This is a genomic window from Flavobacterium sp. (assembly GCF_044349645.1).
Lineage (GTDB): Bacteria > Bacteroidota > Bacteroidia > Flavobacteriales > Flavobacteriaceae > Flavobacterium.
The window spans coordinates 1-115343 of sequence record NZ_JBIKQP010000001.1; the positions used below are offsets into that span (position 1 = coordinate 1).

98 protein-coding genes and 2 tRNA genes (1 of these 100 running past the window's edge) are annotated in these 115343 nt (G+C 33.6%); 50 read left to right on the plus strand and 50 right to left on the minus strand.

Translation table 11 applies throughout. The features are described from left to right. Positions 1 to 44 precede the first annotated feature (44 nt). The 6 genes from pdxA to accC all read left to right on the plus strand — a co-directional run bounded on the left by pdxA (position 45) and on the right by accC (position 5003). Positions 45 to 1094: a 4-hydroxythreonine-4-phosphate dehydrogenase PdxA gene (gene pdxA, locus AC9UFV_RS00005; protein WP_509571412.1), complete on the plus strand. Its 1050-nt coding sequence runs from the start codon at positions 45 to 47 to the stop codon at positions 1092 to 1094. A gap of 84 nt (positions 1095 to 1178) precedes the next feature. Then, positions 1179 to 1709 (plus strand): YceD family protein, encoded by a 531-nt coding sequence (locus tag AC9UFV_RS00010; protein WP_509571415.1) that lies wholly within the window; start codon positions 1179 to 1181, stop codon positions 1707 to 1709. A gap of 9 nt (positions 1710 to 1718) precedes the next feature. Next, complete coding sequence (gene rpmF / locus AC9UFV_RS00015; RefSeq protein WP_509564873.1) at positions 1719 to 1913, plus strand: 50S ribosomal protein L32; 195 nt, start codon at positions 1719 to 1721, stop codon at positions 1911 to 1913. A 163-nt stretch (positions 1914 to 2076) separates the two neighbouring features. Next, positions 2077 to 3075: a beta-ketoacyl-ACP synthase III gene (locus AC9UFV_RS00020; RefSeq protein WP_509571418.1), complete on the plus strand. Its 999-nt coding sequence runs from the start codon at positions 2077 to 2079 to the stop codon at positions 3073 to 3075. Positions 3076 to 3095: 20 nt separating this feature from the next. Further along, entirely contained in the window at positions 3096 to 3566 is a 471-nt protein-coding gene (gene accB, locus AC9UFV_RS00025) for an acetyl-CoA carboxylase biotin carboxyl carrier protein (protein ID WP_509571420.1), read from the plus strand. A 90-nt stretch (positions 3567 to 3656) separates the two neighbouring features. Further along, on the plus strand, positions 3657 to 5003 hold the full coding sequence (accC, locus tag AC9UFV_RS00030) for an acetyl-CoA carboxylase biotin carboxylase subunit (protein ID WP_509571423.1): 1347 nt from the start codon (positions 3657 to 3659) through the stop codon (positions 5001 to 5003). Positions 5004 to 5106: 103 nt separating this feature from the next. Here accC and AC9UFV_RS00035 read toward each other — a convergent pair whose 3' ends face one another. Both AC9UFV_RS00035 and AC9UFV_RS00040 read right to left on the minus strand, forming a co-directional pair. Further along, positions 5107 to 6459, minus strand: coding sequence for a DUF5689 domain-containing protein (locus AC9UFV_RS00035; protein WP_509571426.1), 1353 nt, complete (start codon positions 6457 to 6459; stop codon positions 5107 to 5109). Between the two features lie 21 nt (positions 6460 to 6480). Then, positions 6481 to 9348, minus strand: a complete 2868-nt coding sequence (locus AC9UFV_RS00040) for a carboxypeptidase-like regulatory domain-containing protein (protein ID WP_509571429.1) — start codon at positions 9346 to 9348, stop codon at positions 6481 to 6483. 324 nt (positions 9349 to 9672) lie between these two features. On the opposite strand from AC9UFV_RS00040, the gene AC9UFV_RS00045 reads away from it, so the two are divergent. Further along, a complete protein-coding gene (locus tag AC9UFV_RS00045; RefSeq protein ID WP_509571432.1) occupies positions 9673 to 10782 on the plus strand; it encodes an endonuclease/exonuclease/phosphatase family protein in 1110 nt (369 codons plus the stop codon). A gap of 162 nt (positions 10783 to 10944) precedes the next feature. Here the strand turns inward: AC9UFV_RS00045 and AC9UFV_RS00050 are convergent, their stop codons facing one another. Then, entirely contained in the window at positions 10945 to 11388 is a 444-nt protein-coding gene (locus tag AC9UFV_RS00050; protein WP_509571435.1) for a nucleoside deaminase, read from the minus strand. 122 nt (positions 11389 to 11510) lie between these two features. Between AC9UFV_RS00050 and AC9UFV_RS00055 the strand changes: the two genes are divergently transcribed. Further along, on the plus strand, positions 11511 to 13274 hold the full coding sequence (locus AC9UFV_RS00055; RefSeq protein WP_509571437.1) for a 1-deoxy-D-xylulose-5-phosphate synthase: 1764 nt from the start codon (positions 11511 to 11513) through the stop codon (positions 13272 to 13274). Between the two features lie 51 nt (positions 13275 to 13325). Here AC9UFV_RS00055 and AC9UFV_RS00060 read toward each other — a convergent pair whose 3' ends face one another. Beyond that, positions 13326 to 16577 (minus strand): PA domain-containing protein, encoded by a 3252-nt coding sequence (locus AC9UFV_RS00060; RefSeq protein ID WP_509571439.1) that lies wholly within the window; start codon positions 16575 to 16577, stop codon positions 13326 to 13328. 82 nt (positions 16578 to 16659) lie between these two features. Beyond that, positions 16660 to 18003: a deoxyguanosinetriphosphate triphosphohydrolase gene (locus AC9UFV_RS00065; RefSeq protein WP_509571442.1), complete on the minus strand. Its 1344-nt coding sequence runs from the start codon at positions 18001 to 18003 to the stop codon at positions 16660 to 16662. Between the two features lie 179 nt (positions 18004 to 18182). Between AC9UFV_RS00065 and metG the strand changes: the two genes are divergently transcribed. Both metG and AC9UFV_RS00075 read left to right on the plus strand, forming a co-directional pair. After that, entirely contained in the window at positions 18183 to 20243 is a 2061-nt protein-coding gene (gene metG, locus AC9UFV_RS00070) for a methionine--tRNA ligase (protein WP_509571445.1), read from the plus strand. 11 nt (positions 20244 to 20254) lie between these two features. Further along, positions 20255 to 20941: an HAD family hydrolase gene (locus AC9UFV_RS00075; RefSeq protein ID WP_509571448.1), complete on the plus strand. Its 687-nt coding sequence runs from the start codon at positions 20255 to 20257 to the stop codon at positions 20939 to 20941. Between the two features lie 258 nt (positions 20942 to 21199). Here AC9UFV_RS00075 and AC9UFV_RS00080 read toward each other — a convergent pair whose 3' ends face one another. After that, positions 21200 to 21535 carry a single-stranded DNA-binding protein gene (locus AC9UFV_RS00080; protein ID WP_509571451.1) on the minus strand — a complete coding sequence of 112 codons (336 nt, stop codon included), beginning with the start codon at positions 21533 to 21535 and terminating at the stop codon, positions 21200 to 21202. A 367-nt stretch (positions 21536 to 21902) separates the two neighbouring features. Between AC9UFV_RS00080 and AC9UFV_RS00085 the strand changes: the two genes are divergently transcribed. The 4 genes from AC9UFV_RS00085 (at position 21903) to AC9UFV_RS00100 (ending at position 26597) form a co-directional block, all read left to right on the plus strand. Further along, complete coding sequence (locus AC9UFV_RS00085; protein ID WP_509571454.1) at positions 21903 to 22253, plus strand: hypothetical protein; 351 nt, start codon at positions 21903 to 21905, stop codon at positions 22251 to 22253. A gap of 17 nt (positions 22254 to 22270) precedes the next feature. Further along, positions 22271 to 24661, plus strand: coding sequence for a M20/M25/M40 family metallo-hydrolase (locus AC9UFV_RS00090; protein WP_509571456.1), 2391 nt, complete (start codon positions 22271 to 22273; stop codon positions 24659 to 24661). A 205-nt stretch (positions 24662 to 24866) separates the two neighbouring features. After that, complete coding sequence (locus tag AC9UFV_RS00095; RefSeq protein ID WP_509571459.1) at positions 24867 to 25670, plus strand: SDR family oxidoreductase; 804 nt, start codon at positions 24867 to 24869, stop codon at positions 25668 to 25670. After that, on the plus strand, positions 25671 to 26597 hold the full coding sequence (locus AC9UFV_RS00100) for a DMT family transporter (protein WP_509571462.1): 927 nt from the start codon (positions 25671 to 25673) through the stop codon (positions 26595 to 26597). A gap of 55 nt (positions 26598 to 26652) precedes the next feature. Here the strand turns inward: AC9UFV_RS00100 and AC9UFV_RS00105 are convergent, their stop codons facing one another. After that, positions 26653 to 28716, minus strand: a complete 2064-nt coding sequence (locus AC9UFV_RS00105; protein WP_509571464.1) for a M13 family metallopeptidase — start codon at positions 28714 to 28716, stop codon at positions 26653 to 26655. Between the two features lie 126 nt (positions 28717 to 28842). Then, entirely contained in the window at positions 28843 to 31380 is a 2538-nt protein-coding gene (locus AC9UFV_RS00110) for a T9SS type A sorting domain-containing protein (RefSeq protein WP_509571467.1), read from the minus strand. 151 nt (positions 31381 to 31531) lie between these two features. Here AC9UFV_RS00110 and AC9UFV_RS00115 point away from each other — a divergent pair, with 151 nt between their 5' ends. The 6 genes from AC9UFV_RS00115 to AC9UFV_RS00140 all read left to right on the plus strand — a co-directional run bounded on the left by AC9UFV_RS00115 (position 31532) and on the right by AC9UFV_RS00140 (position 36550). Beyond that, positions 31532 to 32197, plus strand: a complete 666-nt coding sequence (locus tag AC9UFV_RS00115; protein WP_509571470.1) for an SCO family protein — start codon at positions 31532 to 31534, stop codon at positions 32195 to 32197. Positions 32198 to 32301: 104 nt separating this feature from the next. After that, positions 32302 to 32544, plus strand: coding sequence for a FeoA family protein (locus AC9UFV_RS00120; RefSeq protein WP_509564813.1), 243 nt, complete (start codon positions 32302 to 32304; stop codon positions 32542 to 32544). Continuing rightward, positions 32541 to 34640 carry a ferrous iron transport protein B gene (feoB, locus tag AC9UFV_RS00125; protein ID WP_509571473.1) on the plus strand — a complete coding sequence of 700 codons (2100 nt, stop codon included), beginning with the start codon at positions 32541 to 32543 and terminating at the stop codon, positions 34638 to 34640. The genes AC9UFV_RS00120 and feoB overlap by 4 nt, the downstream gene beginning before the upstream one ends. 7 nt (positions 34641 to 34647) lie before the next feature. Further along, entirely contained in the window at positions 34648 to 34767 is a 120-nt protein-coding gene (locus AC9UFV_RS00130) for a FeoB-associated Cys-rich membrane protein (protein ID WP_509571476.1), read from the plus strand. 77 nt (positions 34768 to 34844) lie between these two features. Further along, on the plus strand, positions 34845 to 36119 hold the full coding sequence (locus tag AC9UFV_RS00135) for a Y-family DNA polymerase (protein WP_509571479.1): 1275 nt from the start codon (positions 34845 to 34847) through the stop codon (positions 36117 to 36119). Further along, a complete protein-coding gene (locus tag AC9UFV_RS00140; RefSeq protein ID WP_509571482.1) occupies positions 36110 to 36550 on the plus strand; it encodes a LexA family protein in 441 nt (146 codons plus the stop codon). Before AC9UFV_RS00135 ends, AC9UFV_RS00140 begins: the two co-directional genes overlap by 10 nt. Before the next feature lie 19 nt (positions 36551 to 36569). Here AC9UFV_RS00140 and lepA read toward each other — a convergent pair whose 3' ends face one another. Further along, the gene (gene lepA / locus AC9UFV_RS00145; protein ID WP_509520229.1) at positions 36570 to 38366 is read right to left on the minus strand and encodes a translation elongation factor 4; all 1797 of its coding nucleotides are present in this window, start codon (positions 38364 to 38366) and stop codon (positions 36570 to 36572) included. A 226-nt stretch (positions 38367 to 38592) separates the two neighbouring features. Between lepA and dusB the strand changes: the two genes are divergently transcribed. Continuing rightward, on the plus strand, positions 38593 to 39585 hold the full coding sequence (gene dusB / locus AC9UFV_RS00150; RefSeq protein ID WP_509571485.1) for a tRNA dihydrouridine synthase DusB: 993 nt from the start codon (positions 38593 to 38595) through the stop codon (positions 39583 to 39585). A 1-nt stretch (position 39586) separates the two neighbouring features. Here dusB and AC9UFV_RS00155 read toward each other — a convergent pair whose 3' ends face one another. Together AC9UFV_RS00155 and rbfA are read right to left on the minus strand one after the other, a co-directional pair. Further along, entirely contained in the window at positions 39587 to 40786 is a 1200-nt protein-coding gene (locus AC9UFV_RS00155; RefSeq protein WP_509571488.1) for an ABC transporter permease, read from the minus strand. Position 40787: 1 nt separating this feature from the next. Beyond that, positions 40788 to 41180, minus strand: a complete 393-nt coding sequence (gene rbfA / locus AC9UFV_RS00160) for a 30S ribosome-binding factor RbfA (protein ID WP_509520225.1) — start codon at positions 41178 to 41180, stop codon at positions 40788 to 40790. A 91-nt stretch (positions 41181 to 41271) separates the two neighbouring features. On the opposite strand from rbfA, the gene mce reads away from it, so the two are divergent. From mce to AC9UFV_RS00175, 3 genes are all read left to right on the plus strand, one after another. Next, on the plus strand, positions 41272 to 41673 hold the full coding sequence (gene mce, locus AC9UFV_RS00165) for a methylmalonyl-CoA epimerase (RefSeq protein WP_509571491.1): 402 nt from the start codon (positions 41272 to 41274) through the stop codon (positions 41671 to 41673). A gap of 100 nt (positions 41674 to 41773) precedes the next feature. Further along, a tRNA-Ile gene (locus tag AC9UFV_RS00170) sits at positions 41774 to 41847 on the plus strand. 203 nt (positions 41848 to 42050) lie between these two features. Then, on the plus strand, positions 42051 to 42599 hold the full coding sequence (locus AC9UFV_RS00175) for a hypothetical protein (RefSeq protein WP_509571493.1): 549 nt from the start codon (positions 42051 to 42053) through the stop codon (positions 42597 to 42599). Between the two features lie 524 nt (positions 42600 to 43123). Here AC9UFV_RS00175 and AC9UFV_RS00180 read toward each other — a convergent pair. Continuing rightward, a complete protein-coding gene (locus AC9UFV_RS00180; RefSeq protein WP_509571494.1) occupies positions 43124 to 43753 on the minus strand; it encodes a fibrobacter succinogenes major paralogous domain-containing protein in 630 nt (209 codons plus the stop codon). A gap of 201 nt (positions 43754 to 43954) precedes the next feature. Here AC9UFV_RS00180 and AC9UFV_RS00185 point away from each other — a divergent pair, with 201 nt between their 5' ends. The 5 genes from AC9UFV_RS00185 (at position 43955) to AC9UFV_RS00205 (ending at position 49037) form a co-directional block, all read left to right on the plus strand. Further along, positions 43955 to 44161 carry a hypothetical protein gene (locus AC9UFV_RS00185; RefSeq protein WP_509571496.1) on the plus strand — a complete coding sequence of 69 codons (207 nt, stop codon included), beginning with the start codon at positions 43955 to 43957 and terminating at the stop codon, positions 44159 to 44161. A 181-nt stretch (positions 44162 to 44342) separates the two neighbouring features. Next, positions 44343 to 44621, plus strand: a complete 279-nt coding sequence (locus AC9UFV_RS00190; protein WP_509571499.1) for a hypothetical protein — start codon at positions 44343 to 44345, stop codon at positions 44619 to 44621. After that, positions 44611 to 44925: a hypothetical protein gene (locus AC9UFV_RS00195; protein ID WP_509571502.1), complete on the plus strand. Its 315-nt coding sequence runs from the start codon at positions 44611 to 44613 to the stop codon at positions 44923 to 44925. The genes AC9UFV_RS00190 and AC9UFV_RS00195 overlap by 11 nt, the downstream gene beginning before the upstream one ends. A gap of 426 nt (positions 44926 to 45351) precedes the next feature. Further along, positions 45352 to 48225: a GH92 family glycosyl hydrolase gene (locus AC9UFV_RS00200; protein ID WP_509571505.1), complete on the plus strand. Its 2874-nt coding sequence runs from the start codon at positions 45352 to 45354 to the stop codon at positions 48223 to 48225. Positions 48226 to 48275: 50 nt separating this feature from the next. Beyond that, on the plus strand, positions 48276 to 49037 hold the full coding sequence (locus AC9UFV_RS00205) for an amidohydrolase (RefSeq protein ID WP_509571508.1): 762 nt from the start codon (positions 48276 to 48278) through the stop codon (positions 49035 to 49037). Between the two features lies 1 nt (position 49038). On the opposite strand, the gene AC9UFV_RS00210 is transcribed toward AC9UFV_RS00205, so the two are convergent. The 5 genes from AC9UFV_RS00210 to AC9UFV_RS00230 form a co-directional block, all read right to left on the minus strand. Beyond that, complete coding sequence (locus AC9UFV_RS00210; protein ID WP_509571510.1) at positions 49039 to 50637, minus strand: Ig-like domain-containing domain; 1599 nt, start codon at positions 50635 to 50637, stop codon at positions 49039 to 49041. A gap of 187 nt (positions 50638 to 50824) precedes the next feature. Beyond that, positions 50825 to 54283 carry an efflux RND transporter permease subunit gene (locus AC9UFV_RS00215; protein ID WP_509571513.1) on the minus strand — a complete coding sequence of 1153 codons (3459 nt, stop codon included), beginning with the start codon at positions 54281 to 54283 and terminating at the stop codon, positions 50825 to 50827. A 4-nt stretch (positions 54284 to 54287) separates the two neighbouring features. Continuing rightward, the gene (locus AC9UFV_RS00220; RefSeq protein ID WP_509571516.1) at positions 54288 to 55427 is read right to left on the minus strand and encodes an efflux RND transporter periplasmic adaptor subunit; all 1140 of its coding nucleotides are present in this window, start codon (positions 55425 to 55427) and stop codon (positions 54288 to 54290) included. 20 nt (positions 55428 to 55447) lie between these two features. Next, positions 55448 to 56788, minus strand: a complete 1341-nt coding sequence (locus tag AC9UFV_RS00225) for a TolC family protein (protein ID WP_509571518.1) — start codon at positions 56786 to 56788, stop codon at positions 55448 to 55450. Continuing rightward, positions 56785 to 57384 (minus strand): TetR/AcrR family transcriptional regulator, encoded by a 600-nt coding sequence (locus AC9UFV_RS00230; RefSeq protein WP_509571521.1) that lies wholly within the window; start codon positions 57382 to 57384, stop codon positions 56785 to 56787. The genes AC9UFV_RS00225 and AC9UFV_RS00230 overlap by 4 nt, the downstream gene beginning before the upstream one ends. Before the next feature lie 193 nt (positions 57385 to 57577). Here AC9UFV_RS00230 and AC9UFV_RS00235 point away from each other — a divergent pair, with 193 nt between their 5' ends. Next, positions 57578 to 58552 carry a polyprenyl synthetase family protein gene (locus tag AC9UFV_RS00235; protein WP_509571524.1) on the plus strand — a complete coding sequence of 325 codons (975 nt, stop codon included), beginning with the start codon at positions 57578 to 57580 and terminating at the stop codon, positions 58550 to 58552. 5 nt (positions 58553 to 58557) lie between these two features. Continuing rightward, a complete protein-coding gene (locus tag AC9UFV_RS00240; protein WP_509571527.1) occupies positions 58558 to 58920 on the plus strand; it encodes a hypothetical protein in 363 nt (120 codons plus the stop codon). A gap of 45 nt (positions 58921 to 58965) precedes the next feature. Here the strand turns inward: AC9UFV_RS00240 and AC9UFV_RS00245 are convergent, their stop codons facing one another. From AC9UFV_RS00245 to AC9UFV_RS00255, 3 genes are all read right to left on the minus strand, one after another. Beyond that, positions 58966 to 59733, minus strand: coding sequence for a prohibitin family protein (locus tag AC9UFV_RS00245; RefSeq protein ID WP_509571530.1), 768 nt, complete (start codon positions 59731 to 59733; stop codon positions 58966 to 58968). A gap of 360 nt (positions 59734 to 60093) precedes the next feature. Next, the gene (locus AC9UFV_RS00250; protein WP_509571533.1) at positions 60094 to 60708 is read right to left on the minus strand and encodes a deoxynucleoside kinase; all 615 of its coding nucleotides are present in this window, start codon (positions 60706 to 60708) and stop codon (positions 60094 to 60096) included. Then, positions 60708 to 61502 carry a hypothetical protein gene (locus tag AC9UFV_RS00255; protein WP_509571536.1) on the minus strand — a complete coding sequence of 265 codons (795 nt, stop codon included), beginning with the start codon at positions 61500 to 61502 and terminating at the stop codon, positions 60708 to 60710. Before AC9UFV_RS00255 ends, AC9UFV_RS00250 begins: the two co-directional genes overlap by 1 nt. A gap of 171 nt (positions 61503 to 61673) precedes the next feature. Here AC9UFV_RS00255 and AC9UFV_RS00260 point away from each other — a divergent pair, with 171 nt between their 5' ends. The 4 genes from AC9UFV_RS00260 (at position 61674) to AC9UFV_RS00275 (ending at position 67045) form a co-directional block, all read left to right on the plus strand. Beyond that, a complete protein-coding gene (locus tag AC9UFV_RS00260; RefSeq protein ID WP_509571539.1) occupies positions 61674 to 62594 on the plus strand; it encodes a GLPGLI family protein in 921 nt (306 codons plus the stop codon). A 29-nt stretch (positions 62595 to 62623) separates the two neighbouring features. After that, on the plus strand, positions 62624 to 65347 hold the full coding sequence (locus tag AC9UFV_RS00265) for a carboxypeptidase-like regulatory domain-containing protein (protein WP_509571542.1): 2724 nt from the start codon (positions 62624 to 62626) through the stop codon (positions 65345 to 65347). A gap of 83 nt (positions 65348 to 65430) precedes the next feature. Continuing rightward, positions 65431 to 66519, plus strand: a complete 1089-nt coding sequence (gene bioB, locus AC9UFV_RS00270) for a biotin synthase BioB (protein WP_509571544.1) — start codon at positions 65431 to 65433, stop codon at positions 66517 to 66519. Positions 66520 to 66556: 37 nt separating this feature from the next. Further along, entirely contained in the window at positions 66557 to 67045 is a 489-nt protein-coding gene (locus AC9UFV_RS00275; protein ID WP_509571547.1) for a regulatory protein RecX, read from the plus strand. 31 nt (positions 67046 to 67076) lie between these two features. Here the strand turns inward: AC9UFV_RS00275 and AC9UFV_RS00280 are convergent, their stop codons facing one another. From AC9UFV_RS00280 to AC9UFV_RS00295, 4 genes are all read right to left on the minus strand, one after another. Further along, the gene (locus AC9UFV_RS00280; protein ID WP_509571549.1) at positions 67077 to 68249 is read right to left on the minus strand and encodes a beta-ketoacyl synthase N-terminal-like domain-containing protein; all 1173 of its coding nucleotides are present in this window, start codon (positions 68247 to 68249) and stop codon (positions 67077 to 67079) included. A gap of 64 nt (positions 68250 to 68313) precedes the next feature. Further along, on the minus strand, positions 68314 to 69585 hold the full coding sequence (gene bioA / locus AC9UFV_RS00285; protein WP_509571552.1) for an adenosylmethionine--8-amino-7-oxononanoate transaminase: 1272 nt from the start codon (positions 69583 to 69585) through the stop codon (positions 68314 to 68316). A 29-nt stretch (positions 69586 to 69614) separates the two neighbouring features. Then, positions 69615 to 70235: a dethiobiotin synthase gene (bioD, locus tag AC9UFV_RS00290; protein ID WP_509571554.1), complete on the minus strand. Its 621-nt coding sequence runs from the start codon at positions 70233 to 70235 to the stop codon at positions 69615 to 69617. A gap of 69 nt (positions 70236 to 70304) precedes the next feature. Then, entirely contained in the window at positions 70305 to 71459 is a 1155-nt protein-coding gene (locus AC9UFV_RS00295) for an aminotransferase class I/II-fold pyridoxal phosphate-dependent enzyme (RefSeq protein ID WP_509571557.1), read from the minus strand. A 122-nt stretch (positions 71460 to 71581) separates the two neighbouring features. Here AC9UFV_RS00295 and AC9UFV_RS00300 point away from each other — a divergent pair, with 122 nt between their 5' ends. Then, positions 71582 to 72085, plus strand: coding sequence for a DUF2975 domain-containing protein (locus AC9UFV_RS00300; protein WP_509571560.1), 504 nt, complete (start codon positions 71582 to 71584; stop codon positions 72083 to 72085). Positions 72086 to 72087: 2 nt separating this feature from the next. Then, positions 72088 to 72297: a helix-turn-helix domain-containing protein gene (locus AC9UFV_RS00305; protein ID WP_509571563.1), complete on the plus strand. Its 210-nt coding sequence runs from the start codon at positions 72088 to 72090 to the stop codon at positions 72295 to 72297. A gap of 6 nt (positions 72298 to 72303) precedes the next feature. On the opposite strand, the gene AC9UFV_RS00310 is transcribed toward AC9UFV_RS00305, so the two are convergent. Further along, a complete protein-coding gene (locus tag AC9UFV_RS00310) occupies positions 72304 to 73245 on the minus strand; it encodes an L-threonine 3-dehydrogenase (RefSeq protein ID WP_509571566.1) in 942 nt (313 codons plus the stop codon). A gap of 119 nt (positions 73246 to 73364) precedes the next feature. Between AC9UFV_RS00310 and AC9UFV_RS00315 the strand changes: the two genes are divergently transcribed. Continuing rightward, positions 73365 to 73937, plus strand: a complete 573-nt coding sequence (locus AC9UFV_RS00315; RefSeq protein ID WP_509571569.1) for a hypothetical protein — start codon at positions 73365 to 73367, stop codon at positions 73935 to 73937. A 67-nt stretch (positions 73938 to 74004) separates the two neighbouring features. After that, positions 74005 to 77307 (plus strand): transcription-repair coupling factor, encoded by a 3303-nt coding sequence (gene mfd, locus AC9UFV_RS00320; protein ID WP_509571679.1) that lies wholly within the window; start codon positions 74005 to 74007, stop codon positions 77305 to 77307. Between the two features lie 2 nt (positions 77308 to 77309). Here the strand turns inward: mfd and AC9UFV_RS00325 are convergent, their stop codons facing one another. The 4 genes from AC9UFV_RS00325 to AC9UFV_RS00340 form a co-directional block, all read right to left on the minus strand. Next, positions 77310 to 77969 carry an aspartate kinase gene (locus tag AC9UFV_RS00325; protein ID WP_509571572.1) on the minus strand — a complete coding sequence of 220 codons (660 nt, stop codon included), beginning with the start codon at positions 77967 to 77969 and terminating at the stop codon, positions 77310 to 77312. Between the two features lie 65 nt (positions 77970 to 78034). After that, positions 78035 to 78394, minus strand: a complete 360-nt coding sequence (locus AC9UFV_RS00330) for a YraN family protein (protein WP_509571575.1) — start codon at positions 78392 to 78394, stop codon at positions 78035 to 78037. A 17-nt stretch (positions 78395 to 78411) separates the two neighbouring features. Then, entirely contained in the window at positions 78412 to 79365 is a 954-nt protein-coding gene (locus AC9UFV_RS00335; protein ID WP_509571578.1) for a S66 peptidase family protein, read from the minus strand. Between the two features lie 94 nt (positions 79366 to 79459). After that, positions 79460 to 80143 carry a ComF family protein gene (locus AC9UFV_RS00340; protein ID WP_509571581.1) on the minus strand — a complete coding sequence of 228 codons (684 nt, stop codon included), beginning with the start codon at positions 80141 to 80143 and terminating at the stop codon, positions 79460 to 79462. 97 nt (positions 80144 to 80240) lie between these two features. Between AC9UFV_RS00340 and AC9UFV_RS00345 the strand changes: the two genes are divergently transcribed. After that, positions 80241 to 81782, plus strand: coding sequence for a glycine--tRNA ligase (locus AC9UFV_RS00345; protein ID WP_509571584.1), 1542 nt, complete (start codon positions 80241 to 80243; stop codon positions 81780 to 81782). Between the two features lie 58 nt (positions 81783 to 81840). Here AC9UFV_RS00345 and AC9UFV_RS00350 read toward each other — a convergent pair whose 3' ends face one another. The 7 genes from AC9UFV_RS00350 to AC9UFV_RS00380 form a co-directional block, all read right to left on the minus strand. Beyond that, positions 81841 to 82377, minus strand: a complete 537-nt coding sequence (locus tag AC9UFV_RS00350; RefSeq protein ID WP_509571586.1) for a hypothetical protein — start codon at positions 82375 to 82377, stop codon at positions 81841 to 81843. A 52-nt stretch (positions 82378 to 82429) separates the two neighbouring features. Further along, entirely contained in the window at positions 82430 to 82849 is a 420-nt protein-coding gene (locus AC9UFV_RS00355) for an arsenate reductase ArsC (protein WP_509571588.1), read from the minus strand. Positions 82850 to 82984: 135 nt separating this feature from the next. Next, positions 82985 to 83488: a DUF6428 family protein gene (locus tag AC9UFV_RS00360; RefSeq protein ID WP_509571591.1), complete on the minus strand. Its 504-nt coding sequence runs from the start codon at positions 83486 to 83488 to the stop codon at positions 82985 to 82987. Between the two features lie 11 nt (positions 83489 to 83499). Beyond that, on the minus strand, positions 83500 to 83826 hold the full coding sequence (locus tag AC9UFV_RS00365) for an ArsR/SmtB family transcription factor (protein ID WP_509571593.1): 327 nt from the start codon (positions 83824 to 83826) through the stop codon (positions 83500 to 83502). 110 nt (positions 83827 to 83936) lie between these two features. After that, complete coding sequence (thiL, locus tag AC9UFV_RS00370; RefSeq protein ID WP_509571596.1) at positions 83937 to 84986, minus strand: thiamine-phosphate kinase; 1050 nt, start codon at positions 84984 to 84986, stop codon at positions 83937 to 83939. Further along, positions 84987 to 86315 (minus strand): alkaline phosphatase D family protein, encoded by a 1329-nt coding sequence (locus AC9UFV_RS00375; RefSeq protein WP_509571599.1) that lies wholly within the window; start codon positions 86313 to 86315, stop codon positions 84987 to 84989. Positions 86316 to 86395: 80 nt separating this feature from the next. Continuing rightward, on the minus strand, positions 86396 to 86914 hold the full coding sequence (locus AC9UFV_RS00380; protein ID WP_509571602.1) for a hypothetical protein: 519 nt from the start codon (positions 86912 to 86914) through the stop codon (positions 86396 to 86398). Positions 86915 to 87059: 145 nt separating this feature from the next. Here AC9UFV_RS00380 and AC9UFV_RS00385 point away from each other — a divergent pair, with 145 nt between their 5' ends. The 7 genes from AC9UFV_RS00385 to AC9UFV_RS00415 all read left to right on the plus strand — a co-directional run bounded on the left by AC9UFV_RS00385 (position 87060) and on the right by AC9UFV_RS00415 (position 95221). After that, positions 87060 to 89837 carry a 2-oxoglutarate dehydrogenase E1 component gene (locus tag AC9UFV_RS00385; protein ID WP_509571605.1) on the plus strand — a complete coding sequence of 926 codons (2778 nt, stop codon included), beginning with the start codon at positions 87060 to 87062 and terminating at the stop codon, positions 89835 to 89837. A gap of 127 nt (positions 89838 to 89964) precedes the next feature. After that, positions 89965 to 91179, plus strand: coding sequence for a 2-oxoglutarate dehydrogenase complex dihydrolipoyllysine-residue succinyltransferase (gene odhB, locus AC9UFV_RS00390; RefSeq protein ID WP_509571607.1), 1215 nt, complete (start codon positions 89965 to 89967; stop codon positions 91177 to 91179). 113 nt (positions 91180 to 91292) lie between these two features. After that, the gene (locus AC9UFV_RS00395) at positions 91293 to 92060 is read left to right on the plus strand and encodes a TatD family hydrolase (protein ID WP_509571610.1); all 768 of its coding nucleotides are present in this window, start codon (positions 91293 to 91295) and stop codon (positions 92058 to 92060) included. Between the two features lie 62 nt (positions 92061 to 92122). Beyond that, positions 92123 to 93259, plus strand: coding sequence for a 1-acyl-sn-glycerol-3-phosphate acyltransferase (locus AC9UFV_RS00400; RefSeq protein ID WP_509571612.1), 1137 nt, complete (start codon positions 92123 to 92125; stop codon positions 93257 to 93259). Next, the gene (locus AC9UFV_RS00405) at positions 93249 to 94274 is read left to right on the plus strand and encodes an asparaginase (RefSeq protein ID WP_509571614.1); all 1026 of its coding nucleotides are present in this window, start codon (positions 93249 to 93251) and stop codon (positions 94272 to 94274) included. Before AC9UFV_RS00400 ends, AC9UFV_RS00405 begins: the two co-directional genes overlap by 11 nt. Positions 94275 to 94331: 57 nt before the next feature. Then, a tRNA-Ser gene (locus AC9UFV_RS00410) sits at positions 94332 to 94416 on the plus strand. Positions 94417 to 94534: 118 nt separating this feature from the next. After that, positions 94535 to 95221: a porin family protein gene (locus AC9UFV_RS00415; protein ID WP_509571617.1), complete on the plus strand. Its 687-nt coding sequence runs from the start codon at positions 94535 to 94537 to the stop codon at positions 95219 to 95221. On the opposite strand, the gene AC9UFV_RS00420 is transcribed toward AC9UFV_RS00415, so the two are convergent. From AC9UFV_RS00420 to AC9UFV_RS00435, 4 genes are all read right to left on the minus strand, one after another. Next, positions 95216 to 95821, minus strand: a complete 606-nt coding sequence (locus tag AC9UFV_RS00420) for a hypothetical protein (protein WP_509571620.1) — start codon at positions 95819 to 95821, stop codon at positions 95216 to 95218. The genes AC9UFV_RS00415 and AC9UFV_RS00420 overlap by 6 nt on opposite strands. A gap of 13 nt (positions 95822 to 95834) precedes the next feature. Next, positions 95835 to 97298 (minus strand): RNA polymerase factor sigma-54, encoded by a 1464-nt coding sequence (gene rpoN / locus AC9UFV_RS00425; RefSeq protein WP_509571623.1) that lies wholly within the window; start codon positions 97296 to 97298, stop codon positions 95835 to 95837. Between the two features lie 78 nt (positions 97299 to 97376). After that, positions 97377 to 98810 carry an asparagine--tRNA ligase gene (asnS, locus tag AC9UFV_RS00430; RefSeq protein WP_509571625.1) on the minus strand — a complete coding sequence of 478 codons (1434 nt, stop codon included), beginning with the start codon at positions 98808 to 98810 and terminating at the stop codon, positions 97377 to 97379. Beyond that, positions 98791 to 99033 (minus strand): hypothetical protein, encoded by a 243-nt coding sequence (locus AC9UFV_RS00435; RefSeq protein WP_509571627.1) that lies wholly within the window; start codon positions 99031 to 99033, stop codon positions 98791 to 98793. The genes asnS and AC9UFV_RS00435 overlap by 20 nt, the downstream gene beginning before the upstream one ends. Positions 99034 to 99254: 221 nt before the next feature. Here AC9UFV_RS00435 and AC9UFV_RS00440 point away from each other — a divergent pair, with 221 nt between their 5' ends. Next, a complete protein-coding gene (locus AC9UFV_RS00440; RefSeq protein WP_509571630.1) occupies positions 99255 to 101696 on the plus strand; it encodes a hypothetical protein in 2442 nt (813 codons plus the stop codon). 328 nt (positions 101697 to 102024) lie between these two features. Here the strand turns inward: AC9UFV_RS00440 and AC9UFV_RS00445 are convergent, their stop codons facing one another. The 10 genes from AC9UFV_RS00445 to AC9UFV_RS00490 all read right to left on the minus strand — a co-directional run bounded on the left by AC9UFV_RS00445 (position 102025) and on the right by AC9UFV_RS00490 (position 114356). After that, a complete protein-coding gene (locus tag AC9UFV_RS00445; RefSeq protein ID WP_509571632.1) occupies positions 102025 to 102681 on the minus strand; it encodes a 3-oxoacid CoA-transferase subunit B in 657 nt (218 codons plus the stop codon). Positions 102682 to 102730: 49 nt separating this feature from the next. After that, the gene (locus AC9UFV_RS00450; RefSeq protein ID WP_509571635.1) at positions 102731 to 103429 is read right to left on the minus strand and encodes a CoA transferase subunit A; all 699 of its coding nucleotides are present in this window, start codon (positions 103427 to 103429) and stop codon (positions 102731 to 102733) included. 230 nt (positions 103430 to 103659) lie between these two features. After that, positions 103660 to 105957, minus strand: coding sequence for a penicillin-binding protein 1A (locus AC9UFV_RS00455; protein ID WP_509571637.1), 2298 nt, complete (start codon positions 105955 to 105957; stop codon positions 103660 to 103662). 4 nt (positions 105958 to 105961) lie between these two features. Continuing rightward, positions 105962 to 106447, minus strand: a complete 486-nt coding sequence (locus tag AC9UFV_RS00460; RefSeq protein ID WP_509571640.1) for a gliding motility lipoprotein GldH — start codon at positions 106445 to 106447, stop codon at positions 105962 to 105964. Continuing rightward, positions 106431 to 107699, minus strand: coding sequence for a PSP1 domain-containing protein (locus AC9UFV_RS00465; protein WP_509571642.1), 1269 nt, complete (start codon positions 107697 to 107699; stop codon positions 106431 to 106433). The genes AC9UFV_RS00460 and AC9UFV_RS00465 overlap by 17 nt, the downstream gene beginning before the upstream one ends. Positions 107700 to 107868: 169 nt before the next feature. After that, positions 107869 to 109224 (minus strand): oxygen-dependent tRNA uridine(34) hydroxylase TrhO, encoded by a 1356-nt coding sequence (trhO, locus tag AC9UFV_RS00470; RefSeq protein WP_509571645.1) that lies wholly within the window; start codon positions 109222 to 109224, stop codon positions 107869 to 107871. A 152-nt stretch (positions 109225 to 109376) separates the two neighbouring features. Then, entirely contained in the window at positions 109377 to 109787 is a 411-nt protein-coding gene (locus AC9UFV_RS00475; protein WP_509571648.1) for a BrxA/BrxB family bacilliredoxin, read from the minus strand. Positions 109788 to 109900: 113 nt separating this feature from the next. Beyond that, positions 109901 to 111046: a lycopene cyclase family protein gene (locus AC9UFV_RS00480; RefSeq protein ID WP_509571651.1), complete on the minus strand. Its 1146-nt coding sequence runs from the start codon at positions 111044 to 111046 to the stop codon at positions 109901 to 109903. A gap of 118 nt (positions 111047 to 111164) precedes the next feature. Continuing rightward, positions 111165 to 113396 (minus strand): TonB-dependent receptor family protein, encoded by a 2232-nt coding sequence (locus AC9UFV_RS00485; RefSeq protein WP_509571654.1) that lies wholly within the window; start codon positions 113394 to 113396, stop codon positions 111165 to 111167. 216 nt (positions 113397 to 113612) lie between these two features. Further along, positions 113613 to 114356, minus strand: coding sequence for a transporter (locus AC9UFV_RS00490; protein WP_509571657.1), 744 nt, complete (start codon positions 114354 to 114356; stop codon positions 113613 to 113615). Between the two features lie 83 nt (positions 114357 to 114439). Here AC9UFV_RS00490 and AC9UFV_RS00495 point away from each other — a divergent pair, with 83 nt between their 5' ends. Both AC9UFV_RS00495 and AC9UFV_RS00500 read left to right on the plus strand, forming a co-directional pair. Beyond that, positions 114440 to 115093 carry a metal-dependent transcriptional regulator gene (locus AC9UFV_RS00495; RefSeq protein WP_509571659.1) on the plus strand — a complete coding sequence of 218 codons (654 nt, stop codon included), beginning with the start codon at positions 114440 to 114442 and terminating at the stop codon, positions 115091 to 115093. Positions 115094 to 115095: 2 nt separating this feature from the next. After that, positions 115096 to 115343, plus strand: the beginning of a protein-coding gene (locus AC9UFV_RS00500) for an Nramp family divalent metal transporter (protein WP_509571662.1). It continues 1624 nt past the right edge of the window; the window shows 248 of its 1872 coding nt (coding positions 1–248); its start codon is at positions 115096 to 115098; the stop codon falls past the right edge of the window.

Genomic DNA, 115343 nt, shown 5'->3' on the forward strand with positions numbered 1-115343 from the left:
TACTAAATTTGCGTTTCAAAATTAGCAATAAATAACGTGTAGTCATGATAAAAAAAGCAGAAAATATAATCGTTGGAATTTCAATAGGAGATTTAAACGGTATTGGAAGCGAAGTGGTGCTAAAAACCTTTGAAGATTCTAGAATGTTAGAATTTTGTACGCCTGTTATTTTTGCAAATGTAAAAATCATATCTGCAATAAAGAAAACCTTCGAATCTACTGCCGCAATTCACGGAATAGATACTTTGGAGCAAATAGTTATTGGTAAAATAAATGTTTTTAATGTTTGGAGAGAGCATTTAGAATTAAATTATGGAACCAATGACGATGCATTAGGGAAATATGCAATTAAATCATTTGTATCTGCTACAAAAGCTTTAAAAGAAGGAAAAGTAGACGTTTTGGTAACTGCGCCAATAAATAAATACAATATCCAGTCGGAAGATTTTAAATTCCCAGGCCACACTGATTATTTGAACCAAGAATTAACTGGCGATGCATTGATGTTTATGGTTCAAGACAACCTTAGGGTAGGACTTTTAACCGATCATATTCCTGTGAATGAGGTTGCTTCTCATCTTACAGAACAGTTAATTACTCAAAAAATTGAAACGATTAATAAGTCGCTAATTCAAGATTTCAGTATCAACAAACCAAAAATTGCCGTTTTAGGATTGAATCCACATGCGGGTGACGGCGGAGTTATCGGAAAAGAAGACGATACTTTATTGAAACCAGTAATTAAAAAATTATTTGAAAAAGGGACTTTGGTTTTTGGACCTTATCCTGCCGATGGCTTTTTTGGCAATAGCCAATATGAGAAATTCGATGCCGTAATTGCGGCCTATCACGACCAAGGTTTAATACCATTTAAAACATTATCGTTTGGGAATGGCGTAAATTACACTGCAGGGTTAGATAAAATTCGAACGTCCCCAGATCACGGAACTGCTTTTGATATTGCTGGAAAAGGAATTGCCAATCACAATTCATTTAAAGAGGCTGTTTTTTTAGCAATTGACATCTATAACTCAAGAAATGAGTATATAGAAATCAGCAATAATCCACTAAAAACCAAAGAAAAGCAGTTGTAAACAAAAAAATGTTGATAACGCTTTTGATATTAGTATTATTTTATATCTTTGCACCCCGAAGTTTTGGGAAAAATTGTTGTTAGGATGAAAAAGTTAAATGAATTTTTAATTCCATTTATAGGATTAAAGTTAGGAAAACATCAATTTGAATATCAAATAAGTAAGGAGTTCTTTGATAACTTTGATTATGATGAGTTTGAAAGCGCAAACATTAAAGTAAATGTTGCTTTTGAAAAGAAAAGCACCCTTATGGAATTGAATTTTAAACACAAGGGAACCATTCATGTTCCTTGTGATTTAACAAACGAAATGTTTGATTTTCCAATAAAAGGAAAACTAAAAGTAATCGTAAAGTTTGGAGAAGAATACAATGATGATAATGACGAGTTATTGATTTTGCCTCACGGGGAACATGAAATTAATATTTCTCAAATTATATACGAAATGATTGTTTTGTCTATACCTTTCAGAAGGGTTCACCCAGGAATAAAAGACGGAACATTAAATTCAGAAGCATTAAAAAAGCTTAATGAATTAAGAGTTGAAGAAATAAAAAAAGAAGAAGAAATTGACCCGCGTTGGGAAAAATTAAAACAACTATTAACGGATAAATAATATAGTAAAATGGCACATCCTAAGAGAAAAACCTCGAAGACTAGAAGAGACAAGAGAAGAACACATTATAAAGCTACAGTTGCTCAAATTGCAACTTGTCCTATCACAGGAGAAGCACATTTATACCACAGAGCTTACTGGCATGAAGGTAAAATGTACTACAGAGGTCAGGTTGTTATTGACAAGCAAGTTGCTGTTGCTTAATACATTTTAAAAATAAAAGATAAACTCTCACCTGTTGGGAGTTTTTTTTGTTGGAATAAACTTTAACAGCTTATATTCAACACTAAATGAAATAATTTAGAAAATAATTTGTAATTTCAACCCGTTTTCGGAATTCAATTACAAGTCGAAAATTAAAAATCCTATGAGTAAAATTACAGCCGCAATTACTGCTGTCGGTGGATATGTTCCAGATTTTGTACTTTCTAATCAAGTATTAGAAACTATGGTTGATACCAATGATGAATGGATTACAACAAGAACTGGAATTAAAGAAAGAAGGATTTTAAAAGGAGAAGGATTAGGAACATCCTATTTAGCAATTCAAGCCGCAAAAGACCTATTAAAAAAAGGAAATATTGACCCTTTAGAAATTGATTTGGTTTTATTGGCAACTGCAACACCTGACATGCTTGTAGCATCAACAGGAGTTTATGTAGCTTCCCAAATAGGCGCTACCAATGCATTTGCATACGATTTACAAGCAGCATGTTCAAGTTTCTTATATGGAATGTCAACAGCATCTTCTTATATTGAATCTGGAAGGTATAAAAAAGTACTTTTAATAGGTGCCGATAAAATGTCGTCAATAATTGATTATACTGATAGAGCTACTTGTATTATTTTTGGCGATGGCGCAGGAGCGGTTTTATTTGAACCAAATCATGAAGGCCTAGGCTTTCAAGATGAGATTTTGAGATCAGACGGAATAGGAAGAGAATTTCTTAAAATGGATGCCGGCGGTTCTATCCTCCCTCCATCTCATGAAACTGTAGATGCAAAACAACATTTCGTTTTTCAAGATGGAAAACAAGTTTATAAATACGCTGTTACCGGAATGGCTGATGTCAGTGAGAAAATAATGCAAAGAAATAATCTTTCACATGCAGATGTAAATTGGCTTGTTGCTCATCAAGCTAATAAAAGAATAATAGATGCTACATCAAGTAGAATGGGTATTGACGACAGTAAAGTATTAATAAATATTGAAAAATATGGAAATACTACATCTGCGACACTGCCTTTATTATTATTTGATTTTGAGAAAAAATTAAAAAAAGGAGATAATATAATATTCGCCGCTTTTGGAGGTGGATTCACATGGGGATCTATCTATTTAAAGTGGGCATACAACAGAGAGTAAACTAACCTAAAATTAATATTATGGATTTAAAAGAAATTCAAAACCTGATCAAGTTTGTTTCTAATTCGGGAGTTGCAGAAGTAAAGCTAGAAATGGATGATGTAAAAATCACCATTAAAACTACAGTAGAAGGAACTTCTCCAGAAATTACATATTTACAAGCGCCTGTAGCTCAAGCTGCTCCTCAAGCTGCTCCAGCACCAGTTGCTGCCACTCCAGTTGCTGCTGCACCTGCTGCAGAAAACTCAAATTACATCACTGTAAAATCTCCAATGATTGGTACTTTCTACAGAAAACCATCACCAGACAAACCAATGTTTGTAGAAGTTGGAAGCACAATTTCAAAAGGAGATACCTTATGTGTAATTGAAGCGATGAAATTGTTTAACGAAATTGAATCTGAAGTATCAGGTAAAATCGTTAAAATATTAGTTGATGATATGTCACCAGTAGAATTTGACCAACCGTTATTCATAGTTGATCCTTCTTAAGAAATTATAAATTATGAATTTTAAATTATGAATTGGCATACACTTTCATAATTTATAACTTATAACTCATAACTCATAATTCAAAAAAAAATGTTTAAAAAAATATTAATTGCAAATAGAGGTGAAATCGCTCTTCGAGTTATTAGAACCTGCAGAGAAATGGGAATTAAAACGGTTGCCGTTTATTCTACTGCTGATGCTGAAAGTCTTCACGTAAAATTTGCTGACGAAGCAGTTTGTATTGGACCTCCGCCAAGTAATCTTTCCTATTTAAAGATGTCAAATATTATTGCTGCAGCAGAAATTACTAATGCTGATGCAATACATCCGGGATACGGATTTCTTTCTGAAAATGCAAAATTTTCAAAAATCTGTCAAGAACACGGAATAAAATTTATTGGTGCTTCTCCAGAAATGATTGATAGAATGGGGGACAAAGCTTCTGCAAAAGCAACTATGATTGAAGCTGGAGTTCCATGTGTGCCAGGTTCTGCAGGAATATTGGAATCATACGAACAAGCTCAAAAATTATCTTTAGAAATGGGTTATCCTGTAATGCTAAAAGCTACCGCTGGTGGTGGAGGTAAAGGGATGCGTGCTGTTTGGAAAGAAGAAGATTTATTAAAAGCTTGGGAAGGTGCTCGGCAAGAGTCTGCTGCTGCATTCGGTAATGACGGAATGTATCTTGAAAAATTAATCGAAGAACCACGTCATATTGAAATTCAAGTAGTTGGTGATTCTTACGGAAAAGCGTGTCATTTATCGGAAAGAGATTGTTCTGTTCAACGCCGTCATCAAAAATTAACTGAGGAAACTCCGTCACCATTTATGACCGATGAATTAAGAACTAGAATGGGAGAAGCTGCTGTTAAAGCTGCCGAATATATAAAATATGAAGGTGCAGGAACGGTAGAATTTCTAGTGGACAAACATAGAAATTTCTATTTCATGGAAATGAACACTAGAATTCAAGTAGAGCACCCGATTACAGAGCAAGTAGTAGATTACGACTTGATTCGTGAGCAAATAATGGTGGCTGCAGGGATTCCAATTTCTGGGAAAAACTATTTACCACAACTACACGCAATTGAATGTAGAATAAACGCTGAAGATCCTTACAATGATTTCCGCCCTTCACCAGGAAAAATTACTACACTTCATGCACCAGGAGGACACGGTGTTCGACTAGATACTCACGTTTACGCAGGTTACACGATTCCGCCAAATTACGATTCAATGATTGCTAAATTAATTACAACGGCTCAAACGCGTCAAGAAGCGATTAATAAGATGAAACGCGCCTTGGATGAATTTGTAATAGAAGGAATAAAGACTACCATTCCTTTTCACCGTCAATTAATGGATGATGAGCAATATGTAGCTGGAAATTATACTACCGCTTTCATGGATACTTTTAAAATGAATGATCCTGAATAAAGCGAAATCTAAAAATTAAAAAATCCCAATCGAAAGATTGGGATTTTTTATTTTAAAAAGAGCTTTATTATTGCAGCTCTTATTTATATTTAAATTGAAACTACTAGTTTCCTGTAACTTTAACATTATCAACTTCCCAAGTAGAAGATGCTGTATTTGATGAGGTATATTTAAATGCCACATAAACAGTGCTATTTCCAGCTCCCGCGAAAGCGTTTAAAGATAAATTTCCTGAATTAGCCCAAACATAATTACCAGTTGATAGCGTTGCTCCAGTAATTGTTGTCCAAGTTACACCTGCTGCGTAAGGACTTCCCGAACCAGAATAGTTTCTAGAAACTAAAACTACAATAGGATCTCCTGTAAATTTGTAAGCATTATCAAAATTCAAAGTAGCTGTTGTTAAAGTAGATAAATTTTGAACAGGAGAAATCAACCAATCTTCATTAGCTCTACTGGTAGTTGCAAACCCTGACATTTTAGCCATAGAGCCTGGATTTCCAAAAGTAGTACTGTGTGTCCATACTTCAGCTCCAGTAACACTAAAAGCAGTCCAAGCAGCGATACCACCATCAAAAGTTTCATTTAATAAAGGAGAAAATCTTGGAGATGTTAATTTGATATCAGCTTCAGTTCTTACCATAAACTGGTAATCGTTGTTGTATTTTGTCATGATTCCTCTAATTTTTCCACTTCCAGTAGCAACTCTTTTTGCAGCAAAATTAGAATACCCACTTGTTCTAAAAATCACAGAACTTCCGTTAAAATCTTGAATTCTACGATTGGTTGCTCCACCGATAGTATTTGGATTTGATGGACTTGCATCATAATAAGTGCTATTATTTAAAATATCATTGTCAATAAATTGAACTCTATCCAATTCAATTAATTTATTTAAATAAGTACCACCACTAACAGCTTGTTCAATAGTTACTCGTTGAACTAATTGATCTTCATTTACAGCAGTACATGTTCTATTTACAGCAGCTTTGAAATCTGTTTCTGACATTCTTCCTACTTCAGCACCTCCTGAAGAGTTGGCATAAAGACCACCAATTCTCATTCCATCAAATTTTACATCTTTATACAAACCATCCATTTTAATTAGGACTTTTCTTCCTGGCTCATAATTAATAAAGGTAGAAGAGGCATCAACAGGAATACTGAATGCTCTTGATCCATCTAAAGTTTGGAAAGAAATTGATTTAAAGAAATTTCCCCCTATATCGCTAGAAGTTACATAAGCTTCAATTACGTCAGACACACCAGGAACAATATTGGTGTGAACTGCTACAACAGTACCAGCGATGATTTGAGAAACTTCTCTGTTTTTTACCAATGATGTTTCTGAACAATCTCCTAGGGTAGGTGCTCCAAACTCATCGTTTACACAACTAGTAAACAATCCCGCAGACAGAATACTAAAAAATACTGATTTTAAAATTATTGATTTCATATTATTGTTGTTTTATTTTTATTAGAAATTGATATATAAATTTAAGAAATAGGTTCTTCCGAAACCGTAAAAATATCTAGGGGCAAATGCCGGAGTTCCACTTGAAACGTCTTGGTTTAATTGTCTGTAGTTGGAGTTTCTTGCTTGTTCAAATCCACCTGTTTTGTATACAATATCCATAACGTTATTTATACTTGCAAAGAATCCAAAGGTGTTATCTCCTACTTTCCAAGATTTTCCACCAACTAAGTTTAATAAAGCAAAATTATCAAATTTTTCTTGCTTTAACAATTCGTTTGCTCTAGCTTGAGTTGCCTCAGGGAATGGATTGTTATTTACGCCTAGAGGGTCAGTAAAAAAGCGATCTGTTCTTGTAATCGGAGCAACATCAATATAATTATTAGCAAGGTAATTAATATTAGCACCTACCCACCAAAATTTAGGATCTCTATATTCAATTCCAAAAGCGGCAGCAGCTTGAGGCATACCTGACTGTTTGTAATTTTTTAATTTTGCTTGACCATAATCATTTAATGGCATCGGATTATCTATAGTTGCTGCAGCATCGGAACTTACTTTTACATTTGGATTACTGTCAAAAATATAGTCTCCATAAGCAATACTTGTTGTCACTTTTAGGGTAGAAGTAATTGGATATTCAGCACCAAATTCAATTCCTACATTTCTCTTATCTAAATTTGTAATCGTTTCAGCTACGAAAACATTGCTTTCATTTGCATCAGTTGCTGGGTCATCAATTCCTGCACCGTCTCCAAAAAAGAACGAAGTTTCAGTTTGATTTTGAATTTTAGAATAAAAAGCGGTAAGTCTAAGTTTTAATTTAGGAGTAGAAATTATATAACTCGCATCCGCACTTGAAACAGTTTCATTTGAAACACCATCAGTTATATTATTAGTAACTCTGGCATTATTGAATACATTTCTTAAACTCGGTGCTTTAGTCATATAAAGACCATTAAAAGTTAAGTATTGACGTCCCGAAATTTTGTAAGTTAAACCTCCTTTAAATCCAAAATTATCAAAAACTTTTTTAGGGCTAAACCCATAAGAATTGTTTGCGTAGAAACCATTTCTAAACAATCCTTCTCTTTCATATTCTGAACGAGAGAATGATTGTGCTAAGTAGAAATCAACTTTCTTGTAAACAAATTTAAATTGGGTAAAGGCATCAATTTTTGTGGTAAACAAATTATAATTGTACCCATAAGCATCTCCTTTTCCAACCATTCTATTTGGATTATTTAAATCAGATTGCTGTTGATCGCCAACGCCAAATAAATTTAAGTCATAAAAAGCGGAACCTCCTAATAAATCAAGCATGTTTTTAAAATTGTGAGATTTCAACCTAGTGAAACTTCCACCCGCATTTAAAATTATATTATCTGAAAGTTGAGAACTTAATATTGAATTAGCCACCGCTTGAGTGTCATCGGTACGGTCTTCGAATAGCACGTATTTACTTGTTCCGCTAATTGAATTGGCACGATACATTGATGTCCAATCTATTTGTTTATTAGTAAAAAAGTTTGCGTTTTGAGAGCCTATTAAGGCAGGGTTTGTTGGATCATTAGGGTTGTATAAACTGATACCTCCTAAACCACCAGGAAGATAAGCCGCAGGATTTTGAAGTGTAACAGCCGCAGGGTCATTTTCAAATAATGATGTGTAGTAACTAGGCAAGTTTCTATAATAAGTAGGGTCAGGATTATTGGCTCCTTGAAAATCTATTCTACTATTTCCAATTTTACCTGTTTGAAAAGAAACATTAATATTCAAATTGGTTTTTGAAGATAGTTTCCAATAATTACTTAAAATAAATATTGGCTCTTCAACAGTTTTTACTCTAGAATTTCTTTTTTCCCCATTTTGCCAACCCCAGTAAGAATTGTATGTTTCACCTCCAAGGCGAGTTACCTCTTGAGTATTTGGAGAATTTTTTCCTCTACTGTTTTGTCCGAAAATAGCAGTAAAATTTAAGCTATTATTTTTAGATATTTTTCTTTCTACGGATGCAAAAAAGGAATTAGCACTATAATTTGTGCCTTGGAAATATCCTTCTTGAGCCCAACGTCTAGAAGCAGAAATGGTGTAAGCCCATCCGTCACTTCGCATACCAGAAGCTACAGTTCCCATAATTCTACCAGTATAATTGGTATTGGTTCCACCAAATGAAACTCTATTCCCCGGGCGATATAAAGAAGCTCTTGTATTAATTTCATTGGTACCTAGAATACCACCAAAAGTATAATCAGAAGGTGCAGATCCATTAGTAAATTCTTGATTACGAGTAGCGTCATTCAAGCCACCCCAATTACTATATTGTGGTCTTCCATCATAGATTTTATTCATGGAAATTCCATTGATCATGGTAACACCATATTCATTATCCAATCCTCTCATCTTGAAACGAGCCTGACCCCAGTTAAAAGCTGCTGCTTGTTGGAACACGTCTCTAGATGCCTGAAGCAAACTAGAAGTGCTTTCTGAACCACTGTTGTCGTCTCCTAAGTCGGAATCAGTAATCGTAATTAAACTTAATTGTCTTTCTTCTGTAATATCAGATTCCAAATTAATTGTTCCTAAATCTAATATTTTGCCAGCTACAATTTCAACTGAAAGTAACTGATCTTTATACCCAGTACTTTTAATTTGAACCAATTTTATTCCAGCAGCTACAGTTTCAAATGTAAATTTTCCTTCGGCATTTGTGAGCTGAGTTAAATTTGAATTTTGAATCGTGGCAATTGCATTTTGTAATGGCTTTTTTGTTTTAGCATCAATTACCTTCCCAGAAACTCCAGAAATATCCTGAGCAAAAACAAAAAATACTTGCATTACAAATAAGAAACTAATAACAAGTTTTTTCATAAAGTATTTTTAAATTAACCCTTATTTTTTATTTATTTAAAAAACGGGCTTACAAATTTACACGATTTTAATTTACTAAAATTAAAATCCCTTAACTAATTGTTAAAATTGTTGTTTTATTTACATTAATAATATTAGAACAATTAAAAAAAGTCAAATAAACAACAGAATTTATTTCGGAATAATGCCATTTGTATTTTTTAATTTTCTTTAAAATAATCACTTATTAATTTCTTAATATCCTAATGTAATTAATCTCCAATAATATTTTACATTTGTAGCCCTACTATGTTAAAGGCGAGGATAATTAAACACCTAAATTCTATGAACTTAAGAAATAAAATCACACTTCTTTTTATATTTTTCACAATTATTTGTATCAATGCGCAGCAAAAGAAATTTTCCGTTCATACGGTGGCTTTCTATAATTTAGAAAATTTATTTGATACCATTAACAATCCTAATTTTGATGAAGAATGGTTGCCAAATGGCGCTCAAAACTGGACCTCTGAAAAATACAGTAAAAAATTAGAGAATCTAGCGAGAGTACTTTCTGAAATTGGAACTGGTGAAAACCCAAATTCACCAACTTTAATTGGTGGTTCAGAAATTGAAAACAGAGGTGTTTTGGAAGACCTAGTAAAACAACCTAAACTTGCCGTAAACAATTACGGAATTGTGCACTATGACTCTCCCGATAAACGAGGAATTGACGTGGCACTTTTATATCAAAAAAAACATTTTAAACCTACAAGCTCCATCAATATCCCTTTGCTAATTTATAGAAACGATTCTAAAATTGTAGAAAAAAATTCCGGAGAAACCGCTGAAGATAAAGCCGATAGCGATAAAAATGAGGTTTCAATTGACAACCGAGTTTATACCAGAGACGTATTATTAGTAACAGGAATGTTAGACGGCGATGAGGTAAATGTCATTGTAAATCACTGGCCATCAAGATCAGGTGGTGAAAAAAAGAGCAGCCCATTTAGAGAAGCAGCCGGAAGATTGAATAAAAAAATCATGGATTCAATTTATAAAATAAATCCAAATGCCAAAATAATCATCATGGGAGATTTGAATGATGGCACCTACAATAAAAGTGTAAAAGAAGGAATTGGTGCAAAATTAAAAAAGGAACAAGTGAAACAATTCGGAGTTTATAATCCTTTCGAGCAAATGGCAATTGACGGCAATTCTTCTCTTTTTTATAGAGATGCCGGAGATATTTTCGACCAAATAATGGTGTCCGAAACATTAATAAAAAAAGACTATTCATCCTACAGATATTGGAAATCAGGAATTTACAACAAACCGTTTATGATTCAAACCACCGGCCAATACAAGGGATATCCACTAAGGCACACTATAAACGAGGTAGGTTTTAGCGACCACTTCCCAGTTTATATTTATCTTATTAAAGAAGAAAAATAAATAAAAACCGCTATTCATTGAGTAGCGGTTTTTTTCTATTCTTTGGTTTTTTCGAGTAACGAAGCTTTATTTTTTGGAGCTATTCCGGCTATCATTCCAAATCCTCGCTAAAAAGCTCGGGATTTTCCCTTCTATCCGGGCTAGGCGATTGGATTTATAAAATTATTTTCTTTTCCCAGCGAAAAACGACTTCATTAAGTAGGCCGCTTCCTCCGCCAATACTCCTCGCACCACAGTTGTTTTCGGATGTAATTGAGTTCCCATATTATCAAAACCTCTATTTTCATCGCTTGCACCAAATACAATTTTGGAAATCTGACTCCAATACAAAGCACCAGCACACATTTGACAAGGTTCTAAAGTAACATACAAAGTGCAACCCGTTAAGAATTTTCCGCCAAGGAAATTTGCCGCCGAAGTAATGGCTTGCATTTCTGCATGCGCGGTAACATCATTCAAAAGTTCAGTGAGATTGTGAGTTCTCGCAATGATTTTATTATCAACCACAATCAAAGCGCCCACAGGGACTTCGCCTTTTTCAAAAGCCAATTCCGCTTCCTGCAAAGCTTTTTTCATGAAATATTCGTCACTGAAAGGGTTTTCCATAATAGTATTTACTAATCACAAATTACTAACTATTTGTGAATCTTAGTTTTATTTTTGTGAATCTTTGAGAAACAACTTTTTATCGATTGTAAAAATACAATTTCAAATCGTACATTTGCATTATGTCAAGCAATTTACTTTCAAATATCAATTCTCCATCCGATTTAAGGCTTCTTGACGAAGTGCAACTTCCTCAATTGGCTCAAGAGTTGCGTGATTTTATAATTGATATTGTTGCCGTAAAAGAAGGGCATTTGGGAGCAAGTTTGGGTGTAATAGAATTAACCATCGCACTCCATTATATTTTTGATACCCCTAATGATTTATTAGTTTGGGACGTTGGTCACCAGGCCTACGGTCACAAAATCCTTACCGGTAGAAGAGATAATTTTCATACTAACAGACAGCTGAACGGGATTTCAGGTTTCCCAAAACGAAGTGAAAGCAATTTTGATACCTTCGGTGTTGGACATTCGTCCACTTCAATATCAGCTGCTTTAGGAATGGCAATTGCTTCCAATTTAAAAGGCGATTTGAACAAGCAACATATTGCGGTTATTGGTGACGCTTCAATAGCTTCCGGAATGGCGTTTGAAGGACTGAATCACGCCGGAGTTACCGATGCCAATTTATTAGTGATTCTGAACGATAACGCCATTGGAATTGATCCAAGTGTAGGCGCCTTGAAAAATTATTTGACTGCAGTCAAAGAAGGAAAAAATCCGAAGGAGAACAACATGATCAAATCCCTTAATTTTGATTATTCTGGCCCAATTGATGGAAACGATATTTATGCAGTTCTGAGAGAATTAAAACGATTACAAAAAATAAAAGGCCCTAAATTCCTTCACATTATTACTACTAAAGGGAAAGGACTTCAACAAGCAGAAGACAACCAAGTGCAATACCATGCACCAGGGAAATTTGATAAAATTACGGGGGAAATTATTCCAAAATCGGAGCAGCATTTACCTCCAAAATACCAAGATGTTTTTGGATTAACGCTTCTAGAATTGGCTAAAGCCAATGAAAAAATAATTGGAATTACCCCTGCAATGCCTTCAGGAAGTTCGCTTAAATTTATGATGGACGAGTTTCCAAAACGTGCATTCGATGTTGGAATCGCCGAACAGCACGCGGTAACTTTATCAGCTGGAATGACAACCCAAGGAATGATTGTTTTCTGTAATATTTATTCTACTTTTTTACAGCGCGCCTACGACCAAGTTATTCACGATGTTGCTTTACAAAATTTGCCTGTAATTTTCTGTTTGGACAGAGCAGGGTTAGTTGGCGAAGATGGAGCAACACACCATGGCGTTTTTGATTTGGCTTATTTGCGATGTATTCCCAATCTGATTGTGTATTCGCCAATAAACGAAATTGCCCTTCGGAATATTTTATTTACCGCTCAACTGGGCTTGAATAACCCAATTGCAATCCGTTATCCAAGAGGTCGAGGACAAATTGTAGATTGGCAAAAGCCTTACAAAAAATTGGAAATAGGCAAAGCCAATTGTATTAAAGAAGGAACAATCACAGCCGTTTTATCTAATGGACCAATAGGAAACACAGTTACATTGGCTATAGCCAAACTGAACAATCCAGAAGCCATAGCACATTTCGATTTTGCATTTGTAAAACCTTTAGACGAAAATGCTTTGCATGCAATTTTCAATGAATTTGAAAAAATAATCACTATTGAAGATGGAGTAATAAATGGTGGTTTTGGAAGTGCTATATTAGAATTTGCTTCTCAAAATAATTATTCAACCCCAATTCTAAATTTGGGAATCCCAGACGAATTTATTGAACAAGGAACTGTTGAAGAATTGCATCAATATTGTAAAATAGATGTGGACAGTTTAGTTTCTATTTTATCATAAAAAAAATCCAACCATTTTCATGATTGGATTTTTTAATTCAACTATTTTAAACTAGTTTTTAATAATTTTTTGAGAATAATTTAAGTCATCTCCAGAAATTCTTAGAACATAAATTCCAGATTCAACCGATTTTAAATCAATTGCTTTTTCTGAATTAAAGAATTCATTTTTAGCAGTATAAACTTCTCTTCCGTTTAAATCAACTACTTGAATAGTTACTTTTCCTGAGTATTGATTGATGTTGATATTATAAATACCATTAGATGGATTTGGAGAAATTACAACTCCTTTTTTATTTGAGAAATCTTCATTTGCTAATGTTCCAGAGGTAAACAATCCAGAGAAAACCCCTCTTCCGTAGGTAGAAGCATATACGGCATTGTCATTTCTTAAATCCAAATCAGTGACTTTAACGTTGCTCATGCCGTTGAATGATTGAAACCAAACAGGAGATGCAGTGTTGAAGGTAGTGGTATACCAAACCCCAAGATCAGTACCTACAATTACCTCATTAAGTTTTAATGGGTTTTGTAAAATACATTTTACAGGTAAATCAGGCAAGTTTCCTTCTTTGTTTTGCCAAGTTAATCCACGATCGGCACTGTACCAAATACTTGCTACATTATAATTATGGAAAGTTACAAAAATATCATTTTCTGATTGACCAAATTCTACATCTGAAACACTTCCTACAAAATTTGGTCCCGTAATATCGGTCCATGTTACTGTAGAGGCATTTGCATTTGCTGAAATCAAGACTTTTCCATTTCTAAAACCAACCAATAAAGTTGTTGCTGCAGTTGAGTATTTTGAGACATTTAATGCTGTAGGTGAACTTGTAATTAAAGTGGTATTGGTTAAAGTAGTTTTTGTAACCGTACCTGATTTTAAATTGGTATATCTTCTAATTCCATAAACAGGAGTTGTACCTGGAACGGTGTAATCGGCAAATAATATATCTCTACTAGAGTCCAATGCCATCGGACAAATAAATGCACCGTTAGAGGTAGTTTCGTTATTTATTGTTCTAGTTGACCCTGAGGTTGTTCTGTAAACAATCCTTTGGTTATAAACATAGTTAGTAATAAAATAATTATCAGTACCTTGATCAAACATAGAAGCAGCACCATCGCCTCCTTGAGCTTCAACACTTGCATTCTCTCCAGCTGAAACGCCACCAAAATATTGAGAACCATTATCCTGAGCTCCTGCAACAAAATAATCTCCTGAACCGATACTAGTTGGACCTACTCCAACGGTATAAAACTGAGTAACATTAAATCCATTATTTCTAGAATCAATACCAGAGTTACTAGTTGCTGAAGATAAATTTCCACCATAATAAACCCCACCATCATTCCCAAAAACAGCTACATTCGAATTTCCGGGTTTGAATGTTATTGCATGTTGATCTGAGTGAACATTTGTTGTCCAATTTGAAATTGAAACCCATGAATTTCCTCCGTCTGATGATCGATATAAATCAATTCCACCTACGTAAACAATTTGGTCATTACTTGGATCTGCTTCAATTGTTAAGTTATACCAACCCTGACCTCCAGTAAATCCGTAGGTAGTTTCTCTTGTTTCATTTCCAACAGGCAACGGCATAATGCTTGATGTTGCAAAACCATCGGTTGTTTTAATAATTTGTACTTCAACTCCGTCAGTTGCAGTTGCTTGATTTAATTGCGATAAAACATAAATTAGGTTTGGGTTTGTCGCTGAGGTTTCAATTTCAACTCGTTCGCCACCACCATTTCCAGTTACTGTGTACTTCTCAACAAAAGTTGCGCCTCCATCTGAGGAACAAAAAACTTTTCCACCACCTTCAGAAAAGGCAAAACTGTTTTTAGTAGAAATCCATAATTTATTGTCGGCACCAATTTCTATATCATTAGGACAATATTTATTTTGACTTGAAGAAAGCGGCATATTTAATTGTGCCCAAGTTGAGCCACCGTTGACAGATTTATAAACTCCAAAGGTATCAGAACCCATATAAGTGGTTGAGTTTGCAGAACCATAATAAGAATCTGCTGCAGCAACATAAACCTCAGAAACTCCTGCATTATTTCGTATAGCAATTTTATTTATATGCTGAATACCAGGAACTAAACTTCCGGTAATAACTCCGGCATTACTTGGGTTTAAAGTTACATTGACATCACCCGAAGCTAATGCTGCTTCTAAACGATCACCATCAGCTTGAGATATCATAACTGAAGGGATAGTAATATTTGTATCTGTTCCTCCAATTGCCGCTGGCGGACCAGGAACGTTATTCATAATAATTACAGCAATGGCTCCTGCAGTTTGGGCATTCATTACTTTTACAGCAAATGTACAAGAACCTCTTCTTATTAAAGCAATTTTTCCATTAACAGCTGCAGAATTTGTGAATCCCACGCACCCAATAGTTGGGGTCGCAGAGCCATCTGAAACTAAAACGATATTTGATGTCATTGGCGCAGTGATAGTTGGACCAAATGATAAATTTGGAAAGCATGGGTAATTTCCAGCAGCACCAGAAGGGCTGTTAACTGTAACATTACTAGCAGATTGAAAAGTAGTAGCTCCGGTAACTCCACCAAGAACTCTGGTCCATGTTGCTCCTCCATTTATTGATTTCCAAACGCCATTTCCGCCTACATCTCCTGCAGTATAGGATTCCCCAGTTCCAAGATAAAATACATTGGTATTATTTGGGTCAAAAGCGAGGCAAGATACATTTAGATTGTCTGTAATATTTACTCTAGTCCATACTGATCCTGCATTTGAAATCGCTGTATTTTTCCAAAGACCACCACTAACACCACCTGCAAAAACAGTCTCACGAGTAGGATCGTTAGGGTCAAACATTATTGCTCTTGTTCTACCTCCAACATTTGTTGGGCCTCTTTCAACCCAGCTGTTATCAACCGCATCCCCTGGAACTCTTCCTGAAGCAAGTATTCGTTGTCTTTCTTCTACTATTTCTCTTCGAATTACCTCCAAATTCTCAGGAGTTGGTCTACCTAAAACAGGATTCATAGTTAATTCCCACTCATTTTCATAGTATTTATTGGGAGGAACTCCATTTGGTCTATCGTTTCCTAATTGTTTTGATTTTAAAAATGGGCTGTGACTTTGGTAATACGCCAATTTTTTTCTTAACTCAAGTGTTTTTTTACTTGGTTTTGCTTTTTTGTTTTTTTTAATTGTGGCTGACAATGTTTTTGATTCTTTTTCTGTTTTTGCCTGAGAAAACCCCGACACAATAAACAAAATAGTGAAAATCAAAAAAAGTAGTTTGTTTTTCATAATATTAGTTTAAAATTTATAAGATTGTAAAGATAGGGATTCAATTGGTCTTAAAAATAATAAAAACACAATCATCAAATATTTAACTTTTCGAAGCATTTATTGTATTAAATAATATGTAGGCATTTCCATCTGTAAGAAGCGAAATAAAATGACAAATGTGAAGTAATCTGTCGTATAAATTGTCTTTTTCAACTCTGAATTTTTCTGGAAGTAACTGCATAACTAAACTATCAAAATTGGACGCTTTGCCTTCATAATTATTATTATAGGCAGTAATAAATTTGTCTAAAAGGGTATTTATTATCTGATAACCCGTCAATTCTTTTTCAATCACTTCTCGGCTTTTATAAATATTTTTCACGCTCAATTTGATAATGTCGTCCATTTGTGCTTTGTATTTACTTTTATCGGTAAGCGCATAAGTGAATTTACCGTTTAAAATTGCTTCTTCATTTTCAATAAATACATTTACTGCATCATTAATTAAACTACCAATAGCAATGGCGCGCAAATAACTAATTCGATCTTCTTTTGAAGTTAAAGTGTTGTATTTATTAGTATCAATACTGTCTTTTACCAAATTAATAAGGTATTCCAAAGCATAATCTTCGGAGACTAAACCTAGATTGATTCCGTCTTCAAAATCAATAATGGTGTAGCAAATATCATCTGCAGCCTCAACCAAATAAGCTAAAGGATGTCTTTCATAACCAATATCTTTTCCGGATTTATTTGGAATCATCCCTAATTCTGAAGCAACTTCTTTGAAAAAAGCGACATCCGATTGGAAAAATCCATATTTTTTATCTGCAATTGCTGAGGTTGGTTTTTTTGGCAAACTCTCTTTAGGATATTTCATAAACGCCCCCAAAGTTGCATAAGATATTCTCAAACCTCCATCATTTCCGGGTCTGGAGCTTGTTAAAACTGAAAATCCATTGGCATTTCCTTCAAAATCTATTAAGTCTTGCCATTCTTTATCAGATAATTTGGCTTTGTATTTTTGTCCGTTTCCAATTGAAAAATATTCTCCTATAGCTTTTTCTCCTGAATGACCAAAAGGAGGATTTCCAATGTCATGAGCCAATGAAGCTGCTGCTACAATTGCCCCAAAATCGTTCATTTCATAACCATGAATCTCATTTAAATAAGGATATTTTTCAATTATTTTCTTTCCAACCAATCGCCCAATGGAACGACCTACAACCGAAACTTCCAAGCTATGGGTTAATCTTGTATGAACAAAATCTGTTTTAGACATTGGAATAACTTGCGTTTTATCTTGCAAACTTCGAAATGCCGATGAAAATATTATTCGATCATAATCGACTTCAAAACCCAATCGGGTGTCGTCTTGTTCTTTGCGCAAGCGCTTAAAAGTGTCACCTTGTCTTTTTAGTGATAATAATTCTTCCCACTTCATTTGTTTGATAGCTTTGGTTTAATTCACGAATATACAAAATAGGATTGAAGTTCCTTAAATTGCAATTAATAAAAAAATAAAAAAGCAATTCCGTATTAACCAGCTACTTGTCCCTAAGATAAAATATCTTATTTTTGCAACTATTCTTGACTAGTTTCAAGGATTTCAAAAATACAATTATGATACAAAATCCTAAAAGATATACTATAACAGCTGCATTGCCTTACACAAATGGACCAATCCATATTGGTCATTTGGCGGGTGTTTACGTGCCTTCTGATATATATTCCCGATATTTAAGATTACAAAACAAAGATGTGTTGTTTGTTTGCGGAAGCGACGAACACGGCGTTGCCATTTCGATGAAAGCTAAAAAAGAAGGAGTTACGCCTCAGGAAATCATTGATAAATACGACGAAATAATTCGTCAATCGTTTATAGATTTTGGAATTTCTTTTGATAATTATTCAAGAACTTCAGCTAAAATTCATCACGATACGGCTTCTGAATTTTTCAAGAAATTATATGACAATGGTGATTTTATTGAGCAAGTAACGAAACAATTGTATGACGCTAAAGCAAATCAATTTTTAGCAGATCGATTTGTAACTGGAACTTGCCCAAAATGTGGTCATGAAGAAGCTTATGGCGATCAATGTGAAAAATGCGGTTCTACATTAAATGCAACCGATTTAATTAATCCAAAATCTACAATTACAGGCGAAATTCCAGTTTTGAAATCGACAAAACATTGGTTTTTACCTTTGGATCGTTATGATTCTTTTTTAAGAGAATGGATTTTGGTGGGTCATAAAAACGACTGGAAGCCCAATGTTTACGGACAAGTAAAATCTTGGATTGATAGTGGTTTAGAGCCCCGAGCAGTTACTAGAGATTTAGATTGGGGAATTGACGTTCCTGTTGAAGGTGCCGAAGGAAAAAAACTATACGTGTGGTTTGATGCCCCAATTGGATATATTTCAGCTTCCAAAGAATGGGCAGCGAGAGAAGGAAAAGACTGGGAACCGTATTGGAAAAATGAAGACACGAAACTGGTACACTTTATTGGGAAAGACAATATTGTTTTTCACTGTATCATTTTCCCAGCGATGTTAAAAGCTGAAGGAAGTTATATTTTACCTGATAATGTTCCAGCAAATGAATTCTTGAATTTGGAAGGAGATAAATTATCGACATCAAAAAATTGGGCGGTTTGGTTACACGAATATTTACTCGATTTTCCAAATCAGCAAGATGTTTTAAGATATGCTTTGACTTCTAATGCCCCAGAAACCAAGGATAACGATTTTACTTGGAAAGATTTTCAGGCTAGAAATAACAATGAATTGGTTGCTATTTTTGGAAATTTTATTAATCGTGTTGTGGTTTTATCCAATAAATATTATAATGGAATTGTTCCAAATCCGAGTGAATTTTTAGATGTTGACAACGCCGTTTTAACAGAATTAAAAGCTTATCCTGCGGTAATTTCAAGTTCTGTGGAGCGCTACCGTTTTAGAGAGGCTTTGGGAGAATTGATGAATGTTGCCCGTTTGGGAAATAAATATTTAGCTGATGAAGAACCTTGGAAAGTAATTAAAGACAATCCTGAGCGCGTGCAAACGCAAATGTATGTTGCCTTGCAAATTGCAGCCGCTTTGAGTTCACTTTGCGAACCATTTTTACCATTTACCGCTACTAAACTTTCAAGAATTCTAAAAATAGAAACCAAAATAGATTGGAAAACAGTTTCCGAAACTTCAGAATTAATTCCTTCATGTCACCAGATTGGCGAAGCAGAATTGCTTTTTGCAAAAATTGAAGACGAAGAAATTCAAAAACAAATTGACAAATTAGAAGCTACAAAAGTGGCAAATAAAGCGGATAACAAAATGGCGGAACCTCAAAAAGAAACAATTCAATACGATGATTTTGCTAAAATAGATTTGCGTGTTGGAACTATTTTAGAAGCAGAAAAAATGCCTAAAGCAAATAAATTATTGATTATAAAAATCGATACTGGAATTGATATTCGCACCATTGTTTCGGGAATCGCTGAGAGTTTTTCACCAGAAGAAATTATTGGGAAACGCGTTACGGTTTTAGTGAATTTAGCTCCTAGAAACCTTCGCGGAGTAGATAGTGAAGGAATGATTTTAATGACTACCAATGCTGAAGGAAAATTGGTTTTTGTAAATCCTGATACCGATGGAGTTGCCAATGGCGAAACCATAAATTAAAAAACATTAAAATGAACCCAAAAATAATTGCTTTTGATGCCGATGATACATTGTGGCACAACGAACCTTATTTCGATGAAGCTCAAGAGCGTTTTTGTGTTTTGTTTCAAGATTATGCCTCTAAGCAAGAAATATTAGGGTTGATTTTAAATCACCAAATTGCAAATTTATCTTTGTATGGATTTGGAATTAAAGCATTTACACTTTCAATGATTGAAACCGCTTTGGAATTAACCAACCATACAATTTCAGGAAAAGGAATTGAAAAAATAATTACAATTGGAAAGGATTTATTGCAAAAACCAGTTGAATTAATGCCCAACGTGGAAAAGGTTTTAGAGGAATTGCAAGGAAAATACAAATTGGTTGTTGCCACAAAAGGCGATTTAAAAGACCAACATCGCAAACTTCACGATTCAGGAATTGGTGCTTATTTTCATCATATTGAAGTGATGAGTGACAAAACCGAATTGGATTATCAAAAAATGTTAGGGCGATTGGATTGTAATCCTAAAGATTTTCTAATGATTGGGAATTCTCTAAAATCGGATGTTTTACCTATTTTAAACATTGGCGGTTATGGAGTTCATATTCCTTATCACACCACTTGGGAATACGAAAAAATTGATTTTGAGATTGAGCACGAGAATTTTTACTCCTTTGAAAATATTACAGAAGTCTTGTCGCTTTTAAAATAATTTTTGTGATTCATGGCGGAGAATATCTTTAATTTTTTGCCACAGATTTAACGGATTAAACTGATTGCCGCTGATTTTTTAAAATAAATTTGGTGAAATATGTGTTTAAGAAATAACTCTAATTTTTTTTGCCACAGATTTAACGGATTTCCACAGATTTTTAAAGTAAATCGTGGCTTAGAAATAGATGAATTCATTCTGAATAACAACAAAAAAAAGCCGCAGTTGACCAGAAATAGGCAAACTGCGACTACTAAATTACTTGCTTCCCAATAGCATTAATTCATCAATTACGACTTCGGTGATGTAGCGTTTTTCTCCGTTTTTATCTTCGTAACTTCTGTGGGTTAGTTTTCCTTCGATGGCAATTTCTTTACCTTTTACGACATATTTTTCAATGATATCGGCGGTTTTTCCCCAAGCAATAAGACTGTGCCATTGGGTTTCTTCTACTTTTTCCCCTTTTTCGTTTTTGTAACTTTCGTTGGTGGCAACGTTTAATTTGGCTAATTTTTTTCCTCCATCGAATGTTTTGATTTCTGGATCATTACCAACATGTCCGATTAACTGTACTTTGTTTCTTAATGTGCTCATAGCGTTTTAATTTAAATGGTTTATAAAAATGATTTTTCTTTTGCCGATACTTGTTTGATTTCGACAATGCAAAGATGGGACGACTTCCAAAATTTATTCGGTTGTTAACTGTTTACTTTCGGTTGTAGTTGTTTGTAAGCGTTTGTAATTGGAAAATTATAAGTATATTTGGTTGATTGTAAAAGTTTTAAGCAAAAATTAAAAACACAAAAGACAATTTCCAATTAGCCCCGATGGCAGAGAAAATCCCTTGTTTTTTCATGGATTGAAACGAACAGCGGGAATAGGATTGGTAAAAATAGACTGGCAATTCGCTTCAAAAAGAAATTAATAAAAGAAGTTTTTATAAACCCACAATAACAAAAAAATGAATAAAACTTGTTTGGAATGCAACGATAAAATTGTGGGGCGCGAGGACAAAAAGTTTTGCAGCGACGGTTGTAGGAACACCTACAACAATAAAATCAATAAGGATAGTACGAATTTTATGCGCAATGTGAACAACAAATTGCGGAAAAATTATCGAATTTTGGGCGCTTTGAATGTAGAAGGGAAGTCGAAAACAACGCGTGCAAAATTGTTAAGTAAGGGATTTGATTTTGAGTTTTTTACGAATATTTTAAATACAAAAACGGGGAATACCTATTATTTTATATACGACCAAGGCTATATGGCATTGGAAAACGATTATTTTATGTTAGTCAAAAAAGATATTTAACTTCAAATTTATTACAAATGAAAAACAGATTCACCGCCATTTTATCGTTACTATTTATTGCTGGAACCATAGGATTGATTTACTTGTTAATGATGCCGCAATGGGTTTCAACGGACGATGCATTGCTTTCGGAATATTCTACAAAACGGGCACTTGAAAAAGTGAAAGTTATTTCGGGAAATCCCCATTTTGTAGGTTCGGAGAATCATAAAATTGTGGGGGAATATTTGGCAAATGAATTACAAAAATTGGGATTGGAAACCCAAATTCAGGAAGGAACTACTTTTTCTGATTGGGGAAACTTGACGAAATCTAAAAATATATTAGCAAGAATTAAAGGATCTGATAGTTCGAAAGCATTGTTATTATTGTCTCATTATGACAGCGCGCCGCATTCGTATTCCCATGGCGCAAGCGATGATGCTTCTGGAATTGCAACTATTTTAGAGGGCGTTCGTGCTTTTTTGGACAATAAAACACCGCATAAAAATGATATTATCATTTTGTTTTCTGATGCGGAAGAACTGGGGTTGAACGGAGCGGCACTATTTGTAACCCAAAGTAATTGGGCGAAAGAAGTGGGCTTGGTTTTGAATTTTGAAGCTCGAGGAAGCGCTGGGCCAAGCTATATGTTGATGGAAGTGAACAAGGGTAATGCCAATATGGTGAAGGAATTTACAGCTGCCAACCCAAGTTATCCGGTTTCAAATTCCTTGATGTACAGCATTTATAAAATGTTGCCTAACGATACTGATTTGACCGTTTTTAGAGAGCAAGGGAAAATACAAGGATTCAATTTTGCGTTTATAGACAACCATTTTAATTACCACACAGCGCAAGATGATTTTAATCATTTGAGTCCGAAAACAATGGAGCACCAAGGGACTTATTTGGTTCCGTTGTTGAATTATTTCTCCAATTCCGACTTGTCTTCACTTCAGTCGGGGGACGATTATGTTTATTTTAATACGCCATTTAAATTTGTGAGTTATCCTTTTTCTTGGGTTTTACCAATGGTTTTGATTGCTGTTTTTCTATTTTTATTTTTAGTATTCATAGGACTTGGCAAACGAGTTTTGGCATTTTCAGAAATTGGAAAAGGATTTTTAATTTTCCTTGGGGCATTACTAGTTTCAGGGGTTACTACTTATTTTGGTTGGAAATTGTTGTTAAAGATTTACCCACAATACAATGATATTCTTCATGGTTTTACCTATAACGGTCACGATTATATAGGTGCGTTTGTGTTTTTGAGTTTGGCGATTTCGTTATTGTTTTATTCCAATTCCAATTCGGAAAATAAAACAGAGAATTATTCTGTTGCACCATTATTTATTTGGATTTTAATCAATTCTGCAATTGCCTTTTATTTGCCTGGAGCTGGATTTTTAATTATTCCATTATTTTTCAGTTTGTTTATGTTGGCTTATTTTGTCACTACCCAAAAAACAAATCCGATACTGAATTTAATTTTGAGTATTCCATCTTTAATAATTATTGTTCCTTTTATTTTAATGTTTCCAATAGGATTAGGGTTAAAAATATTGGCTGGAAGTGCAATGTTAACTGTTTTGGTTTTTGGTTTGTTGTTACCAATATTTGGATCGTTTCCTAGAAAAGGTTTTTGGGCATTGGTATTATTTTTAATATCAATTGGGTTTTTCATAAAGGCTAGTTTCAATTCTGGTTATGATGAAGGAACTGCAAAACCAAACAGCTTGCTTTATGTTTATAATGCCGATACTAAAAAAGCGGTTTGGACTACCTATGATTTAAATTTAGACTCTTGGACGAAAATGTACTTGGGCGAAAATCCAAAAGAGGCAACCGAATTAAACAAGAATCCCTTGTTTAGCAAATATAATTCGGGATTTACTTATTTAGCTGAAGCTGATGTAAAAGAGATAAGCGAGCCTTCAATTATGTTTTTACGGGATAGTATTGCGGGCTCTCAACATTATTATAAGATAAGAATTACTCCAAATCGACCAGTAAATCGATACGATGTTTTTGCCAATGAAAAATTGACTTTTTATAATTTAAAGGCAAATGGGGCTTCGGCTTTAGACCAAAAAGGGAGCATTTATAAACGAAGAGGGAAGAAATTAGTTAGCTATTATGTTGTGGATAATGAGCCTTTGGAATTACAATTTTCTATTCCTGTTAATTCGGTTATTGAAATGGATTTAATGGAAAGTTCCTTTGATTTAATTAGCAATCCAAAATTCAAAATTGCAAAAAGATTGCCTTGGATGATGCCAAAGCCATTTGTATTGAATGATGCTGTTGTGATTCAAAAGAAGATTGTTCCATCCAATGCGGTTCGAAAATCAGATTATTTCAAATCTAGGAATTTGACTTCAAAAGATAGTTTGACAGTTAGTATTGATACTTTAAAAACCAGATAAATTTAAGACAAGAATAAAAAAGGAACCGAACACAATTTGTGATGAAATAATTGGGATGTTTTTTCTGCCACAGATTTATAGGATTAAATTGATTTTATATATCATACGAAAAATAATCTGTGCTTATCTGTGAAATCTGTGGCAAAAATATATTTATTCTGACGTTTCAAAAATATAGAAATCAAATAGGTTACAAATAATAATAATGACAAAAATTAGTATTCTTGGTTGCGGTTGGTTGGGATTGCCTTTGGCGAAAGCCTTAATAGGAAATGGGTTTTCGGTAAAGGGGTCGACGACTTCTTCTGAAAAAATAGTGAGAATTGAACAGGCAGGAATAACTCCTTTTTTAATCGAAATAGAGGAAAGCGGTATTAATGGTGATGTAGATCAATTCTTGTCTGAGAGCCAGTTTTTAATAATTAATATTCCACCTAAATTAAGAGGAAATTCCACTGAAAATTTTGTTTCTAAAATAGAATACATACTTCCATTTATTGAAAAAGCGGGAATAAAAAAAGTAATTTTCGTGAGTTCTACTTCTGTTTATTCTGATGAAGAAAAAGTTGTAACTGAAGAAACCATTCCAAATCCAGATACCGAAAGTGGCAAACAATTGCTAGAATGCGAGAAACTTTTTCAAGAAAATTCTCATTTTGAAACTACCATTTTACGTTTTGGAGGGCTCATTGGCGAAGACCGTCATCCGGTTTATTTTTTAGCCGGGAGAAGTGATATTGAAAACCCTGATGCACCAATAAATTTGATTCATCAAGAGGATTGCATTGGAATTATTTTAAAAATTATTGATAGTAATTGTTGGGCAGAAACGTTCAATGCTGTTGCCCCTTTTCATCCAAGTCGTGAAGAGTATTATTCAAAAAAAGCAAAAGATTATAATTTGGAACCTCCTATCTTTACGCATTCAAAACCATCAATTGGTAAAACCATTTTATCTGATAAATTGGAGAATGCTTTGAAATACCAATTTAAAAAAGGAAGTTTATAATTGATACAAAAATTAAAATCGAAATTTCATTCGAAAATCACTTCAATAGGGTTGCCAATTTTGGCACTTTGTTGGGTTAGTTTTTTTTGGGGAACTACTTGGATTGCATCAAAAGAAGGTGTGAAGTACATGCCAGCGTTACAGCTTGCAGCTATTCGTCAATTTTTAGGTGCCACCTTATACTTGTCTTATTTTTTATTTAAGAAAACTCCTTGGCCGAAAGGCAAACAATGGAAAACCATTATCATTTTGAGTATTTTAAATTTTGTTTTAAGCAATGGTTTAAGCACTTGGGGAGTGAAATATATCAGCAGTGGTTTGGGAGCAATTATTGGCGCTTTGGTTCCGCTTTGGGTAGTAATTATTAGTTTGTTTAGAGGAGAAAAATTAGTAAAATTGGCTATTGTGGGATTGGTTGTAGGGTTTGCTGGAGTATGTGTAATTTTCTCTGAACATCTAAGTGATTTCTTGATTTTTGATTTCCGATTTGGCATAATAATATCGGTAATATCCACTTTAACTTGGGCTTTTGCCACATTATATACAAAGAAAAAAGCGGCAAGTTTTAACCCTTATTTTAGTTTGGGAATCCAAATGTTTATTTCAAGTATTTTCCTTTTTGCGTATTTGGGTGCTACGGGATCGGCAGTAAGTTTATCAACTATACCAGTTATTTCGTGGGTTTCAATTGGTTATTTGGTGATTTTTGGATCGGTGCTCACCTTCATAGCTTATATTTATGCGTTACAACATTTGCCTGCAGAAATTAATAGTATTTACGCTTATATCAATCCAATAATTGCGGTTCTTTTAGGGGCTTATATTTTTGGCGAACCATTATCGTTAGCAATTGCAATTGGTGGAACAGTCACTTTATTCGGACTTTATTTAGTTAATAGATCCTTTCAAAATTCTAAAAAAGCATAAAAAAATCCCATTTTGAAATACAAAATGGGATTTTTAAATTTATATAAATTGGTTATTACCAAATTTTTACTCTTTTTTCAGGAGCAACATACATTGAGTCACCTTCTTTAATGTTAAATGCAGAATAGAAAGCATCAACGTTTTGAATTGGCACATAAGCGCGGTACATTCCTGGAGAATGCGGATCTGTTTTTACTTGATTTTTCAACGCTTCGTCTCTCATTTTAGATCTCCAAATTGTAGACCAAGAGATAAAAAATCGCTGTTCAGGAGTATAACCATCAATTAAACCTGGATTTCCATTTTCTTTCAAATACAATTGTAATCCGTCGTAAGCAGCATTCACCCCACCTAAATCACCAATGTTTTCTCCTAATGTAAATTTACCATCTACGTGAGTTCCTGGCAATGGTTCTAATGCAGAATATTGATCAGCAAGTGCGTTACCTAAATTGGTAAACTTTGATAAATCTTCAGCTGTCCACCAGTCAATTAAATTTCCATCTGCATTATAAGTTGCTCCTTGATCGTCAAAACCATGAGAAATTTCATGCCCGATTACTCCACCAATTCCACCGTAATTTACAGCTTCGTCTGCTTGGTAATTGTAAAATGGCGGTTGTAATATTGCCGCTGGGAATACAATTTCGTTGTAAGAAGGATTGTAGTAAGCGTTTACCGTTTGAGGAGACATTCCCCATTCTGATTTATCAACAGGCTTACCTAATTTATCTAATTCTTTCGCCCAACGCCAGTTAGAAATATTTCTTATGTTTTGAAAATAGCTTCCACCATCTTCAGGACTTTTAACAACTAAAGCAGAGTAATCTTCCCATTTATCAGGGTAACCTATTTTTATTGTTAATTTATTCAACTTTTCAACCGCTTTTGCTTTAGTTTCAGCCGACATCCAAGTCAAATTATTGATTCTAATTTCATAGGCTCTCATTACGTTTTTAATCATCTTCATCGCTTTTTCTTTAGCTTCAGCGGGGAACATTTTTTCAACGTATAATTTTCCTAAAGCTTCTCCAACCGTTCCATTAACAACTTGTAAAGCTTTTTCCTGACGTGGTCTTTGTTTTAAAGCTCCCGTTAAAGTTTTTCCGTAAAACTCCCAGTTTGCAGTTTCAATAGTTGTAGATAATTGACTTGAAGCTCCTCTTAACAACATCCAACGCATGTACGCTTTCCAATCGTCAACTTTATTCTCAGTGAATAAAGTTTGTAATGAACTCATGTATCTTGGTTGAGAAACGATAATAGTATCAATTTTAGCAATTCCGATTCCTTCGATATAAGTGTTCCAATCAATTGAAGGAAGCATTTTTTGCAAATCGGCAATTGCAGTTGGATTGTATTGTTTTTTACTATCTCTACGCTCCACACGGTCCAATCTTGGTTTAGACATTTGGATTTCTAAAGCAAGAATTTTCTCAGCATTTGCTTTAGCTTGTTCTGGAGATTCATTTAAGAATTGTAACATTTTTGCAACGTGAAGAACATATTTCTCGCGTTTTTCTTTAGAATCTTTATCTTCAGATACGTAGTAATCACGGTCTGGCAATCCTAAACTACCTGGACCAACACTTACTACATTTCGATTACTATTTTTTTCATCGGCTCCAATTCCGATTCCAAAAAACCCAACACCTCCGCCTTGAGCTTCTGTTTCCATCATCAATTTTTCTAAATCTTTGATGTTTTTCACCGCATTAATTTTCGCTAAATAAGGTGCTAGTGGAGTAATTCCTTGTTTGTTTCTTGCCACTGTATCCATGGCGGCTTTGTACATAATAATCGCTTTACCTTGATCGGTATTTGATTTATATTTTGGATTTTTTGATGCCTCTTTCAAAATAGCTAAGGCATCTTTATCAGTGTTTTGACGTAATTCATCAAAACTTCCCCAACGCGTTTTGTCAGCAGGAATTTCCGTGTTTTTTAACCAAGTTCCATTCACAAATTTGAAAAAATCTTCACTTGGCTTTACCGATTTATCCATAAAAGGAACGTTTATTCCAGGCGTTTTTTGCGGGGCTTCTTTTTGTGCATTTGCCGATAATCCAATTAGGGCTGGAATAACGTACAACAATGTCTTATTAAAATTAAGTTTCATAATTAGTTACTATTTAGTTAGACTTCAAAAATATTGATTATTTTTTAAATAATTATTAAAAGAGTATAAATAAAAAAACCCAACTTCATTTATCAGATTGGGATTTTTATTTTGGAATAGTAATAGTTAGTTTTTTATAATCCTTTTCGTTATGCTTTTATTCTCTGAAATAATTTTCGCAAAATAAACACCAGCGGAAACATCAGAAATATCAAATAAAAAGCTGCTTTGATTATTTTCAAATTCGGATTTAGAATAGATTATTTTACCAATTAAATCATATACTATAATTGTTTTTGGGGTAATTGTTCCCATTGAAATATTAAAAATTCCTTTATTTGGGTTTGGATAAATAGCAATATTTTCCATTTCAAAAGTCTCGTTTGCAAGACTACTTTGAGTAGGAATATTACATTGCCATGCGCCTCTTCCATAGGTACCAGCAATTATTTTATTATCTACTAAATTAATTTCTAAATCGGTTACTGAAACATTTGGTAAATTATCATCAAAATTTGCCCATGTTGCCATAGAATCATCTTTGTAAAATACTCCAAGTGTAGTACCCACATATAGTGGATTTAAAGAATTTTGTCCTTGATGAACAATTATGTTTTTCCCAATTGCAGGTAATCCAGGCGCAATTGCTGAAAATGAATTTCCTCCATCAGTAGATACAAATGCATCCCCCGATGTTCCTGAAGTGGTGATATAAATAATTTCACCATTTGATGAATGTACAGTTATTGAGGTGATTCTAGATAATGCAGTGTATAAAAGTGAAAAAGAAATTCCTCTGTCGGTACTTTTGTATATTTGATTTGATTTTGAAATATACATAATGTCATTGTTACTAGGATCAACTGAAATTAGATTTATATTAACGGTTGAATCACCTATAGTTGATGGATTTCTTAATATCCAAACATTATTTGTTAATCTATATAAATCATTATAACCTGCAAAAACTTCACCAACACTATTCACTCTCAACGGAGTTACCCATTCCCCTTGTATAGAGGTTCCATTAACTGTTGGTGCAGGAGTATACCTACGAACAGGGTTGGTTAAGGAAGTAATTCCATAAAAAGAGATTCCATTTTGAACAAAACCATAGGCTTTATTATTATTTGAAGGGTCGATAGCATTGTCCATACCGTCACCACCATGATAACTTTGCCAAAGATTATTATTTAGGAAAAATCCACCATTGTCTTGAAGACCTCCAGTAATTTTTGAAGAAGTTTGTTTTGAAACAGATATTTTATAAAATTGACCAATTTGTGCTTGTCCTGTAATATCATTAAATACTAATCCGCCATCTTCCGAAACATATATCCCACCATCACTTCCGCAATACAATTTATTATTTATGAATTTTAGAAAATGAATATCAGCATGAGTAAAACTTGATGAGTAAGTACTCCAGCTATTTAATTTAGTAGCCGTTGCTCCTCCGTCAGTAGAACCCCAAACATTAAGACATCCCGAGTAAAGTTCATTTGCATTTGTTTGAGACACACAAAAAGCTAAATCATACCAGGCTTGCGTGCTTTCAAAAATATCTGCTGTTAATCCAGCATTGACAAAGGTTATACCCGCATCTGTTGACTTATAAATTCCTTGAAAAGCATAATTTGGACTTGTTCCAGCAGAAAGGCAATAAACAATATTTGGATCTGCTGCAGTAACATCAAATATCAATCTGCCCGAATTTGCTGGCAATCCTGCGACTCCAGTATTTAAAAAAGTAGCTCCTGAATCAATAGATTTATAAAATTTATTACGAGAACTAACATAAACTACTGTTGGGTCATTTGGTTTTATTCTTAAAGTCCCTTGAGTAAAGTTTCCTGACAATTGGTTTGTCCAACTTGTACCGCCATTAAGTGTTCTATATAATCCTGTGCTGGTTGCACACCATAACATTTGACTGTTTGTTGGGTTTATTAATATATCGCCAGCGCCTTTAAACGAATTATTAAATGTTAATCCAGTAGTTGACCAAGTTATACCCCCATTAACAGACTTTAATACTCCAACAGAGTAAGAATCGGAAGCGTCTTTATCTCCAGTTGATATATAAATTATATTTGAATTATTAGGATCAATGGCGATTCCTGAAACACCAATTTGTGGTAAATAATCAGATAAGGGTGTCCAGGATTCTCCGGCATTGGTTGACTTCCAAATTCCTCCGGATGGAGCTCCAAAGTAGATTGTATTTGGGTTTAATGGGTCTACGCATACCACATTTATTCTTCCTCTTGCTTGAGTAGATTGTGGAGATGCATTTTGTATTGGCCCGATAGGCGTCCAATTACAAGGAGGAAGCGATCTGAGTAAGCTGTTATTATTTAATTTTGCTTGGTTTTTTTGCTCCCATGCTGTCCAAAGTTCTTGCGCCGAAATTACATACCCTTGGTCATTGGTTGCATTTTTCCAATGTTCTACCCAGCGCATAAAAGGTTTGTACCCACTTCCTTTTCGGTTTTTATCATGAAAAGACCAATAAGTGTTAAATGAATTTACTAATTCTGCCAGCGTTTTTTCGTTATTATTACGATTTTCAGTTAATTCATCCATCCAAGGAGCGGAAGGATTAAATTGTGAAAATCCTAAAAAAGTGCATAAAATGGCTGATATAAGTAGTATTTTTTTCATATTGCTTTTATTTTACTCAAAATTAGTCAATTTTTTTCAAATAAATAATTAAACAAAGCAATTACCTATTAATATTGTTAAATTATAGTAAATGGATCTTAAAAATAAATTCTAGTGTGTTTAACTTTTGTAAATTTGTAAAAAAATTTCAATGCTATCTTTTTTCAAAAAATACAAGTGGTTTTTGGTTATTGTAATCGTGCTTTCTGCAATCATTTTAACCTTATTTTATTTGGCTTTAAAGCCAAAGAAAATGCTACCAATTTATAATCCTTCGATGGTAAATCCGGAATTGGTAGATTCTACAGTACAATATATTAGTAAATACCATTCTATTGCAAATTTTTCATTTACCAATCAAAACGGGAAAATAATTACTCAAAAAGACTATGAGGGAAAAATTTATGTAGCCGATTTTTTCTTCACTACTTGCGGTTCTATTTGTCCAAAAATGACAACTAATTTAGTTGAAGTTCAAAAAGCATTTATTAATAATCCTAAAGTGATGTTACTATCGCACACTGTTTTTCCTGAAACAGATAGCGTTGCAGTTTTAAAAGAATATGCTAAAAAAAATGGAGTGATTGACAACAAATGGAATTTAGTTACTGGCGATAAAAAGCAAATTTATGCTATGGCGAGAAAGTCCTATTTGGCAGTAAAACTGGGCAAACCCGAAGAATTATACGATATGGTTCACACCGAAAACTTTGTATTGGTCGATTCAAAAAGAAGGGTAAGAGGTTTTTATGACGGAACGAAAAAAGAAGATATCGAAAGATTGATCGAAGACATCAATTTTTTATGTACTCAATAACAAGGGAATTTCTAAACCCTAAAAATGTCATAAAACTGATAATTATCATTTGATTGAATAATTTTATATTTACTTTTGTAATCTAAATTCAATCTAAATAAGGTTTGCGAACTACAATAAATTCTCTCAAAAAAGGCGAAACGGCAATTATCAAGGATTTTGATATTGACTCTATTCCATTGAAGCTACTGGAAATGGGGTGTTTGCCGGGAAATACGGTCCAGTTACTTCAGATTGCTCCTTTTGGAGATCCACTTTATTTAAATATTAATGGCTCACATCTTGCAATTCGAATAGAAACTGCAAATGAAATTGAGGTTGAAATTCTAAACGCCAACTCAAAATGAGCAGTAACAATATAAATGTCGCTTTAATAGGAAATCCAAATACGGGTAAAACCTCTGTTTTTAATGAATTGACAGGTTTGAACCAGCAAGTTGGTAATTACCCCGGAATTACTGTTGAAAAAAAGATTGGTTTTTGTAAATTAACCTCCAAAATAAAAGCTAATATCCTCGATTTACCCGGGACTTACAGTTTGAATGCCAGTTCAATCGATGAAAATGTGGTGATTGAATTGCTATTAAATAAAAACGATAAATTATTTCCCGATGTTGCTCTTGTTGTTACAGATGTTGAAAATTTGAAACGTAATTTACTGCTTTTCACCCAAATTAAAGACCTTGAAATACCTACGATATTAGTCATAAATATGGCGGATAGAATGAAATTCAAAGGCATTTCACTCGATATTCCATATTTAGAAGAGCAATTTAAAACAAAAATTGCCTTGATAAGTACAAGAAATGGAAACGGAATTGAAGAATTGAAAGAGTTAATAATCAATTACAAGTCCCTTTCTACAGAGCCTTGTTTGAATGCATCATCCATAGATCCCGACTATTTTGAAACGTTACAAAAAACATTTCCAACGCAATTGCTTTATAAATTGTGGCTTGTAATCACTCAGGATGTGAACTTTTTAAATTTGGATAGAAATGAAATTCAAAATTCCTATACCAAATCACATTCCGATTTGAAGCGATTGCAACAAAAGGAAACTATAAAAAGATACCAATTTATAAATGACATTTTAAAAGTTGGACTTACTATCGATTCTTCGATTGCAAAAGATTTTCGAAGCAAATTAGATCGAGTTTTAACACATAAATTTTGGGGTTATTGCATCTTTTTAGGGATTTTATTTTTCATTTTTCAATCTATTTTCGAATGGTCGAAAGTCCCAATGGAATTTATAGACACCACTTTTGCAGATCTTAGTTTGTATGCAAGTGAATCTCTACCGGCCGGGGTTTTAACCAATTTAATTTCACAAGGAATAATTCCAGGAATTGGGGGAATTTTAATTTTTATACCACAAATAGCTTTCTTATTTATGTTTATTTCTATTTTAGAAGAAAGTGGTTACATGAGCCGAGTGGTATTTTTAATGGATAAATTAATGAGAAGGTTTGGCCTTTCGGGGAAAAGCGTTATTCCATTAATTTCTGGAACTGCTTGTGCTATTCCTGCAATTATGGCTACAAGAAACATTGAAAATTGGAAGGAAAGATTAATTACCATTCTCGTTACGCCATTCACCACATGTTCTGCAAGATTACCAGTTTATGCTATTATTATTGCCTTAGTTATTCCTGATACACGAGTTTTTGGAGTTTTCAATTTGCAAGGATTAACTTTAATGTTGCTTTATCTTTTGGGATTTGGAATGGCGATTTTCTCAGCTTATATTTTAAATAAAATTCTAAAAATTAAAGGCAAAACATTTTTTGTAGTTGAAATGCCAAACTATAAATTGCCAATGTTCAAGAATGTCGCTATCAATGTGATTGAAAAAACGCGTTCGTTTATTTTTGGAGCTGGCAAAATAATTCTTGCCATTTCAATTGTATTATGGTTTTTGGCATCTTATGGTCCAGGAAAGAAATTCAATGATGCCGAGACGATTATTACGGCTGAAAATACAAATAGCACGTTATCAAAATTAGAATTGAAGGATAAAGTAGCCGCATATAAATTAGAAAATTCTTACATTGGAATAATGGGAAAAGCGATAGAACCTGCTATTTCACCTTTGGGTTACGATTGGAAAATTGGGATTGCCATTATCAGTTCATTTGCCGCAAGGGAAGTTTTTGTGGGTACTTTAGCTACTATTTATAGCGTTGGAGATAACGGAAATGACACTACTATAAAAAACAAAATGGGTGCCGAAATTAACCCTGAAACTGGAGCTAAAATATTCAATTTTGCAACCGGAATTTCATTATTACTTTTTTATGCTTTTGCCATGCAATGTGCTAGTACCTTGGCGATTACTAAAAAAGAAACTAACACTTGGAAATGGCCTTTGGCACAACTTGTTTTCATGAGTGGACTGGCTTATATTGTAGCTTTCCTAGCATTTCAAATTTTAAAATAACTACCAAATGGCACAAGAAATAATTGCTTTTATCGCTTTAGGATTGGCGCTGGGTTATTTAACAAAGAAATTCTTTTTTAAGAAAAGCACCTCTAAAAAGTGCGGTCCAAACGATTGTGGCTGCTAGTAATTTTTTTATTAACAATCCGTAAAATTCTCTTTTTTGAAGTTATACAAAACCAACTTATTCTGTAAGTTTGTAGTATGTATGCTTTAGTCGATTGTAACAATTTTTATGCTTCCTGCGAACGTGTTTTTCAACCGAAACTCAACGGAAAACCAGTTGTGATATTATCCAATAACGATGGATGTGTGATTTCCAGAAGCAACGAAGCTAAGGCGGCTGGCGTTCCAATGGGCGTTCCATTATTTCAAATTAAAGACTTAGTAAAAGAAAAAAACATTGCTGTTTTTTCTTCAAATTATGTGCTATATGGGGATTTAAGTAATCGTGTAATGAAAATATTAGCACAGTTTACACCCAATTTAGAAATTTATAGCATTGACGAAGCGTTTCTCAATTTTGATGGAATGGCAATTCCAAATTACGATTCGTATGGAATTGAAATGAAAAGCAGAATTCAAAAATGGGTTGGAATTCCTGTTTGCGTTGGTTTTGCACCTACCAAAGCATTGGCAAAAGTAGCCAACAAAATTGCCAAAAAATTTCAAGATCGCACTTCTGGAGTGTACACCATCGATACCGACGAAAAAAGAATTAAAGCCCTGAAATGGACTAAAATTGAAGACGTTTGGGGCATTGGAAATAGAACAACTAAGAAAGCGAAACTTCGAAATATCAATACCGCTTTCGATTTTATTCAGCCCCATCAAGAGCCTTGGATTCGAAAAGAGCTTGGCGTGGTAGGGCTTCGTTTAAAATACGAATTGGAAGGAAAATCGGTATTGGAGTTAGAGCCTATTCCAAACGCAAAAAAAAGCATTGCCACAACAAGAAGTTTTCCAAAACAAATTGCCGATTTCGATTTACTGCGAGAGCGAGTGGCTACTTTTGCTGCTATTTGTGCTGAGAAATTGAGGAACCAAAATTCGTGTTGTCACACTATTATTGTGATGTTGGTTATCGATAGACATACCGTTAAAACGTCAAAATACTATTTCAACATGGCGGTTACTTTGCCATTTGCAACCAATTCTACCTTAACTATTTCCAATATTGCAATAGATATATTAAAAAAATTGCTTCACGGAAATGAAAATGTAAAGTTTAAAAAAGCAGGTGTAATAGTAACCGAATTCATTCCTGAAGATCAAAAGCAATTCCAATTATTTGAAGAAGAAAACCCGAAACACTTGGCTTTAATGCGATCGATGGATTTTCTGAATAAAAAAATGGGCGATAAAAAAGTTAAACTGGCATCACAAAATTTAAATCTTACTTGGAACATGCGACAAAATCATTTGTCTCCAAAATACACTACTAATTTCAACGATATTCTTGAGGTAAAATGTCAATAAAGAAAAACAACAAACTCACTTTTTTTCTTCCTGATTTTGAAAGTGATTTAAGAATTCCTTTCGTAAAAGAAGGCGTTTCGGCAGGATTTCCATCTCCAGCTGCCGATTTTATGGAAACAAGTATCGACTTAAATAAAGAGTTAAGCGAAAATCCATTGGCTACTTTTTACATAAAAGTGAAAGGGAATTCTATGATTGATGCCGGTATAAACGACAAAGATGTGTTAGTTGTTGACCGAAGTTTAGAACCTCAAAACAACAAAATCGCTATTTGTTTTATAGACGGAGAATTCACCGTAAAGCGAATACTTGTAGAGCAAGATTGCCTTTATTTAATGCCGGAAAATCCTAATTATTCTCCAATAAAAGTGACCGAAGAAAACCAATTGATTATTTGGGGAATGGTTACCTATGTGATCAAGAAACTGTAGTTACTGAAAAGGTGAAATACTAGTCATTCAACTTCAAAACCGCCATAAATGCTTCTTGAGGGATCTCAACGTTTCCAACTAATCGCATTCGTTTTTTACCTTTTTTCTGTTTTTCCAATAATTTGCGTTTACGGGAAATATCACCACCGTAACACTTGGCAGTAACGTCTTTACGCAAGGCTTTTATAGTTTCACGAGCAATAATTTTTGCGCCAATTGCTGCTTGAATAGGAATATCAAATTGCTGTCTTGGGATCAATTCACGAAGTTTTTCACACATTTTTTTACCAATGTTGTACGCATTACTTTCATGAATTAACGCCGAAAGTGCATCTACAGATTGTGCGTTTAACAACACATCTAGCTTAACTAATTTCGAAGTTCGCATACCAATTGGCGAGTAATCAAAAGAAGCATAACCTTTAGAAACAGTTTTCAATCGATCGTAAAAATCAAATACTATTTCTGCCAATGGCATATCAAAATTCAATTCTACACGTTCCGTGGTTAAGTACGTTTGATTGGTAATTACCCCTCTTTTTTCAATACACAAACTCATTACATTACCCACAAAATCAGCTTTGGTAATTATGGTTGCCTTGATATATGGCTCTTCTACGCGTTCCAATTTCGATGGTTCTGGTAGATCCGACGGATTATTAACTACAATTGGTGTTTCGGGTTCTTTTTTGGTGTAAGCCAAGTAAGAAACGTTAGGAACCGTCGTAATCACAGTCATATCAAACTCACGTTCCAAGCGTTCTTGAATAATTTCCATGTGCAACATTCCTAAGAATCCACAACGGAAACCAAAACCTAAAGCGGCAGAACTTTCAGCAGCAAAAACCAATGAAGCATCGTTCAATTGTAATTTTTCCATGGAATTTCGCAATTCCTCAAAATCTTCCGTATCTACAGGATAAATTCCAGCAAAAACCATCGGTTTCACGTCTTCAAATCCGGTAATCATATTGGTAGTTGGCGTTTTTGCATCAGTTAAAGTATCTCCTACTTTTACTTCTTTTGCTTCTTTTATACCAGAAATTAAATAGCCCACATCACCAGCAGAAATAACCTGTTTTGGGACTTGATTTAATTTCAAAGTACCAATTTCATCCGCAAAATACTCGTTTCCGGTAGCCATGAATTTTATTTTCTGCCCTTTTTTAATTTGTCCGTTTTTCACTCGAAAAATAACTTCAATTCCACGAAAAGGATTGTAGTGTGAGTCAAAAATTAAGGCTTGTAATGGTTCGTCAACGTTTCCTTTTGGAGGAGGAATTCTTTCAATAATGGCTGCCAAAATATTCTCTACACCCAAACCAGTTTTACCCGAAGCGTGAATAATTTCGTCTATTTTACAGCCCAATAAATCCACAATATCATCGCTAACCTCTTCAGGATTAGCACTTGGTAAATCTACTTTATTTAAAACAGGAATAATCTCTAAGTCGTTTTCAAGCGCTAAATACAAATTAGATATCGTTTGTGCTTGAATACTTTGTGCAGCATCAACAATCAAAAGCGCGCCTTCACAAGCGGCAATAGATCGAGAAACTTCATAGGAAAAATCAACGTGGCCGGGAGTATCAATCAAATTCAAAATATAATCTTCGCCTTTGTATTTGTACTCCATTTGAATCGCGTGACTTTTTATGGTAATCCCACGCTCGCGCTCCAAGTCCATATTATCCAGCAATTGCGCCTTCTCCTCACGAGCCGTAACCGTTTGGGTAGCCCCCAATAATCGGTCAGCAAGCGTACTTTTTCCGTGGTCAATGTGTGCAATAATGCAAAAATTCCTTATGTGTTTCATGCTTTGTTAGTGTCAATTTTATTTGGCGTGACCACAAGGGTCGGGCTATTCGCTCTATCTTTTGTTCCGCTTTCGCTACACAAAAGGATGCCGCTTCTATCCCTCACGCAATTAATTTGCAAATATAGTTTAAATTCAGCACTTTCAAATAGTTGAAATTGGTCTTTATGATATATTCTATTTTCTATTCTCTTAAAACCGCTATCTTTGCAAAAATATTTCAATTATGCCGAAAATAGGCAACATAATATTACCCGATTTCCCTTTGCTTCTCGCTCCTATGGAAGATGTAAGCGATCCGCCATTTCGTAGATTGTGCAAGCAACACGGAGCCGATTTAATGTATTCTGAATTTATTTCTTCCGAAGGGTTAATTCGTGATGCTATTAAAAGTCGGATGAAATTGGATATTTTCGATTATGAACGCCCTGTTGGAATTCAAATTTTTGGCGGTGACGAAGAAGCCATGGCGCTTTCCTCAAAAATTGTTAGCACTGTAAACCCCGATATTATTGATATTAATTTTGGTTGTCCCGTAAAAAAAGTCGTTTGCAAAGGTGCCGGAGCTGGGGTTCTAAAAGATGTTGATTTGATGATTCGATTAACGCAAGCCGTTATTGATAGTACCGATTTACCAGTAACCGTAAAAACGCGTTTGGGCTGGGACGATTCTTCTATAAACATTGATGAGGTTGCGGAACGCTTGCAGGACATTGGCGTGGCAGCCTTAAGCATTCATGCTAGAACTCGCGCCCAAATGTACAAAGGCCATTCGGACTGGTCGCACATTGCCAGAGTGAAAAATAACCCTAGAATTACCATGCCGATATTCGGAAACGGCGACATCGATTCTCCTGAAAAAGCTCTAAAATTTAAAAATGAATATGGTGTTGACGGAATTATGATTGGTCGCGCTGCCATTGGTTACCCATGGATTTTTAACGAAATAAAACACTATTTAGAAACCGGAGAACATTTAGAAAAACCCACTGTTGTTAACCGCGTGGAAGCAGTTAGAAATCACCTAACTTGGGCAATGGATTGGAAAGGCGAAAGACTTGGAATTGTAGAAACCAGACCGCATTATGCCAATTATTTTAAAGGAATTCAATCGTTTAAAGAACACCGTCAGAAATTAGTAACGCTAAGCACTCCTGAGGAATTATTTGCTGCCTTAAATGAAATTGAAGACGTTTATGCAAATTATCAGTTTGTATAAATTATTCCAATAACTTTTTACTCACTCGGCTACTCGCAATCAACGAGGCAATAAAGCCCAAAGAGATGATAGTTCCTAAAACAATTACCACATTTTTATACAAGAAATCCACAGGATAGGCTAGTGAAGGCGTAATCATAATTACTTCAAATTGCTGTTGGATTAACACCAAAATAACCCCAATTGAAAGTCCAAAAAGTCCACCCAAAACACTTAATAATGTTCCTTGAAGTAAGAAAATTTTTCTTAAATCTTTTACTTCTGTACCTAAGTTATAAAGCGTTTTTAAATTACCGCGTTTGTCTAAAATCATCATGATAATGGCGCCAGCAAGTGTAAATAACGTTAGAATAATTACAAGGGTAAACAACAAATAAATCGCAGTATTTTCAGTATTGAGCATTTTATACAAAGCATCATTGAGTTGCGCTCTGTTTTTAATGGTAATTTTATTGTTGAAGATGCTTTGTAGCTGCTCTTTTACTTTATTTTCATCGGCATTGGGTTTTAATTTTAATTCCAATGTCGTGATTTGGTTGGGTTGAAATCCAAGTAATTCTCGAGCCACATCAATATCTGCAAAGACATATTTAGAATCTAAATCTTCACTTACGGCATAAATTCCCACGGGGTTTAAACCGATTTTTACAAACGCATCGTCAGGATTTTCAATAGTGCCTTTTCCTGGTTTTGGGGCAAATACCTCAAATGGATTATTGAAGTCGAAAATTCCAAGCGATAACTTTTGGGAAATTCCAAATCCCACTACTACTTGCGAAGTGTTTGGACTTAGCCATTGTCCGTTGAACAAGCTTTTTTGAACGTTGCTCACTTTGGTAAAGTCAGCATCTACGCCTTTCAAATAAGAAAATTGTTCTTTGCCATCAAACATAAATAGCGCTCGTTCCTCCACTATTTTACTGAAAGATGCTATGCCATCAATTGCATTAATTTTTTGCTCTTGTATTGGTGAAATGGTATAGGATTTTCCTAAAGTGCTATTGATTTTTAAATCGGGATCGAAGTCATTACTGAACGACAAACTGAAATTTACCAACCCGCTAAAAATCGATAATACTACAAATAAAACCATCGAGCTTACAATAATTCCAAGCGAAGCAATACCATTAATAATGTTGATTGCATTATTTTTATTGGCACTTTTCAGGTAGCGCTTGGCTATGTAATAAGGGAAGTTCAATTTAGGTTGCTCTTCGTTTTTCTAAAAGATCGCGGTTTTCGATCGGATTTTCTTTTGCCGCCAAGGCGTTATCAATCTTTTCGATATAGTCTAGGGAATCGTCAATGAAGAAAGTTAGGTTAGGCACTTTTCTCAATTGCAGTCGAACGCGTTGAGACAAATCGTGTTTTATTAATTTGGTATTGGATTTTATAGCGGCCAATGTTTCTGCAGCTTTTTCTTGTGGAAAAATACTTAAATGCACGGTTGCAACCGATAAATCAGAAGTCACAACCACTTTTGATACGGAAATAATCAAGTTGGAAATTCCATTTTTACGAATTTCACCTTGCAAAATATCCACCAAATCGTTTTGGATTACGCCACCTATTTTTTTCTGTCTATTTGTTTCCATAGTGCAAAAATACAATTTTTTTGAGTTCTAGCGTTTCAAAGGTGCAAAGCGATAAAGTTTTTTATCTTTGTTGGATCAAATTGCATTTAAAATGAGAAAAATTGAACACATTGGAATTGCGGTAAACAGCCTTGAAGATTCGAATTTGGTATTCGAAAAACTCTTTGGTGCCCCAGCTTATAAATCGGAAATAGTAGAAAGTGAAGGCGTGAAAACTTCCTTTTTTATGAATGGTCCTAACAAAATTGAATTGTTGGAAGCTACGAATCCGGAGAGTCCAATTGCTAAATTCCTAGAAAAAAAGGGTGAAGGCATTCATCACATCGCCTTTGATGTGGAAGACATTGTTTCAGAAATAGCGCGATTAAAAGCGGAAGGGTTTGTGGTTTTAAACGAAGTTCCCAAGAAAGGCGCCGACAACAAACTGGTTGCTTTTCTTCATCCAAAAACCACCAATGGCGTTTTGATTGAGCTTTGTCAAGAAATGAAGTAATTGGATTGAAGGTTTGTATTTATTCGGAAAGTAATCCTTAATCCCTTTCAAAAAGATTTGCAGAGAATCAAAAATAGTAGTAATATTGCACCTCGTTAAAGGTCCTATAGCTCATTCGGTTAGAGCAACTGACTCATAATCAGTAGGTGCTTGGTTCGATTCCAAGTGGGACCACAAGAATTGAAAGACTTCACAGCAATGTGAGGTCTTTTTTGTTTAAATAGTTTGCACAAATTGAAAAAATTAGATTTATGTATTTTAAATATTGTTTTGTAAACGTTTAATAGATAAATTCATACGTTAACTAAGTTTATTGTTTTTATTACCTTAATGTAAAAATAGATTATTAGCTTTGAGTTAAATTAATAATAAAAAAAATGAAAATAAAACTTTTAACATTAGCTGCTTTTTTTATTTGTGCCTTTTATTTGATTCCTCAAAATAGTTATTCTCAAGAGAATGACGCCTTGAATTCGAATAAAATTATCGATTCTCTTTATAAAATTAATCAAAGAAATATTATTTTGATTAATCAGATTTCATTTCGTAATAAAGAAAATTTTGAAGGAAATAATTTGGATGTTCTTAACATTGACACAAAGGAGATATATGGATATAATTCCATGTCTGAAAACACTTTTCTATTCATATCATTTGGTTCTAAAACATTGCCTCTAAAATACAAGTCAGGAGATAAAAAAATCAAAATAAGTGTATTGAGTCAAAATAAAATAATTGTTAGTAAAAGTTATTTTTGGATGCCAGAATATGATGGAAATTATTACATCTACTTTCCTTTAGAAAGTAAATATTTTAGTTGCACTGCTCCAAAAACTACTGTTAAGATAGAATTAATCGAAGATAAAACTAAAGCAATAGTTTCTACTGAAGTTGTCAAATACGACACCTATTGTGAAACAGATTAATTGCAAAGCCAAAATGGGAATAGCTGTTCTATTAAAACAAAGTTGAGCAAAATCGAATGCTCAACTTTTTTTATTTAATTATTGAATTTTTTGAAAAAGGAAATTGAGTTTCAATTCTATTAAAATACCTTAATATTAATAATTTTTCTTTCCGTATTTTCATCCATACAAATGATCATTACATATTTATTTAATGCCGGTTTAGCTCGTTGGTCGTAAATTGATTCCATTATTACTTTATCACTTTTTTTGTATAATGTATATATATGATGTGTGCGAGTATTCATCATGTAATTGTTTATTGAACTTAAATTGTTTGAAAAATTGAACTGTATCTAATTTTGTAATATTTAAGTCAAACTTATTAATTAACTGTTTAACTGATGCCGAGTCGCGTTTCCATAAATCGTTTAATTCATAGAAGTTTCCGGCTTTTCTAATTGGAATTTGACCTAATGATAAATTAGAAAATAAAATAAAACAGAGAATTGAGATAAACTTTTTCATAAAATAAAAATTAAAAATCACTCCTTTACACACCTAACAAAGTAACCCATTATCCAACTGGTGGAATAGTTCATTAAATTGTCTATTCCTTTAGATAGATTATAATAACGAGTGTCATCTTCTAGGGTTTCGGAATTTTTTGACCACCAAGTACAAGAATCTTCTAATCCGCCAAATCCTACATCACGCAATCCACCGGGTAAGGCATTAAATCCATAGGCATCGTCTAGTTTTTTTTCTTCACCCCAAGCGGTAGCCGATTTTAATTTGGCACCAGCCACTTCAGCTCCCCCCAATTCGGCAGTTAGAATTTCCCAATCTTTATCACTTGGCAATCGCCAGCCTTTTGGTGCTAAGCCTCTAGGGTCATACAAAGCAAAGCGGTTGTAAAGCTTTCCGTAAATTTTTCCGTTTTTAGTGTCCATTTCATAGTAACACCAAGCGGGTTGTTTTGTAAAGCCAGCTTTTTGCCATTGATCTGCAGTTTGCGCTTGCTGAATTACATTCCCGTTTCGAAATTTACTAACATTTAAATTCTCACTCATCCAGGTTTGATTTCCTATTTTCACTTCTTTTTGTGCCGAAATACTATTGCTTAATAAAAGTACCACTCCAACAACCAATGTATAAATTTTAATTCTTTTCATAATTAACCAATTTAAATTATTTCTATTTTCAATTAACGAAAAAAGAGTTGGTTTTATTATTTATAAAGTAGCGAAATAGGAGGGAGAATAAGAATTTAAACGTTTAATAACGAAATACATACGTTAACTAAATAAATAATATATTCGTATTTATTATAAATAAATATGTTAAATTTGACAAACAATCAAAAAGCAAAAATTATGAAAAAAATCTTAATCATGTCATTATTGACTATTGCATTACTAAACGTTGGATGCAACAAAAAAACTTCTTCTTCTTCTGAAACTTCAGCTAGTTCTTCTGAAAAAAAATGTCCAAACGGATGTGATGGAGGAACACACCCTAATGAAAATTTTCCAGACGAAATGGTTACATGCAATACATGTGATTTGTCGTTTAATAAATAAAAAAGACAATATCTGATTAAGTATTAATTTTAATTAAGAGCTTAACTTTTGTAACTCTTTTTAATTAATTAGTTGTTTATTTTTATAAACAACTAATTAATACATAAGTAAACTAAATTATAAGTTTTTTCTTAATTATATAATATATAATTATTAATTTTTTAAAAATTAAATTAAAATTATGAAGAAAATTTCAATATTAAGTTTAGCATTATTTACTTTTTATAGTTGTGGCCCAAGCGCTTGCGATTGTCTGGATATAGTAGATAATAAAGTCCCTTATTTTGGAAATAACGGAACAAGTCATGCAAAGAAAACGGCTGATTGTTATGAAAAATTTTCTGATGAAGAGTATAGAAAATATACAGGAGCAGATGAATGGGAAAAGCAGGCAAAACATGCAGAAAGACTTCAGCCAATCGCTAGATCAAAAATGATAAAAGAGTGTAATGAAAATTAATAAAATTAGTTTACTTTCTTTAGGTTTCTTAATTATAGCAAGTTGTTCAAAACCAACTTATTGTGAATGTGAGACTATTTCAAGAGATGCAATTGTTGCTTCAGTTGGATTGCCAAGAGATGTTAATATTGACAAATTAGAAGATTGTGCTGAAAAGGTAAAAGAAGATATTAATCTTAATTTACCCGCAAGTCAAATTTCAATTGATTATATTCAACAGGTTTCGTATGAAATGTGCAAACAAGGATATTATGAAGGGAAAGGAAGAGATTACAAAAAATATTACAATACAGATAAACAGTAATCCATATGAAAAATTTTTCGGCTTTTTTGGCATTCATATTAATAATAGGAACATGGAATTATTTTCCATATTCTTATTTTTGTTTAGATTATCCTTTAACAGGGTGTGATGCATCATCCTTCTGGTGGAACTTACCGAAAGAAGCATATCAATACAAAGGGATTAGATGGGGATCTTATTTTATTACTAATTTTATAGTTACTTTGATCATACTTTTTGTTTTTAATGGTTTAAATAGCAAGAAGGAGCAGTAATAAAAATTGATTATTTTAACTTTATATGAATCAAACTTTTAAATTCAGATTAATTCAAAAAAATGTCTTGATTAAATAATCTGATTTTAACATAAAAGTTGTTAATCAATATCTCTACAATCTCAAAAATTCTTAACTTTATTTTTCTATATTTGATGTAAAATCATTTTAAATGAAAGCATCATTTTCTTTTGTATTTGTTCTAATCACTTCGTTTGTTTTAGGACAAAATCTCAATCAATATGTAAACCCTTTTATAGGAACTGGCGGTCACGGCCACACGTTTCCGGGCGCAACGCTTCCTTTTGGAATGGTGCAATTGTCACCCGATACCCGAATTGATGGTAGTTGGGACGGTTGTTCAGGCTACCACTATTCTGACGCGATCATTTATGGCTTTTCACACACCCATTTAAACGGAACGGGTTGTTCTGATTTTGGCGATATCATGATCACGCCATTCATGGGAAAAGCATCACTGGATAATAAAGTCTATTCTTCGAAATTTTCTCATCAAAATGAAAAAGCAAGCGCCGGATTTTATGCGGTGAAATTAGACAAGCACAATATCGATGTTCGTTTAACGGCTTCAACTCGCATTGGTTTTCATGAATATACTTTTAATACTGCCGGTCAAGCCAATGTGGTACTTGACTTAAATCACCGCGATTTATTGTTGGGTGGCGAAGTTCATATAATCAATAGCACCACAATCGAAGTGAGAAGAGAAAGCGAAGCTTGGGCAAAAAACCAAATTGTATTTGCTCGAATAGAGTTTAGCGCACCTATGAAAGTTACTGATATTCGTAGTAACGGCGATTACATGCATTCCCCAGAAAACGAATATATCAGGGGAACGCAAACGGCAATTTGCTTTTCCAAACAAGTAAAAAAAGGAGAAAAAATCCTCGTGAAAGTATCGCTATCGCCAACGGGATATGAAGGTGCAAAACTAAATAGTTCTGAAATTAAAGGCTGGGATTTTGAAAAAGTAAAAAAAGAAGCCGAACAAAAATGGGATTCAGAATTGTCGAAAATCCAAATTACATCTGACAATAAAGACAAAAAAACGATTTTCTATACTGCCTTGTACCACACGATGATGCAGCCCAATATTGCCCAAGATTTAGATAGGAAATACCGAGGAAGAGATAACAAAATTCATGTTGCCGAAGGATTTGATTACTATTCTGTATTCTCCCTTTGGGATACCTTTCGCGCTGCTCACCCGCTTTACACGTTAATTGACAAAAAACGAACTGCCGATTTTATCAATACATTTTTAAAACAATACGAACAGGGTGGAAGATTGCCCGTTTGGGAATTGGCTTCCAATGAAACCGATTGTATGATTGGCTACCACTCCGTTTCGGTTATGGCCGATGCGATGGCAAAAGGCATCAAAGGGTTCGATTACGAAAAGTGTTTTGAAGCAGCCAAACATTCAGCAATGCTAGATCATTTAGGATTGGACGCTTATAAACGACAAGGCTTTATTTCGATGGACGACGAACACGAAAGCGTTTCCAAAACGTTGGAATATGCTTACGACGATTGGTGTATTGCACAAATGGCCGAAATTTTGAACAAAAAAGAAGACTACAATTATTTCATGAAACGTTCTCAAAGTTGGAAAAATGTCTTCGATTGGAATGCTGGTTTCATGCGACCAAAGAAAAATGGTGGTTGGAACAAGCCATTCGATCCTAGGGAAATCAATAATAATTTTACCGAAGGGAACTCGTGGCAATATTCGTTTTTCGTACCTCAAGACATTCCTGGGATGATTGAAGCCTACGGCGGTGCTGCAAAATTTGAGGCCAAGCTCGACGAAATGTTCAATAGCGAAAGTAAAACTACCGGTCGTGAGCAAGCCGATGTTACGGGATTAATAGGCCAATACGCCCATGGAAACGAGCCGAGTCATCACATGGCGTATTTGTACAATTATGTTGGTAAACCTGAAAAAACGACCGAAAAAGTGCATTTCATTTTAGATAATTTCTATAAAAATACCCCTGATGGATTAATAGGAAATGAAGACTGTGGCCAAATGAGTGCATGGTATGTGTTGAGTTCAATGGGGATTTATGCCGTTACACCGGGTGAAGAAAAATGGGAAAGCAATGAGCCTATATTTGATACAATAAAAATTAAAGACGAAAGTGAGATTGATTTAGTTGACTACAAAAGAGAATATGTAAATGGAATTTCCAATAAAATTTTCATTCTTGGAAAAAAATTAAAAGAAGAAATGATACAAAGTAGAAGTGCGATGGGTTATCAATTTACAAAATCGATTCAAAATAGTAAATTTAAACCAATTGTTCCGGCTCCACTAATTCAAGCGGAAGGCAAGTCGTTTAAAGATAAAATGGCGATTGAAATTGTGTCACAAAATCCAACAGATAAAATATACTATTATATTGAAAGAAAAAATGAAGACAAATCTGCTAAAATTTGGGAGATCTACCATGGACAAATAATTATCGAATCCAATACGGAGATTATTGCTAAATCTCAAAATGAGAATGGCAATAGCGCGACAGTTTCAGCAAGATTCTATAAAAAACCATCCAATTATACCATCGAGATAAAATCTAAATTCAATCCGCAATATACTGCTGGTGGCGATGAAGGAATTATAGACGGAATTAACGGAACTGAAAACTGGAGAAAAGGCGAGTGGCAAGGGTATCAAAGTCAGGATTTTGAAGCGATAATCAATTTGCAAACCGAGAAAAACGTTTCGAATTTCAGTGCGACTTTTCTACAAGATTCGGGTTCGTGGATTTTAATGCCAACAAAAGTGGATTATTTTGTTTCGAATGACAACGTGAATTTTACTTTGGTGGGAACTGTCACCAATAGTATTAGTCCAAAATACTCGGTAAACAAAATCCAAAATTTCGAATTTAAAGCTGCTCAAGAGCTAAAAGCAAAATACGTTAAAGTGAAAGCCTACAATTTTGGCAAACTTCCCGATTGGCATCTAGGCGCTGGTGGTGACGCTTTTATTTTTATTGATGAAATAACCATTAAGTAATTTTTTTGTGAAACGCTGTATTTGCTTTGTGTAACTTTGTAAAACAAATTATGAAAATCGCCTTAATCCAAGCGCCATTACTTTGGGAAAATCCAAAACAAAATCGGAGTTATTTCGAAGACAAAATCAATTCCATTACTGAAAATGTAGATTTGATTGTCCTTCCAGAAATGTTCACCACCGGGTTTACCATGAATCCAAAATCCGTTGCCGAAACGATGCAAGGGGAAACTGTTTTGTGGATACAAGCATTGGCGAAAGCCAAAAATTCGGCAATAACAGGAAGCTTGGTAATTGAAGAAAATGGGAATTTCTATAATCGGTTGGTGTTTGTTTTTCCATCAGGCGAAATGAATACCTATGATAAAAAACACTTGTTTTCTCTTGCTGGAGAGGATAAAACGTATACTTCTGGAGTTGAAAAACTATTAATTGATTACAAAGGATTTAAGATTTGTACGCTCATTTGCTACGATTTGCGATTTCCGGTTTTTGCAAGAAATACCGAAGATTACGATCTATTAATTTATGTTGCCAATTGGCCCAAACCAAGAATTAACGCTTGGGATGCCTTAATAAAAGCGCGCGCTATTGAAAACATGTGTTATACCATTGGGGTAAATAGAATTGGCGAAGATCCCAATAAACATAATTATCCAGGGCACTCTCAAGTGATTGACGAATTAGGAAATTACCTGATTGAACCTCAAGAAAACGAAGGCGTTTTTATTACTACTTTAAATAAAAACTCATTGGTTGCAACCCGAAAAAAGTTTGGCTTTTTGAACGATCGTGATGCTTTTTCAATCTAGTTTATCTGAATAAATCAAAAGTTTGATCTACATCCCAATTGGCACGAACATCAATTTCTTTTGGAAAATAAATCACTTCTTCGGGCTGTCGTCTTTCTAAGAAATTCCCAGAATCCCATTCTTTATTTCCATTGGCATCATAAATTACCCGGAGGGTATATTTCGCAGGTTCTAAAAACATAAAATCTGCAAAATTGACTTTGTCTAAAAATTCAGAAGCAACCACATCGCCTCTATCGTTGGTTAATTGAACAATAACCGGAAATTGTTTTACATTGGATAAATTAACCCTTAAATTCCCATAATCAGTGGTGTTTCTTGTATTTACCTTGTAGGATAAGGTATCGTTTTTTTGACCTATATAATCGGTTAATGCGCCCGGAAGCAACTGAAATTTATAACTTTGTAAAGGCTCTTTTGGAAAATCAAATTTTAATTCCTGATTATAAACATCGTAACTTGTGGTAAACTTCACATTCACAGAATCTTTATCGGTAATCTTAATTTTAGATTCGTCAAATTTCACTAACGGGCGAGTGGAAAAAATTGCAAACAAATCTATTTTCGATAACCCCAAGCTCGTTTTTGCAGAAAAACTTAAAGAGTCTTTCTTCTGTTCTGTTTTCTTAAATGTATACGATTTATTGTAATTTTCATTGGCAATAGCCAAATTTAAAGAATCTGCTTTTATCGGTTTATACCAAACTTGAACCGAATCTTTAGAAGGAAATTTGGTTACAATAGTTGGTATAATTTCCTTCCCTTTTTTAAGAACTACTTTCATGTTTTTCGGATTTCCTTCATAACCCAAAATCAATTTATTTCCAGTCGTTTGAAAAGGTTTTACAGTTTTAAAAGGCAAAACTTCTTTGAATAATTTCAATTCAAATAGGCTGTCATTTGGAATAGTAACCAACTGTTTTCTGAATCCAATTTTATCGTCTTTCGGATTGAATTTGTTATTGCTATTAGCATCCTTCATTGCCACCAAAAGGTATTTTCCTGCTTTTACATTCTCAATCTCAAAGGTTTTCAAACTGTCCAAAGTATTGGTAATATATCTCGGCACCGATTTATAAACTACCGAATCAGTAAATTTTTCATTCACCTCATACAACATCACCGATACAAAAGAATCCTCTTTTTTATTCAACGCATCTTTAATCGTTCCACCCACTTTTAACGAATCGATATAGCTACCCGTAGAAAAAATATACTTGAACTGGTTGTAAGGATTCCCCTCATTATTGTCCTCGATACTTTGCCCGAAATTGAAACTGTAAGTTGTATTTTCTTGTAAAGTATCTTTAATTTTAATGTTAATTATTTTGGTCGCATTAAGCGGTGAAACCTCAGGATTGTATTTCAATGGTGGCGAAACAATCAGCTGTTTGTTTAGGTTTTTTAATTTTACGTATTCGTTAAATGTCAAATTTATTTCCTTTGCCTTAAAATTCACGCTTAAATTTTTTGGAAAACTCGCTTTCAAAACGGGTGCAATAGTATCTTTTAACCCGCCAGTAATATAGCCGCGTTTAGCGCAACCAATTACAGTCAGCGCCAATAAAATAAAAATATACCTGATTTTGTTTTTCAACATGCGTTTCTAAATTTGATTACACAAATTAACAATTATATTTTCTGTATTCGAAATCTTTTGACTTTTTATTAGGAGCTAATCCGGCTATCATTCCAAATCCTCGCTAAAAAGCTCGGGATTTTCCCTTCTATCCGGGCTAAAAAACAAAAAAAATCCCCGTTTCTCAACAGGGATTTAATTTATATATTTAGTTTCCGTTTGCTAATCTTCTGTCTCGCAACCAATACTTAGTTCGTTTAACCAAGTAGAACATCACCGGAACCATTACTAAAGTTAATACCGTAGCATAAGTCAATCCGAAGATAATCGTCCAGGCCAATGGCCCCCAGAAAACTACGTTGTCACCTCCAACATAAATATGCGGATTTAAATTGGTTACCAACGAGAAGAAGTCAAAATTCAAACCTATCGCCAAAGGAATCAATCCTAAAATTGCCGTTAATGCCGTTAATAATACCGGACGCAAACGAGATTTCCCCGATTGGATAATTACATCTTTAATTTCAGCAATAGTTAAATCATCGTGCGATGTTTGTTTGTTTTCACTCACTTTTTCGTCCATCAATAACACAAAGAAATCCATTAATACGATTCCGTTTTTCACTACAATTCCCGAAAGGGCAATAATTCCCATCATCGTCATCAAGATTACGAAATCCATTCCGGCAAATACATATCCGTAGAAAACACCACTGAAACTTAGTAAAACGGTGAACATGATAATCGCAGTTTTCGAAATAGAATTAAACTGCAACACAATGATAATCGTAATACTTGCTAAAGCTAATAGTAAGGCGCCAAATAAGAAGCCAGAATCTTTTTTCTGTTGTTCTTGTTCCCCAGAGAAAGAATAGGTAATATCGCCTGCCATTTTATAATTGGCTCCTTTTAATGAAGCTTCAATTTGTTTGGTAATTCCGTCACCATTATAACCGGTTATAACGTTAGAATAAATCGTCATGATTCTTTTTGAATTCTTACGTTTTATTTGGTTGAACGTGAATTTTTTCTCTGTTGTTGCCAAAGCCGAAATCGGAACTTGAACAATTTGTCCGTTGTTTTGATTTCTAAAAGTTACCGGCTGATTAAACAACACACTTTCGTTTTTACGCTGGTCTTCCTGTAAACGCATCACAATATTGTAATCGTCTTTTCCTTCTTTATAAGTCGAAATTTCTTGTCCGTAAATCGCTCTACGCATTGTAAATCCTAGTTGGCCTGTCGTAGCACCTAAACTTCCAATACCTACACGATCTACATTTACTTCCATTTCTGGACTTTCTTTGTTCACATCGATATTCAATTTTTCAATTCCTTCAATGTTTTTCGAATTGATGAATGCAATCACTTTTTTTGCTTCAACCAACATTTCATCATAGTTAGTTCCCGACAATTGCAAACTGATTGGATATCCTGAAGGAGGTCCGTTAGAATCTTTCTCCACGATAATTTTTGCACCAGCAATCGCTTTTACTTTCGAACGAATTTCTTCTAAAATGTCGCTTGTATTTACGTCTTTTCTGAATTTATATTCAGTGAAATTCACTGTTACTTTTCCTTTATAAGGCGTTTCCGATTGATTCCCAGAATCTACATTTGGATTCCCAGCGCCTTTTCCAACTTGTGAAACGATACTTTCGGCCAAATAATTTTCATCATTTTCAACGTATTTTGCTAAAATGGCAATCACTTGTTTTTCAACAAATAAATTAGCTTTATTCGTTTTTTCAATTTCTGTTCCTTGCGGATATTCTATGTAAACTATCGCTTGGTTCGGTATATTCTTTGGGAAAAACAAAGTTTCTCTAGGAAACAACGTCAATAATACAACCGAAAAAATTAATAATCCAATAATCCCAACTAAGGCAATTAAAGATTTTTTTCCTGTTAGGATTTTACTAAGGAATACTTGGTATTTTTTCTCTAATCCAGGGAAGAAACTGTGTTGGAAATCCTGAGTCCATTTGAAAATATACAAATGATAAGCCCACATCAACACTAAAGCAATTATGATTAAATGCCCAATAGCTTTCATCCAAACGGTATTGGAAATATTCCCTGGAATTACAAATAACAATCCTGAAACGATGAAAATAATTGTGTATTTCTTCAATGCTTTTTTAGAGATATTTCTATCTTCAATATCCATAAAACCACCAGTCATAGCGGCATTAATTACCATCGCTACGAATAAGGAAGCTCCTAATACACATGATAAAGTGATAGGGAAATAAACCATAAATTTACCAACTGTTCCAGGCCATAAAGCCAATGGAATAAAAGCCGCTAGAGTCGTAGCCGTTGATGAAATTACTGGCCAAGCGATTTCGCCAATACCAATTTTTGAAGCTTCAATTCGCCCTAAGCCTTTTTTCATGTTGGCAAAAACGTTATCCACTACAACAATTCCATCGTCAACTAGTAATCCTAATCCCATTACTAATCCAAATAAAACCATCGTATTCAATGTGTAACCAAAAGCGGATAATATCGCAAATGCCATTAACATGGAAAGTGGAATTGCAGCCCCAACGAAAAGGGAGTTTCTCAATCCCATGGTGAACATCAATACAATCATTACTAGGATAATTCCAAAAATGATGTGGTTGGACAATTCGCTTACTTGGTGCTCCACTTTGCTAGATTCGTCATTGGTCATTTTGACACTCAAATCTTTTGGCAAAACATTTTCTTGCGCTTTTGCAACAATTTCTTTCACCTGATCCAACGCCGAAATCATATTTTGACCGGCGCGCTTTTTGACATTCAACATCACGACTTCCTTACCACTTTCACGAGCATAAGTCGTTTTTTCTTTTTCCTTGAAATTGATTACAGCAATGTCTTTTAGGTAAACTGTTCCTCCAAAAGATTTCACCACTACGTTTTCAAGGTCTTTAGGGTTTTTGATTTCACCCACAATTCGAATATTATTTCGAGATCCTTGTGAAATTAAATTTCCTCCAGAAAGTGTCATATTTTCATATTTCACCGCATTTTGAATGTCGTCAAAACTTACTTTCGCAGCATTCATTTTGAATACGTCAATCGCAATTTCAACCTCTTTATCATCTACACCAAGGATGTCTACTTTTTTTACTTCCGGGATATTTTCTATCTCGTCTTTAAGGTATTCACCGTATTTTTTTAGTTGTTGAGTAGTATAATTTCCTTTCAAGTTAATATTTAATATCGGCACTTCTTCCGAAATATTAATATTAAAAATACTTGGTTCTACCTTGCTACCGTTGTCAAGATTTGGCCAATCGGTATCGGCTTTCGCCATATCGGTTTTATCTTTTATTCGTATTTTGGCTTCCTCTATTGAAACATTTTGCTCAAATTCAACGACCACAATTCCGTAATCTTGAAACGAACTTGAGGTAACTTTGGTTACACCAGAAATATTTTTAAACTGATCTTCTAAAGGTTTTACAACTAATTTTTCAACGTCCTCAGAGGAATTTCCTGGGAAAACTGATGAAACGTAAATTTTGTTTTCTAAAATCTCTGGGAAATTTTCACGCGGCATATTGATATAGGCCATCGTTCCCATTACCACAATAATAAAAGTTAGAATGTAAACCGTAATTCGGTTATCTACCGCCCAACTTGAAATGCTAAATTCTTTTTTTTGATGACTCATTTTATTAGAAATTAAGTTTCATTCCTTCTGATACTGTTTTTACTCCGTCGCCAACTAATAATGTTTTTGGCTCTAATCCGCTTAAAATTTCAGTGAAATTATCAGATGTTTTACCCACTTTTACAATTACCTTTTTTGCAATTCCTGTTTTGTCTTTCACTGAGGTAACTTCAAAAACAAATTGGTTTCCATCAGCGTCCTCTTGAATCACATTAGAAGGAACTACAACTGCTTTTGCACTTGTGTAATCAGTAATTTTTAGTTTTGCCACCTGGTTTGGGCGCAATAAATTATCGGTATTTGGAACGGAAACTTCAATTCCAAAACTTCTATTATTTGGATTGATGTTGTTTCCAACTTGACGAATTTTTCCATTAAAAGATTTTCCTAAAGAAGCTAAATAAACGCTTACTTGAGTTCCTACTTTTAATTTTCCAATGTAACTTTCAGGAACGGTTGTTGAAACGAACATGTTATTTAAATTTACAATTCTCATCAATCCTTGACCAGGTCCAACTACTTGTCCTCTTTCAGCAATTAACTCGTCGATTACACCGTTAAATGGAGCAATAATTCTAGTTTTTGCCAATTGTGCTTTCATTTGATTAACTGCTTTTTGCTGGCTAACCATATTCGTTTGTGCTTGTAAATATTGAATTTCAGAACCAATTTTTTGATCCCATAAACGTTTTTGTCTTTCGAAGGTTGTTTTTGCTAAAGCCAATTGGTTTTCTAATTGTGCCAATTGCTGACTTAATCCGCCATCGTCAATAGTTCCTAAAACCTGACCTTTGCTCACTTTTTGCCCTGCAATTACATTTACCGTATTTAAAATTCCAGCAAATTGTGGGTAAATAATTAAATTCTCTTTTGTGTTTACATTTCCTTGAACTTCTAAATAATGACTGAAAACAGTGTCTTTTACCGTTTCCACAGAAACTAACGCTTCTTCTGTTTTTTTCATGTCCAATTCTGCTATAGCATTATCAAGTTGTGTTAATTGCGTTTGCAATTCTGCTCTTTTTGCTTTTATAGAAACCAAGTTTTTTGAAGCAATTAATGAATCAATATTGGCGTTTTCTTCTTTTTTTCCGCAAGAGAATAAAATTGCGGAGAATGTTGCGATTAAAATTATTTTTTTCATTTTTAAAGGTTTTTTCTTGATTATTTTTTATTAATTACTTTTTCTAAACTTGCTTTTTTATTGATAACATTCACCATCGATTGAAGGTAATTTTGTTGTGCAGCATACAATTGTCGTTGCGCCTCACTAAAGTCGAAACTTGAAGATAATCCTTCTTTAAATTTAATCCCTTGCTTTTTCTCGATACGCTCGGCTAAATTCAAATTGGTTTTTGCTGTTGCAAATGCTTCAATGCTAAATTCATATTCGCTTTTGGCATTTGCATATTGTAATTTTAACTTTTGTTCTGTTTCCGTAAGTTGTGTTTTTGCTTTTTCAAATGCAATTTTTGCTTGTTGTGTTCTAGCAGTTCTAGCAAAACTGCTGAATATTGGCAAATTTAAACTAATTCCCATATTGGAATAATTCAACCATTTTTGGTTGCTGGTGAAAAATTGAAATTGATTTCCAAATGCATTATATCCCACATTTACAATTGCTGCTAAAGAAGGTAAAGCTTTAGTTTTTTGTAGTTTTAATTCTAAATTGCGTTGCTCTTGAAAATTCAACGCCATTTGGTAATAGATGTTTTGTGATGGGTTAAATTCTCCTTGTGAAAATGCCGCGTCTAGATTTTTAACCGCAAGAATATCTAATTTATCGGTTAGTTTTAATTCGTCTTCAATATTTAATCCTAAAGAGATTTTCAACATGTTTAAGGCGATTTCTCTAAGTCTTTTAACGTTATTCAAATTACTATTAATTGTTGAAAGGGTAATTTGAAGTTGCTCCACATTTTCTTCCTCTATTAGACCGTTTTTAAATGTTTCTTTGGTATCGAATAATGTTTTTTCAAGAATGCCTTTGTTTTTTTCTAAAATCAAAATGCTTTCTTCAGCTAGTAATACATTTCCGTATGCGTTGATTACCATTTCTTTAACTTCCTGATCCGTTTTTTCTTTCGAATTTTGGTAAAATTTCAAATACGTTTTGGAAGCTTGAAGTGCTACAATATAAGATCCGTCAAATAATAACTGACTCAATGTGGTTCTAGCGTTCATATTGTGTTTTGTACCGAAAGCTACTTCTGCAAATTCCCCTGGATTTCCTCCAAAAAACTGAGCCGGAATAAGTGATTTTTGTAGTTCAAAGTTGTTTTGATAGTCTAAACTCGCATTTATTTGCGGAAGCCCCATTGCAGTGGTTTCCCACTTTTTACTTTTTGCAGCAGCAATATCTCTTTTGGCATTTATGGCTTCATAATTATTGCTTAATGCATAATTAATGGCTTCGTCTAAACTAAACGAGTTGCTTTTTGGTTTTTCTTGTGCATTTGCAATAAAAGCAAAAGACAATACACTAATAAAAATTAATTTTTTCATTTTTTTTCAATGTTCAATAATTGTTTTTCTAATTCTGCAATTCCTGCTGGCGTAGCAATTGCTCTGGTGTGATACTCTAATATTTGTAATTCTAATTCTTGACCTTCTTTTTCAGAAATGGTTTGTTCTTTAATACTGAATAGTAAATTGTAGTAAAATTTCACAAAGGTTTCTACGGGAATTTCTTTTCTGTAAAGTCCTTGAGCAATTCCCTTTTCAATATTATTTTTGAATAAAATATTACATTCATTCATTTCTTTTGCCATTACTTTTTCAAAAATCGAAGGGTAGTGTTTTTTTAATTGATAAACGGGAGAGGTATCAGCCGCCTTGAACATATCCTTAAACATCCTTCTGATTTTATAGTTTTCTTCAATTGCGTTGTTGTTTTCAGCAACTATTTGATCAACAATTTCATGAATTTCTGAATGAATCATGTCAGTAATTTCCTCAATCAAAATTTCTTTATTGCTAAAAAACTTGTAGATGGTTTTTTTAGAAATGCACATTTCTCCCGCTATATCATCCATAGTGACGCTCTTGAAACCAAGTCTCATGAACAAATCGCTAGCTTTAGACATAATTTTCTCTCTCATTTGATAGGGGAAATTTTAAATTTGGCGCAAACTTACAACGGAAACTTTGAATACCAAAACAGTTTCCCAGTATTTACAATTATTTAACATTTAAGAAAGTTTATAGTTCGAATAATTTTGAGTTTCTTTGTAGGGTACAAATGTTATAAGCACTTCCAATTATAATTTTTAAACACTTAACAAATTAAGATTCATGCATTCTATTAATCAGTATCAAGAATTTATTGCAGACTATTTAGAATCTCAATATGAAACTAAAGAGCCAAGAAATCTTTATGAACCCATTCACTATATTTTAGGATTAGGCGGAAAAAGAATGCGCCCGGTTTTAACATTAATGAGCGCTGAAGTATTTGATGCCGATTATAAAAAAGCTTTGCCAGCCGCACTTGCCGTTGAAGTTTTTCATAATTTTTCGCTTATTCATGATGACATTATGGACGATGCTCCTTTACGAAGAGGAAATGTTACAGTTCATGAAAAGTGGGACATTAATACAGGAATTCTCTCCGGTGATGCCATGTTAATTTTAGCCTATCAATATTTTGAAAAATACGAGCCTGCCATTTTCAGGGAATTAGCAAAACTATTTAGTAAAACGGCGTTGGAAGTTTGTGAAGGCCAACAATGGGATGTAGATTTTGAAACTCGAACTGATGTTTCAATTCCGGAATACCTGAAAATGATTCAATATAAAACAGCTGTTTTGGTTGCTGCTGCAATGAAAATGGGTGCAATAATCGCCGAAACTTCTGAAGATAATGCCAACTTAATTTATGATTTCGGTTTGAATTTAGGATTAGCATTTCAATTACAAGACGATTATTTAGACGCTTTTGGGAATCCAGAAACCTTTGGAAAACAAGTTGGTGGAGATATTATTGAAAACAAAAAAACCTATTTGTATCTAAAAGCACTTGAATTTGCATCAAATGATCAAGCCAAGAAATTAGTTGAATTATTTTCAATTCACCCACAAGATAGTTCCGATAAAATTGAAGCAGTAAAAGAAATATTTGTTGCTTCTGGTGCAGCTCAAGAAACAAAAAATGCGATTCAAGATTTTACTTTCAAAGCTTTTGATACGCTAAAAGACATTAGTATTGACAATGATAAAAAGGAAATGCTAAGAGCGTTTGGTGAAAATTTAATGGGGCGAAAAGTTTAATTTTAATGAATTCAAAAACATTTATTGCACCAATAAACTCAGATGTACTTCTTAATGAAGCTTCAAACGACAATTTATATTCCAAATTAATAGAGCAAATCAACAAAGATTTTAATTTGGCAAATGAGCCAATTGATTTTCCTATGTCAATTTCAGCGGATGAATTGAAAGGGGAATTACACGAAAAAATCTATCGATTAATTCAATATAAATTCGCAGAATACTTGAATTTATTATATATAATTGATGTTCCCGAAGATCAAATAAAGAAACTTGACGGATCAGATTTGGTAATTTTATCCGAGCAAGTTTCTTTTTTGATATTGAAAAGAGAATGGATGAAAGTGTGGTTTCGAAATAACTATTAGTTATTTTATTAATTAAAACCATTTCTAAATTTACAGTTCAAAAATCTATTTATCATTGATTAAAAATGGTGTTTTCCCGTCTGTCACTATTATTTTTGTATTAGGTGATTTTGACAATTCGTTGAAAGCATCTATACTTCTTAATTTTAAAATTTCATTAGTTAAACCTTCAGAAAGTATTTTTTGAGCATCTCGAGTTCCTTTTGCTTCAATAATTTTTCGTTCAGCTTCAAATTTTTCTTGTTGTAAAACGAACTCCATTCTCATTGCATCTTGTTCTGCCTGTAATTTATTTTCTATTGATTTAGAAAGACCAACAGGAAGCTGTATGCTTTTCATTAAAACGGATTCAATAATAACTCCTTTACTGAATAAATTATCAGCCATTCTTTTTCTAATATCAGATTCTATTTCTGATCTTTTTCCAGAATGCATGTCTTTTGCAAAGTATTGCGAACATACATCAGCAGATGCTGATCTAAATACATTTGCAATTATTCCTTCATAATTCATCCCAAGATTATTTACAATCTTAACCACCTCGTTTTTTTCCAATCTATATAAAATAGAAATTTGAGAAGTAATGCTTAATCCTTCTTTGCTAGGCAAATTTAAACTCAATTCTAAGTTCCTTGTTTGAATTGAAGTACGAACAATTTTTGAAGTAAATGGATTAAAAAAAACGGGGCCTTGAGGATAAACCTCTTCCGAAAGTTTCCCTAATCTTTGCTTTAAACCAACCTCACCAGGTTTAATAGTTACACAACTAACAACCCCAAAACTAATTAACAATAATAAAATAGCTTTTTTCATAATATTTAAATTTAATAATAAAGCAAATTTAAAATTATTAATTCATAAATTTTTATTTATATATATAATGATAATTATAAAAAGTATTTATTTAAATTAACGGCATTGTTAATGTTGATTATTCCATAGTACAATCCTAAATGAAGTTTTTTAAACTCAAAAATTTTGTAATTGAAGTTTAAGGATAAATAAGGTAATGAAGTAAATGAGGAGTCTTTATTTTTCAATTTAACTTATCAAACAACCGAAAATATTTGTCAGCCATTGACAAAAAAATAGTTTTAAACTCAAAAATAGAGGCCCAAAATGTAACTTATTAATTATATTATAATGGAGAAAAGTTGAAAGAGATATATAAAACTAAAATAAACCGTTTAATTCAGCGTCTATTTTATTAATGATCATTCCTAAATCTTCAGGATTATTTACAAAATCGATATTATCGACTTCAATAATAACCAGTTTACCTTTGTTATAGTTAGAAACCCAAGCTTCGTATCTTTCGTTCAATCGATTTAAATATTCAATAGAAATTGAATTCTCATATTCGCGTCCTCGCTTGTGAATTTGTGAAACCAAATTTGGAATAGAACTTCTCAAATAAATTAGCATATCTGGCGGGGCAACAAGCCCTTCCATTAGATCAAAAAGAGAGCTGTAATTTTGAAAATCTCTATTGGTCATCAACCCCATAGCGTGAAGGTTGGGAGCAAAAATATGAGCATCTTCGTAGATAGTTCTATCCTGAATTATTTTTTTACCGCTTTCGCGAATTTGAAGAACTTGTCTGAAACGACTATTCAAGAAATAGATTTGTAAATTGAACGACCAACGTTCCATTTGGTGGTAGAAATCATCTAAATAGGGGTTGTCAACTACGTCTTCAAAGTGAGGTTCCCACTTAAAATGCTTTGCTAACAAGCGAGTTAATGATGTTTTTCCCGCTCCTATATTTCCTGCTATAGCTATGTGCATTACGGTAATAGTATTTTATAATTCTTAATTTGTCGATTGGTAAAAATAGATAAAATTTGGTCTTTGTAAATAAAATATTCAAAGCTTTTATTAACATTTTGAACTTCCATAGTTTTATTTGATTTAAAATCTAGAAAATACAACTGTTCTCCCTTTGAAAATAAAATCAAATCGGAATTTACAATTTGAATTTTATCAAAATCCGGCACTTTCCTAATTAGTTTAATTTCACCAAATAAGTTACAAGAATACCAATTTAAATCTTTATCAATCCATTGAAAATTATTAAAATCGGATTCATAATGTTTGAAATTACCTGGTAAAGGGGTTGAAATAAATTTGAAATCTTCATTTGAATAATTATAAAGTCCAATTTTTTGAGATATTGTATCGTAAAACCATAATTTATTTTGAGCCGCAATTCCTACAGCGCTTGTAATTATAGAGGCTTTATTGATATTTGAAAACGATATTTGTTGAATTTCATTTAACTGATTATCTAATAAAACCACTGAATTAAAACCCTCAAAGAACACTGCAATTTTCAGTGGATTTTTGATATCAATTTTTAAAATTTCACCTAAAATAACGTTTTTATATTGCCAAATTTGATCTCCATTTTTCTTGAATAAAATGTCATTTTCTTCATAATATTGATTAGACAAAACATCAATGCCTAAAAAACGACTTGCCGAAATAGGTTCAGAGGATACTAAATTGGCTTTAGTAATTTGACCTTGGCAGGAAAATACTAAAAAAAGTAATAGTATGCGTATTTGAATAAATGATTTCATTAAATGCTAAATTACAATATATGTTTGTAGTTATTCATTTTTCTTTCTATTTTTTTAACATAAAATTTGTAACTTTAATTATTCTAATTCGTCATATTTGCACGCAATATTTAAACTATTTAGTAATTAGTAAGTCTAAAATTTAATTTACATTATATAAAACCCCTATTTATGTTAAGAAAAGTAGTATTATCATTTGTATTTAGTGCGTTAGCATTTGCAAATGTTCAAGCGCAAGAGTTCCAAGGAATCGCCGTCTATGAGTCAAAAACAAGCACTTCTGATTTCAAAACCCGTTTTGAAGGAAACAAAGACATGACTCCGGATATGCAAAAAATGATTGAAGAAAGAATGAAAAAAATGTTTGAGAAAACATTTATCCTTAATTTTTCAAAAACAACCTCCATTTATAAAGAAGAAGAAAAATTAGATGCTCCAGGTCAAGGTGGTCAAGGTGGAGGAATGAGAATGATGAGCTCAATGATGGGTGGTGGTGGAACCAATTTTAAGAATGTAAAAGACAAAACCTATTCTGTAGATAAAGAGTTTATGGGAAAAGAATTTTTAGTGAAAGATTCATTACCAAATTATGCTTGGAAATTGGAAGGCGAAACTAAATTAATTGGAGGTTATACTTGTTTTAAAGCGACTTGCGTTCGACCTGTAAGCCAAACCGATTTTAGAAATTTCAGACCAAAAAAGGAAGAAAAGAAAAAAGAAGAAGCTACGGATGAGGCCAAGAAACCAGAGGGCGAAGCAAAGAAAACCAACTTCATGGAAGACTTTGAATTACCAAAAGAAGTAACCATTACTGCATGGTATACACCGGAAATTCCAATCAGCCAAGGACCAGAAAATTACTGGGGATTACCAGGATTAATTCTAGAAGTTAGCGATGGGAAAACCGTTGTTTTATGTTCTAAAATTGTAATGAACTCTAAAGAAAAAGTAGAAATTAAAGCACCAACCAATGGAAAAGTAATTTCTCAAAAAGAGTATGACGAAACCGTAACCAAGAAAATGGAAGAGTTTAGACAAATGAACCAAGGAAGAGGTGGAAATGGAACGATGCAAATCCGAATGGGACGTTAATTCATATAAAGTAAATACAAAAAATCATAATGAAAAAAACCCTCCTACTATTATTATTTATTTCTTCAGTTTCATTTTCACAAATCGTAAAATTTGAGGGTGTTGTTCAAGACGTTGGAAAAACGCCACTTGAAATGGCTAACGTTATGGCTGTAAATACAGCTACCAAAGCAATGGATTCCTATGCAATTACCAATGATAAAGGAAAATATTTATTGAATTTAAAACCGAATTCAAGTTATTCGATTAAAGTTAGTTATTTAGGAATGCAAACGAAAGAGCTATTTATTTCTACGTCTACTTTAAACATGAATCAAAATATTACTTTGGAATCGGGAGGAATTGAGCTTGAAGGAGTGGAAATTGTTCGTGAAATGCCAGTTTCTATAAAAGGAGATACCATAGTTTACAATGCCGATTCCTTTAAATCCGGAACCGAAAGAAAATTAGAAGATGTATTAAAAAAATTACCAGGAGTAGAAGTCAACGCTGATGGTGAAATAGAAGTTGAGGGAAAAAAGGTTACTAAATTAATGGTGGAAGGAAAAGACTTTTTTGATGGTGATACTAAATTAGGAGTTAAAAATATTCCCGCAGATGCAATTGATAAAATCCAAGTTTTAAGAAATTTCAATGATGTTTCTGCCTTGAAAGGACTAGAAAATGGCGATGAGAACATCGGAATGAACATCAAACTAAAATCAGGAAAAAAGAATTTTTGGTTTGGAGATATAAATGCTGGTGGAGGAAAGGAAAATCAAAATACACGATATATTGCTAATCCGAAGCTATTTTATTATAGTCCAAAATACAGCGTTAATTTTATTGCCAATTATAATAATATTGGAGAACTTCCATTTACAGTTCAGGATTATTTCAAATTTACGGGAGGATTCAGAAGTATGATGAGAAAAGGAGGAACAAATTTCAATTTATCTTCCAATGATTTAGGAATTTCATTGCTTAGAAATAATAGAGCAAAGGAAATCGAAACAAAATTTGGTGCAACCAATTTTTCGTATAATGTAACTAAAGCCTGGAGTTTAAGCGGATTTGCAATTGTTTCTTCAACACTTACAGACTTAGAAACGGTTTCTCAAAATAACAGAGCCGACCAAATCAGCACTTTAGGAACGGTAAATACCACCCAAAAAACTAAAGAAGCTGCAAGTCAAATAAGTAGTTTAGGGCTTTTTAAATTAAGTTCTAGCTATAAACCAAATGCCAACCTTCAGTTTGATTATGATGTGTTACTTAAAAATTCTAAACAAGACGAAAACAATAGTTTGTTTACACAATCATTCGCAACTGCAACAAACGGAACACCACCTGCAATTCCTGACCAAAACATTTCCTCATTCAAGCAGCAAGATCCGGTTACACTAACTCAGAATCTGAGCTTGTATTATACAAAAAGTGATAAAAGTGTTTTCGATATTGAAATCCAACATTTATATCAAGATGAAGACCCTTTTTATAATGCCAATTTAGGTCAGAATCCATTTCCGATTTTGGGATTACAAACACAAAACAGATATAATATCAATCAAACCCGATTTATTAAAACAAATAAATTGGACGCTAAAATTGATTACTACTATATGTTAACGCCAAAAAGCAATATTAATTTTACTTTTGGAAACACTTATTCAATTCAAAATTTTAATTCTCATATTTTCCAAATTTTGGATAACGGAACTACTAACGACTTGAATTCAGCAGATAAAAATAACAATGTAATGTATTTTTTTAATGACTCCTTTTTAGGGCTTCATTACAAATTTATTACAGGTAAATTTACTTTTAACCCAGGTTTTTCAGCACATTACTACAAAACGTACAATGAGCAATTAGGTACAAAAGTGAACGATAATTTCTATCGATTATTACCTGACGTATATGCTTTATATCAAATTAAAAAAGCTGAAACTTTAACTTACAATTACTCAATTAATAACGATTTTACAGATATTAATAGGTTTACTGCAGGTTATACATTCACAAACTATAACTCTTTATTTCAAGGAAATAGAAACTTAGAAAATGCTATGTCCGAAAGTCACTCTTTACGTTATTTTAAATATAACATGTTCAACTTTGAAAACATATCAGCTAATGTTAGTTATATTAAACGTATAAATGCAATTAAGTCAAGTGCATTTTTTACAGGGATTAACCAAGTCTCTACCGCAATAAATTCAAATTTTGCCGATGAAACACTTTCTGGAAATGCATTCTACGGCAGATCATTTGCAAAAAATTATAAAGCTTCATTTAATTTGGCGGCAAACCGATCTATTTTCAACAATATTCAAAACGGCCTTTTTGTAACAACAGAATCTCTAACACAAAATTATACTGTAAAAGTAGCTACCAATTATAAAAATTTACCGAACTTAGAATTAGGATATTCTCTAACAATCAATGACTATATCGGGACTAAGTTTTTCACTGATAGACCATCGGCTAGATTGGATTATTTCTTCTTAGATAGTTTCTCTTTTGTTTCAGAATACGAGTACTATCATTACACCAATAACAATAAAACGGTTAATAATGAATACGACTTTTTAAGCGCAAGTTTGATTTATCAAAAAACAAAAGAAAGTAAGTTGGAGTATAAAATTGCCGTTACCAACCTTTTAAATACAAATATTCTAAACGACGATAGTTTCACTCAGTTCTCAACCAGAACTTCACAGTATACCGTTCAACCGAGGTATATTATTTTTAGTTTGAAATATAATTTATAACAAATATAACCTCGATATAAATTATACAAAATTGCTTCTTTGTAACAATTTGATTACTTTTGAGGCAACATAAAAAAGGTATTATGAGCATTGCTAAACACAATTGGACGAAAGAAGAAATTATCGCGATATACAACAAACCTATGATGGATTTGCTTTTTGAAGCAGCTTCTATTCATAGAAAATCTCACGACCCAAACGTTGTACAAGTCTCTACTTTGTTATCTATTAAAACAGGTGGATGCCCAGAAGATTGCGGATATTGTCCTCAAGCAGCTAGGTATCATACGGAAATTGAAGGAAACGATTTAATGTCGGTGAGCCAAGTAAAAGCCCAAGCTTTAAGAGCAAAATCTAGTGGTTCATCACGCGTTTGTATGGGTGCAGCATGGAGAAATGTGAAAGACGGACCTGAATTTGACCAAGTTTTAGAAATGGTTCGAACCATCAATAAATTGGATATGGAAGTTTGTTGCACGTTGGGAATGATTACTGAAAACCAAGCCCATCGTTTAGCAGAAGCTGGTTTATATGCTTACAATCACAACCTAGATACCTCTGAAGAATACTATAAAGAAGTGATTTCTACACGCGGTTTTGAAGATCGTATTCAAACTATAGAAAATGTTCGTAAAACCAACGTAACCGTTTGTAGTGGAGGAATCATTGGAATGGGCGAATCTATAGAAGATCGTGCAGGAATGTTAGTTGCACTTTCTACTTTAAATCCGCAACCAGAATCGGTGCCAATAAATGCATTAGTTGCAGTAGAAGGAACGCCATTAGAAGAAGAAAAACCAGTTGAAATTTGGGAAATGATCCGAATGGTTGCAACCACAAGAATCGTTATGCCTGAAACTCAAGTGCGTCTTTCTGCAGGGAGAATGAACATGAGCCGTGAAGGACAAGCGATGTGTTTCTTTGCTGGTGCCAATTCTATTTTTGCTGGCGATAAATTATTGACCACTCCTAACCCAGATGTGAACGAAGACATGAAAATGTTTGAAACATTAGGTTTAATTCCTCAAAAGCCATTTGTAAAAGTGTCTCAACCTACTACTGTTGAAGCCGAAGATTCTCAATATAAATCGTTAGGAGAAAAGCCAAAATGGTCAAGACCAGGACATAAAATCGAAAAGAATTTAGAGGCCTCAGGAAAAACAAATGCCTAGTTTTTTGTTTCTATTCTCAATAGACAATCAATAAATTTTGGAAAATAATTCTCATAAAACCTATTCCATTCAGGAAGCCCAATCCAAGTTAGAGAATTATTGTGCCTATCAGGAGCGTTGTCATAAAGAAGTAGTTGAAAAACTTCGAGAAATGAAAATGATTCCACAGGTTATCGATTTGATAATTGTGCACCTAATTGATCAAAATTTTCTAAACGAAGAACGATTTGCCTGCAGTTTTGCAAGAGGAAAACACCGAATTAAATATTGGGGAAATATTAGAATTGTAAACGAATTGAAGTTCCGAAATATCTCTTCCTACAATATTAAAACCGCACTTAAAGAAATATCTGAAGAGGAATATTATACCAATTTTCATTTTATTGCAGATCGCCATTGGCAAACAATGAAAGAGAATGATAGTTTAAAAAAGCGAAAAAAATTCTGTGATTTCTTACTCCGAAAAGGATTTGAAAGCAACATGGTTTATGAAAAAGTGAAAGACTTGGAACGCGATTCCAAATAGATTTTTGTCTATCCTCTTTTATCTCAAAAACTTACAAACTCAACAATACACTTACCGCATTTCCACCAAAACCAACGGCATTCACCAAGATTTTTTTAAATGGTTTTTTTTGGGTTTTTGATCCCGCTTCCGCAAATGGAACTCCGATAAAAGTTTGATTTTGTAACATCAAAATTGCCATTTCAATACTTAACATTCCTGAGGCCCCAAAAGTATGACCGATTTTCCATTTATTGGTAGTTAACAAAGGAAGTTCTTCTCCAAATATTTTTTGAATCGCTTTGTATTCCGATAAATCGCCTTTAATAGTTCCCGGAGCGTGCATTACAACTACATCAACATCTGATAATTTAGTATTTTCCAAAGCCATTTTCATCGATTTTTGAAAGCAAGTAGCCTCCGCAGAAACAGAAACATTGTGTTCTAAAATTTCTGTTGCATAACCAATTCCTTCAATAACAGCGATAGTTTTTTCAGTTCTTCCAATTTCAAGACAACAAACAGCAGCACCTTCGCCTAAAACAAGGGAGCTTTGTTTTTTATTTAGGTCCAAGGCGCGGCAAGGGAATTCATCATTATTTTTAGAATAAATTTTTAATGCTCGCATTTGAGCAATCGTAAAATTGGTTAAAGGAGCTTCGCTACCACCAACCAAAAATTTATCAGCCATACCAGATTTTAACCAAGCTACTCCATTTAATAATGCGTGTAAAGCGGTTGAGCAGGTTATAGAATGTGAAATTTCTGGACCTTCACTTTGTAAATCATGAGAAACCCACGATGAGATATTTCCAAGAGTAGTTGTTGGTGATGCCAGAGGTTCTACTTTCCCAGATTGGATGAAATCCAAATGATGCTTTTCGAATAATTCCGTTGCGCCACGTGAAGATCCTATATTGATTCCAAAAGTAGCATTGTCCTGCCATCCTGCTTTCTCAATCGCTTTTCGGGAGGCAGCTATTGCAAATAAAACAGAATTATCGAGTGATTTGTATTTATTATCTGACTTTTTTAATTCACTTATTTGTTTTTTTGAATCAGAATTTAAAGGGGCAATAGCTGTATTTTGATTCCCAATAGTAGTTTCAATAAAGCAATGATTATCACTCATATAGTTTTGCCAAATAGAATTAGGATCATTTCCTAACCCAGAAATGGAAGCGATGGCTGTAATTGAAATCGTTTTTGGCAAAGTTGTTCTCATTAAAATTAAACCGTAAAGGTCGCAAAGTTTTTCGCAATGTTCACAAAGAAAGTGAACATTTATCTTAAACTATATCCAATGCATTTTCAACTACAGTATATATTTTTTGGAGTTGTTCGTCCTCAATAACGTAAGGCGGTAAAATATAAACAATATTTCCTACTGGCCTTAAAATAACTCCGTTTTCAATGAAAAAATCATAGAGTTTGTTTCGCAAAGTTCCGTAATAACTTGCTTGGTATTCGGTTTTTATTTCTAATGCAAAAATTACTCCCAAAACTCTCGTAGTAGCAACTTTAGGATGATTTTTAATGTGTGTTTGAAATGCCAAATGACTTTGATTTACTCTAGCGATATTGGCTTGCATTTCATCAGTATCTAAAAGGGCTAAACTAGCCAATGCTGCTGCACATCCTGTTGGATTTGCAGTAAATGTATGCCCGTGAAACAAAGCTTTATTGATGTCATCACTGTAAAAAGCTTCAAATAACACTTCTGTAAATGTGGTAATTGCCATTGGAATTGTCCCGCCTGTTAACGCTTTCGACAAACACATCATATCCGGTTGGGCAACTAAATAATCACAAGCAAACGTTTTTCCGGTTTTCCCAAAGCCGGTCATCACTTCGTCGGCAATGGTTAAAACTTTATTTTCTTTACAAATTCCAATTAATATATCGAGTTCTTTCGGCTCATACATCACCATTCCCGCAGCACCTAAAACCAAAGGTTCAAAAATAAATGCTGCACAATTATTGTTTTTTATGGCTTGAGCCAATGCTTGAAAACTTGCTTCTTCCTGCCCTTTTACGGGAACAGGAATACGAACGACGTCTATAAACATTCCTTCGAAGGCCTGAGTGTAAAATGATATTCCACTTGCCGCCATTGCTGCAAATGTATCTCCGTGAAAAGCATTTTCAAAAGCGATCATGGTAGTTTTCTTTTCTCCTTTATTGAAAAAATACTGCAATGCCACTTTTATCGCCACTTCAACTGATGTTGATCCATTATCGGAAAAGAAAATTTTATTTTGATTTTTAGGTAAGATTTTAATTAGTTTTTCAGATAAAATTACTGCTGGTTCATGGGTGAATCCACCAAACAATACGTGTTCTAAAGTAGTTAATTGCTTATAAATAGCATCAGCGATAATGGTGTTGGAATGCCCAAATGGATTGACCCACCAAGATGCAATGGCATCAATATATTCTTTATTGGAATCATCCCAAAGCAATGCTCCTTGGCCTTTCACAATTGCAATAGGTGGTTTTGAAGTTTTATGCTGCGTGTAAGGATGCCAAATATGAAGCCCGTCTCTTTCGGTTAATTCCATTTAATAATTATTGTTTTCTATTTTTATTGCTATTTAAATTCTAATAATTTTTCGCGAAATAAATCAGCGTATTCAGCAATCACATTTTTATCAAAATAAGGTTCATCGTTAATTCTACCAATGAATTTTAGTTTCGAATAATTCAAAATTAACGATTCGGTAGCCTTATTTTCATTGCCATTAAAAATAATTCCTGCAATAGTGAGGCCTCTGTTTTTTATGGCTTCAATTGTTAAAAGTGTATGATTGATACTTCCTAAATAGTGCCTTGAAACAATTATAATTTTGTAGTCCGGCTGAACCAAGTCGATAACAAAATCGGAATTATTTAAAGGAACCAAAACACCACCAGCGCCTTCCACTACCAAATGATTTTTAGTTTTTGGTTCGATGATATTTTTTAAATCGATTGTAATTCCGTCTAATTCTGCTGCTAAATTCGGACTTGCGGGTGTATTTAATTTATAGCTATTTTCGTGAATAACCGATTTTTCATTAGAAATGTAATTCTGAATTTTATGGCTATCAGAATTATCCAAATCTCCAGCTTGAACGGGTTTCCAATAATCGGACTCAAGCGCTTCGGTAATAATTGCTGAAGCGATTGTTTTCCCTACATCGGTTGATATTCCAGTAATAAATAATTTCATAATTAATAATTTACCGCAAAGTTCGCAAAGAAATTGCAAAGTTCGCAAGGTAATTGGTGTTAATATTGATTAAAATAATATTGTAGCAAGTATTTGCAACACTTCTGAGATTTCTTCTTTTGAATTGTAACTGTGCAAACAAAAACGAAGCCTTTCTTGTCCTTCAGGAACTGTTGGCGATAAAATAGCTTTTACATCAAATCCTTTTCCTTGGAGCTGGTTTGCAATGTTTTTTACTTTTTGATTACCCGGAATAATCGCACTTTGAATCGCCGATTTACTTCTCACAAAAAGAGGATTTAAACCCAATTGTTTTTTTTCTTGATTGAAATGAATTACGTTTTTTCTAAGTTTTTGAAGCGCTTCTTTTTCGGTTTGCAAATACTGATAAGCAATTAAAATGGTTGCTACCGAATGAGGCGAAAGGCCTGTTGTGTAAATAAAACTCCTAGCAAAATTGACTAAGTAATCAATTAGTTTTTGACTTCCTAAAATGGCTGCTCCATGACAACCCAATCCTTTTCCAAAAGTCATAATTCTTGCAAAAACCGAATCTTGCAACCCGACCATTTGAACTAATCCTTCGCCATTATCGCCAAAAACACCCAAGGCATGTGCTTCGTCAACAACCAAATAGCAGTTGTATTTTTCACAAATTTGAACAAGTTCTTCCAAGTTAGGAGTATCGCCATCCATTGAAAAAACACTTTCTGTAACCACAAAAATGGTTGAAGGTTGTTGGTTTTCGGGAGTTAGTTTAAGAATTATTCGTTCTAAATCTTCGAAATCGTTATGTTGAAATTTGTATGATTTGGCATTAGATAATTGGATTCCGTCTCGAATGGACGCGTGTGCTAATTCGTCGAATAGAATTAAATCATTGCGTTGCGGAACGGAACTAAAAAATCCCACATTGGCATCGTAACCAGAATTAAATAGTAAAGCACTTTCCGATTGGTGAAATTTTGCAATATAGTTTTCTGCTACTTGATAAACGATATGATTTCCAGATAATAACCTGGATCCTGTTGCTCCGTTTTGTAAAATATTATTTTCAATTAAAAAGGAATGCGTTCCAGTAAAAATAGCTTCAGATTTAGAAAATCCCAAGTAATCATTGGAAGCAAAATCGATTAAATTATTAGGCAATGCCAATTTCCGCAAAGAATTATTTTGCTCACGATGCTCTAATTTTAATGCTACTGATTTTGGAATTCTTTTCATAAGGATACAAAAGTAAGCAACTTTATTTTGTTGTTATTTCTAAATAAATATTGTTTTTTAGTATTTAATTATTGTTTATCAATAATTTAATTATATTTGTAGCAACTTTAAAATAAAAAAAGATGAGAAAATTAATTTTTTTAAAAACCATAGTGGATTATGTTTGGATAATGTCAATTATCGCTTTACCATTATTAATTTTGTTTATTGGTTTTGCTTTATTTTCAAATGAACCAATTGATATTCCAATAAATATTTCTGGAATTAATATAAATGCAACAACTTCATTTGGCAAAATAGGATTGGTATTTAGTATGGTAAATTTTGTAATTATACTTTTTGCAATTTATAATTTCAAATCGCTTTTAGATAATTTCAGAAAAAAAATAATTTTTGAGTCTGAATCATTCCTATTATTAGATAAAATAGGAAATTTGGTTATTCTTTCGGCAAGTTTGTATTTAATTTCAGACTTATTAGGTGCTTTTTCAAATAGTACTATTTCAATAAATTTAGGTTTTGGACCCTTTTTATATTTGATGGCGCTTGGGCTATTTTTCAAAGTGTTATCCGAAGTTTTTATTATTGGAAAACGAATTAAAGAAGATAGCGAACTAACTATATAACTATGGCAATTATTATAAATGTAGATGTAATGCTCGCCAAACGGAAAATGCGTTCTAATGAATTGGCAGATTCAATTGGGATAACGACGGCAAATTTGTCAATATTAAAAACAGGTAAAGCTAGAGCAATTCGTTTTTCAACCTTAGAAATGATCTGTAAAGTATTGGACTGTCAGCCTGGAGATATTATGGAATATGTGAGTGATAAATAAGTTTATTTATTTTTTCAAATGGTCCAACATGTCTTTTGTCATGCTTGAAATGTCGAATTTATGATTCCAATTCCAATCTTCTCTTGCTGCACTATCGTCAATGCTTGCTGGCCAACTATCTGCAATTTTTTGACGGAAGTCAGGGTGATAAGTAATGGTAAATTCTGGGATGTGTTTCTTAATTTCTTCAGCAATTTCTGTTGGAGTAAAACTCATTGCGGCTAAATTGTAGGAAGAGCGAATTTTAATTTGCTCTTTTGGACTTTGCATAATTTGGATAGTTGCAGCAATCGCATCGTCCATATACATCATAGGCATTTTGGTTTCCGAAGATAAAAAGCAATCGTATTTTTTCTTAGCAATAGCTTTGTGAAATATATCAACTGCATAATCTGTAGTTCCGCCACCAGGAGGCGAAGACCAGCTAATTAAACCAGGATATCGAATACTTCTCACATCTACGCCATAGATATTGTGATAATATTCGCACCATCTTTCTCCCGCTTGTTTACTAATTCCGTAAACCGTACTCGGTTCCATAATAGTATATTGAGGGGTATTTTCTCTTGGAGTGGTAGGTCCAAAAACGGCAATACTAGAAGGCCAAAAAATTTTTTTAATTTTTCCAGCTTTTGCCAAATTCAACACGTGAAAAAGAGAATTCATATTTAAATCCCAAGCAAATGCTGGGTTTTTTTCCGCTGTTGCCGATAATAAGGCGGCCATTAAATAAACTTCATCAATTTGGTGCACTTCTACAAGATGTTGAATTTGATTAAAATCCAATGCGTTGATGACTTCAAATGGCCCAGAATTTACCACATCGATATTTAATTTTCTAATATCGGAAGCAATTACGTTTTCTACACCATAAATTCCACGTAATTTCTGTGTTAACTCAGTTCCGATTTGTCCGCAAGCACCGATAATTAGAATTTTTGTAGCCATTTGATAAATTTAGACTACAAATATAGCAATTTCGGATTTTAAAATCATTTTTATGAGAATTATTCAAAATTCGTATTTCTTGAATTACCTTTGTAACTTTGTATCAAATAATTATATAGATGAAACTGCAAAATACGGTTCTTTTAATAGCGCTTTTAGTACTTTTTTCTTGTCATAACAATAAGGAGCAACGACTAATTGAAAACGCTAAAGATGCTAAAAAGAAAGAAACGATCTTTAATAATATTAATAAAGGATGGAATTTTAATGCCAATCCAATAAATCCTGCCGCTCAAGGATTGGTCTCTATGTGGCCGGAATGGCGTGGTTTTTTATTGGAATTAAATAGCAAACCAAAAAGTACCATTGGAGCATTCCAGAAAAAAGCCAAAGAACTTTCAAAAAAAGTACTTGAGTTGAATAATAATATTCCTATGGCGTACAGTAAACCGGAAGTAAAAAGCCGTATTGCTGTATTGATTTGTAAAATAAATTCACTTAATCTTTACATCAATTTAGATGAAATTCCTGACGATAAAGTGGTTGCGTTGGTAATTGAAATTAACATCGAATTGATATCACTTCAAAAACAATTAGATGAAATTGTGAGAAAAAGCACCATTCCTAGAGAAGAAGGAGAATCTGATTTGATTCAAATGTTAGATACTTCAAGAGCCATTCCAACCCGATAAAATTATATTTTAGTTGAGCAAATCAGTAGTAGTAGGGAAATTTGACAAAGCCACCAAGGTCAGTCAAATTGCAGAAGTTTTACAACAATCAGAAAATAAAATTCACCTTAAGGGGTTAATTGGGTCTTCGTTATCGTTTGTTGTAAACTCTCTTTTTTATAAAACCGAACTTCCATTTTTGTTAATTTTTGAGGATAAAGAAGCCGCCGCTTATTATTTAAACGACCTTGAACAATTAATTGGCGATAAAGAGGTGTTATTTTATCCGGGTTCTTTTAGAAATCCATACCAAGTAGAAGAGGTTGATAATGCTAATGTTTTGCTTCGCGCTGAGGTTTTGAACCGCATCAATTCTCGAAAAAAACCTGCTATAATTGTTACTTATCCCGAATCGTTATTTGAAAAAGTAGTGACAAAAAAAGAGTTGGAAAAGAACACTTTGAAAGTGGCCGTGGGAGATAAAATTTCAATTGATTTTATAAACGAAGTCCTTTTTGAATATGAATTTAAAAGGGTCGATTTTATCACAGAACCTGGCGAATTTTCTGTTCGAGGTGGAATAATTGATGTTTTTTCTTTTTCAAATGACAACCCGTACCGAATAGAATTTTTTGGAAATGAGGTGGATTCTATTCGAAGTTTTGATGTGGAAACGCAACTATCAATTGAAAAAAAGAATAAAATCACGATCATTCCAAATGTAGAAAATAAGTTTTTTCAAGAAGACCGCGAGAGTTTTTTGGATTATATTTCCTCGAATACGACTCTTTTTATTCAAAATACGGATGCGCTAATTTCAAAATTGGACTCCTTATTTGCTAAAGCAGAAGAAGCCTACAGTAAATTATCAGGAACGGTAAAACACCTAGCGCCCGAGCAACTATTTTTAAACCAAAAAGCATTTCTAAAAAAAGCACTCGATTTTAATGTAGTTGAATTGGGTTCCAAAGCTATTTTTAATTCCAACAAAACTTTTGAATTTCATATTCTTCCTCAGCCGTCTTTTAATAAGCAGTTTGATTTATTGCTAAATAACCTAAATGAAAATCATTTTAATGGAATAAAAAATTATTTATTTTGTTCCAATGATGCTCAGGCAAAACGCTTTCACGATATTTTTCAAACCTTGGATGAAGCCAATCACGAAAGTATTAGAAAACAATATGACACCATAAAATTGCCATTATTTCAAGGATTTATTGACGAGGAACTTCAAATTGCGTGTTATACCGATCATCAAATTTTTGAGCGATATCATAAATTCAGCATCAAAAATGGTTATGCTAAAAAGCAAACAATTACTCTTCAAGAATTGACCAATTTATCGGTTGGAGATTATGTTACTCATATTGATCACGGAATTGGGAAGTTTGGTGGCTTGCAAAAAATCCAAGTGGAAGGCAAAACCCAAGAAGCAATTAAGCTGGTTTATGCCGATAATGATATTGTTTATGTGAGTATACACTCACTTTATAAAATTTCAAAATTCAACGGAAAAGACGGCACTCCTCCTAAAATTTACAAATTAGGATCGAATGCTTGGAAGGTATTAAAACAAAAAACGAAAGCCCGAGTTAAGCACATTGCGTTCAATTTAATTCAATTGTATGCTAAGCGAAGATTGGAAAAAGGATTTCAATTTAAACCTGATAGTTATTTGCAATTAGAGCTTGAAAGTTCATTTATTTATGAAGACACACCCGACCAAAATAAAGCCACTCAAGAGGTAAAAGCCGATATGGAAAGCGACCGTCCTATGGATCGATTAGTATGCGGTGACGTAGGTTTTGGGAAAACAGAAGTGGCTATTCGAGCTGCATTTAAAGCTGTAGATAATGGAAAACAAGTGGCTGTTTTGGTGCCAACAACCATTTTGGCGTACCAACATTTCCGAACATTTTCCGAAAGGTTAAAAGACATGCCGGTTTCTGTTGGCTATTTAAACCGATTTAGAACAGCGAAACAAAAAGCAGAAACGCTGAAAGATTTGGAAGACGGAAAACTAGATATTTTAATTGGAACCCATCAATTGGTAAACAAAAATGTAGTTTTTAAAGATTTAGGATTACTGATTGTTGATGAGGAACAAAAATTTGGAGTAAATGTAAAAGACAAGCTAAAAACCATTGCTGCCAATATTGATACGCTCACCTTAACCGCAACCCCAATCCCGAGAACGTTACAGTTTTCATTAATGGCTGCACGAGATTTATCAGTAATTACTACACCTCCGCCCAATCGTTATCCTATTGAAACTAACGTGATTGGGTTTAGCGAAGAATTAATTCGTGACGCGATATCCTATGAAATTCAAAGAAACGGACAAGTTTTCTTTGTCAATAATAGAATAGAAAACATTAAAGAAGTTGCCGGAATGATCCAGAGATTGGTACCAAACGCAAGAGTTGGAATTGGTCATGGCCAAATGGATGGCAAGAAATTAGAAGAATTAATGTTGGCTTTTATGAACGGCGAATTCGATGTTTTAGTCGCTACGACCATCATCGAAAGTGGTTTGGATGTTCCAAATGCCAATACGATTTTTATTAATAACGCCAATAATTTTGGAGTTTCCGATTTACATCAAATGAGAGGTCGAGTAGGGCGTAGCAACAAAAAAGCGTTTTGTTATTTCATCTGTCCACCGTATTCCGCAATGACCGACGATGCCAGAAAACGAATCCAAGCGTTAGAGCAGTATAGCGAATTGGGAGGTGGATTAAATATTGCCATGAAAGACCTTGAAATTCGTGGTGCAGGAGATTTATTGGGAGGCGAACAAAGCGGTTTCATTAACGAAATTGGTTTTGAAACCTATCAAAAAATTATGAATGAAGCCATTGACGAATTGAAGGAAAACGAATTCAAAGAGTTGTATTCTGAAGAAAATAAAGATGTTGAAAAAACCTATGTGAAAGACCTCCAACTCGATACCGATTTCGAATTGTTGTTCCCAGATGAATACATCAATAATATTACCGAGCGCCTTAAATTGTACAATGAATTGAGCGTAATTAAAGACGAAAACGGATTATTAGAATTTGAAAACAAACTTATTGATCGCTTCGGTCCATTACCAAAACAAGCCATTTCACTGTTGAATAGCATCAAAATAAAATGGGTTGCAACGCAATTAGGAATTGAAAAATTGGTAATGAAACAAGGTAAAATGATTTGCTATTTTGTTTCCGACCAACAATCGAGTTATTACCAATCTGGGCGATTCAGCCAAGTATTGCAATTTGTGCAAACTCAGTCAAAATTGTGTACCATGAAGGAAAAACAAACTCCAAATGGATTACGATTATTACTAACTTTTGAAAACGTAAAATCAATAAATAAGGCCTTGGAATTGATTCAGATGATATAATTTTATAACATTTTCAAATCCTTAATCACTCTAAAAGCAATATCTACTTCGTCATCGCTAACTAAAATAGTGAATTCATTCGAGGTTGAAATCACTTCATTTATTATAATTCCTTCCCAAGCCAAACGCTGAAAAATAAAGTAATAAATCCCTGGAATTACTGTATTTTCTTTAGGTAATTTTATCGTTATGGAAGCTAGATTTTCTAGTTTTTGGATTTGCTTTTCAGTTGCAAAATGTTTTTCTACTAAATGTTCGACACTTTGACTCACAATGATATTGGTTTCGCTAACCCCTTTTGATGAGGTATAAAATATATCGGGATTGCTGTTGATTTCCGAAATTAAATCGGCTTGCTTGGTCAAAATGGTGCTTGAAACGGCAAACGTATAATCAATTAAAGAAGACCGAACGGTGATTTCACCCAAGTTTTTCATCACTTTTGAAATCTTGTGATTCAATCTAAAATCCAAATCTACTGAAAGTCGTTTTAGCGCCATTACTATCGCACCTTGTTTGACATCTTTCCCAAATTCCGATTCTAATTCAATCATCATATTTCTCGATAATGAAGTTAAATTTATAATATTTTGGGATAAAGCACTTAATAAAAAAGGCTTTGTTTTGATGTAATTTTCTACAATTGAAGATACGGTTTTCATTTTTTAATGATGTTTAAATGCGACGCAAATGTATCAATAAAAAACAAATTGTTATAAATATAACATTAAAAAAAATAAAATGCGTCTTTTAAATGTTCTATTTTAAATCCTTTACCTTCTCTGTGAAGTGCAATAATATCAAAGCGAACTTCCACTTCAAGATCATTTGAAATTACATATTCGTTGATGGCTTTAACTAAGAGTTGGATTTTTTTGGGTTTAACAAAATCCTGAGGCAAACCAAAATCGATGCTGGAGCGGGTTTTTACTTCTACAACGGCCAAGATATTTTCTTTTTTGGCGATAATATCTATTTCTGCTTTTTGAAAAGTCCAATTGGTTTCAATAATTGAATAGCCATTTTTTTCTAAAAATTCAACGGCCAATTCTTCACCTAATTTTCCTAAATCGTTATGATCGGCCATTAAATTGTGGTTAAGTTTTAATACTTCAAGATTGTTTCTTTATCGTTAATTTCTAAACTCACTTTTCTACCAAAAATAAGAGTATTATTATCATGTATATGTCCTGCCGGAAAATCAAAAACTATTGGAAAATTATATTTTTTGGTAATATCCAAAATAATTTCATGGGCATTTTTCCCCCATGGAATTTCATTATCGTGCATTTTTATAAAACTTCCCACAACTAATCCTTGTAAACCATCAAAGCAGCCGCACCGTTTTAAGCTCAGCATCATTCGATCGATATGGTATAAATATTCATCTAAATCTTCAATAAATAGGATTTTTCCTTTGCAATCAACTTGCGATTCAGATCCCATCATACTGTATAAAATAGATAAATTTCCGCCCACTAATTCGCCTTCAGCAACTCCTAATCTGTTCTTATTTTGACAAGGAACTGAATATTTTAAGTTTTCGCCAAAGAGTGCTTTTCGCAAAGTTTCCTCAACTTTAGCCGATGCTTTCTCCACATTTACAGGCATAATCCCATGAATTGTCGCTACTCCCAGCGTGTTCAAATGACTGTGAATAACGGTTACATCACTAAATCCAATAATCCATTTTGGGTTTGCTTTAAATTTTGAAAAATCAACTAATTCAACCATTCTTGCTGTTCCATAACCACCACGAACGCACCAAACTGCCTTTATATTTGGATTATCAATCATTTCTTGAAAATCGGCTGCTCTTTGTTCGTCGGTTCCTGCCAATTGGTGATTATCCAGACCAATTGTTTTACCAATCACCACATTCAATCCCCAGCTTTTAGCCAAATTAATTGCCGGTTTTAAGTTGTCAACAATATTTTTTCGGGCGGTTGCCACAATTGCAATAGTATCTCCTTTTTGTAAATTTGGTGGTATGATCATAGTTGTTTGCGCTTGAAGTTGGGAAACCAAAAAGAATAGCAATAAATAAATTCTAAGCATTTTTTGGTGTTTTTATATAGTTTCAAATTCAAAACAAATTAACAAATAAACAATAACAACTGCAAAGTTTTCAAATGCATAATTATAATAAAAGTTATGAATGGGACATTGCCATACAAACGATGCTAATTTTGGCTCCCGGGATTTTTAATAAGGCTCTTCCACATGCTTCTAATGTCGCGCCCGTTGTTAACACATCATCAATTAATAGGAAGTGTTTGTTATGGTCATTTTCAGTAAAAGTAACATCAAAGAGAGAATCAATAACCGATGTCCTTCCCAATAAATCCTTTTTCACCTGTGTTTTTGAATATACATTTCTTTGTAATAACGAATCAATATAGTTGATTTCTAACTTATTTGCTATAGCAATTCCAAAATTGGAAACTTGGTTGTAACCTCTTTCACGAAGTCGTTTTTTATGAAGCGGAACTGGAATAACTGCGTCAAAATGTGTTGAAATTGGCAATAAAATCAGCTCCTCCGAAATCCAATCTCCAATAACGGTTCCTACTTCTTGATGCCCGTGGTATTTTAATCCGTGGATAATTTCTTGGACAATTCCTTTTTTATGAAAATAAAATAACGCCGAAACATGTTCCACAGGGATTTTTCCGTAAAATTTCATAAACGCTTCATTTTCTTCATTTAAAAAATGTTGTGTCAATGGGATTTCATGACGGCAAGAGGAACAAATTATGTTTTCTTCAGACAATAAAAACCCTTTACAACCAAGACAAACTTTCGGAAAAAATAAATTAATGAGGTTATTTACCATCTATTTTGAGATTAATCTATAAAAATAACGAAAAGTAACGCTCAAAGTACATTTATTATGCATTTATTAATTTCACTTTTTATATTTTTGCAACATTATGGCAAAACAAGAAGATTTATTTAAAAATGTAGTTTCGCACGCAAAAGAATACGGATTTATTTTTCCGTCAAGCGAAATTTACGATGGTTTGAGTGCAGTTTATGATTATGCTCAAAACGGTATTGAATTAAAGAAAAACATCAGAGAATATTGGTGGAAATCGATGGTGCAAATGAATGAAAATATTGTAGGTCTTGACGCTGCAATATTAATGCACCCCACTACTTGGAAGGCTTCTGGCCACGTAGACGCCTTTAACGACCCATTAATTGACAATAAAGATTCGAAAAGAAGATATAGAGCCGACGTATTGATTGAAGATTATGCTGAAAAGCTTAATCAAAAAGCGGAGAAGGAAATCGAGAAAGCGAGTGTTCGTTTTGGAGATGCTTTTAACCGTGAAGAATTTGTTTCCACAAATGCCAGAGTGATAGAATATTTGTCAAAGAAAAATGAAGTTTTGGCTCGAATGGCAAGATCATTAGAAAATGAAGATCTTGACGATGTGAAAGCTTTAATTGAAGAATTAGAAATTGCATGCCCTGAATCAGGTTCTAGAAATTGGACCGAAGTACGTCAGTTTAACTTAATGTTCGGAACAAAATTAGGCGCTTCTGCAGATACCGCAATGGATTTATATTTACGTCCTGAAACGGCTCAAGGAATTTTTGTGAATTTCTTAAATGTTCAAAAATCAGGGCGAATGAAAATTCCTTTTGGAATAGCACAAACTGGAAAAGCATTTAGAAATGAGATTGTTGCAAGACAATTTATTTTCCGTATGCGGGAATTTGAACAAATGGAGATGCAGTTTTTTGTGAAACCTGGTGATGAAATGAAATGGTACGAACATTGGAAAAACACCCGATTAAGTTGGCACCTTTCATTAGGATTAGGAAAAGAAAACTACCGTTTTCACGATCATGAAAAATTAGCGCATTATGCCAATGCTGCCGCAGATATTGAATTTAATTTTCCTTTTGGTTTCAAAGAATTAGAAGGAATTCACTCTCGTACCGATTTCGATTTGAAAGCACACGAGAAATTTTCAGGTAAGAAATTACAATATTTTGATCCCGAAACTAATGCCAATTATACACCTTATGTGGTGGAAACCTCGGTAGGATTGGACAGAATGTTTTTAGCTATTTTTTCAAACTCTTTGAAAGAGGAAACATTAGAAGATGGTTCAGTGAGAACAGTTTTACAATTACCAGCAGTTTTAGCTCCAACAAAAGCAGCTATTTTTCCATTGGTTAAAAAAGATGGATTACCGGAAATTGCTCATCAAATTATTGACGATTTGAAATGGGATTTCAATGTTTCTTATGATGAGAAAGACGCTGTAGGAAGACGCTATAGAAGACAAGATGCGCTTGGAACTCCATTTTGCATTACAGTTGATCACCAAACAGTAGAAGACCAAACGGTAACCATTCGTCATAGAGATACAATGAAACAGGACCGAGTTAAAATTTCAGATTTAAAAGGAATAATTGAAAATGAAGTTTCTATGAAAAACTGGTTGATGAAAATGTAGAGATAAGAGTATAAAGTTATAAAAAAGGCACTTCGATCGAAGTGCCTTTTTTATAAGATTAAAATCGGTAGCCTATAAGAAAATCGCCTCTAAAAATCGCGTCTGGCTTATCACTTCCTCCAATTGTTCTTCCAACTCCAGCAAGGATTTCAAATACAAACCCGCTAGAATTAAACCATTTTTTACCTATTCCAAGTCCTAAAGCACCTGCTGAGTAGGATTTTGAAAATTCTGAGTTTAACATTGAGGGAGAATATTTACCCGATACATATTTACCAAATCCTTCAACAAAAAAACCTTGCGCACCATATTCTTTAGTTTCTTGAAAATAAAAACGTGCAAATGGAGTAACAGAAAATTCTTCGTCATAACTACTTTTACTATCAAGACTTATCAATACTGAGGTACCGTAAGTAAAATCTTTTGAGTAAATGTATTCGTAGGTCCCTTCTAATATTGGACCACCAAGAAGGTGAATAGCGCCAATTTTTAGTTCATGTTTTCTACTAAAAACAGAAACTTTGTCTTTGTCTTTTTCTTGTGCGAATCCAAAAGCTGAAACAAATAACACGATAATAATTAGAATATTTTTCATAAATAATTGTTTAAATTCGAACAAATCTAATTCTTTTAATAAAACAAGAATGTTAAATTGCTTCTAAATTTTCAATAAAAGATTTTGAGTATTCTTTTATTTGATTACGTACTTTTCGGAATTCAGCAATTAATTCTTTTGCGCTTCCTGATGCTTTTGACGGATCTTCAAAGCTATGGTGAATAGTCTTGGTTTGTGAAGGGAAAAACGGACAAGATTCCTTGGCATTGTCACAAACAGTAATTACATAATCAAAATTAATATTGGAATATTCATCAACATGGTTGGAAGTGTTTTTTGAAATGTCAATTCCATCTTCTGCCATGATGCCAACAGCAAACGGATTGAGGCCATGAATTTCTACACCAGCGCTAAAAACTTCTACTTTTTCTTTACTAAAATATTTCAAATAACCATGCGCCATCTGACTTCTACAAGAATTTCCAGTGCAAAGAACTAAGATTTTTTTCATACCAATAACCATAATAAATTAATAATTGTAAACCTGGCATCAAACCCAAAATACAGATTTAACGCCGTGAGACCAATTGTGATAATTATAGGTTTTTTATATTTTATAATTACATCTTTCATATTTTATTTAATTTTAACAACATCCCGACTCTGGTGAGCAAGAACTGTTTTGAATGTTATTTATTTTTACTTTTGGTTTTGGAGTTCCACACGATTCACCTCTTCCTATAGCTTTACATTGAGTTTTATCGGAAATTAGTTTTACAATTATTTCGTCGTTTATTATTTCAAAATCTTGTGGAAGCATTTGACGTGTTTCAAAAAGATCGTTTCCAAATTCGATTTTTACAATACTATTTGGATTTAAGGGAAGCGTTTTTTCAACTAAATCAATAATTGATATTGCTTTTGAAACCTGCATAGATCGTTCAATTTCATTAGTATTTGGCTCCCAAAGTTGGAGAATTACTTCTGTCCAAGCATTCATTTTTCCGCCACAATCTACGGCTGTAATGTTTGCTTGTTTGATTTCAGTTATATGAAAAGAAGGATTTACTTTTTGATTTTTTGAAAATTCAAATTGCAAATGAAGTCCGGGATTTTCAGCCAATTGTGTTTTAAATTCGTTCCAATTCATGACGTATAATTTTAACAACATTCATTAGAACTGCTGTTGGTTTGTAAAATAGTGATAAAACTTTGAAGCATTTTAAGTGTACTTTCATTCAAGCAATAACAAATTGAGTTACCTGAAATAGTGCCTTTGATTACTCCTGCTTTTTTTAATTCCGATAAATGTTTAGAAACTGTAGACTGAGACAAGGGTAAGAATTCTACAATGTCACCACAAATGCATGTAGGTGAATTGATTAAAAAATTTACGATTTCCAAACGTGCTGGATGCCCAAATGCTTTCAGGATTTGGGACATTTCAATTGTTTCCTCTGAGAAACCTACTTTTTTTGTTATTCCCATATCGCAATATTACGATATAGATTTTAATATTAAAAACTTCAAATGAGATTTAACATTAATTTAATTTCAAAAAAAATCCCGACCGGTTATGGTCAGGATTAATATCTTATTTATTCTTCAGAAATAGCATCCCAACCTCGAGCTTTTAATGGGATTTTAGTATTCGCACGGGTAACTAAATGAACTCCTTCACTTTCAGAAGTCATGTGACCAATGATGGTGAAATTTGGATTTCCTTTAATTTTTTCGAAATCTTCGATAGCAATGGTAAAAAGCAATTCGTAGTCTTCACCACCATTTATCGCAACCGTTGTTGCATCAATATTAAATTCTTCACACACATTAATCAATTGAGGATCGAGCGGTAATTTGTCTTCATATAAATTACAGCCCACTTTTGATTGTTTGCATATGTGCATAATTTCTGATGACAATCCATCTGAAATATCAATCATAGCTGTTGGTTTTATTTCCAAGGCATGCAATAAAGTACGAATGTCTTTTCGAGCTTCAGGACGCAATTGACGTTCAATTAAGTAAGTATAAGCTTCTAAATCTGGTTGAGAATTTGGGTTTACCTGGAACACTTGTTTTTCACGTTCTAAAACTTGTAATCCCATATAGGCAGCTCCAATATCACCTGAAACTACCAATAAATTAGTTTCTTTGGCACCATTTCTATATACCAATTCATTTGCATCAGCTTCGCCAATTGCGGTGATACTTATTATCAATCCTTTTTGTGATGAAGTAGTATCTCCGCCAATAACATCAACATTGTATTCTTGTGAAGCAACTGTAATTCCGTCAAATAATTCCTCCAATGCTTCTAGTGGGAATCTATTCGAAACAGCAACTGAAACAGTAATTTGAGTTGCTTTAGCATTCATCGCACAAATGTCGGAAACATTGGCAACCACCGCTTTATAACCCAAATGTTTCAGTGGCATGTAAGCCAAATCAAAATGAACGCCTTCAATTAATAAATCCGTAGAAACTACTATTTTTTTATCAGCAAAGTCTAAAACAGCAGCATCATCACCAATTCCTTTTAAGGTAGAAGAATGATTTATTTTAAAGTTTTTGGTCAAATGTTCAATAAGTCCAAATTCACCTAATTGCGAAATACTAGTTCTTTGTGGGTTTTTATCTTCGATCATTTATTCCAATTCTTTTTTAGTAATTACTTTATTCCAAAGTTCCTTACCTTGAACATCAAACAAAGTCAATTTTAGTTGTCGGTTCGCTTTATTCCCAGAAAAAGAAAGGATTCCAAAATTATTTTGAGCAAATAAACTTCCTTCTACCCTGTTCTTATTCATATCATCTTTATAGGAATTTCCAACTCCAGAAGTTAATGGTGAAACCGTCCAATCGTACAATGGATAATTATTTTCGCGATTTAGTTTTGATAATTCAGAAAAATGACGGTCACCGGTAAGAAATAAAACGCCTTTAATTTTATTAGCCTCAATTTCAGAGAGTAACTTTTGTTTTTCTTTCGGATAGTTTTCATAATTTTCGAATCTTGCGGTTGGATTTATAACTTGTCCACCTATAACAATAACCTTAAAAGCAGCTTTTGAACTTGACAATGCATCAATTAACCATTCGAATTGTGTGGATCCAATGATGGTTTTTTCACCTGTTAAGCGATCGTTTGGTGATTTAAAAAAACGGTCGTCAAGCAAGAAAAATTGCGCATCCCCCCAATTGAAAGTAGAATAAATTCCTTCCTTTTGATTAGCATCAGTTCCATAGGTTTTATTTGCCCAAAAGTTTTTAAATGCATTTTGAGTTTCATATTTGAAATAAAAGCTTCGATCTCCATCGTTTGGTCCAAAATCATGATCGTCCCAAATGGCAAAATTTTGGCTACTTGCTAATAAAGGTTGTAATTCTTTGATTGATCTTGAGTGCGTATAGCGGTGGTATATTCCTGTTTTACTGTCCCAATCTGCCTCACGCAAATAGACATTATCGCCACCCCAAAGCATGATATTTGGTTTTTTAGAATGGATACTTTCAAAAATTTGATACCCACTTCCGTATCCTTTTCCAGGGCGATCAACAGATTCTTCATTAATGTAATTACAACTTCCGAAGGCTACCGTAAAATCCGGAGCATCTTCTCGCCAAAGCCATAATTTTTTTGATGAAAATGTAGTTTCATATGGCAGTATTATTTTTTTACCGTCTAGAAAAACATCATAGTGATATTGTTTACCAGGCTGTAATTTATTTAAAACAATATGATTGGTAAATCCAGTACTAATTTCAGATTTATAAGTATCAGAAGAGAATTTATCATTTGGGGCATTAATTGCAAAATATTCAATTTCAACTAAAGCTTCTTTAGTGGTTTGCAACCAAATCATGGCTTCTTTCATTTCGCAATATCCTACCATTGGACCCGATTGAAGTAAATTATTTTGTGAAAACGAAACAGTGAATAGAAACAAAAATAGGGTATTTAGTATTTTTTTCATTTTATTTTTAAATTTCAACAAAGTTACAATCTTATTATTAAATTAATGGAAATTTTAAATGAACAAATTAACTGAGGTTTTTAAAAATAAACCCTAATAAAAGGCATCATTGCACTGGAATAAACAGAATCCGTTTCTTTGAAAAGCAAATTATATCGAATTCCAACAAACATATTGTTAGATCCATAGCCACCACCTAAAAATAAACCCGTGTTCCAAAAATTATCTGTTTTATCAGGGCCACCAATCATGACTAAAGTTCTATTTACCCTTAATTGTTCCAATTCAATAGATATTTGAAACTCTTCTATTGGATTGAATAACGAAATTAAACTCAATCCATAAATTGATGAAGAAAAGTCACCTTTAGAAGAAACAAAACTACCTTGAAGTCCAATTCCAGCAGCTGCTTTTGGGTTAAACCGATAAATGGCTCCTGGCGCTAAATTTACTTCTGTAAATTGAGAACTTATATTTAAACCAAAACCACCTCCAAATTGAACATTTTGCCAAAAATTTTGAGATGAGCGTACAACATTTCCCGAAGGTTGTGAATACAACACGCTCGAAAATATAAGAGTTAAAAAAGTAAATTTCATTTTCGACACTATGAAAAAGTAAGATTTTCTCATCTATTTTAAAAATTTGATTAATAAAACATAAAAGTATCTAAAATATTTAATATTATATTTCATTTATTGTACTTTTGCGTAACTATTTTACAAATCAGGACATTCAAAAATTATGGATAGGTTTTCCTTTTTAAATGCAGCGCACACCGAATTTTTCGCACAACTATATGATCAATATTTAGAAAACCCCGATAGCGTTGAGCCATCATGGAGAAGCTTTTTTCAAGGTTTCGACTTTGGAATGAGTTCTTCAAACGGAGAAATCGCAACCGAGGGCTCTCTTTTAACTTCATCTGAAGGGCAAGATTTCAGTGCTGTTTCTGCAAAACTTCAAAAAGAATTTCAAGTATTAAAATTAATTGAAGCCTATAGAACAAGAGGACATTTATTTACTAAAACAAATCCTGTTCGCGATAGAAGAACTTATTCTCCAACATTAGAAATAGAAAATTTTGGTTTAAACCAATCCGATTTAAACACTGTTTTTGATGCAGCTAAATTAATCAATATTGCTCCTTGTAGTTTAACTGATATTATTGCTCACTTAGATAAAATTTACTGCCAGCACATTGGTGTTGAATACATGTACATCAGAAAACCTGAGGTAATTCAATGGATTCAAGAAAAATTAGGAGTTAATGATAACACCCCTACTTTCTCTGCCGATGAGAAAAAAGTGATATTAGATAAATTAAACGAAGCGGTTTCTTTTGAAAATTTCTTACATACAAAATATGTTGGACAAAAACGTTTTTCACTCGAAGGTGGAGAATCTATAATTCCAGGTTTAGACGCATTAATTGAGGCTGCTGCAGAAAAAGGAGTAGAGCAATTTGTAATGGGAATGGCACACCGTGGCCGTTTGAACATCTTAGCCAACATCTTCGGAAAATCAACACAAGATATTTTCTCAGAATTTGACGGAAAAGATTACGATCAAGAATATTTCGATGGCGATGTTAAATACCATTTGGGTTTAACCTCTGATAGAAAAACGAGAACTGGAAAAAAAATAAACATCAATTTAGCACCAAATCCTTCGCATTTAGAAACGGTAGGTGCTGTAATTGAAGGAATTACTAGAGCAAAACAAGATAAATATTTCCCAGATGATTTCTCAAAAGTATTGCCAATTGCCGTTCACGGTGATGCTGCAGTTGCTGGACAAGGAATTGTTTATGAAATTATTCAAATGGCGCAATTGGATGGTTACAAAACAGGTGGAACCATTCATATTGTCATTAATAATCAAGTTGGTTTTACCACAAACTACTTAGACGCACGCTCTTCAACCTATTGTACAGACGTTGCGAAAGTGACTTTATCTCCCGTTTTACACGTAAATGCTGACGATGCTGAAGCGGTGGTTCACGCCATGTTATTTGCTTTAGATTATAGAATGCAATTTGGTAGCGACGTATTTATCGATTTATTAGGATACAGAAAATATGGTCATAATGAAGGTGATGAACCAAGATTTACACAGCCATTATTATATAAAATAATTGCTAGCCATAAAAATCCAAGAGATATTTATACTGCAAAATTGATTGAAGAAGGCGTTATTGATGCCAATTATATCAAAGGGTTAGAAGCAGATTACAAAGATAAATTAGAAGTAAATTTAGAGAAATCTCGTAAAAAAGATCTTACTATAATTACTCCTTTCATGCAAAACGAATGGTTGGGCTTCGAGCAAGTGACTAACGTTCAAATGCTTGAAAAAGTTGATACTTCTTACAATAAAAAAGGACTTACCAATGTTGCCAATGCAGTTTGTAATTTGCCTGCAGACAAAAAGTTTATTAGTAAAATTCAAAAATTAATAAACGATAGAAAAACCATGTATTTCGAAACTAATAAGTTAGATTGGGCTATGGCCGAACATTTAGCCTACGGTTCGCTTTTACAGGAAGGGTATAATGTAAGAATTTCAGGGCAAGATGTGGAACGAGGAACGTTCTCCCACCGTCATGCAGTGGTTAAAGTTGAAAATTCAGAAGAAGAAGTTATTTTATTGAATAATATAGAAGGTAAAAAAGGAAAATTCAATGTTTTTAATTCCCTTTTATCAGAATACGGAGTTTTAGGTTTTGATTATGGTTATGCATTAGCAAGCCCTAAAACACTTACTATTTGGGAAGCACAATTTGGAGATTTCAGCAATGGAGCACAAATTATGTTAGACCAATACATCTCTTGTGGTGAAGATAAATGGAACAACCAAAACGGAATTGTGCTTTTATTGCCTCACGGATATGAAAATCAAGGAGCGGAACATTCTTCTGCGAGAATGGAGCGTTATTTACAGCTTTGTGCTAGAAATAACATGTATGTTGCCGATTGTACCACGCCAGCTAACTTCTTTCACTTGTTGAGAAGACAAATGAAAACTACTTTCCGCAAGCCACTGATTGTGTTTTCACCAAAAAGTTTATTGCGTGATCCAAGAGTAGTTTCGCCAATTGAAGATTTCGAAAAAGGTTGTTTCCAAGAAACTATTGATGATACCACAGTAAATAAAAAAGACGTTAAAACATTGGTTTTCTGTACCGGTAAATTCTATTACGATATTACTGCTGAGAGAGAAAATAATGGAAGAAAAGATGTTGCAGTTGTTAGAATTGAGCAATTATTTCCATTTCCAGAATCCCAATTAAAAGAAATAATAGCAAATTATCCAAATGCTGACGATTATGTTTGGGCACAAGAAGAACCAAAAAACATGGGAGCTTACAGCTTTATGTTAATGAATTTCAACTTGGTAAAATGGAGATTGGCATCCTTAAGAGAGTATGCAGCGCCAGCATCAGGAAGTTATACAAGAGCAAAACGCCGACATGCCGATGCAATAAAAATGGTATTTGATAAAGATTTATTTAGAAAATAATTTGGAGCTATTTCCCGCTTTCGCCTTTATCTCTCCACTTTGTTACGAGGATATCGGCTCAATCGGGGCTAAAAATGGCATTAGTACATAAATATAATTTAAAATTCATAATTTAAAATAATATAAGATGATTTTAGAAATGAAAGTTCCCTCACCGGGAGAATCGATTAAAGAAGTTGAAATCGCAACTTGGTTAGTAAAAGATGGCGATTATGTAGAAAAAGACCAAGCTATTGCTGAAGTAGATTCTGATAAAGCAACTCTTGAATTACCAGCTGAGGTAAGTGGAACCATCACTTTAAAAGCAGAAGAAGGAGATACTGTAGCAGTTGGAGCAGTAGTTTGCTTAATTGATACCGAAGGAAAACCATCGGGAGCAGCACCAGCAGCAGAAAGCCCAAAAGTAGTTGAAGCCCCAAAACCAGCAGCTGAAGTTAAAGCCGCTCCGGCCGCTGCAACTTATGCCTCTGGAACACCTTCTCCAGCAGCTAGAAAAATATTAGACGAAAAAAATATCCAACCTTCAGATATTATTGGAACAGGAAAAGACGGAAGAATCACGAAAGAGGATGCTGTAAACGCTGTTCCTTCAATGGGAACTCCAACAGGAGGTTCTAGAGGAGTGGAAAGAACAAAATTATCAATGTTGCGTCGTAAAGTAGCGGAAAGATTAGTAGCTGCGAAAAACGATACCGCAATGTTAACGACTTTTAACGAGGTGAATATGACGCCAATTAACACGTTACGTAATGAATACAAAGATGCATTCAAAGCAAAACACGGTGGAGTTGGTTTAGGTTACATGTCATTTTTCACTAAAGCCGTAACCAGAGCTTTAGCATTATTTCCTGAAGTTAACTCAATGATGGACGGAGATTACAAAATTGGATACGATTTTTGTGATATTTCAATTGCCGTTTCTGGACCAAAAGGTTTGATGGTTCCGGTAGTTAGAAATGCTGAAAATTTAACTTTCAGAGGAATTGAAGCTGAAATTAAAAGATTAGCTATAAGAGCGCGTGACGGACAAATTACCGTTGACGACATGACAGGTGGAACTTTCACAATTACTAACGGAGGCGTTTTTGGAAGTATGTTAAGTACACCAATTATCAACCCACCACAATCAGGAATTTTAGGAATGCACAATATTATTGAGCGTCCAATTGCGGTAAATGGTAAAGTTGAAATTCATCCAATGATGTATGTTGCCTTATCGTATGACCACAGAATCATAGATGGACGCGAGTCAGTTGGATTCTTAGTTGCCGTTAAAGAAGCCCTAGAAAACCCAGTAGAATTGTTATGTGATAACAATCCTAAAAAAGCGTTTGAATTGTAATATTTGAATAGCAATTTATATAAATCCCGTTTAGTATCAACTAAACGGGATTTTATTTGTAAATTGAATTCAGAATCAATCAAAATAGTACCTTTGTTTTTTCAAAAATTAAAATGACAATCACCGATACACATACCCATTTATATTCCGAAGAATTCGACTTGGATCGTGACGAAATGATGCAACGTGCCATAAATAATGGCGTTACGCGTTTTTTTATTCCCGCAATAGATTCTAATTATATACCGAAAATGTATGCTTTAGAATCGGATTATCCCGAGAATGTATTTTTGATGATGGGCTTGCACCCAACGTATGTAAAAGACAATTATTTGGACGAATTGCAAATTGTGGAAAAGGAATTGGCAAACAGAAAATTCTATGCAATTGGTGAAATCGGGATTGATTTGTATTGGGATAAAACCCATTTAAAAGAACAGCAAATTGCCTTTAGAAGACAAATCCAATTTGCAAAAAAACATAAATTACCTATTGTAATTCATTGTCGTGAGGCTTTCGATGAGATATTTGAAATATTAGAAGAAGAAAAATCGGATGATTTATTTGGAATTTTTCATTGTTTTTCAGGAACCTACGAACAAGCATTACAAGCCATTTCTTATAATATGAAATTGGGAATAGGAGGCGTGGTAACTTTCAAAAATGGCAAAATCGATCAGTTTATCAATCAGATCGACTTGAAGCATATTGTTTTAGAAACAGATTCTCCTTATTTAGCGCCAATTCCTTTTCGAGGGAAAAGAAATGAAAGCAGTTATATTGTGAATGTAGTCGATAAATTAGCTTCCCTTTATGACTTATCACCCGAAGAAATCGCATTAAAAACGACCGAAAATTCGAAAGCTATTTTTGGGATTTAATCACTTTTAAAAGCATAAATTCGATAAATTTTCGTTCATTTGTCAATTAAATAAAAATGTAAATGTCAAAATTTGATTCTATAAGACCTTATTATGACGCCGAAATAAACGGTGCTTTAAAAGAAACAGTGGACCATCCAATGATGAAGGCATTAATGGAATTTACATTTCCTGGAGTGGATGAAGAAGTTTGGAAAACACAACTCAAAAAGACGTATTCAATTCGAGATTTTCAAAGTAATTTTATTTATCATTCTATTCAAAAAGTAATAGAACTCACATCTGAAGGAGTAACTACATCGGGATTTGAAACTTTAGAACAAAATACTTCTTACTTATTTATTTCGAATCACAGAGATATTATTTTAGATACTTCCATTTTAAATGGTTGCTTGTTTGACCATGGATTATTGATGACGGCCTCAGCAATTGGGGACAACTTGGTTAAAAAATCATTCATGAATATTCTAGCGAAAATCAATAGAAACTTCCTTGTTTTAAGAGGTTTACCGCCAAGAGAATTATTACAAAGTTCCAAGCTATTATCGGAATATATTGCTCAATTGTTGTTGAGAGAAAACAGATCGGTTTGGATTGCTCAACGAGAAGGGCGCACTAAAGATGGAAATGACGCGACACATCCAGGAGTATTAAAAATGCTTGCGATGGGTTCTGAAGAAGAGAATATTATAAAATATTTTAAGAAAATTAGAATTGTTCCTATTTCAATTTCCTACGAATACGACCCAACCGACGCTTTAAAAATGCCACAATTAATCGCTGAAGCAAATAATGAAATCTATATAAAAGCGAAAAATGAAGACTTTAATACGCTACTAAGTGGAATCATGGGTCCGAAGAAAAGAATCCATATTAGCGTTGGAAAAATATTAGATACCGAGTTGGATGCTATAGGTTCAGAATTTGAAAATGCCAATAAACAAATTCAAGCGTTGGCTCAAGTTTTGGATGATGCAATTATCAAAAACTATAAATTATGGCCTACTAACTATATCGCATTCGATAAGTTAAACGGGACGACTCAGTTTTCTCATTTTTATACGGCAGATGAAAAAGCACTTTTCGAACGAAGATTAGAAATGAGAATTGATCATTCTGATGAATTCCAAATGCAAAGTTTTCTTGCGATGTATGCCAATCCGGTAGTCAATAAAATGAAATTAGAAAATGCAATCTAAAGCTAAAATATTATTAATTTATACTGGTGGCACCATCGGAATGATGAAAGATTTCGATTCGGGTGCCTTGAAAGCTTTTGACTTTAGTAAATTAATTTCTAAAATTCCAGAATTAAAACAACTGGACTGCGATATTGAAACCATATCCTTTGAAAAGCCATTGGATTCCTCCAATATGACTTCTTTTCATTGGATATCTATTGCAAATAGTATCAAGAATAATTACGATTCTTTTGATGGATTTGTAGTCTTACATGGATCGGACACCATGTCTTACACGGCTTCAGCATTGAGTTTTATGCTTGAAAATTTATCGAAGCCTGTGATTATTACAGGTTCACAATTGCCAATTGGAGATATTAGAACAGACGCAAAAGAAAATCTTATTACTGCAATTCAAATCGCTTCTTTACAATCAAAAAACAAGTCGGTTATTTCAGAAGTGTGCCTTTATTTTGAATACAAGTTATACCGAGGCAATAGAACAACTAAAATCAACGCAGAACACTTCAATGCATTTGCTTCGCCAAATTACCCTGAATTGGCTGAATCGGGAGTACATTTGAAAATAAATACTCCTTTTTTATTACCTAAATCAAATAAAAAATTTAAAATAAACACCGATTTAGACGATCATGTAGCAATAATAAAAATGTTTCCGGGAATAAACGAACCAGTTTTATCGGCAATATTAAATATTCCAAACTTAAAAGGAATTATTTTAGAAACCTATGGATCAGGGAATGCCCCTACAGATGAGTGGTTTATTTCGCTTCTAAAAAAAGCAATTAAAAGCGGCTTACACATTGTTAATGTTACCCAATGTTCTGGCGGAAGTGTTACGATGGGGCATTATGAAACGAGTACATTTTTGAAAAAAATCGGAGTAATTTCTGGTAAAGACATCACTACTGAAGCTGCCGTTACCAAATTAATGTTCCTTTTGGGACAAAAAGTTCCAGCAAAAGATTTCAAAAATTATTTTGAAACTTCCATCCGTGGGGAAATATCATAAATCTCTCTAATTAACTTTTATTAACGACTTTTTTTTTAGTTATTTGCAAACCAAAATAGAGAGGTGGCCGAGTGGCTGAAGGCGCACGCTTGGAAAGCGTGTATATGGTAACATATCGAGGGTTCGAATCCCTTCCTCTCTGCAAAGAAAAACCCTAATTGCTTATAAATTAAGTAGTTAGGGTTTATTTTTTATCAATAAAAAGAATTAAAAGTATTTCTATTACTTTTACGTATCTTTAAACCACAAAAATAAGAGAGATGCGTATTCTGATAAATTGCTTTATTTTCCTATCTTTTTTCTCCGGTTTTTCACAATCGGTTCCTGATTTTCAAGCGGTAGATTCTTTGTATCGTGAAGATCAATTTTATATCGGAGTCACCTATAACACCCTTCAAAACAGACCAATCGGAGTAACACAAAATAATTTTACACCCAGTTTTTCTATCGGAATTTTGAGAGACATGCCAATTAATAAAGCAAGAAACAAAGCCATTGCTGCAGGTTTAGGTTATTCATTGAATAGTTACAATCAAAATATATTGATTTCTGAAAACAATGGAAACCCACAATACAGCGCGATTCCAGATGGAACTTTTTTCGATAAAAACAAATTGACGTTACATTCTATAGATATTCCGATCGAGTACAGATGGCGAACTTCTGTTCCAGAAACACATAAATTTTGGAGAATTTATACGGGATTGAAATTAAGTTATTTGTTTAATACGCAATCCAATTATGAAGACAGCCAAACTTCTTATTTGGTTGCTAACAACCCTGATATCAACAAATTCCAATATGGAACTTACCTCAGTGTTGGTTATAACACCGTAAATTTTAATATATATTATGGTTTAAATCCAATATTTAAATCAGCGGAATTGAACGGAAGAGCGATTGGAATCAATACTTTGAATTTCGGATTCATGTTTTACATTCTATAGCCAGTAGTAGATTAGAACCAGTTGTGGTATAAATCCTATAAAAAAGCCAAATAGAATTTCTTTATAAGTATGCGCTTTTAATTCCAATCGGGAAGTGGCAATAAAGCCATTTAAAAGTACAAGAGCAGCAAAACTATATATTGTATTTACTTCAAAATGCAAACTTAACGCACCTACAAAAACAGTTAAAGTGCTAATTCCAACCATGTGAATACTTGCTTTTATTTTTAAGAACACCAATACAAATAATATAAAAGTACTTATAAATCCTCCCAATAAAAAGTAATACAATTCTGGTAAAATAGTTTCTTTAATGGTATTCGAAAGTAATAAATAGATAATCATTCCATGAAATACTAAAGGAATTTTACGTTGTGTTAAATCAGGAACCATTACGTTATCTGCCTTATCGTAGAATTGTAAAAAATAGAAAAACGCAATCGGAATTAATATTGTAACCACACCTATTTGCAATAAAACAATGTATTTCTGTTGATAGGTATAATAAAAGGTGCTTATAAAAAAATAAAATAACGTTCCGAACATCGGGATGAATATCGGATGGAAAATATAAGAAAAAAGGGCTATGATTTTTTTCAAAATAATAAATAGATTACATTTTTTTTCTCATTCTAGCCACAGGAATATCGAGTAATTCTCTGTATTTTGCAATTGTTCTTCTCGCAATTGGGTAACCTCTTTCTTTTAAAATTTCTGCTAATTGGTCGTCTGGTAAAGGCTTGTGTTTGTCCTCTTCTGCAATTACATTTTGTAGAATTTTCTTTATTTCTAAAGTGGAAACATCCTCACCCTGATCGTTTTTCATTGCTTCAGAAAAGAACTCTTTGATCAATTTCGTGCCATAGGGAGTTTCAACATATTTGCTATTAGCAACACGTGAAATCGTAGAAATATCAAGACCCACCATATCGGCAATGTCTTTCAAGATCATTGGTTTCATCTTTGTTTCTTCCCCATCAAGGAAAAATTCTTCTTGAAAATGCATGATCGCATTCATCGTTACATACAATGTTTCTTGGCGTTGCTTGATGGCATCAATAAACCATTTTGCAGAATCCAATTTTTGCTTAATAAACTGAACGGCTTCTTTTTGGGAGTTCGATTTATCTTTGGAAACTTTATAGGTTTGCATCATTTCCTGATAATCTTTCGAAACATGAAGTGAGGGAGCATTTCTACCATTTAACGTAAGTTCAAGTTCGCCGTCTACAATTCTAATGGCAAAATCAGGAACAATATTTTCAGTTACTTTATTATTTCCCGTAAACGATCCGCCTGGTTTTGGGTTTAATTTTTCAATTTCATGAATGGCTTTTTTCAATTGGTCATTCGAAACATTAAACTTATGAATTAACTTATCGTAGTGTTTTTTGGTAAATGCATCAAACTGTTCTGACAAAATAGAAGTCGCCAAAGCTACTGATTCTGTTGGGGTTTTATGCTTCAATTGAAGCAACAAGCACTCTTGCAAATCGCGGGCTCCAACTCCCGGTGGTTCCAATTCATGAATCACATGCAATAAATGTTCAACCGTTTTCTCCTCAGTATAAATCCCTTGTGTGAAAGCTAAATCATCAACAATATCCTGAATACTTCTTCGAATATAACCCATATCATCAATACTACCCACGAGAAATTCAGCAATTTCACGATCGTTATCATTCAAAATAAAGGTATTCAACTGATTGATCAAATCTTGGTGAAAACTAACTGGCGACGCCAATGGCGATTCTAAATTAGAATCTTCATCGCCATAATTGTTGGATTGGGTCTTGTAATCGGGAATTTCGTCGTTAGTTAGGTAATCGTCAATATTGATGTCATCGGCTTCAATTCGATCATTTTCAGGATCATCATACTCATCGTAGTTATCATTTTCAAACTCATCCGCTTCATAATTGTCTTCCGTACCTGCTTCTAATGCTGGATTTTCATTCATTTCCTCCAATAAACGTTGCTCAAAAGCTTGCGTAGGCAATTGAATTAACTTCATCAACTGAATTTGTTGTGGAGATAATTTTTGAGATAACTTTAAACTTAGAAATTGCTTTTGCATTTAATTTAATTTGGTTATTCGGTTATTTGGTTATTCGTTGATCAAATTTACATATAACCAAATCCACAAATTAACTATTTAGAATTCCGCACTTCCAGGAGTTCTTGGGAAAGGAATCACATCGCGAATATTGGTCATACCCGTTACAAACAGTACCAATCTTTCAAAACCAAGTCCAAATCCAGAGTGTACTGCGCTTCCAAATCTGCGGGTATCCAAGTACCACCATAATTCTTCTTCGTCTATTCCTAACACTTTCATTTTTTCGACCAATACATCGTAGCGCTCTTCTCTTTGCGAACCACCAACGATTTCACCAATTCCTGGGAATAAAATATCCATGGCACGAACCGTTTTTCCGTCTTCATTCAATCGCATGTAAAACGCCTTAATATTTGCGGGGTAATCGTAAAGAATTACTGGGCATTTAAAGTGTTTTTCTACTAAATAACGCTCGTGCTCTGATTGTAAATCAGCGCCCCATTCTTCAATAATATAATTGAATTTTTTATTTTTATTCGGTTTGCTATTTCTTAAAATATCAATCGCTTCAGTATAAGAAACACGCTTGAAATTGTTTTCTAAAACAAAATTCAATTTCTCTAATAGCGTCATTTCACTACGTTCTGCTTGAGGTTTTACTTTTTCCTCATCGATTAATCGACCTTCAAGAAATTTCAAATCGTCTTGACATTTATCCATGGTGTATTTAATTACATACTGGATAAAATCTTCTGCCAAATCCATGTTGTCACTCAAATCATTGAACGCCACTTCCGGCTCAATCATCCAAAACTCGGCCAAGTGGCGCGACGTGTTGGAGTTTTCAGCACGAAATGTAGGTCCAAAAGTATACACCTGACCCAAAGCCATCGCGTAAGTTTCTGCTTCCAATTGGCCCGAAACCGTTAAGTTGGTTTCTTTACCAAAAAAGTCTTCTTTATAATTTATTTTTCCGTCTTCTGTTTTTGGAGTATTTTCAAATGGTAAAGCCGTAACTTTAAACATTTCTCCCGCGCCTTCCGCATCAGAACCTGTAATAATTGGGGTATTTACATAAACAAAACCGTTGTTTTGAAAATAATTATGAACCGCAAACGACAATACCGATCGCACTCTCATAATTGCTCCAAAAGCATTGGTACGCACTCTTAAATGCGCATTTTCACGCAAAAATTCTAGGGAATGTTTCTTAGGTTGCATTGGGAATTTCTCCGCATCCGAGTCGCCTAAGATTTCAAGTTTTATAACTTGAATTTCAAATTTTTGTCCGGCACCTTGGCTTTCCACTAAAGTACCCGTTACTGAAACTGCCGCTCCAGTAGTAATGCGCTTCAAGGTTTCCTCCGGGGTATTTTCAAAATCAACTACACACTGAATATTATTTATAGTCGAACCGTCATTTAACGCAATAAACTGATTGTTTCTAAACGTGCGCACCCATCCTTTGGCATTCACTTCCTGCAACGTTTTGGTACTATTCAATAAATCTTTAACCTTGGTATGTTTCATCTTGAAAATCTAATAATATTAAAATAAACCTAATTATAGGTGCAAATATAATGGATTTCGACCAATTTTCCTCGTCTAGAATAAACGATTTATCCGATATTTTATTTTGTGAGTTGGCTTTTTTTGGGCGTGCCCCTCCGTAAAAACTCTGGGTCGGGCTTTCCGCTACAAGTCCTCGCAAAGTTCCACTGCGTTCCACTTTACTGCGGGCTTTTCGCTTCAAATGAAATTCACTGAACTCCAAATAAAATAAAAGTATAGTGAAGTACTCCCTCACGTGGGTACAGATTTATAATTTGAGACTTTTGATTTAAGATTTTAAAAAGAGAAAAAACTTAAATTAAAATTCGGATTTAAATAAATAGTATATTTGAGAATAAATATAGCTAAAGTTAATAGAGCGCCTTTACTATAGATAAAACAGGAAAAAAAAGAAACCAAAATATGAAATACAATAAAATTCGCGAAGAAGAACTAAAAAATAAAGTTGGCGCCGACTGGTTTAAAGGGTTTGATACAACGGAAATTTTGGGGAATATAGATTTTACTGTTTTTCCAAAACAAAACAAACTGTTTGATGGCAGAGAACCATTATTGTGGGCTGAAGCTAAAACGGGAAATTTTGATGTAACAACTATGTTTGTTCAATTGGTTCTAACTATTGGTAAGGCTCGAACTTTTGACAAAACACCACCTCCTGCTTTTTTGGGTGCATTTGACTTTCAAAAAATTGCTTTTGTGCCTTACATTAATATTCAAGATATTTTTTATTTAAACGATTTTAATTGGAATGTTACCCCAAGTAACCACGAAACCAAAGAATTTTTACTGATAAAAGAACGTATTGAGGCTATTTTAAGTCAGTATACCTTTGTATATGATTATGAAAAAGACGAGAAAGATTTACAGCATTTTATTAAAAACAACATAGCCAATGCGACTACAACAAGTAAATTAAAAATTGATAAAAACAATTTCATTCCTATTTATTTGCGCTGGTTAGAAATTGTGAAACCGATAATTAATGTAAAATGGGAGGATTTAAATAAAGCTAATATCTTAGACAGTGATTTCTATTTAGCAGACCTTTTTGTCGATGATAAAAATACACAGCAACTTGATGATGATCTTACAATAAGGGATAGTTTGTTTGTGGTTTTTCAGAATGAAGGATATAAAATTGCGAAGGAAAATATCAAACAAATGTTTGATGCTACAATAAGTTTAAAAAATAAAGAAACCTACTTACAATTCTGGAAACGATATAAAAGACCACCTATAATAGAATATCAAGATTATATCATAGAACGCAGGGATTTATTAGTACCTCAGGATATCAGAGAACGTAAAGGAGCTTTTTTTACTCCTCGTATTTGGGTGGAGCTTTCTCAAAAATACCTTACAGATTATTTAGGTGAAAACTGGCAAGACGATTATTACATTTGGGATTGCGCTGGAGGAACGGGCAATCTTTTAGCTGGTTTAACCAATAAATACAACATTTACGCAAGCACACTCGACCAAGCCGATATTAGCGTCATACACGAGCGTATTGAGCATGGGGCCAATTTGCTTAAGAATAATGTCTTTCAATTTGACTTTTTAAATGATGAGTTTATACCAATTTCAAAGGGAGGTAAAATGCCTGACAACTTGTATGACATCTTATCTAAAGAGGCAAAACGCAAAAAGTTAGTCGTTTATATTAATCCTCCGTATGCAGAGGTTTCAAGTGTAGGTGAAAAGGGTAAGGCTGGAGTAAATAAATCAAAATGTCATGATAGATATTCTCCAATAATAGGCACTGCTGGACGTGAAATTTATGTTTTATTTTTGGCAAGAATATATAATGAAATAGATGGTTGTCATATTGCAGAATTTTCTAAATTAAAAACTCTACAAGGTGCTGCTTTTTCTGATTTTAGAATTTTATTTAAAGCTGAAATTTTATCGTCTTTTATTGTACCAGCATGGACTTTTGATAATGTGAAAGGAAATTTCCCGATTGGATTTAAAATTTGGGATACAAAAAACAAAATTCCTTTTTCTACTACATGCTCTGATGTTTATAATGAAAATGGAGATTTTATTGGAACCAAAACGTTTTCTGTTACTAATAAAGAACAATTCATAAATAAATGGATCAGTCAATTTAAAGTTAATGCAAACAATATCGGTTTCTTGGCTGGAACTAACGGTAATGATTTTCAACAGAATGGAATCGTATATATCCTAAATAAAAAAGAACAAATGGCAAACCCACGTGGTATTTGGGTGAGCGAAAAAAACTTAATCCAAGTAGCTGTTTATTTTACAGTTCGGAAATGTGTTGATCAAACATGGTTAAATGATAGGGATCAATTTTTATTTCCAAATGATATGTGGAAAAAAAACATGGAATTTCAAAATGATTGTTTAGCATATATTTTATTCAGTAACAATATTCAAGGTCAATACGGTGTTAATCATTGGATTCCATTCACCGAACAAGAGGTAAATGCAAAAGCTAAGTTTGAAAGTAATTTCATGACTGATTTCATCAAAGGCAAAATCAAAAAAGAAACCTCCAGTGAAACATTATTTGAAGTTGAAGCAATTGCTGAAAGTAAACCATTGGTTTTCTCAGATGAAGCAACAGCAGTTTTTGACTCAGGGCGTGAGTTATGGAAATATTATCACAGTCAAAATGATGTTGATATTAATGTAAACGCAAGTTTTTATGACATCAGAGCCTACTTTCAAGGTACAAACGCATTGGGGAGAATGAATGCTCGTAGTGAAGATGCTACCTACACTAAATTGATTGGTGAACTAAGAAATAACCTTTCAGTTTTAGCAGATAAAATAAAGCCTAAGGTTTATGAGTATGAGTTTTTGAAAGAATAATAAGCTAAGTATTGATTTCAATACTTATTGCCTATTAAAATTTAAATAACGACTGATTTAAAATTCGAAAAGATGAATTTAAACTTTATAATTCTTGTTTTTATTCTGCTTTCAGTAGTTTCTATTTTTGTTTACTCCCGCTAGCGCGAGCGTCTCGCTCGTGAGCAAGAATAAACTATTTCACAAAACGCTCAAAGAACACTCAAAGGCCCACAAAATAAAATATTTTAGTGAATCTTAGTGTCCCTTTGTGGTACTTTGAGTAATAATTTAAGGCCGAGATTCTCCCTCTTAAACATAAAGAAAAACCGGTCAGGAGAAACGGAAACTATTCAATAACCATCTCCGGAATTTCTCCTTCTATAATTAAGTCGGCTTCAGTTGCTGCAATAATATGCTCCACAGAAACGCCTGGCGCTCGTTCCAAAAGTTTAAATCCTTTTGGGGTAATTTCTAAAACCGCCAATTCAGTTACTACTTTTTTAACGCAGCCCACACCTGTTAATGGCAACGTACATTTTTTAAGAATTTTGCTTTCTCCGGCTTTATTTACGTGCATCATCGCCACAATAATATTATCGGCAGAAGCCACTAAATCCATCGCGCCACCCATTCCTTTAACCATTTTCCCTGGAATTTTCCAATTGGCAATATCGCCATTTTCAGAAACTTCCATCGCACCTAAAATTGTTAAATCGACATGTTGACCACGAATCATTCCAAAACTCATCCCAGAGTCAAAAAAACTCGCTCCAGCCAAGGTGGTGATTGTTTGCTTTCCGGCATTAATTACATCGGCGTCTTCTTCGCCTTCAAATGGGAAAGGTCCCATTCCAAGTACACCATTCTCACTTTGAAATTCTACCGAAATGTCTTTCCTAACGTAATTGGCTACTAGGGTTGGAATTCCAATTCCGAGGTTGACGAAATAGTTGTTTTTTACTTCTTTTGCAATTCGTTTTGCGATATCTTCTTTTGTTAGCATTTTAATTTATTTGATGATTTGAAAATTTGAAAATTAGATAATTTTCAAATTACTTCTGCCTTACCGTGCGTTGTTCAATTCTCTTTTCATATTTTTCACCTTGGAAAATCCGTTGCACGAATATCCCTGGAATATGAATTTGGTTGGGATCTAGCGATCCGGCTTCTACTAATTCTTCCACTTCAGCCACGGTAATTTTTGCTGCTCCCGCCATACAAGGATTAAAATTTCTCGCAGTTCCTTTAAAAATTAAATTTCCTGCCGTATCGCCTTTCCACGCTTTTACAATTGCAAAATCGGCTTTAAAAGCATGTTCCATTACGTGCATTTTGCCATTGAATTCTCGAGTTTCTTTTCCTATTGCAACTTCGGTACCAAAACCTGCTGGAGTAAAAAACGCGGGAATTCCCGCTTGTGCGGCACGGCATCTTTCAGCAAGTGTTCCTTGTGGAATTAATTCTACCTCTAATTCGCCAGATAACATTTGACGCTCAAATTCGGCGTTTTCTCCAACATAAGAGGAGATCATTTTTTTGATTTGCTTTTTCTGTAATAGTAATCCAAGTCCAAAATCATCCACACCGGCATTATTAGAAATACAGGTTAGGTTGTGATTCCCTTTTTTTACTAATTCGGCGATGGAATTTTCTGGAATCCCACACAATCCGAAACCACCTAGTAGTATAGTCATTCCGTTTTCAATCCCGTTTAGGGCTTCTTGAACGGTAGGTACTTTTTTATTAATCATTGTTCGTTTATTCTTAGTTTTTCTTACTTCAAAAATAACGAATTATTAATCAATTTTTCCTAATTTTCTATAAAATAAGTAGCCTCAAAATCACCAATTCTGATTTTGAGGCTACTTATTCACTTATACTATAATTTTGAAGCCACCTGAATTCCTAGCCCGGATGGCAGAGGAAATCCCACGCCTTTTCGCGTGGATTGCAACGTACAGCCGGATAAAGCTCCAAAAAACTACAAACTAAATTCGTCTGTATCTTGTTCTGTTTCTGTGGTATCTTTTTTAACTGGTGGCGACCAACAATCGACTTTTATGTTTAGATTATCAGGTCTTTCGAAGTCTTCTTTTGAAAGTGTTAGGGTTTCGTCGGCGTAGCATTTTTTCATCATTAAGCCCCAAATTGGTAATGCTGCCACCGCGCCTTGACCGTAAGTAATGCTTTTAAAACGGGCGGAACGGTCTTCGCAACCTACCCAAACTCCGGTTACCAAATTGGGCACCATTCCCATAAACCAACCGTCGGATTGATTTTGTGTGGTTCCTGTTTTTCCTGCAATTGGGTTGGTAAATACATACGGATAGCCGGTAACTCTGTTGTAACCGTTTCCACCGCCTTGGGTTCTCAATCGAGATCCTGAACCTTCTTCGGTTACACCTTCCAACAATTTAATTACTGCAAAAGCCACGTCTTTGTTCAATACATCGTGCGACTCTGGAATTGGCTCGTAAAGTACCACGCCATTTTTATCTTCAATTCTGGTGATGAACTGCGGTTTGATGTAAACCCCTTGATTGGCAAAAGTGCTGTAGGCGGCAACCATGTCTTGAACGGTAATATCCACAGCTCCTAATGCGATTGAGGGTTGTAAAGGAATTTCTGATTTTATTCCCAATTTTTTTGCTAATTCAACTACTTTTTCTGGACCTACTTTGTCCATTAATTTAGCCGAAACGGTGTTTATGGAGTTGGCCAATGCCTTTTTTAAGGTTACCATTCCGCGGTATTTATTATCGGAATTGGCAGGTGTCCAAGTTTCGGTAACGTGGTGACGACCAACAGGAATTGTAAATGGCGAATCGATAATGGAATCGCATGGAGACATATTCAATTGCTCGATTGCGGTTGCATAAACGAAAGGTTTAAAGGTTGAACCCACTTGTCGCGCGCCTTGACCTACGTGATCGTATTGGAAATATTTATAATTTATACCACCAACCCACGCTTTTACATGTCCGGTTTGCGGTTCCATAGACATTAATCCTGTTTGAAGGAAATGTTTGTAATAGCGAATAGAATCTGAAGGAGTCATAATTGTATCGCGTTCTCCTTTCCATGTGAAAACGGTCATTTTAGTTTTCAAACTAAAAGATTTAATGATCTCTTCGTCGCTTTTATCTTGTAATTTTAATTCTCTCCAACGATCTGAAGATTTCATGGCTTGCATCATGATTTTATCGGTTTCGTCTTTAGATATATTTACAAAAGGAGCATTTTTATTATTTTTTGATTGATCGAAAAATTCCTGCTGTAGATTGGTTAAATGCTCCGTCACCGCTTCTTCTGCATTAGCTTGAATTCTAGAATCGATGGTAGTATAAATTTTTAGTCCGTCTCTGTAAATATCGTATTCAGAACCGTCTGGTTTTTTATTTTCTTTCAACCAATTTTTCATGAATTCTCTAAGGTATTCACGAAAATAAGTGGCAATTCCATCTTTATGGCTTTCTGGGTGAAAGTCTAAAACAATAGGCTCTTTCTCTAATGCCGTTTTTGCTTCTTCAGATAAAAAATTATTTTTCACCATTTGACCAAAAACAACATTTCTACGATTTTGTACTTTTTCTAACCTTTTAATTGGGTTGAAAAGGGAAGGGTTTTTTAACATTCCAACCAACATTGCGCCTTCGCTTACCGTTAAATTTCTAGGTTCTTTTCCGAAATATACTTTTGCTGCAGAGCGAATTCCCACAGCTGTATTAATAAAATCGGCTTTGTTTAAATACATCGCTATGATTTCATTTTTTGTGTATTGGCGTTCTAATCGGATGGCGATAATCCACTCTTTTGCTTTTTGAATAATTCTAAAAGGTAAAAATTTAGATCCTTCACCGTGAAACAATTGTTTTGCTAATTGTTGCGTTAAAGTACTTGCTCCTCCGGAAGTTCCAAAACTTGCAATAGCACGTAAAGTTCCTCTTCCGTCAACTCCTGAATGTTCGTAAAAGCGCTCGTCTTCGGTTGCTACCAATGCATTAACGAGGTGTTTAGGTAAGTCTTGGTATTTTATTGAAGTTCTATTTTCATTGTAAAATTTTCCTATGGTAACTCCATCAGATGAAATTACTTCTGTAGCCAAATTTGAATCTGGATTTTCTAAATCTTCAAATGAAGGCATTGATCCAAAAAGTCCCCAAGAGGCAAAAAGGAAAAATACGATTATTCCAACTAAACCATAAAAAAAGACTTTCCAAAATTTCTTTTTGTAGTAATTGATGTCTTTAACGGGATTGTTATTTTTATTCGCTGCCATATATTTATTCTATTGATTCGATTCTAAAACCAACTTCGGAAATTCCTTCAAGGTCTTGAACTCCCACTATTTTACCTGTTTGTCGTACTGCGTGTTTGATGTGAATTTTATTATTTTCCGATGCTTTGAATTTCACATTTTCTTTATAATACAATTTACTTTCTTTAATATCGCTAAATCCATCACCAAGTAACGCGCCATCTACATCGGCCATTTCATATTCTAATGTGTCTATTTTGGTTAACCCATTTGGCTGCTCCATTGAAACAATTAAAAACAGATTATTGAATTTATAATCCTCATTTGCTCGAAGGTTAATAAACAAATTATATTTTTTCAAAGTATCGACTTTCGGAAGTTCGAAAATGACTTCTTTTTTCATATTCCATGCGCTACCAACTGACTGGTATTCGTCAAAAACCCTTTTTTTGTCACAAGAAATTAAGAGTCCGGCAATAATAATAAAAAGAAAACTACTCTTTAGGCTCATTGTTATTATTAGGTTTAATTTTATTTTCGTTAGGTCTGATTTTGTTATTGCCAAAAGGTTTCCCTTGGTTTTTATTTTGCTGTGGTCTGTTATTATTGTTCCCCACTATTGCATTTTCGCTCGGACGCTTATTATTTCTATTTGATTTTTTCTTTTTCTTAGGCTGATCAAATCTCGTAAGGCTTTCTTGTCCCATGGCATTATTGAAATCTTTTTCAGGTTCAGACACTATTTCTAGAGCAAAATCTTCAAGAGACGAAACCTTCTTTTTCAATTTATTTTCAGCGATAATTTCTTTTACCTGATCGATTTTTAAGACATGCCAATTGGCAAAATTATTGGTGTAGGCAAACCACATTAATCCTTTAAAAATATCTTGCTTTTGGCAAACGGCGTCTCCTTTTTCTGTACTTAATTTTGTATCAAAATCAGGGAAGGTTTTCAACGCATCCATGTAGGTGTCCAACTCATAATTCAAACAACATTTCAATTTACCACATTGTCCAGCTAATTTTTGAGGATTTAGAGACAACTGTTGGTAACGCGCCGCTGAAGTATTTACACTTCTAAAATCAGTTAACCAAGTAGAACAACACAATTCTCTTCCACAAGAACCAATTCCTCCTAATCGAGAGGCTTCTTGACGAAAACCAACTTGCTTCATTTCAATTCTAGTGTTGAATTCTTTAGCAAAATCTTTGATTAACAAACGAAAATCAATTCTTGCTTCGGCAGTATAATAAAAGGTAGCTTTCAGTCCGTCACCTTGAAATTCGATATCAGAAATTTTCATTTCTAGTTTTTGAGCAATTGCCAATTCCCGAGCTCGAACTTTCATTGGCTCTTCTTTGTCTCTAGCTGCCGACCAAATATCGATGTCTTTTTGAGAAGCTTTACGGTATATTTTTAGAATTTCAGGACTGGTGTGATTGACCCCTTTTTTCTTCATTTGAATTTTTACTAATTCACCTGTTAAGGTAACAATACCAACATCGTGACCTGGAGAAGCTTCTGTTGCCACAATATCTCCAATGCTTAAAGTTAGTTTTTCAGTATTTCTGTAAAATTCTTTTCTTCCATTTTTAAAACGCACTTCCACGCAGTCAAAAGGAGCTTCACCATTAGGCAAACTCATGTTTGAAAGCCAGTCAAAGACGGTTAATTTGTTGCAGCTATCGGTGCCACAAGTCCCATTATTTTTACAACCCTTTGGCGCTCCGCCATCTGAAGTTGAACAACTTGTACATGCCATAATTATATTGTGGTGTTGTGACTTGCACAACGTAAGTTCATAACGATTAATGTGTAAAGATATTATTTTAATTTTAGGTTTAAAAGTTTAAAAGTTTAAACTTTTTCTAAAATAGAAAAACCGCTATAACAATAGTAGTAATAGCGGTTTTTGAAATTAATTTTAGAAATTATTCTATGATTTTATATAATTTATCGGATAAACGAATTCGGAAGGGCAATTTAAAGGTGCAAGTAGTACCAGCAACCGCTTTTTTCGATTCGGTTCCGTTGACTAACATTTCTCTAAGTTCAATTTTTTGTTCTCCCGTTGTAACCCCTTTTATCAATAATTGGTCGCCAATATTAATTTCATTTTCTTCAATTAAAAATTGTCCAATATTTGATTTTGGGAAATAATGTTCTCCTTTTCCAATATACAATTTCTTGATTTTTGGAGTTTTCGTTGCAACTGGTTTTTTTTCATTTGTACCAAAAACAGTTTGTGAATCTGAGTTATTTTTGAAAGTTAATACTTCAGATTTTCCTTTTTTGAATATTTTATTTCCGTTTTTTATCCCTCTACGAATGGCTTTTTGTTCGTCTTCAGGTAGGTGAATTATCGACACGCATTCTGTAGAACAACACCCTTCCATATTGGATTTGCAAGAGTCACATTGTATAAATAATAAGTGACAACCTTCGTTAGCACAATTCGTATGAACATCACAAGGAGAACCGCATTGATGGCATTGCGAAACAATATCGTCAGTGATTCTTTCACCTAATCGATGGTCAAAAACAAAGTTTTTCCCAATGAATTTACTCTCTAAACCTTCGGCTTTTACTTGTCGAGTATATTCAATGATTCCGCCTTCTAATTGGTACACATTTTCAAAACCTTTATGTTTAAAATAGGCGCTGGCTTTTTCGCAACGAATTCCTCCGGTGCAATACATCAATAGTTTTTTGTCTTGTTTGTGCTCGGAAAGTTGGTTTTCAATAATTGGCAAACTTTCTCTAAATGTATCAACATCAGGCTTTATAGCATTGGTAAAATGGCCAATTTCTGATTCATAATGATTTCTCATGTCGACCACAATGGTATTTGGATCTTCGAGTAAATCGTTAAATTCTTTTGCTTTTAAGTGGATTCCGATATTGGTTACATCGAAAGTATCGTCTACTAAACCGTCGGCAACAATTTTGTCACGGACTTTAATGGTCAATTTTAAAAATGAAAGATCGTCTTGCTCTACGGCAATATTTAATCGGATTCCCTTCATGAAATCATAAACTTCGATGGTGTCTTTGAAAGCATAAAAATTATCTGCTGGCAAGGAAAGTTGGGCGTTGATCCCTTCTTGGGCTACATAAATTCTTCCTAAGACATCGAGTTGGTTCCAAGCAAGGAATAATTCGTTACGAAATTGAGTGGGGTTTGAAATTTGCGCATAAGCATAGAACGACAAAGTAAGTCTTTGTTTTCCGGCATCGTCAATCATGATGGCTCTTTCTTCTGCGCTTAAGGTGTTGTACAGTTGCATGCTATAAACAATTTAAGTTAAGAAAATTATGTTGAATCTAAAAAATAGAATTCGAAGGCAAAGATAATTTGAAAATTTGGAAATGAACCAATTTGAAAATAAAAAACCCCCTATTAATTAATAATAAGAGGTTTTTGAAGTTTGTTTTCGAATTAACAATATTCGTTGAAAGCGTCTTGCAAGTTTTCTGCGATTAATTCTGCTGGGCGACCTTCAATGTGGTGGCGCTCCAACATGTGAACCAATTCTCCGTTTTTGAATAACGCAACGCTTGGCGATGAAGGAGGAAAAGGAAACATGTGTTTTCTAGCGGCATCAACGGCTTCTTTGTCAACTCCGGCAAAAACAGTTACTAAATTTGAAGGTTTTTTTGCGCCTTCTAAACTCATTTTCACTCCCGGGCGTGCATTTCTAGCGGCACAACCGCATACAGAATTTACTACGACAAGTGTTGTTCCGTCTGCTTTTAATGCGTTTTCTACAGCATCAGCGCTGTGTAAATCTTGAAATCCTGCCGCTGTAAGTTCAGCTTGCATTGGAAGTACCATTTCTTCTGGATACATAATTATATTGATTTTAGATTGTTGATTTTATTTTTGTTCAGCAAAGTTACAAAGATTAGAATCAAGAAATAATTTTCAATTATAAAGTTTTGTTATAATGCTATTGACAAATGCTAAATTTTTAGAAAAACTCTAAAAAAGGCTCTTATGAAAATTGGTTTTGGACATTTCCAAATCACCTGTAAATCTTCGGCAAAGGTTGTTTCTTCATCTAAAAATTTAAAATTCAACTGTGGATTTGGGTTGGTGAATAACGCGGAGAATATTTTTGAACCCATTTCATTAGTTCTATTCAAAATGTCTAATAAAAGCAAGTCATAAAACCAGAATTTATTTATTTTATGAAATTGTTTGAAGTCGGTTTTTGTTTGAAGAAATTGGATTAATTGCGTTGATTTTTTATCGGCATTTTTAAAAGTGTATCCGGTACTTGCTTTAGTCCATCCTCCGGCAGAACCAATATTTAGGAGTCTTTTGGTGTTATTTTTCCAAAATGGAAAACACGTCATTGGAATACTGCCGCGTTCTTTTTCTACAATTTTATAATTGGTAACACCCAACTTTTTTAAATAAATTTCAATTTCCGATTCGTATTCTTTAGTTTCTAAATGGGAGTGAGAAAACAGTGTATATTCTAAAAGTGCTTCTGTTTTTGAGGTTGGGAGCACATACATAAAACGTGTATTTCCCTTTTGTTCAACAGAAAAATCCATGAATGTTGCTTGTTCCGAATTGAAAACTTCTTGTTCAGATTCAATAAACCATCCAATAAAATGCTGTTGCAAAAGCGGATATTGCTTTTGATTTTCAACTTCGAATGGATTCAGAATGCTATTGAATAATTGATCGCAGGAATAGGATTCAGTTTCTGTTTTTAATTCAATTGAAACTTCATTTTCTTCAAATTCTACTACTTTTTGATTTTCAAATGTGATATTATCGTGTTTTGAAATTTCATTTAAAACAAAATTATAAAAATCGACACTTCGAATTTGATTGTATTTATTGGGAGTTAAATCGATATTTACCGATTGATTTTTATTAGCAAAAAGTGCTGAATTCCATTTTTTTGTAACAATTGCATCCCAAGTCTCATTTTTTTCTTCCCAAAAACACCACGTTCTGTCATTGGTTTTTTTAGGATTTTCATCCAATAAAAGAATGGCTTTATCGGAAAATTTACCCGATTTAACCATCTTATAGACTGTCATTAAAGCTGACAAACCTGCACCTGCAAAAATGTAATTGTAATGTTTCATCTTGAAATTTAGAATTTCAAAAATAATCTTTTTTTAGGTTTTATTTTCCTGTAAACACTTTATTTCTTTGGTAAGTTAAATAGTTTAATTTTAAGATTATAAATTTAATTTCTATAAATTATATTTTTGCTCCAATCGAAATATAAAACGTGGTAGATTCACCTGGAAGAATACCAGGTCCAGGATAACCTGTTGAGCGTCGGGTTGCATATTTTTCATTAAATATATTATTGATTCCTGCTTTGAAATTATAATTTTGAAAAAATTTATATTCTGCTGATAAATCAAATACTTTGTAGCTGTCAAGTAATCCAGTCACACCGTTAGTTGATGGAGTTGTTGTATTGTTTGCATCTGTAAAAATTTTTCCAGACATTCTACACTGTAAGGTTGTTGAAATGTTTTTTTTGCCCCATGAAAGTCCAAAATTGTGAATGTATCTGGGAGCATTTTCTACTCTATTTCCTGATAAATCAGTTTGTGTGATTGTTGCATTTGGCGGATTTCCAGTAGTGGAAAATATTTTATAGTTGGTATAACGACTATCGATAAAACTCATAGTGGCAAAAAAGTCAACATTTCCATATTTTTTTTCAATTTCTAACATACTTGTGATGTTAAGATTGAAAAAACTCTCAATTCCTTTATTTACAGTTTCTCCTAAATTTGTTCGAAATAGATAAGTACCTTGATTGGAATCATTGTTTGTAAATTGTCTTACACCACCGATTCGATTATTGTAGTTCAAATAAAACAAACTAAAGTCGAAATTTAAGTAGTTATTTACACTTCCTCTAAATCCTATATCAGCATTAAAACCACTTGCATCTTTTAAGTTTGGATCGATTACATCTGTTACTGCTGATGGAGTTAAATCAGAAAACAGTACAGGCCTGTATGCTTGTGTTATGTTAGCATATACATTTGTTTTAGCAAATTTATACTCCATTCCAAGACCAAATAATGCTTTATTTCTTATTAATTTTTTTTCAGGTAATGCAATATTATTTCCATTAATAATTCCAAATAATCCTTGGCCAATTGAATTTATATGTTCTAATCTTAAACCAGGGGTTACACTAAATTTTTCAGTCAATCGGAATTGATTTTCAGCAAAAATTGCCACATTTTCTGTTACGAAATCTAAATCTCTAGGAAATGGACCGTCAACATATAAATTAAAATCATTTCCTGTGGTTCCTTTACCTTCTTGTAGTCTTTTAGTAGTTGCTTTGTATAACCGTGCCCCAAAAGCTAGATTGTGGGAATTATTTCCAAAATTGTAGCGAAGTATATTTCTATTTTCTAATCCAAAATTTTTGTAATGATCTCTGTCAACTCTTCGGTTTGAATAGTTGTTTGTTGTCAAGTTTATTTCATCCATAGTATTTGGTGTTGCTATAAAACCGACACTATTTCTTTGGCCAATTAATCCAAATACTTTTGTGTTTGATGTTAAATTGGCGTTTACTTTGGTGTCAAATTGTATTGAGAATAAATTCCATGGAGTGCCAAACCAGTTTCTGTTTCTGAAGGATTGTTGTGAATTTTGGATAAATTGCTCATCAGTCAACCCACCTGGTTGCTTCATTTCATAATCCATATTAGTGTATTCGGCGTTTATTTTTGTTTTATCATTAAATCGATATTCTACAAAAGCATGTGAATTTCTAACACTGTATTCGCTATTTTTTCTCCATCCATCGGCACTTCGAGAGTGGTTATAAAGGTAGTATGAGAATTTTTTAGAGCTCCCACCTATTGCATTAAAACTGCTCATTAATCCATAACTGCCAACAGTGTTTTGGGTTTCGAATGAAAATCTTTTCTTAGTTTCTCTTTTCAGTATATAATTCAACATTCCGCCAAACTGTGGTCCGAATTGGAGTGAAGCACCGCCTCGTAACAATTCTATGCTTTCTACAGCTTCTAATGGGGGATTATAATATGCTTCTGGATATCCAAAAACATCTGAAGAAATGTCATATCCATTTTGTCTCGTATTTAGTTCCCAGCTTCGATTTGGACTTAATCCTCTTACACCGATATTAATTTGAATTCCAGAGCCTTCATTTTCCCAAATAGAAACTCCAGGAATCCTAGAAAAAGTTTCTCTTGCATTATTTGTAGTAAAGTTTCCGTTAATGTTAGATAGTTTTAACACTTCGTTTTTTTTCCCTGAAAAAAGAGTGTTATCTTTTATTTCAGGCATTCGTTCCGGACTTTGAATTTTTAAAGTAATTATCACCGGAGCTAAATTCTTGATAGTGTCTTCTTGTTGAAAATTGAATTCTTGGGCATGAAATTGAAAAGTTATAAAACACACACTTACCAAAAGGAAATATTTCATTATTTAGTATTATAATTAATTTGAAGTGCAAATTTAAGTCCTTATGCTTATTTAGACAAATTAAAAATAACAAAATATAAAAAAATTAACATTTGTATATTTAAGTTCTTTTATCAGAGAAAGTTAGCATTAAATTATTACTGCCAGGAGAAGGTTTATTATTAATTATTGAATTGGAAAATAATAAGTAAGCATAAACAAAGTCTTAATTTTTAATTAAATTCGAAATGAGAATCCAATTGCAAAATAATTTTTCGGGGCATTTTTTGTTATTCCAAAGCCCGAAGATAAATCTAACATAAAATTATTGTTTATCAAATAGGTAATTCCGCCGTCAAAACTATGATTAGCAATATCTTTTTGAGGGGCAAAACCAAAGGATTCTATATAAAATCCCATTTTGTTTGTTAATGAAAAACCTGTTGTTAAAGTATATATAAAAGTGGGTTCTGCAGAAAATCCGTCCCATTCGGCACCTAAATTGTAACTTAAAGTCAATTTATTAGACAAAGAGTGTTGCATAACAAATCTAAATCTGGGAGCATAATATTCACTTTGAAAAGTTTTTGAAGCTAGCTTAGGAATAGAAAAATGTCCAATAAATGATGTTTTTGGAATAAACCCTTTCTCATCACTAATTTTAATTTTACAACCAATTAATATAGGATTTATACCTGAATTAGTTTCATTTTGGTTGTTTTCAGATGAAAAAGTGGTGATTAATCGTAACTCGAAATTTTCATTAAGCCCATATTTCCATAGAGTAGATGGAAGCGCATTCGTATTACTAAACGCATCGTTTTTTTGAAATGAAAATCCCGTTTCTACCTGAAACATGCCGGCAGGCACAAGATAAGGCGTTTCAGTTTGATCGGGTCTGTCCGCTTGTAAAGGCTCAATTTGTTGTGCAGTTACAATTAGCGATTGAAAAAACAAAAAGAGTAGTAATTTAATTCTCATAAAATAATTTTTAGACAAATCTAAAAAAAAGTTTTGATAATAAAAAATATGAATTAAATTTGTATTATATATAGGTTATAATAATGACTACCTCAGAAGAAAATTACATCAAAGTTATCTATCATTTATCTTTAGTATCTCCAAAAGGGGTTAATACTAATGCTATTGCAGGAATGATAGACACAAAAGCTTCTTCTGTGACAGATATGTTGAAGAAATTATCAGAAAAAGATTTGGTTTCTTATCAAAAATACCAAGGCGTTACATTAACAGAGAACGGATTGCTTTGTGCAAAAATGATTGTTAGAAAACATCGATTATGGGAAGTGTTTTTAGTTGAAAAATTAAATTTCTCTTGGGATGAAGTTCATGATATTGCGGAAGAATTAGAGCACATTAGATCTGAAAAATTAGTCGATAAATTGGATGAATTTCTTGGTTTTCCAACTTTAGATCCTCACGGGGACCCTATTCCAAATGCAAATGGGGAAATTAAAAATATAGATAAATTATTATTGTCAGACGCTATTTTCAATCAAGATTATATTTGTGTGGGAGTAAAAAATTCATCAGTTGAATTTTTGCAATATTTAGATAAAAAAAATATTTTTTTAGGTGTTCCAATAAAGGTAATTTCCTCTGAAAAATTCGATCATTCTTTCACTATTAATTTGAATTCAGAAACAATTTCTATTTCAAATAAAATAGCTGAAAATCTTTATATTAAATTACGTTAAATATGAGCAAATCACTAGAAGAAGTTAACGAATCGGTTTCTACCCAAAATAAAAAAACGGGCTTTAGAAAGCTGCTTGCCTTTTTTGGTCCTGCCTATTTAATTAGCGTGGGTTATATGGATCCTGGAAATTGGGCCACTGATATTGCTGGTGGAAGTCAGTTTGGTTATGCATTGCTTTGGGTTTTATTGATGAGTAATTTGATGGCTTTGTTATTACAAAGTTTGAGTGCTCGTTTAGGAATAGTCAC

What these genes read in the sequence shown, in the direction of transcription:
- pdxA (WP_509571412.1), top strand. Translation starts at nt 45, where the DNA reads ATGATAAAAAAAGCAGAAAATATAATCGTTGGAATTTCAATAGGAGAT.
- AC9UFV_RS00010 (WP_509571415.1), top strand. Translation starts at nt 1,179, where the DNA reads ATGAAAAAGTTAAATGAATTTTTAATTCCATTTATAGGATTAAAGTTA.
- rpmF (WP_509564873.1), top strand. Translation starts at nt 1,719, where the DNA reads ATGGCACATCCTAAGAGAAAAACCTCGAAGACTAGAAGAGACAAGAGA.
- AC9UFV_RS00020 (WP_509571418.1), top strand. Translation starts at nt 2,077, where the DNA reads ATGAGTAAAATTACAGCCGCAATTACTGCTGTCGGTGGATATGTTCCA.
- accB (WP_509571420.1), top strand. Translation starts at nt 3,096, where the DNA reads ATGGATTTAAAAGAAATTCAAAACCTGATCAAGTTTGTTTCTAATTCG.
- accC (WP_509571423.1), top strand. Translation starts at nt 3,657, where the DNA reads ATGTTTAAAAAAATATTAATTGCAAATAGAGGTGAAATCGCTCTTCGA.
- AC9UFV_RS00035 (WP_509571426.1), bottom strand. Translation starts at nt 6,459, where the DNA reads ATGAAATCAATAATTTTAAAATCAGTATTTTTTAGTATTCTGTCTGCG.
- AC9UFV_RS00040 (WP_509571429.1), bottom strand. Translation starts at nt 9,348, where the DNA reads ATGAAAAAACTTGTTATTAGTTTCTTATTTGTAATGCAAGTATTTTTT.
- AC9UFV_RS00045 (WP_509571432.1), top strand. Translation starts at nt 9,673, where the DNA reads ATGAACTTAAGAAATAAAATCACACTTCTTTTTATATTTTTCACAATT.
- AC9UFV_RS00050 (WP_509571435.1), bottom strand. Translation starts at nt 11,388, where the DNA reads ATGGAAAACCCTTTCAGTGACGAATATTTCATGAAAAAAGCTTTGCAG.
- AC9UFV_RS00055 (WP_509571437.1), top strand. Translation starts at nt 11,511, where the DNA reads ATGTCAAGCAATTTACTTTCAAATATCAATTCTCCATCCGATTTAAGG.
- AC9UFV_RS00060 (WP_509571439.1), bottom strand. Translation starts at nt 16,577, where the DNA reads ATGAAAAACAAACTACTTTTTTTGATTTTCACTATTTTGTTTATTGTG.
- AC9UFV_RS00065 (WP_509571442.1), bottom strand. Translation starts at nt 18,003, where the DNA reads ATGAAGTGGGAAGAATTATTATCACTAAAAAGACAAGGTGACACTTTT.
- metG (WP_509571445.1), top strand. Translation starts at nt 18,183, where the DNA reads ATGATACAAAATCCTAAAAGATATACTATAACAGCTGCATTGCCTTAC.
- AC9UFV_RS00075 (WP_509571448.1), top strand. Translation starts at nt 20,255, where the DNA reads ATGAACCCAAAAATAATTGCTTTTGATGCCGATGATACATTGTGGCAC.
- AC9UFV_RS00080 (WP_509571451.1), bottom strand. Translation starts at nt 21,535, where the DNA reads ATGAGCACATTAAGAAACAAAGTACAGTTAATCGGACATGTTGGTAAT.
- AC9UFV_RS00085 (WP_509571454.1), top strand. Translation starts at nt 21,903, where the DNA reads ATGAATAAAACTTGTTTGGAATGCAACGATAAAATTGTGGGGCGCGAG.
- AC9UFV_RS00090 (WP_509571456.1), top strand. Translation starts at nt 22,271, where the DNA reads ATGAAAAACAGATTCACCGCCATTTTATCGTTACTATTTATTGCTGGA.
- AC9UFV_RS00095 (WP_509571459.1), top strand. Translation starts at nt 24,867, where the DNA reads ATGACAAAAATTAGTATTCTTGGTTGCGGTTGGTTGGGATTGCCTTTG.
- AC9UFV_RS00105 (WP_509571464.1), bottom strand. Translation starts at nt 28,716, where the DNA reads ATGAAACTTAATTTTAATAAGACATTGTTGTACGTTATTCCAGCCCTA.
- AC9UFV_RS00110 (WP_509571467.1), bottom strand. Translation starts at nt 31,380, where the DNA reads ATGAAAAAAATACTACTTATATCAGCCATTTTATGCACTTTTTTAGGA.
- AC9UFV_RS00115 (WP_509571470.1), top strand. Translation starts at nt 31,532, where the DNA reads ATGCTATCTTTTTTCAAAAAATACAAGTGGTTTTTGGTTATTGTAATC.
- feoB (WP_509571473.1), top strand. Translation starts at nt 32,541, where the DNA reads ATGAGCAGTAACAATATAAATGTCGCTTTAATAGGAAATCCAAATACG.
- AC9UFV_RS00130 (WP_509571476.1), top strand. Translation starts at nt 34,648, where the DNA reads ATGGCACAAGAAATAATTGCTTTTATCGCTTTAGGATTGGCGCTGGGT.
- AC9UFV_RS00135 (WP_509571479.1), top strand. Translation starts at nt 34,845, where the DNA reads ATGTATGCTTTAGTCGATTGTAACAATTTTTATGCTTCCTGCGAACGT.
- AC9UFV_RS00140 (WP_509571482.1), top strand. Translation starts at nt 36,110, where the DNA reads ATGTCAATAAAGAAAAACAACAAACTCACTTTTTTTCTTCCTGATTTT.
- lepA (WP_509520229.1), bottom strand. Translation starts at nt 38,366, where the DNA reads ATGAAACACATAAGGAATTTTTGCATTATTGCACACATTGACCACGGA.
- dusB (WP_509571485.1), top strand. Translation starts at nt 38,593, where the DNA reads ATGCCGAAAATAGGCAACATAATATTACCCGATTTCCCTTTGCTTCTC.
- rbfA (WP_509520225.1), bottom strand. Translation starts at nt 41,180, where the DNA reads ATGGAAACAAATAGACAGAAAAAAATAGGTGGCGTAATCCAAAACGAT.
- mce (WP_509571491.1), top strand. Translation starts at nt 41,272, where the DNA reads ATGAGAAAAATTGAACACATTGGAATTGCGGTAAACAGCCTTGAAGAT.
- AC9UFV_RS00175 (WP_509571493.1), top strand. Translation starts at nt 42,051, where the DNA reads ATGAAAATAAAACTTTTAACATTAGCTGCTTTTTTTATTTGTGCCTTT.
- AC9UFV_RS00180 (WP_509571494.1), bottom strand. Translation starts at nt 43,753, where the DNA reads ATGAAAAGAATTAAAATTTATACATTGGTTGTTGGAGTGGTACTTTTA.
- AC9UFV_RS00185 (WP_509571496.1), top strand. Translation starts at nt 43,955, where the DNA reads ATGAAAAAAATCTTAATCATGTCATTATTGACTATTGCATTACTAAAC.
- AC9UFV_RS00190 (WP_509571499.1), top strand. Translation starts at nt 44,343, where the DNA reads ATGAAGAAAATTTCAATATTAAGTTTAGCATTATTTACTTTTTATAGT.
- AC9UFV_RS00195 (WP_509571502.1), top strand. Translation starts at nt 44,611, where the DNA reads ATGAAAATTAATAAAATTAGTTTACTTTCTTTAGGTTTCTTAATTATA.
- AC9UFV_RS00200 (WP_509571505.1), top strand. Translation starts at nt 45,352, where the DNA reads ATGAAAGCATCATTTTCTTTTGTATTTGTTCTAATCACTTCGTTTGTT.
- AC9UFV_RS00205 (WP_509571508.1), top strand. Translation starts at nt 48,276, where the DNA reads ATGAAAATCGCCTTAATCCAAGCGCCATTACTTTGGGAAAATCCAAAA.
- AC9UFV_RS00210 (WP_509571510.1), bottom strand. Translation starts at nt 50,637, where the DNA reads ATGTTGAAAAACAAAATCAGGTATATTTTTATTTTATTGGCGCTGACT.
- AC9UFV_RS00215 (WP_509571513.1), bottom strand. Translation starts at nt 54,283, where the DNA reads ATGAGTCATCAAAAAAAAGAATTTAGCATTTCAAGTTGGGCGGTAGAT.
- AC9UFV_RS00220 (WP_509571516.1), bottom strand. Translation starts at nt 55,427, where the DNA reads ATGAAAAAAATAATTTTAATCGCAACATTCTCCGCAATTTTATTCTCT.
- AC9UFV_RS00225 (WP_509571518.1), bottom strand. Translation starts at nt 56,788, where the DNA reads ATGAAAAAATTAATTTTTATTAGTGTATTGTCTTTTGCTTTTATTGCA.
- AC9UFV_RS00230 (WP_509571521.1), bottom strand. Translation starts at nt 57,384, where the DNA reads ATGAGAGAGAAAATTATGTCTAAAGCTAGCGATTTGTTCATGAGACTT.
- AC9UFV_RS00235 (WP_509571524.1), top strand. Translation starts at nt 57,578, where the DNA reads ATGCATTCTATTAATCAGTATCAAGAATTTATTGCAGACTATTTAGAA.
- AC9UFV_RS00240 (WP_509571527.1), top strand. Translation starts at nt 58,558, where the DNA reads ATGAATTCAAAAACATTTATTGCACCAATAAACTCAGATGTACTTCTT.
- AC9UFV_RS00245 (WP_509571530.1), bottom strand. Translation starts at nt 59,733, where the DNA reads ATGAAAAAAGCTATTTTATTATTGTTAATTAGTTTTGGGGTTGTTAGT.
- AC9UFV_RS00250 (WP_509571533.1), bottom strand. Translation starts at nt 60,708, where the DNA reads ATGCACATAGCTATAGCAGGAAATATAGGAGCGGGAAAAACATCATTA.
- AC9UFV_RS00255 (WP_509571536.1), bottom strand. Translation starts at nt 61,502, where the DNA reads ATGAAATCATTTATTCAAATACGCATACTATTACTTTTTTTAGTATTT.
- AC9UFV_RS00260 (WP_509571539.1), top strand. Translation starts at nt 61,674, where the DNA reads ATGTTAAGAAAAGTAGTATTATCATTTGTATTTAGTGCGTTAGCATTT.
- AC9UFV_RS00265 (WP_509571542.1), top strand. Translation starts at nt 62,624, where the DNA reads ATGAAAAAAACCCTCCTACTATTATTATTTATTTCTTCAGTTTCATTT.
- bioB (WP_509571544.1), top strand. Translation starts at nt 65,431, where the DNA reads ATGAGCATTGCTAAACACAATTGGACGAAAGAAGAAATTATCGCGATA.
- AC9UFV_RS00280 (WP_509571549.1), bottom strand. Translation starts at nt 68,249, where the DNA reads ATGAGAACAACTTTGCCAAAAACGATTTCAATTACAGCCATCGCTTCC.
- bioA (WP_509571552.1), bottom strand. Translation starts at nt 69,585, where the DNA reads ATGGAATTAACCGAAAGAGACGGGCTTCATATTTGGCATCCTTACACG.
- bioD (WP_509571554.1), bottom strand. Translation starts at nt 70,235, where the DNA reads ATGAAATTATTTATTACTGGAATATCAACCGATGTAGGGAAAACAATC.
- AC9UFV_RS00295 (WP_509571557.1), bottom strand. Translation starts at nt 71,459, where the DNA reads ATGAAAAGAATTCCAAAATCAGTAGCATTAAAATTAGAGCATCGTGAG.
- AC9UFV_RS00300 (WP_509571560.1), top strand. Translation starts at nt 71,582, where the DNA reads ATGAGAAAATTAATTTTTTTAAAAACCATAGTGGATTATGTTTGGATA.
- AC9UFV_RS00305 (WP_509571563.1), top strand. Translation starts at nt 72,088, where the DNA reads ATGGCAATTATTATAAATGTAGATGTAATGCTCGCCAAACGGAAAATG.
- AC9UFV_RS00310 (WP_509571566.1), bottom strand. Translation starts at nt 73,245, where the DNA reads ATGGCTACAAAAATTCTAATTATCGGTGCTTGCGGACAAATCGGAACT.
- AC9UFV_RS00315 (WP_509571569.1), top strand. Translation starts at nt 73,365, where the DNA reads ATGAAACTGCAAAATACGGTTCTTTTAATAGCGCTTTTAGTACTTTTT.
- AC9UFV_RS00325 (WP_509571572.1), bottom strand. Translation starts at nt 77,969, where the DNA reads ATGAAAACCGTATCTTCAATTGTAGAAAATTACATCAAAACAAAGCCT.
- AC9UFV_RS00330 (WP_509571575.1), bottom strand. Translation starts at nt 78,394, where the DNA reads ATGGCCGATCATAACGATTTAGGAAAATTAGGTGAAGAATTGGCCGTT.
- AC9UFV_RS00335 (WP_509571578.1), bottom strand. Translation starts at nt 79,365, where the DNA reads ATGCTTAGAATTTATTTATTGCTATTCTTTTTGGTTTCCCAACTTCAA.
- AC9UFV_RS00340 (WP_509571581.1), bottom strand. Translation starts at nt 80,143, where the DNA reads ATGGTAAATAACCTCATTAATTTATTTTTTCCGAAAGTTTGTCTTGGT.
- AC9UFV_RS00345 (WP_509571584.1), top strand. Translation starts at nt 80,241, where the DNA reads ATGGCAAAACAAGAAGATTTATTTAAAAATGTAGTTTCGCACGCAAAA.
- AC9UFV_RS00350 (WP_509571586.1), bottom strand. Translation starts at nt 82,377, where the DNA reads ATGAAAAATATTCTAATTATTATCGTGTTATTTGTTTCAGCTTTTGGA.
- AC9UFV_RS00355 (WP_509571588.1), bottom strand. Translation starts at nt 82,849, where the DNA reads ATGAAAAAAATCTTAGTTCTTTGCACTGGAAATTCTTGTAGAAGTCAG.
- AC9UFV_RS00360 (WP_509571591.1), bottom strand. Translation starts at nt 83,488, where the DNA reads ATGAATTGGAACGAATTTAAAACACAATTGGCTGAAAATCCCGGACTT.
- AC9UFV_RS00365 (WP_509571593.1), bottom strand. Translation starts at nt 83,826, where the DNA reads ATGGGAATAACAAAAAAAGTAGGTTTCTCAGAGGAAACAATTGAAATG.
- thiL (WP_509571596.1), bottom strand. Translation starts at nt 84,986, where the DNA reads ATGATCGAAGATAAAAACCCACAAAGAACTAGTATTTCGCAATTAGGT.
- AC9UFV_RS00375 (WP_509571599.1), bottom strand. Translation starts at nt 86,315, where the DNA reads ATGAAAAAAATACTAAATACCCTATTTTTGTTTCTATTCACTGTTTCG.
- AC9UFV_RS00380 (WP_509571602.1), bottom strand. Translation starts at nt 86,914, where the DNA reads ATGAAATTTACTTTTTTAACTCTTATATTTTCGAGCGTGTTGTATTCA.
- AC9UFV_RS00385 (WP_509571605.1), top strand. Translation starts at nt 87,060, where the DNA reads ATGGATAGGTTTTCCTTTTTAAATGCAGCGCACACCGAATTTTTCGCA.
- odhB (WP_509571607.1), top strand. Translation starts at nt 89,965, where the DNA reads ATGATTTTAGAAATGAAAGTTCCCTCACCGGGAGAATCGATTAAAGAA.
- AC9UFV_RS00395 (WP_509571610.1), top strand. Translation starts at nt 91,293, where the DNA reads ATGACAATCACCGATACACATACCCATTTATATTCCGAAGAATTCGAC.
- AC9UFV_RS00400 (WP_509571612.1), top strand. Translation starts at nt 92,123, where the DNA reads ATGTCAAAATTTGATTCTATAAGACCTTATTATGACGCCGAAATAAAC.
- AC9UFV_RS00405 (WP_509571614.1), top strand. Translation starts at nt 93,249, where the DNA reads ATGCAATCTAAAGCTAAAATATTATTAATTTATACTGGTGGCACCATC.
- AC9UFV_RS00415 (WP_509571617.1), top strand. Translation starts at nt 94,535, where the DNA reads ATGCGTATTCTGATAAATTGCTTTATTTTCCTATCTTTTTTCTCCGGT.
- rpoN (WP_509571623.1), bottom strand. Translation starts at nt 97,298, where the DNA reads ATGCAAAAGCAATTTCTAAGTTTAAAGTTATCTCAAAAATTATCTCCA.
- asnS (WP_509571625.1), bottom strand. Translation starts at nt 98,810, where the DNA reads ATGAAACATACCAAGGTTAAAGATTTATTGAATAGTACCAAAACGTTG.
- AC9UFV_RS00440 (WP_509571630.1), top strand. Translation starts at nt 99,255, where the DNA reads ATGAAATACAATAAAATTCGCGAAGAAGAACTAAAAAATAAAGTTGGC.
- AC9UFV_RS00445 (WP_509571632.1), bottom strand. Translation starts at nt 102,681, where the DNA reads ATGCTAACAAAAGAAGATATCGCAAAACGAATTGCAAAAGAAGTAAAA.
- AC9UFV_RS00450 (WP_509571635.1), bottom strand. Translation starts at nt 103,429, where the DNA reads ATGATTAATAAAAAAGTACCTACCGTTCAAGAAGCCCTAAACGGGATT.
- AC9UFV_RS00455 (WP_509571637.1), bottom strand. Translation starts at nt 105,957, where the DNA reads ATGGCAGCGAATAAAAATAACAATCCCGTTAAAGACATCAATTACTAC.
- AC9UFV_RS00460 (WP_509571640.1), bottom strand. Translation starts at nt 106,447, where the DNA reads ATGAGCCTAAAGAGTAGTTTTCTTTTTATTATTATTGCCGGACTCTTA.
- AC9UFV_RS00465 (WP_509571642.1), bottom strand. Translation starts at nt 107,699, where the DNA reads ATGGCATGTACAAGTTGTTCAACTTCAGATGGCGGAGCGCCAAAGGGT.
- trhO (WP_509571645.1), bottom strand. Translation starts at nt 109,224, where the DNA reads ATGCAACTGTACAACACCTTAAGCGCAGAAGAAAGAGCCATCATGATT.
- AC9UFV_RS00475 (WP_509571648.1), bottom strand. Translation starts at nt 109,787, where the DNA reads ATGTATCCAGAAGAAATGGTACTTCCAATGCAAGCTGAACTTACAGCG.
- AC9UFV_RS00480 (WP_509571651.1), bottom strand. Translation starts at nt 111,046, where the DNA reads ATGAAACATTACAATTACATTTTTGCAGGTGCAGGTTTGTCAGCTTTA.
- AC9UFV_RS00485 (WP_509571654.1), bottom strand. Translation starts at nt 113,396, where the DNA reads ATGAAATATTTCCTTTTGGTAAGTGTGTGTTTTATAACTTTTCAATTT.
- AC9UFV_RS00490 (WP_509571657.1), bottom strand. Translation starts at nt 114,356, where the DNA reads ATGAGAATTAAATTACTACTCTTTTTGTTTTTTCAATCGCTAATTGTA.
- AC9UFV_RS00495 (WP_509571659.1), top strand. Translation starts at nt 114,440, where the DNA reads ATGACTACCTCAGAAGAAAATTACATCAAAGTTATCTATCATTTATCT.